Annotated in this window: 92 protein-coding genes, 4 pseudogenes and 1 riboswitch (2 of these 97 cut by a window edge); of the genes and pseudogenes, 47 read left to right on the forward strand and 49 right to left on the reverse strand. The window is 42.5% G+C overall.

What is annotated here, in order from left to right:
- Window positions 1–561: the end of an anaerobic C4-dicarboxylate transporter gene (locus tag AAEZ02_RS00230; RefSeq protein ID WP_124012802.1), read on the forward strand. 756 nt of this gene lie to the left of the window's left edge; 561 of the gene's 1,317 nt are visible here — the last part of the coding sequence; its start codon lies off the left edge, out of view; the stop codon is at window positions 559–561.
- A 265-nt stretch (window positions 562–826) separates the two neighbouring features.
- Here the strand turns inward: AAEZ02_RS00230 and AAEZ02_RS00235 are convergent, their stop codons facing one another.
- From AAEZ02_RS00235 to AAEZ02_RS00250, 4 genes and pseudogenes are all read right to left on the reverse strand, one after another.
- Window positions 827–3,982, reverse strand: coding sequence for a DUF3427 domain-containing protein (locus AAEZ02_RS00235; RefSeq protein ID WP_351121536.1), 3,156 nt, complete (start codon window positions 3,980–3,982; stop codon window positions 827–829).
- A gap of 115 nt (window positions 3,983–4,097) precedes the next feature.
- Window positions 4,098–4,532 (reverse strand): annotated as a pseudogene (locus AAEZ02_RS00240) (Fic family protein); the annotation flags it as partial.
- Window positions 4,533–4,552: 20 nt separating this feature from the next.
- On the reverse strand, window positions 4,553–5,803 hold the full coding sequence (locus AAEZ02_RS00245) for a type II toxin-antitoxin system HipA family toxin (protein WP_351078621.1): 1,251 nt from the start codon (window positions 5,801–5,803) through the stop codon (window positions 4,553–4,555).
- Complete coding sequence (locus AAEZ02_RS00250; RefSeq protein ID WP_124012805.1) at window positions 5,800–6,105, reverse strand: helix-turn-helix domain-containing protein; 306 nt, start codon at window positions 6,103–6,105, stop codon at window positions 5,800–5,802. The genes AAEZ02_RS00245 and AAEZ02_RS00250 overlap by 4 nt, the downstream gene beginning before the upstream one ends.
- Window positions 6,106–6,838: 733 nt before the next feature.
- Here AAEZ02_RS00250 and AAEZ02_RS00255 point away from each other — a divergent pair.
- Window positions 6,839–7,531 carry a sulfotransferase family protein gene (locus AAEZ02_RS00255; RefSeq protein ID WP_351088300.1) on the forward strand — a complete coding sequence of 231 codons (693 nt, stop codon included), beginning with the start codon at window positions 6,839–6,841 and terminating at the stop codon, window positions 7,529–7,531.
- Between the two features lie 86 nt (window positions 7,532–7,617).
- On the opposite strand, the gene AAEZ02_RS00260 is transcribed toward AAEZ02_RS00255, so the two are convergent.
- Window positions 7,618–9,048, reverse strand: coding sequence for an MFS transporter (locus AAEZ02_RS00260; protein WP_351078618.1), 1,431 nt, complete (start codon window positions 9,046–9,048; stop codon window positions 7,618–7,620).
- 431 nt (window positions 9,049–9,479) lie between these two features.
- Between AAEZ02_RS00260 and AAEZ02_RS00265 the strand changes: the two genes are divergently transcribed.
- The gene (locus tag AAEZ02_RS00265) at window positions 9,480–10,367 is read left to right on the forward strand and encodes a hypothetical protein (RefSeq protein WP_124012807.1); all 888 of its coding nucleotides are present in this window, start codon (window positions 9,480–9,482) and stop codon (window positions 10,365–10,367) included.
- Between the two features lie 195 nt (window positions 10,368–10,562).
- Here the strand turns inward: AAEZ02_RS00265 and AAEZ02_RS00270 are convergent, their stop codons facing one another.
- Window positions 10,563–11,552, reverse strand: a complete 990-nt coding sequence (locus AAEZ02_RS00270; RefSeq protein ID WP_350978380.1) for an AraC family transcriptional regulator — start codon at window positions 11,550–11,552, stop codon at window positions 10,563–10,565.
- 432 nt (window positions 11,553–11,984) lie between these two features.
- Here AAEZ02_RS00270 and AAEZ02_RS00275 point away from each other — a divergent pair, with 432 nt between their 5' ends.
- A complete protein-coding gene (locus tag AAEZ02_RS00275; protein WP_124012808.1) occupies window positions 11,985–13,394 on the forward strand; it encodes an FAD-binding oxidoreductase in 1,410 nt (469 codons plus the stop codon).
- A 420-nt stretch (window positions 13,395–13,814) separates the two neighbouring features.
- Here AAEZ02_RS00275 and mdoH read toward each other — a convergent pair whose 3' ends face one another.
- Both mdoH and AAEZ02_RS00285 read right to left on the reverse strand, forming a co-directional pair.
- Entirely contained in the window at window positions 13,815–16,073 is a 2,259-nt protein-coding gene (mdoH, locus tag AAEZ02_RS00280) for a glucans biosynthesis glucosyltransferase MdoH (RefSeq protein ID WP_351121540.1), read from the reverse strand.
- A gap of 8 nt (window positions 16,074–16,081) precedes the next feature.
- Window positions 16,082–17,758, reverse strand: coding sequence for a glucan biosynthesis protein G (locus AAEZ02_RS00285; protein ID WP_351121543.1), 1,677 nt, complete (start codon window positions 17,756–17,758; stop codon window positions 16,082–16,084).
- A 421-nt stretch (window positions 17,759–18,179) separates the two neighbouring features.
- Between AAEZ02_RS00285 and AAEZ02_RS00290 the strand changes: the two genes are divergently transcribed.
- Window positions 18,180–18,941 (forward strand): substrate-binding periplasmic protein, encoded by a 762-nt coding sequence (locus tag AAEZ02_RS00290; protein ID WP_351121546.1) that lies wholly within the window; start codon window positions 18,180–18,182, stop codon window positions 18,939–18,941.
- 366 nt (window positions 18,942–19,307) lie between these two features.
- On the opposite strand, the gene AAEZ02_RS00295 is transcribed toward AAEZ02_RS00290, so the two are convergent.
- A complete protein-coding gene (locus AAEZ02_RS00295) occupies window positions 19,308–20,711 on the reverse strand; it encodes a methyl-accepting chemotaxis protein (protein ID WP_101033292.1) in 1,404 nt (467 codons plus the stop codon).
- 390 nt (window positions 20,712–21,101) lie between these two features.
- Window positions 21,102–21,890, reverse strand: a complete 789-nt coding sequence (locus AAEZ02_RS00300; protein ID WP_101033293.1) for an AraC family transcriptional regulator — start codon at window positions 21,888–21,890, stop codon at window positions 21,102–21,104.
- Between the two features lie 106 nt (window positions 21,891–21,996).
- Here AAEZ02_RS00300 and AAEZ02_RS00305 point away from each other — a divergent pair, with 106 nt between their 5' ends.
- Window positions 21,997–23,205, forward strand: coding sequence for an MFS transporter (locus tag AAEZ02_RS00305; protein ID WP_351075488.1), 1,209 nt, complete (start codon window positions 21,997–21,999; stop codon window positions 23,203–23,205).
- Between the two features lie 56 nt (window positions 23,206–23,261).
- Here the strand turns inward: AAEZ02_RS00305 and AAEZ02_RS00310 are convergent, their stop codons facing one another.
- A complete protein-coding gene (locus AAEZ02_RS00310) occupies window positions 23,262–25,304 on the reverse strand; it encodes an SEL1-like repeat protein (RefSeq protein ID WP_351075485.1) in 2,043 nt (680 codons plus the stop codon).
- A 226-nt stretch (window positions 25,305–25,530) separates the two neighbouring features.
- Complete coding sequence (locus AAEZ02_RS00315) at window positions 25,531–26,319, reverse strand: class I SAM-dependent methyltransferase (RefSeq protein WP_164839531.1); 789 nt, start codon at window positions 26,317–26,319, stop codon at window positions 25,531–25,533.
- A 129-nt stretch (window positions 26,320–26,448) separates the two neighbouring features.
- On the opposite strand from AAEZ02_RS00315, the gene AAEZ02_RS00320 reads away from it, so the two are divergent.
- Window positions 26,449–27,294, forward strand: a complete 846-nt coding sequence (locus tag AAEZ02_RS00320) for a 23S rRNA (adenine(2030)-N(6))-methyltransferase RlmJ (RefSeq protein WP_124012814.1) — start codon at window positions 26,449–26,451, stop codon at window positions 27,292–27,294.
- Between the two features lie 127 nt (window positions 27,295–27,421).
- Here AAEZ02_RS00320 and AAEZ02_RS00325 read toward each other — a convergent pair whose 3' ends face one another.
- The 6 genes and pseudogenes from AAEZ02_RS00325 to AAEZ02_RS00350 form a co-directional block, all read right to left on the reverse strand.
- A complete protein-coding gene (locus AAEZ02_RS00325; RefSeq protein WP_372491461.1) occupies window positions 27,422–28,792 on the reverse strand; it encodes a M28 family peptidase in 1,371 nt (456 codons plus the stop codon).
- Window positions 28,793–28,874: 82 nt separating this feature from the next.
- A pseudogene (locus tag AAEZ02_RS00330) lies at window positions 28,875–29,504 on the reverse strand (lytic transglycosylase domain-containing protein); the annotation flags it as partial.
- 370 nt (window positions 29,505–29,874) lie between these two features.
- Window positions 29,875–30,411, reverse strand: a complete 537-nt coding sequence (locus AAEZ02_RS00335) for a hypothetical protein (RefSeq protein ID WP_351121550.1) — start codon at window positions 30,409–30,411, stop codon at window positions 29,875–29,877.
- A 417-nt stretch (window positions 30,412–30,828) separates the two neighbouring features.
- The gene (locus AAEZ02_RS00340) at window positions 30,829–33,984 is read right to left on the reverse strand and encodes an efflux RND transporter permease subunit (RefSeq protein ID WP_351121553.1); all 3,156 of its coding nucleotides are present in this window, start codon (window positions 33,982–33,984) and stop codon (window positions 30,829–30,831) included.
- A 9-nt stretch (window positions 33,985–33,993) separates the two neighbouring features.
- Complete coding sequence (locus AAEZ02_RS00345; RefSeq protein WP_101033300.1) at window positions 33,994–35,142, reverse strand: efflux RND transporter periplasmic adaptor subunit; 1,149 nt, start codon at window positions 35,140–35,142, stop codon at window positions 33,994–33,996.
- A 326-nt stretch (window positions 35,143–35,468) separates the two neighbouring features.
- Window positions 35,469–36,578: an MBL fold metallo-hydrolase gene (locus tag AAEZ02_RS00350; RefSeq protein ID WP_101033301.1), complete on the reverse strand. Its 1,110-nt coding sequence runs from the start codon at window positions 36,576–36,578 to the stop codon at window positions 35,469–35,471.
- 96 nt (window positions 36,579–36,674) lie between these two features.
- On the opposite strand from AAEZ02_RS00350, the gene AAEZ02_RS00355 reads away from it, so the two are divergent.
- Window positions 36,675–37,292, forward strand: a complete 618-nt coding sequence (locus AAEZ02_RS00355; protein ID WP_101033302.1) for a TetR/AcrR family transcriptional regulator — start codon at window positions 36,675–36,677, stop codon at window positions 37,290–37,292.
- 17 nt (window positions 37,293–37,309) lie between these two features.
- On the opposite strand, the gene AAEZ02_RS00360 is transcribed toward AAEZ02_RS00355, so the two are convergent.
- Window positions 37,310–37,999 carry a DNA-3-methyladenine glycosylase I gene (locus AAEZ02_RS00360; protein ID WP_351121558.1) on the reverse strand — a complete coding sequence of 230 codons (690 nt, stop codon included), beginning with the start codon at window positions 37,997–37,999 and terminating at the stop codon, window positions 37,310–37,312.
- Window positions 38,000–38,133: 134 nt separating this feature from the next.
- Window positions 38,134–38,664, reverse strand: a complete 531-nt coding sequence (locus AAEZ02_RS00365; RefSeq protein ID WP_351121561.1) for a thioesterase family protein — start codon at window positions 38,662–38,664, stop codon at window positions 38,134–38,136.
- Window positions 38,665–38,940: 276 nt separating this feature from the next.
- Window positions 38,941–39,115, forward strand: a riboswitch (FMN riboswitch).
- A gap of 93 nt (window positions 39,116–39,208) precedes the next feature.
- On the opposite strand from AAEZ02_RS00365, the gene ribB reads away from it, so the two are divergent.
- From ribB to AAEZ02_RS00385, 4 genes and pseudogenes are all read left to right on the forward strand, one after another.
- A complete protein-coding gene (gene ribB, locus AAEZ02_RS00370) occupies window positions 39,209–39,865 on the forward strand; it encodes a 3,4-dihydroxy-2-butanone-4-phosphate synthase (protein ID WP_101033305.1) in 657 nt (218 codons plus the stop codon).
- A gap of 359 nt (window positions 39,866–40,224) precedes the next feature.
- Window positions 40,225–40,488: a hypothetical protein gene (locus AAEZ02_RS00375; RefSeq protein ID WP_124012821.1), complete on the forward strand. Its 264-nt coding sequence runs from the start codon at window positions 40,225–40,227 to the stop codon at window positions 40,486–40,488.
- 2 nt (window positions 40,489–40,490) lie between these two features.
- Window positions 40,491–40,862, forward strand: a pseudogene (locus tag AAEZ02_RS00380) (DUF3703 domain-containing protein).
- Between the two features lie 121 nt (window positions 40,863–40,983).
- The gene (locus tag AAEZ02_RS00385; RefSeq protein ID WP_124012823.1) at window positions 40,984–41,370 is read left to right on the forward strand and encodes a VOC family protein; all 387 of its coding nucleotides are present in this window, start codon (window positions 40,984–40,986) and stop codon (window positions 41,368–41,370) included.
- A 46-nt stretch (window positions 41,371–41,416) separates the two neighbouring features.
- On the opposite strand, the gene AAEZ02_RS00390 is transcribed toward AAEZ02_RS00385, so the two are convergent.
- The 3 genes from AAEZ02_RS00390 to AAEZ02_RS00400 are packed head-to-tail and all read right to left on the reverse strand — an operon-like array spanning window position 41,417 to window position 43,080.
- Entirely contained in the window at window positions 41,417–42,280 is an 864-nt protein-coding gene (locus tag AAEZ02_RS00390) for an alpha/beta hydrolase (RefSeq protein WP_351121565.1), read from the reverse strand.
- A 15-nt stretch (window positions 42,281–42,295) separates the two neighbouring features.
- A complete protein-coding gene (locus AAEZ02_RS00395; RefSeq protein ID WP_101033307.1) occupies window positions 42,296–42,505 on the reverse strand; it encodes a helix-turn-helix domain-containing protein in 210 nt (69 codons plus the stop codon).
- Window positions 42,505–43,080 (reverse strand): DUF2975 domain-containing protein, encoded by a 576-nt coding sequence (locus AAEZ02_RS00400; RefSeq protein ID WP_351121567.1) that lies wholly within the window; start codon window positions 43,078–43,080, stop codon window positions 42,505–42,507. The genes AAEZ02_RS00395 and AAEZ02_RS00400 overlap by 1 nt, the downstream gene beginning before the upstream one ends.
- A 330-nt stretch (window positions 43,081–43,410) precedes the next feature.
- On the opposite strand from AAEZ02_RS00400, the gene AAEZ02_RS00405 reads away from it, so the two are divergent.
- Both AAEZ02_RS00405 and AAEZ02_RS00410 read left to right on the forward strand, forming a co-directional pair.
- The gene (locus AAEZ02_RS00405; RefSeq protein WP_351088266.1) at window positions 43,411–43,767 is read left to right on the forward strand and encodes a MerR family transcriptional regulator; all 357 of its coding nucleotides are present in this window, start codon (window positions 43,411–43,413) and stop codon (window positions 43,765–43,767) included.
- A gap of 58 nt (window positions 43,768–43,825) precedes the next feature.
- Window positions 43,826–44,203 (forward strand): carboxymuconolactone decarboxylase family protein, encoded by a 378-nt coding sequence (locus AAEZ02_RS00410; protein WP_101033310.1) that lies wholly within the window; start codon window positions 43,826–43,828, stop codon window positions 44,201–44,203.
- Between the two features lie 135 nt (window positions 44,204–44,338).
- Here AAEZ02_RS00410 and prlC read toward each other — a convergent pair whose 3' ends face one another.
- The gene (gene prlC / locus AAEZ02_RS00415; protein ID WP_351121570.1) at window positions 44,339–46,378 is read right to left on the reverse strand and encodes an oligopeptidase A; all 2,040 of its coding nucleotides are present in this window, start codon (window positions 46,376–46,378) and stop codon (window positions 44,339–44,341) included.
- A gap of 548 nt (window positions 46,379–46,926) precedes the next feature.
- Between prlC and AAEZ02_RS00420 the strand changes: the two genes are divergently transcribed.
- The 3 genes from AAEZ02_RS00420 to gorA all read left to right on the forward strand — a co-directional run bounded on the left by AAEZ02_RS00420 (window position 46,927) and on the right by gorA (window position 49,737).
- Entirely contained in the window at window positions 46,927–47,691 is a 765-nt protein-coding gene (locus AAEZ02_RS00420; protein WP_233768593.1) for a hypothetical protein, read from the forward strand.
- Window positions 47,692–47,773: 82 nt separating this feature from the next.
- Complete coding sequence (locus AAEZ02_RS00425) at window positions 47,774–48,304, forward strand: hypothetical protein (RefSeq protein ID WP_124012825.1); 531 nt, start codon at window positions 47,774–47,776, stop codon at window positions 48,302–48,304.
- 77 nt (window positions 48,305–48,381) lie between these two features.
- A complete protein-coding gene (gene gorA, locus AAEZ02_RS00430) occupies window positions 48,382–49,737 on the forward strand; it encodes a glutathione-disulfide reductase (RefSeq protein WP_101033313.1) in 1,356 nt (451 codons plus the stop codon).
- A gap of 133 nt (window positions 49,738–49,870) precedes the next feature.
- Here gorA and AAEZ02_RS00435 read toward each other — a convergent pair whose 3' ends face one another.
- Entirely contained in the window at window positions 49,871–50,503 is a 633-nt protein-coding gene (locus tag AAEZ02_RS00435; RefSeq protein ID WP_124012826.1) for a TetR/AcrR family transcriptional regulator, read from the reverse strand.
- A 122-nt stretch (window positions 50,504–50,625) separates the two neighbouring features.
- On the opposite strand from AAEZ02_RS00435, the gene AAEZ02_RS00440 reads away from it, so the two are divergent.
- Window positions 50,626–51,492, forward strand: a complete 867-nt coding sequence (locus AAEZ02_RS00440) for a LysR family transcriptional regulator (protein WP_124012827.1) — start codon at window positions 50,626–50,628, stop codon at window positions 51,490–51,492.
- A 70-nt stretch (window positions 51,493–51,562) separates the two neighbouring features.
- On the opposite strand, the gene AAEZ02_RS00445 is transcribed toward AAEZ02_RS00440, so the two are convergent.
- Window positions 51,563–52,690, reverse strand: a complete 1,128-nt coding sequence (locus tag AAEZ02_RS00445; protein WP_124012828.1) for a hypothetical protein — start codon at window positions 52,688–52,690, stop codon at window positions 51,563–51,565.
- A 41-nt stretch (window positions 52,691–52,731) separates the two neighbouring features.
- Entirely contained in the window at window positions 52,732–53,976 is a 1,245-nt protein-coding gene (gene dddY / locus AAEZ02_RS00450) for a dimethylsulfoniopropionate lyase DddY (RefSeq protein WP_124012829.1), read from the reverse strand.
- A 374-nt stretch (window positions 53,977–54,350) separates the two neighbouring features.
- On the opposite strand from dddY, the pseudogene AAEZ02_RS00455 reads away from it, so the two are divergent.
- Window positions 54,351–55,272 (forward strand): annotated as a pseudogene (locus AAEZ02_RS00455) (IS30 family transposase).
- Window positions 55,273–55,419: 147 nt separating this feature from the next.
- Here AAEZ02_RS00455 and ardB read toward each other — a convergent pair.
- The 3 genes from ardB to AAEZ02_RS00470 form a co-directional block, all read right to left on the reverse strand.
- The gene (gene ardB, locus AAEZ02_RS00460) at window positions 55,420–55,773 is read right to left on the reverse strand and encodes an acrylate reductase cytochrome subunit ArdB (protein WP_124012830.1); all 354 of its coding nucleotides are present in this window, start codon (window positions 55,771–55,773) and stop codon (window positions 55,420–55,422) included.
- Between the two features lie 28 nt (window positions 55,774–55,801).
- Window positions 55,802–57,322, reverse strand: coding sequence for an acrylate reductase flavoprotein subunit ArdA (ardA, locus tag AAEZ02_RS00465; RefSeq protein WP_124012831.1), 1,521 nt, complete (start codon window positions 57,320–57,322; stop codon window positions 55,802–55,804).
- A gap of 661 nt (window positions 57,323–57,983) precedes the next feature.
- Entirely contained in the window at window positions 57,984–59,519 is a 1,536-nt protein-coding gene (locus AAEZ02_RS00470) for a DUF3612 domain-containing protein (RefSeq protein ID WP_101033320.1), read from the reverse strand.
- Window positions 59,520–59,672: 153 nt separating this feature from the next.
- On the opposite strand from AAEZ02_RS00470, the gene AAEZ02_RS00475 reads away from it, so the two are divergent.
- On the forward strand, window positions 59,673–60,185 hold the full coding sequence (locus AAEZ02_RS00475) for an aldolase/citrate lyase/malate synthase family protein (protein ID WP_157822232.1): 513 nt from the start codon (window positions 59,673–59,675) through the stop codon (window positions 60,183–60,185).
- Window positions 60,186–60,325: 140 nt separating this feature from the next.
- Here AAEZ02_RS00475 and ccoG read toward each other — a convergent pair whose 3' ends face one another.
- The 3 genes from ccoG to AAEZ02_RS00490 form a co-directional block, all read right to left on the reverse strand.
- On the reverse strand, window positions 60,326–61,789 hold the full coding sequence (ccoG, locus tag AAEZ02_RS00480; RefSeq protein ID WP_351075442.1) for a cytochrome c oxidase accessory protein CcoG: 1,464 nt from the start codon (window positions 61,787–61,789) through the stop codon (window positions 60,326–60,328).
- Window positions 61,790–61,960: 171 nt separating this feature from the next.
- A complete protein-coding gene (locus tag AAEZ02_RS00485) occupies window positions 61,961–63,403 on the reverse strand; it encodes a sigma-54 interaction domain-containing protein (RefSeq protein ID WP_124012833.1) in 1,443 nt (480 codons plus the stop codon).
- A gap of 288 nt (window positions 63,404–63,691) precedes the next feature.
- Window positions 63,692–64,330, reverse strand: a complete 639-nt coding sequence (locus tag AAEZ02_RS00490; protein ID WP_164839417.1) for a paraquat-inducible protein A — start codon at window positions 64,328–64,330, stop codon at window positions 63,692–63,694.
- 164 nt (window positions 64,331–64,494) lie between these two features.
- On the opposite strand from AAEZ02_RS00490, the gene AAEZ02_RS00495 reads away from it, so the two are divergent.
- Together AAEZ02_RS00495 and AAEZ02_RS00500 are read left to right on the forward strand one after the other, a co-directional pair.
- A complete protein-coding gene (locus AAEZ02_RS00495; RefSeq protein ID WP_124012834.1) occupies window positions 64,495–65,178 on the forward strand; it encodes a cupredoxin domain-containing protein in 684 nt (227 codons plus the stop codon).
- Window positions 65,168–67,498: a putative bifunctional diguanylate cyclase/phosphodiesterase gene (locus AAEZ02_RS00500; protein WP_124012835.1), complete on the forward strand. Its 2,331-nt coding sequence runs from the start codon at window positions 65,168–65,170 to the stop codon at window positions 67,496–67,498. Before AAEZ02_RS00495 ends, AAEZ02_RS00500 begins: the two co-directional genes overlap by 11 nt.
- A gap of 364 nt (window positions 67,499–67,862) precedes the next feature.
- On the opposite strand, the gene AAEZ02_RS00505 is transcribed toward AAEZ02_RS00500, so the two are convergent.
- Entirely contained in the window at window positions 67,863–69,056 is a 1,194-nt protein-coding gene (locus tag AAEZ02_RS00505) for a cyclic di-GMP phosphodiesterase (RefSeq protein WP_124012836.1), read from the reverse strand.
- 416 nt (window positions 69,057–69,472) lie between these two features.
- Here AAEZ02_RS00505 and AAEZ02_RS00510 point away from each other — a divergent pair, with 416 nt between their 5' ends.
- Entirely contained in the window at window positions 69,473–70,828 is a 1,356-nt protein-coding gene (locus AAEZ02_RS00510) for an isochorismate synthase (RefSeq protein WP_164839418.1), read from the forward strand.
- Between the two features lie 551 nt (window positions 70,829–71,379).
- The gene (locus AAEZ02_RS00515) at window positions 71,380–72,060 is read left to right on the forward strand and encodes a 7-cyano-7-deazaguanine/7-aminomethyl-7-deazaguanine transporter (protein WP_101033329.1); all 681 of its coding nucleotides are present in this window, start codon (window positions 71,380–71,382) and stop codon (window positions 72,058–72,060) included.
- A 610-nt stretch (window positions 72,061–72,670) separates the two neighbouring features.
- Here AAEZ02_RS00515 and AAEZ02_RS00520 read toward each other — a convergent pair.
- Window positions 72,671–74,764, reverse strand: a complete 2,094-nt coding sequence (locus AAEZ02_RS00520; protein ID WP_124013010.1) for a sensor histidine kinase — start codon at window positions 74,762–74,764, stop codon at window positions 72,671–72,673.
- Window positions 74,765–74,820: 56 nt separating this feature from the next.
- Window positions 74,821–76,209: a sigma-54-dependent transcriptional regulator gene (locus AAEZ02_RS00525; protein ID WP_124012838.1), complete on the reverse strand. Its 1,389-nt coding sequence runs from the start codon at window positions 76,207–76,209 to the stop codon at window positions 74,821–74,823.
- 354 nt (window positions 76,210–76,563) lie between these two features.
- Between AAEZ02_RS00525 and AAEZ02_RS00530 the strand changes: the two genes are divergently transcribed.
- From AAEZ02_RS00530 to mutM, 7 genes are all read left to right on the forward strand, one after another.
- A complete protein-coding gene (locus AAEZ02_RS00530; RefSeq protein WP_233768645.1) occupies window positions 76,564–77,328 on the forward strand; it encodes an ABC transporter substrate-binding protein in 765 nt (254 codons plus the stop codon).
- Entirely contained in the window at window positions 77,325–78,032 is a 708-nt protein-coding gene (locus tag AAEZ02_RS00535) for an ABC transporter permease (protein ID WP_101033332.1), read from the forward strand. Before AAEZ02_RS00530 ends, AAEZ02_RS00535 begins: the two co-directional genes overlap by 4 nt.
- A gap of 1 nt (window position 78,033) precedes the next feature.
- Entirely contained in the window at window positions 78,034–78,783 is a 750-nt protein-coding gene (locus AAEZ02_RS00540) for an energy-coupling factor ABC transporter ATP-binding protein (RefSeq protein WP_101033333.1), read from the forward strand.
- Entirely contained in the window at window positions 78,767–79,357 is a 591-nt protein-coding gene (gene mobA / locus AAEZ02_RS00545) for a molybdenum cofactor guanylyltransferase MobA (RefSeq protein ID WP_101033334.1), read from the forward strand. Before AAEZ02_RS00540 ends, mobA begins: the two co-directional genes overlap by 17 nt.
- 17 nt (window positions 79,358–79,374) lie before the next feature.
- On the forward strand, window positions 79,375–81,192 hold the full coding sequence (locus AAEZ02_RS00550; RefSeq protein WP_124012840.1) for a bifunctional molybdopterin-guanine dinucleotide biosynthesis adaptor protein MobB/molybdopterin molybdotransferase MoeA: 1,818 nt from the start codon (window positions 79,375–79,377) through the stop codon (window positions 81,190–81,192).
- 474 nt (window positions 81,193–81,666) lie between these two features.
- On the forward strand, window positions 81,667–82,125 hold the full coding sequence (locus AAEZ02_RS00555; protein ID WP_124012841.1) for a hypothetical protein: 459 nt from the start codon (window positions 81,667–81,669) through the stop codon (window positions 82,123–82,125).
- 9 nt (window positions 82,126–82,134) lie between these two features.
- Window positions 82,135–82,950, forward strand: a complete 816-nt coding sequence (gene mutM / locus AAEZ02_RS00560) for a bifunctional DNA-formamidopyrimidine glycosylase/DNA-(apurinic or apyrimidinic site) lyase (RefSeq protein ID WP_101033338.1) — start codon at window positions 82,135–82,137, stop codon at window positions 82,948–82,950.
- 95 nt (window positions 82,951–83,045) lie between these two features.
- Here the strand turns inward: mutM and AAEZ02_RS00565 are convergent, their stop codons facing one another.
- From AAEZ02_RS00565 to AAEZ02_RS00575, 3 genes are all read right to left on the reverse strand, one after another.
- Window positions 83,046–84,548: a capsule assembly Wzi family protein gene (locus tag AAEZ02_RS00565; protein ID WP_101033339.1), complete on the reverse strand. Its 1,503-nt coding sequence runs from the start codon at window positions 84,546–84,548 to the stop codon at window positions 83,046–83,048.
- The gene (gene coaD / locus AAEZ02_RS00570) at window positions 84,545–85,060 is read right to left on the reverse strand and encodes a pantetheine-phosphate adenylyltransferase (RefSeq protein WP_101033340.1); all 516 of its coding nucleotides are present in this window, start codon (window positions 85,058–85,060) and stop codon (window positions 84,545–84,547) included. Before coaD ends, AAEZ02_RS00565 begins: the two co-directional genes overlap by 4 nt.
- A gap of 103 nt (window positions 85,061–85,163) precedes the next feature.
- Entirely contained in the window at window positions 85,164–85,919 is a 756-nt protein-coding gene (locus AAEZ02_RS00575; protein ID WP_101033341.1) for a glycosyltransferase family 25 protein, read from the reverse strand.
- A gap of 511 nt (window positions 85,920–86,430) precedes the next feature.
- Here AAEZ02_RS00575 and AAEZ02_RS00580 point away from each other — a divergent pair.
- On the forward strand, window positions 86,431–87,432 hold the full coding sequence (locus AAEZ02_RS00580) for a glycosyltransferase family 9 protein (RefSeq protein WP_124012842.1): 1,002 nt from the start codon (window positions 86,431–86,433) through the stop codon (window positions 87,430–87,432).
- Window positions 87,433–87,489: 57 nt separating this feature from the next.
- Window positions 87,490–88,443, forward strand: a complete 954-nt coding sequence (gene rfaD / locus AAEZ02_RS00585; RefSeq protein ID WP_124012843.1) for an ADP-glyceromanno-heptose 6-epimerase — start codon at window positions 87,490–87,492, stop codon at window positions 88,441–88,443.
- A 94-nt stretch (window positions 88,444–88,537) separates the two neighbouring features.
- Here the strand turns inward: rfaD and AAEZ02_RS00590 are convergent, their stop codons facing one another.
- Both AAEZ02_RS00590 and AAEZ02_RS00595 read right to left on the reverse strand, forming a co-directional pair.
- Window positions 88,538–88,930 (reverse strand): FAD synthase family protein, encoded by a 393-nt coding sequence (locus AAEZ02_RS00590; protein WP_124012844.1) that lies wholly within the window; start codon window positions 88,928–88,930, stop codon window positions 88,538–88,540.
- Between the two features lie 8 nt (window positions 88,931–88,938).
- A complete protein-coding gene (locus AAEZ02_RS00595) occupies window positions 88,939–89,997 on the reverse strand; it encodes a CDP-glycerol glycerophosphotransferase family protein (RefSeq protein ID WP_124012845.1) in 1,059 nt (352 codons plus the stop codon).
- A gap of 218 nt (window positions 89,998–90,215) precedes the next feature.
- On the opposite strand from AAEZ02_RS00595, the gene AAEZ02_RS00600 reads away from it, so the two are divergent.
- Both AAEZ02_RS00600 and AAEZ02_RS00605 read left to right on the forward strand, forming a co-directional pair.
- Window positions 90,216–91,331, forward strand: coding sequence for a glycosyltransferase family 9 protein (locus tag AAEZ02_RS00600; RefSeq protein WP_124012846.1), 1,116 nt, complete (start codon window positions 90,216–90,218; stop codon window positions 91,329–91,331).
- Window positions 91,332–91,373: 42 nt separating this feature from the next.
- A complete protein-coding gene (locus AAEZ02_RS00605) occupies window positions 91,374–92,222 on the forward strand; it encodes a glycosyltransferase (RefSeq protein WP_101033347.1) in 849 nt (282 codons plus the stop codon).
- A gap of 42 nt (window positions 92,223–92,264) precedes the next feature.
- Here AAEZ02_RS00605 and AAEZ02_RS00610 read toward each other — a convergent pair whose 3' ends face one another.
- A complete protein-coding gene (locus AAEZ02_RS00610; protein WP_164839419.1) occupies window positions 92,265–93,296 on the reverse strand; it encodes a glycosyltransferase family 9 protein in 1,032 nt (343 codons plus the stop codon).
- Between the two features lie 109 nt (window positions 93,297–93,405).
- Between AAEZ02_RS00610 and AAEZ02_RS00615 the strand changes: the two genes are divergently transcribed.
- Complete coding sequence (locus AAEZ02_RS00615; RefSeq protein WP_124012847.1) at window positions 93,406–94,134, forward strand: 3-deoxy-D-manno-octulosonic acid kinase; 729 nt, start codon at window positions 93,406–93,408, stop codon at window positions 94,132–94,134.
- A gap of 78 nt (window positions 94,135–94,212) precedes the next feature.
- On the opposite strand, the gene waaA is transcribed toward AAEZ02_RS00615, so the two are convergent.
- A complete protein-coding gene (gene waaA, locus AAEZ02_RS00620) occupies window positions 94,213–95,475 on the reverse strand; it encodes a lipid IV(A) 3-deoxy-D-manno-octulosonic acid transferase (protein ID WP_124012848.1) in 1,263 nt (420 codons plus the stop codon).
- 117 nt (window positions 95,476–95,592) lie between these two features.
- On the opposite strand from waaA, the gene AAEZ02_RS00625 reads away from it, so the two are divergent.
- The 5 genes from AAEZ02_RS00625 (at window position 95,593) to glpG (ending at window position 100,161) form a co-directional block, all read left to right on the forward strand.
- Window positions 95,593–96,252, forward strand: a complete 660-nt coding sequence (locus AAEZ02_RS00625; RefSeq protein ID WP_101033350.1) for a TetR/AcrR family transcriptional regulator — start codon at window positions 95,593–95,595, stop codon at window positions 96,250–96,252.
- A gap of 330 nt (window positions 96,253–96,582) precedes the next feature.
- Complete coding sequence (locus tag AAEZ02_RS00630) at window positions 96,583–97,776, forward strand: glycine C-acetyltransferase (RefSeq protein WP_124012849.1); 1,194 nt, start codon at window positions 96,583–96,585, stop codon at window positions 97,774–97,776.
- A gap of 94 nt (window positions 97,777–97,870) precedes the next feature.
- Complete coding sequence (gene tdh, locus AAEZ02_RS00635) at window positions 97,871–98,896, forward strand: L-threonine 3-dehydrogenase (RefSeq protein WP_124012850.1); 1,026 nt, start codon at window positions 97,871–97,873, stop codon at window positions 98,894–98,896.
- Between the two features lie 108 nt (window positions 98,897–99,004).
- On the forward strand, window positions 99,005–99,313 hold the full coding sequence (glpE, locus tag AAEZ02_RS00640; protein WP_101033353.1) for a thiosulfate sulfurtransferase GlpE: 309 nt from the start codon (window positions 99,005–99,007) through the stop codon (window positions 99,311–99,313).
- Window positions 99,310–100,161 carry a rhomboid family intramembrane serine protease GlpG gene (glpG, locus tag AAEZ02_RS00645; protein ID WP_124012851.1) on the forward strand — a complete coding sequence of 284 codons (852 nt, stop codon included), beginning with the start codon at window positions 99,310–99,312 and terminating at the stop codon, window positions 100,159–100,161. Before glpE ends, glpG begins: the two co-directional genes overlap by 4 nt.
- Before the next feature lie 82 nt (window positions 100,162–100,243).
- Here the strand turns inward: glpG and elbB are convergent, their stop codons facing one another.
- On the reverse strand, window positions 100,244–100,897 hold the full coding sequence (gene elbB / locus AAEZ02_RS00650; RefSeq protein WP_124012852.1) for an isoprenoid biosynthesis glyoxalase ElbB: 654 nt from the start codon (window positions 100,895–100,897) through the stop codon (window positions 100,244–100,246).
- Window positions 100,898–101,427: 530 nt separating this feature from the next.
- Here elbB and polA point away from each other — a divergent pair.
- The gene (polA, locus tag AAEZ02_RS00655; protein ID WP_124012853.1) at window positions 101,428–104,184 is read left to right on the forward strand and encodes a DNA polymerase I; all 2,757 of its coding nucleotides are present in this window, start codon (window positions 101,428–101,430) and stop codon (window positions 104,182–104,184) included.
- Between the two features lie 850 nt (window positions 104,185–105,034).
- On the opposite strand, the gene yihA is transcribed toward polA, so the two are convergent.
- Entirely contained in the window at window positions 105,035–105,691 is a 657-nt protein-coding gene (yihA, locus tag AAEZ02_RS00660; RefSeq protein WP_101033357.1) for a ribosome biogenesis GTP-binding protein YihA/YsxC, read from the reverse strand.
- Between the two features lie 263 nt (window positions 105,692–105,954).
- On the opposite strand from yihA, the gene AAEZ02_RS00665 reads away from it, so the two are divergent.
- The 5 genes from AAEZ02_RS00665 to AAEZ02_RS00685 all read left to right on the forward strand — a co-directional run bounded on the left by AAEZ02_RS00665 (window position 105,955) and on the right by AAEZ02_RS00685 (window position 110,205).
- The gene (locus AAEZ02_RS00665) at window positions 105,955–106,578 is read left to right on the forward strand and encodes a c-type cytochrome (RefSeq protein WP_124012854.1); all 624 of its coding nucleotides are present in this window, start codon (window positions 105,955–105,957) and stop codon (window positions 106,576–106,578) included.
- 839 nt (window positions 106,579–107,417) lie between these two features.
- Window positions 107,418–108,080, forward strand: coding sequence for a methyltransferase domain-containing protein (locus AAEZ02_RS00670; protein ID WP_124012855.1), 663 nt, complete (start codon window positions 107,418–107,420; stop codon window positions 108,078–108,080).
- Between the two features lie 55 nt (window positions 108,081–108,135).
- Window positions 108,136–108,684: a Der GTPase-activating protein YihI gene (yihI, locus tag AAEZ02_RS00675; protein ID WP_124012856.1), complete on the forward strand. Its 549-nt coding sequence runs from the start codon at window positions 108,136–108,138 to the stop codon at window positions 108,682–108,684.
- Between the two features lie 95 nt (window positions 108,685–108,779).
- Window positions 108,780–109,247, forward strand: a complete 468-nt coding sequence (locus AAEZ02_RS00680; RefSeq protein WP_124012857.1) for a DUF2489 domain-containing protein — start codon at window positions 108,780–108,782, stop codon at window positions 109,245–109,247.
- A 388-nt stretch (window positions 109,248–109,635) separates the two neighbouring features.
- Window positions 109,636–110,205 carry a lysophospholipid acyltransferase family protein gene (locus AAEZ02_RS00685; protein ID WP_101033362.1) on the forward strand — a complete coding sequence of 190 codons (570 nt, stop codon included), beginning with the start codon at window positions 109,636–109,638 and terminating at the stop codon, window positions 110,203–110,205.
- 63 nt (window positions 110,206–110,268) lie between these two features.
- Here the strand turns inward: AAEZ02_RS00685 and AAEZ02_RS00690 are convergent, their stop codons facing one another.
- The 4 genes from AAEZ02_RS00690 to hutU all read right to left on the reverse strand — a co-directional run.
- Window positions 110,269–111,729 carry an alpha/beta fold hydrolase gene (locus AAEZ02_RS00690; protein ID WP_351121576.1) on the reverse strand — a complete coding sequence of 487 codons (1,461 nt, stop codon included), beginning with the start codon at window positions 111,727–111,729 and terminating at the stop codon, window positions 110,269–110,271.
- 27 nt (window positions 111,730–111,756) lie between these two features.
- Complete coding sequence (locus AAEZ02_RS00695; RefSeq protein WP_124012860.1) at window positions 111,757–113,025, reverse strand: mechanosensitive ion channel family protein; 1,269 nt, start codon at window positions 113,023–113,025, stop codon at window positions 111,757–111,759.
- A gap of 347 nt (window positions 113,026–113,372) precedes the next feature.
- Window positions 113,373–114,911, reverse strand: coding sequence for a histidine ammonia-lyase (gene hutH / locus AAEZ02_RS00700; RefSeq protein ID WP_351121579.1), 1,539 nt, complete (start codon window positions 114,909–114,911; stop codon window positions 113,373–113,375).
- 3 nt (window positions 114,912–114,914) lie between these two features.
- On the reverse strand, window positions 114,915–115,343 hold the 3' portion of the coding sequence (gene hutU / locus AAEZ02_RS00705) for a urocanate hydratase (RefSeq protein ID WP_124012862.1). Its footprint extends 1,242 nt past the window's final position; only the last 429 of its 1,671 coding nucleotides appear in the window; the start codon falls outside the window, past its right edge — the gene reads right to left on this strand; it ends in the stop codon at window positions 114,915–114,917.

Raw genomic sequence — 115,343 nt, forward strand, 5'->3', positions numbered from 1 at the left:
AGCAAGCAAGTGCTGCCAGATGGCGTAAAAATGTCGGTAGCCATTCAGTTTATGATGCTGTCCGTCGGTGGCTTGATATTACTGGCCACTAATATATCACCGAAAAAAATTGTCACCAGTAACGTGTTTACCGCCGGTATGACTGCAGTGATTATTATCTTCGGTATAGCCTGGATGAGTGACACCATCATCGAACACCATAAAACCTTTTTGGTGAGCGCGGTAAGCGACATTGTCAGTGTTTATCCATGGACATTTGCTATCGCGATGTTTGTGTCATCGATATTCTTAAAAAGTCAGGCCGCAGTATTAACCATTATGTTGCCATTAGGGTTTTCACTCGGCATCCCAGCACCGGTATTAATCGGGGTACTGCCAGCTTGTTATGCCTACTTCTTCTTTCCATTCTACCCAAGCGATTTAGCGGCCATTAGTTTTGATAGAACCGGCACCACTCACATTGGTAAATACGTACTCAACCATAGCTTTATTATTCCTGGGTTTATCGGAGTAGGTAGTGCAACGGTTGTTGGTTACTTCCTATCGATGGCAATTAACTAGCCTCTGCTTTGGTTTTGGTTTTGGCGAAAGTGATTCACTAGCATCAATAAAAATGGCAGCCAACATGGCTGCCATTTTTATTTTTAACCATTGCGAACCTAAACCCTCTAAGATCTAAAAAGCTAATATTATATAATGAGTTATCGACAGGTTTATTCGGTAATCCGCCCACCACATAGTCCTCTGCAACACGCCGTAAACCCATCCATGGGGGTTTGACGAAAACATCCTGTTTTCAACAGCTGAAGAGGACGATATGGTTAGCTTATCCTACGGCTAATTTCGCAGTTTCATGCCACATAGCATCTGGCATAGGAGTCATTAATTTCCAGGTTATATTCATTGGCTGTGCCCCAGCGCGTTCCCTGTAAATCACTTCTCCAAAATTGACAAAGCCCATGGTTCGGCCGTTTTCATCTTTCGCTTGCTCTCGCACAAACAGAATCAATTTACGGCCCATCTTTTGATGCTCAATATAGCCCAAACCTCTTCCATATTCTGGTCTTGCACTATTTTGAGATTGCCAATGAAATAGCGACTCGTTAATCGCATAATCATGATACATAGTCGTGGGAGAAAACTGCTTTACTGACTTTTTCAAGGTCACAAACAGCAATTCAACATTAAGCTCCTTAAGAACTAAAACGCCTTCACGGGCGGTGGATTTTCTATCAAAGGAGCTGGCTCCACTGGCTGCGAGTATTTGTTCTCTGGTATATCTTGAATGCACTTTTAAGACATCTAATGTGGGGATATGCATTTCAAGTTCATGATGATGGATACGATCGATAAGTAACGCTATGACATCTAGAAGTTCTGCTTGTAATTGAGTATGCCTCAACGCAGCTAAACTTTGCTTAAGGTTTGTAAAACCTAGCTCGGCTCCTGACTTATCCCAAAAATTATAATGGCACATTAATGCAAACTTGCACTGTGTGGCATCGTTATCATCAAAACTGAAATTATCGATAATTAACTGCTTTAAAAACTGTAAGTATGAGATAGAACTGCACGTGAGCAGATGATAATTTATTGCGCGATAGCAGGCTTTGGCAAGATGAAGAGCTAAATTAGGTTCGTTAATTTGATTTTTATTCGTACTCTCAACGAGTTCTAACCAACTCATTTTTAGCTTATAAATATCTTCTAAATTAACGTGCGGATTAAAATTTAAAAAATTCGTCAATGTTAACGTCAATGTACTCTGGTGCTCGAAATTATTAATGAGCTGTCGCAACCTGCTAGCATTCATAGTTGCACGACTAATATTTCGCAAAATCATTGCCTGAGTCTGCTCTTCTAGCTCAATACGACAGCCTAATGGCAAATGAGGAAAATCATTAGTTATCTCATCTTTAATCGATTGATTCGTTTTGCCAACCAGCGCTCTAAACTTTTGTGAAAAATCATATTCATCACGAGAGTTGCCCACAAAGTCCAATACCGTACAGCACTGTTTATCATCAGTTAACCGCAACCCACGCCCTAGCTGCTGTAAAAAGATGGTTAAGCTTTCGGTTGGACGTAAAAACAATAATGTATCAACTTCTGGAATATCGACACCTTCATTAAAAATATCGACTACACACAAAATTTGTATATTACTGCTGATTAAACTCTGGCGTTTTTGCTGTCGTTCATGACTATTATCACTGGTGAGTACATCTGCACTAATACCGGCTAGGTTAAACTTACTCGCCATGTATTCGGCATGCTGCTTACTGACACAAAATGCTAAGGCTCTTATCTGACGAACATCAGTGACAGTGTCATTAAGGCTTCTAATAATGCGCGTGACTCGTTGTTCATTATGAGTATATAAATGACTTAACTCTGCTATGTCATATCGCCCTTGATGCCATTTTATTTGGCGAAGGTCAGTATCATCATCAATAGCAAAATACTGAAAAGGACATAAATAGCGCTGATTGATTGCTTCGGGCAAACGAATTTCTGCAGCGATTACCCCACAAAAATCATTAAGGATATTTTGTCCATCATGCCGCTCCGGCGTGGCGGTTAACCCTAGCAAGATATGCGGAGAGAAATGTTCTAGCAATCCTCGATAACTACTGGCTGCAATATGGTGCACTTCATCTATCACAATATAATCATAAAAATCAGCTGTGAGCGGTAAGCTTGATAATTGCAAATTTAAGCTTTGTATCGAAGCAAACAAATGCCGGTAGCTATTAGGCTTATGCTCAGCAACCCACAACTCACCAAACTGATTATTCTTCAATACACCACGATACGCAGACAAAGCTTGCTTAATAATTTCTTGTCGATGAGCCACGAATAAGAAATTAGCTTCTGGATGCTGTTTATAAAAACGTGCAAAATCAAAGGCAGAAATAAGCGTTTTACCAGTGCCCGTTGCCGCAACTACTAGATTTTTATACCGCTGATGAATACTACGCTCAACATTTAACTGCTCAAGAATTTCTCGCTGATGTGCAAAGGGTTTTATATCAAAATGAAAGGTGCTGCTTTCGCTATAACTACCTTTAGCCTCACGTAATGCTTCATGAAGTTTGTTTTTAGCTTCAATATTGCCATCAAATAATTCAAATTCACTGGATTGCCAATATGACTCAAAGGTGTTGAGGGATTTATCGATTATGTGAGGGATTTCTTGGGTGGTTATTTTTAAATTCCATTCAAGACCACTCGTCAACGCAGAATGCGATAAATTCGATGACCCTATATAACCGGTGTGAAATCCTGTATTGCGCAAAAACAAATAAGATTTCGCATGCAGGCGCTCGCGCTTGGTGTTGTAACTCAATTTAACTTCAGTGTTAGGTAAGCTCGCTAAAAATTCGACCGCTTTAGCATCTGTAGCCCCCATATAAGATGTCGTGATGATCCGCAGCTTTTTGCCACTTCGAGTGAATTCTTCAAGCTCATTTTTAAAAATCCGAATGCCAGCCCACTTAATAAAAGACACTAACCAATAAATTTTATCTGCTGAGCGGATCTCGCGCTTTAATTCGGTGTCTAAAGAAATTCCGGCATTGCTACCACAAAAAAGTTCACTTTGGCTTAATCCTGTTAGCGGATAAATGGCTTTAGTAAACGCAGGAAAGTCTGTAGAGATGGGATTTTTTTTATCAAATAGCGCCGTTAATATACGGCCTTTACTATCGAGTAAGTTCTCAGTGATCAATTGATCATCTTGAACATGATCTTTTAACCAAAGCACTAACTTATTTGCCAAGCTGATTTGCTCTGTGAGTTGATTATCTCCGCTAGGGATTGCACCAATGGCATTCTCCATTATCTTGGTCAAAAACCTCGACAGCCAAACACTGGCCTCAGCGCTTTCTAATGGCCGCTCACCTAAATAGAACACATCACGATTAATGCTTTTATCTATCAGCTGAGTAATAAGCTTTTCATAAATACCAACTTGTTCCATGTCAGATAGGCCTTTTGAAAGTGAAGACGCTAAGAATATACCATAGCAATAAGAGCATGTTACTACTAAGAATCATATTATTTATCAATGAAATACTTACAGAAAACCGATTACATCACAGCACCAACACATATCTTGTACTTCTACCACCGGCGCCGGTTTTGACCAAACACTGTTGTTCGACTAGTTGAGCTAAATGGCGGGTTGCGGTTGCGGTTGCGCGGCTGACTTTAGCGACTTTTTGATATTGGCTACTGCTGATCCCATCACTAAAGTCACCCTCTAGTAGCCGGTTTAGCACCTTAACTTGTTCTGTTGTTAACGCTGGGGTGAGTAAGCGTCGATTGACACGAAGCCAGAATTGGGTTTTCGCAATGGTTTGTTCAATGTTATCGAGTGTGTGTTGAACAGCATCATTTAAGGTGTCTAAAAACCATAATAGCCAAGGTGTAATATCGAGGGGGCCCTGTTGGGTAGACTCTAGTATCGCGTAATAAGCTTTACGTCGCTCAAGTATGCTGACTGACATAGCGTAAAAATGAATAGAACGATGTTTTCCTCAAAAGCTTATCAAACATTAAAGGCTTCTTGCTTCATGGTTTGCTCTGCCCGACTGATCCCTAAACGCTGGGCAACTTGCTGCCACTGCCTAACTCCATTTAAAACCTCATCGTAAATTTGTGTTGCTTCGATTTGAGTTAGCCTAAAAAAATCGATTACATCAAATGCAAGCTGATAGTCCAACGCATTGTCTGATTCTGTAATGTTCAGGTGAAGTCCTTGTTTACCCACTATAGGGTTTAAATCGTAAGCGGGTGATAGCTTCCACCCCTTGCCTGTTAATAGAAAACCATGATTGCGAAGGTGATCGTCTGTATTAGACACTGCAATATTAAACACTATCCGTCGCCATAATTGGGCAAGATCGGTTTTCGTTTGTGATCCCTGGTTAGAAAGAAACTCAGCTATTTCAAGATAACTGGCACCGTGCGAATGCTCACCATCATAATACTGAAGTTGAGTCATTGCTGATGAAAAATGCAGACGTTTACCACCAATCCGATCAAAACGTTTGGTCAAAAAGGTATGGTGTTGCGTCGAAAATTTTCGGATCTCACTAGGGCACATTTCAACGCTGGCCGCTAACGCAAGTTCGTAGCACACCATCTCCCATGCGCCTACATCACAGGTATCATTTAAATTTGGAAATTTGGCAATCCACAGGTGATTTCTCTCGTCAGTGACGCAGGCCTTTGGCCTTGCTCCACCCAAAGAAGAGCCCGGAGAAATAAGCATTTTCAGCCAGTGATAATATTCGTCACTTTCTATATTGTCGTCTTTTTCGATTTGAATGGCGGCATGCTCTAACTCACGTAACGATGCCATTGGTGGCGCGGCAAAATCGGTGTTGTTATCCAAAAAATTATGGGAGCCTGATTTTTTAAAGCGAATACCACCCATTCGGTAGGAGTCATGCACACCGAGTAAATAATCCAGTTCAGTTAAACGATTGCTCGGTCTAATACCTTTACGACATTCAATAGCCGCTCTACGCTGCATAAGAATACGACCCCAGCGATCTGGGGATGAATCTACAAAGGCGCGAAAGTTTTTATCGACGTCATCATTGTATAACTCACCTGAATGCAGGGTAAGCAAGGGGTCAATTTGCAAACAGTATGGTGATGTTAAAAAGGCTTTATCGTAGGCAAAGCTAAAGATACCGCCTCGGCTTGAATCACTATATGCCAGCTGACCAATTAATATCGGCTTCTCGATTGGATACCAATCAGCATATACTTCTACCAATTCTCGGCTCATGCTGAACCTTCCAGTAGTTTAATGTTTTGCAGCTTAATGCCTAATTCGTCATGCGCAGCCAGTTCAGAAAAATTGTTTTCCATGCCCAGCACAGCCATAATTTTCAAATAGGTTCCTATAGCCACGCCCGGATCACCATCAAACACTTTGTTCACGGTTTTATGGTCAAACCCGGTTCGCTCGCAGAGCGTTTTTTTTGTCAATCCACGTCGCTTCATCGCTAGCAGCAAATCCTCACCAAAAAGAGTGAGAATTTTGCGCTGCTTTGGAAACAGCACACTATGTAAGTCTCGCCTTGCCATACAACCACCTAGAATAGGACTATATTCCCATTTTTAAACATATAGTGGGAATATAGTCCTACATTTAATAATTAGCAAATCGAAGATCGAAAAATAGGACTCTATTCCTATTTTTAATAGAATAATGGGAACATAGTCCAACTCGCTATGTTGAGGTATACGCTAACGGATCATTGTTTGGCTTCAGGTTCTATCGTCACATAAGACTCGATACTATAGAGTCTATTTTCAGCAAAAATAAGAATTTCGGATACTATAATATCAATTAGCTTAAGATTTCCCTTTCACTCAGAGTTAAGCTGTGAACCAGATAACTTGAGCCGATGATTCAAACTCTGCTCAATAATCCCTTTAAAATCGACTATTCCCCCCCCCTAACAGCAGCACACTTTTCAGACTTTTTCAGGAAGAACAACACTATTCCCCAATGCCAACAACTAAAATGTAGTCAATGCCAAAGACTAGTGGTGGGCAAACAGATTTTTATAGTTACTTCTTCGTTAACTGAGTAGGTATGGCGATTTAAGCAAATAGCAAGTTATTCGCCTCACCAAATGAGGCGAATAGGATGGTTAATTGCCTCATGACTCCCATGAGCAAGCTCAATAACACCTTGGCTGGCATTTCGGTATAATCATTTACTGTCTCTATAACCTTCAATTTCTATAACCCAATGCGACTGTAATTAATGACATCCAAGCCGACTGAAATATCAACATCACCACAAGCCGCTATGCCTAAACCGACTTTGGCAAATAAGCTGCCCCATAAAGTGTTTATTATCGGCTTGCCGCGAACGGGTACTACCAGCGTGAGTGTAGCCTTGCTTGAGAAAGGGTTAACGGTGGCCCACCAAGCCTTTACTAAGCAGGCGTTTATGTTGGCCGATGCGGTGTCGGATGCGCCGTGCTTTAGTGATTATCAGCAGCTTGATGTGTTATTCCCCAAGGCAAAGTTTGTTTATTTAGATAGGCCGGTAGATAAGTGGCTGCCGTCGATGCAAATGTTACTCAGCAGAATGTTAGTGCATTTAGATAAACACCATGGCCGCTTTCATCCGCTGATGAAGCGCAGTTTTAAGCATTGTTTTGATATAGGGCAGGTTGACGATGCACTTGATGAAGCCCATTTAACAGCCTGTTATCAACGCCACCAGCAACAAGTGTTCAGTTATTTTGCTGGTCGCGATGACTTTTTATCCATTGATATTAGTGTTGCAGGCAGCTTTGCCGCGCTATTGCAGTTTATCGGCTTGCCTCAGCCAAATGAGGTTGAATTTCCGCTACTTCAATTTCCACAACTGAATTTTCCGCAGCTAAATATGGGCCGTAATGTGGCCAGCTGGGATGAATATAAACACCCCAACAAGATTAGCGCCAATGCCTCAGGGCCCGATAAACGCAAGTTTTTTGATTACCAACTGTAACGATCTCAATTTGGAATGAGCGAGTGAATGCAGCACTCGTCGCGCGACAACCGCGGCTTGATAACCGTTGATATGTCACATTGAAGTTACTTATCTTTATCGCGCTTTTTCTTAGCGACGGTTAACCAATCTAAACTGACACCCGATATGGCATTAAAACCACGGATCCGGAAAATAAGTGTCAGTAATTGCGGCCTTGGGCGCGCTTTGGGTTCAACTAAGCGCGGAATAAACCACAATGCCACCAGCGATCGCATGGTGGTCGATACCATAAACACCAAAAATATTGGGTTGGATAACCAAGCGTTTAAACCTGTCCAGATTAAAAACGCTGCTGCATACGAGGCAATTATTCCTCCCACCATCGCGCCAACAAACACAAAACTCGCACTCAATGCAGCCTGTAATGCGGCATAAATAGCAAAGTCACTGCGAAAGGGTCGAATATCGTAAAGGTAATTGGCGGTACTTAAGGTAAAGCCGCTCCAACCAAAACCGGCAAAAGCTTGAATGGCGAGAATGTATAAATAATTATCTGAGAATAACCATAATAATGGCAAACTTGGAATTAAACAGCTGGTGATGATCATCACTAACCTATTACCGTATAGATCGCTAAATCGGCCCCAAAATCGCAAAGTAATAAACTGAGTAACAATAGAAGCCACGCTAGAAAGGACAAATTCAAAATAGCTAAAATGCAGATTTTCAAGCATGTATACCGCAAAAAATGGTGCCGAAATGGCGACCATGCACTGCATACTAGCAACAAATAAGCTGTAATGGCGGAAGGTTTTATCTTTCCAAGCTTCGCGGAAATTACCAAATGTTTGTTTAAACACCCCAGGTGCTTTCGCCACTCTCGGTTCAGGGTCGTGCATTTGCAACAATAACCAAGCCGATACAAACCGGCCCATTGCCGCAATCGAAAACAGTAAACTAAAACCCAACCACGCCATTTGCACTGAGTCGGTTAGCGTTAATATGCCACCGCCGACAAAGAACACACTCAGCGAGGCCATCATGGTTAAACGGGTGCGTGAAGCAAAAAAGGCGCCACGACGACGCTGCGGTACTATCATGCCCATCCATGCACGCCAATGTGGCTGAATGAGATTGATAAACCCTTGATATAGCGCCGCCAAACCAATAAATATCCACACAGCATTATCTGGCCTAAACGCCGCTAGCGCGCCCATTGCCAATACAACAACAGCCTGCAATACCGCACATGCAACAATGAACTGCCGACGGCTAAAATGACTCGCCAACCAAACAGATAACAGTTGTGCCATAGCACCAAACAGCTGAGGTAAGCCTGTTACCCAGCCCATCTGACCAAGGCTTGCTCCTAAAAAGATCGCATAGGCATTAAAAAAATTATCACTGGTGGCGGTCATGGTAGACGACGCCACCGCCTCTTGTTGGCTACGTCGCAGGGTACATCTAAGCCACGACAGTCTATCGCGACTGCGTGAACAAAGGTTATTGATGTCTGATGAATGCGCTGCAGCCATAAAATATTTTAATGCATGTTTTTGATAAATTATTGATTAAAATTATGACTGATAAATGTTTAGCTCACAATCTATAACGATTACATAATCACCTATTGTTATTGTAAGATTAAGTAACCACCTTAATGTGGTAATTATTACGATTAACAAGCTATAACCTAATGGCTTAGCCAACAATAAGTGATATCGAAATGAATAATCACCTTGACTAAAATGAAACAAAAAAACTACATTAGTAAAACAAGATGAGTGCTATGGAAAGTGCTTCACCAACTAACATAATATTGTTAAGGCCTATTCACATAGGCAATGTTGGCCCTTCTGCTTTCTGCAACCCATTGGTAAAACTCAATCTAGGTAAATACGTCGCACGCTTTGTCTTTTAGAGTGTGTTTATTCATGTTGTCACCTTAATATAAAAGTAAAAAAATATGAAATTACCCTTAATTATCAGTTGTTTTGTTTTAGTAGGATGCCAGTCGACGCCTTACGCCATGATTGATGGTAGTCAAAGTAAGATATCAGATGCTGACAATTATAATGTTGAGATTATCGCCATTGATGGTGCTTTTCAAAGCGGTAAGCTGACAAAAAATATTAAACCGGGATATCACACTGTACACCTAAGCACCACAGGACCACTACGCAGCAAAAAAGCCTCTTCGACATTAGTTTATCCGCTATTAGCCAAAGAGTGCATGCGTTACGTCGTATCCGCACAGCATGGACCTAGCAATAAAGATGACTGGGAAATAAAAGTATTAGATGAAAGGCTTATTCCGGCGTGCACGCCGTCTCCAGCAGAACCTGAAGTCGCGGTGGTGATCCCTGATTACGCTAAACCACCTAGTGAAGTAAACTGCTTAATGCCTAGCCAATTGAATAATCACACAACACCTGTTGTGCTGTTTCATTCTGTTGCTGCTTGTATACAATCACAAGACTATAACGCGGCAATTAACGGCTATTTTTTAGCCGGCGCATATGTGTATTTTGATACTCTACGGGTCACCCACAAGCCATCACACGCAGTGGTAGAGTTAATTAAAAAAAACTCTATTTGGAAGCTATCAGCTCTTGAACAACAACATTTTGAGCAAAAGCTTGCGGAGTTTCTTGCGTCAGAACAAAAAAAAACAGCTTGTGAATGGGTCGCCACGGTGGCTGAACCAGATTACTCACCTGATTATATGCTACAACATTTACCCAAAGCAGGTGCCACTTCAAATAGCGCAACAGATCTATCGGTAGACATAAAAGCCACCTTATTTAACGCAACACTAAAAGACTATCTTGGGTGCCCGTCACCAAAAGCATAATGCTGTTGTAACGTGGTCAATGGTAAAAAGCTCTGGCGACATTAACCGACAGGGCTTTTTTACTGCAGTGATTTTGGTTAAATCAAAACGACACAATAAAAATAAACTAGGCCGTACGGCCTTCATCCGCATCAAAGCGCCTACCCATAACGATATGATCTACATGATGCAATAACTTAACTGGCGTTTTGTCATTTAACTATTTGTCAGCATTTTTTGTTGTTTGGCTCGCCATTCGCCAGCAGTCAGGCCAACATAACGTTTAAAGGCTTTTTGAAAGGCCGATTCTGAACTATAACCCACGTGCTCAGCAACGCACACAATACTCATGCCATCAGATAATAGCTTTGAAGCCAGTTGCATTCTCCAGCGATTGATATATTGCATCGGTGGTTGTCCAACATAATGATTAAATCGCTCCGCCAGTGATGAGCGGGACATGCCACACTCAATAGCGAGTATTGCTAGGTTCCATTTTTTAAACGGCTCTTGATGGATCAATATCAGCGCCCGGCTTATGTGCTCATCTTTCATGGCCGCGAGCCAACTTTGGCCCTGCGTGTCCGCAAGATTTTCCATGTGTTGCCTTAAGGCCTGAGTAAAAATTAATTCACTTAACTTAGTGACAATATTGCGCGCCCCCTCACTGGACTTGCGCATTTCACTTAAGGTAGAAACGAGTAATTGCTTCATCACCCCCTCACTACCCACATGCTCTTTGACCACCAGCATGTCTGGTAAGGTCTTTAACAGCGGATTTAAGGGCTGGGCATTAAAACCGATATAGCCGCAAATAAGTTTTGAGCGCTCACCTTCTTCACCAATTTTTACTAATGTAAACGGTTGTTTTTTTGCAGCAGTTTGTTGATAAAAACGGGCATCCGCTGCTATTCCCTGCCAATTATTGATGTTGGATGTCAAGGAATGGCTTGAACCCTTAGGAAACATAACGACGTCGCCAGATTCAAGTCTTGATGGTGCCATCAGCTTATTGTCAGATTTTACCCAGCCGTTGCCGTCCAACATAATATGAAAAGGAATAACATGTTCTACTTCGGTCAACATAAAAGAACCAATTAAATTCATCGTTGGATTAACTAATACCCATGGCTCTGCCGCTTCCACTTCAAAATAGAGCGCACCTTTTATATGTATGGTATCGAGTACTTTTGACAATATATCCATATCAATCATCCTTTAATTTATGCAAAAGCTAGCTTTGCACAATTCTTGTTTGTTCAATTTGGTTTTATTGAGAGCTTCATTACTCAATTTTTTTACTCGCGTTCAAAGTTTAGGTTAATAAATGGACGATTGGACATTAATTAAAGCGCAATGGCTATTCACTATTCGCGGTATACCACCCAAGATAAACTATGCTTTTTACATGGCGGGCAGATAACCGTGCTCACTGCTGATTATCAAAGCCTTGCCCCGTAAAAATCAGTATTCAAGGTCAATTCAATAAAATTCAATGACCTACTGGATTGGGTGGTTTTGATCTCGGCATCATTATGCAATGACTGGGTAAACACTGATGTTTATAGCTTATTCAAAACCTCGAATATAGAACGATAATCTTGAAGTAGAGCAGTAATGGATAGGAGTAATAAGCATATGAATACAATACGTTTTAAAAAAATGGATGGCACGGCTGTAGCCTTAAAGAAAAGCGACATTAACAGCTCTCTATCGGGAGAGATCATCATGCCTGACTCAGAAAAATATGATGACGCCCGCGCCCTATGGAATGGCATGATAGATAAAAAACCGAGTTTATTTGTTCGCGTTAGCGATGAACAAGCGGTAGTCAAAGCTGTCAATTTCGCCCGTACCCATGGCATTTTGTTAGCGATAAAATCGGGCGGCCATAATATCGCCGGTAAGGCATTAGCGGACGGTGGACTGGTGATTGATTTTCAAGCGATGACAGATGTTATCGTTAACCAACAACAGCAAACCGTCAAAGTCAGTCCCGGCGCAACCTTAGCGGATGTAGACAAGGCGACGCAACAATATGGTCTGCTGGTGCCAACTGGGATCAATTCAACCACGGGGATTGCGGGGTTGACCCTAGGTGGTGGTTTTGGCTGGACAACCCGAAAATTTGGTTTAACCATCGATAGTCTGCGCTCGGCTAAGCTGGTTATCGCAACAGGCGAACTACTCGAGGTTAATGCTAATCAACATGCCGATCTCTTTTGGGCAATACGGGGTGGTAGCAGTAATTTTGGTGTGGTCACTGAATTTGAATTTAATTTGCATCTAGCTGGCCCAGAGGTATTAGCCGGCATGGTAGTGCACCCCTTTAATGATGTGAAAAACGTGCTGCAACAGTATCAAGCCGCCATCGATAAGGCTCCTGAAGAACTCAGTTGTTGGGTGGTGATGCGCAAAGCACCACCTTTACCGTTTTTACCGGAAGAGTGGCATGGTAAAGAAGTGGTAGTATTGGCTATGTGTTATGTGGGCGATATTGCCCAAGGTCAGGCTGCCACAGCAGAAATTAGAAAAATTGGCCAACCCATTGCCGACGTGGTGGGGCCGATGCCGTTTGTTGATTGGCAAGCCGCATTTGATCCCTTGTTAGCCGAAGGCGCCAGAAATTATTGGAAAAGTCTTGATATGGCGCAGCTCAACACTGAAACCGTGACCGAAATAGCACACGCCATCCAAACCTTACCCAGCGATGAGTGTGAAATTTTTATTGCTCACCTTGGCGGGGCGATGACAAAGGTGGCGCCGCACGCAACGCCCTGGCTCAATCGTAATGCACACTTCACCATGAATATTCACACCCGCTGGCAACATGCACAAGACGACGATCTTTGTCGACAATGGGCGCGGCAGTTACATGCAAAGTTAACTCAATATTCAATGGGCAGTATTTACGTGAATTTTATCCCAGAAGGCGATGACAACAGTATTGGCGAAGCCTATGGCTCGAACTTTGCTCGGCTCAAAAGCATAAAACAGCAATTCGACCCCGCCAATCTATTTAGGATTAATCAAAATATTGTCCCCTAAATATAGCCCCCTAAATATTATCCCCAAATATAGTCCCCTAAATTAGCAAGCAATAGCGTCAGCCGAACAAGATTTTCGGCTTACGCTAATTAAGCTTTCAAAGGGGGGCGTTGATGAATAAAAGCAAGGTCAACGGCATTAGCACGACAAAGTGTGTTAACTAACCTGTTGGTAAAATAGATTTTTTATCAGCTTAATCGACAAAGCGTCGCTGGGTCGTTCACATCTAGGCCGAGGCGGATTAAACAATCGTTTCTACGTGCCAGAACGCCTTGTCCAACCTTGTTTAACAAAAAGGTCAGTTTAAGGGGGTGCGACGACACGTTACCACCAATGTAGCGCCTAAATGGTGAATTGAATCCACCATCTTATTTTGTAGGTCATTGATTATCCGAGCAGGATAATCCGCCCAAAAATCAGCTAACAAAAAGACACTAAGCCCTCGATAACAAACTCCTCAGGCAGCTTTTGTAATTGTTTTAACAATAAAGGGTTACCCAGTAAATAGGCCAATTCTTGACGCGTAAAAAGGTTGGCAATGTTGTGTTGGCATTGTGCCTCTTGCACTTTAACGCGAGTAATCGCTTCGAGCGACTCAACCGCAGAACCTGGTAAGCGATGAGGTTTTTTATCAATAATGGCTAAATGAAGCTCCATTAACTCTGGGTCTTGCAGCAGTGTTGATAAGGTCCACGGCTGAGCAATGGCGTTAATATAATCTTCACGGCGAGATAACGAGTCTAGGCTGAGCTTTGGCGCACACATTTCTTCCGGTGTGGCCAAAATTTGCAGACGCTTGACCCACAACCCCAAACGCTCTGATCCTGTCATGCCAGAAAGCGGCACCGCCAGCCACAAACCAATTAATGCCGGGCTCATCCACGCCAGTAAGGTAAGTGAATCCAGCACCGCAGCGTAACCTAATAGCGCACCAACCAACATGTGCCAACGATGGCGGTAAATCAGGGTTAACCAGGGTAAGCTGCCGTCGTCACGTCGTTGTGGCGACCAACCGCTATCGCGTCCTGCTAAAATCGATAGTACTGCACCGCAATGGATTAGCATCATGATTGGCGCAATGAGTGCCGACAAAATCACCTCAACTACCACGCTAATCATGGCTTTGCCTCTGCCACCTAATTGCTTACTCATGGTGCTATTTTTCAGTAATAACACCACCCCAAGAATTTTGGGGCCGAACAATATCCCCATGGTGATATAGAACAACCGCAAGGCACGATCTGAGTCCATCACTGGCCAGGTCGGAAACAATGAGAATTGATCGGTGAAATATTCTGGGCGAATAAAATGTGCCTGTAACGCCAGCATTAATCCAGACAAGATCAGCATTAACCAAAACGGTGATGACAAATAGGCCATAATTCCGGTGAGTAAATGTAAGCGACTAACCCAATGCAACCCTTTAGTAAACAACACTCGAGTGTGCTGTAAATTACCTTGGCACCAACGTCGATCGCGCACGGCTAAATCGACAATGGACGGCGGGCATTCTTCATAAGAGCCTGGCAGGTCTGCGGCAATTACCACACTCCAACCCGCACGGCGGATCAAGGCCGCTTCAACAAAGTCGTGGCTCATAATATGGCCACCAAAAGGCGGTTTACCTGCAAGATTGGGCAAGCCTGCGGCGCTCATAAATGCCTGAGTACGAATGATGGCATTATGACCCCAAAAGTTACCCTCTTTGTGCGCCCACCAAGATAGCCCCGTACCAATAACAGGACCATAAATTCGCGCAGCAAATTGCTGTAACCGCGCCATTAAGGTATTGCCATTGATTAAATACGGAATGGTTTGGATAAGTCCGGCGTCTGGATCGGCCTGCATGCGCTGAGCAAGGCTAACGATAGTATGGGTTTCCATTAAACTATCTGCGTCTAGCACCAAAAGGTGATCGTATCTGGCGCCCCAACGTTTACAAAAGTCGGCCACGTTACCGGCTTTACGGGCATCATTTTTACGACGACGTCGGTAATAAACCCGCGCATCTTTGCTCACTTGATGACGCAAAATCAAAAAAGCCTGCTCTTCAGCCAACGCAATATCGGGATCGGTAGTGTCACTTAATATAAACCAGTCAAAAGCATGTGCTTCGCCCGACGCCGCCAGCGCCATGGCCATCACTTCAACTGCGGCAAAAACACGATCGGGTGATTCGTTATAAGTCGGCATTAATATCGCGGTTCGGGTATGCAGCGCTACGGTTGCCGTAGGTACAGATGAGGTGCTTTTCAATAGAATAACAAAGCCTGCTATGCCACCACTAAATGCCAACGCTATCCAACAAAAGTTAACCGCAAACAAGACTAAAACGATGTATTCAAGCGGCGTAATACCGCCGACATTAAATACCGACACCATTTCATAAATCGCCATCACCGAGATAATAAAAGCACTCCCAACCACCCAAAATCGACGTAAGCCGTCAGACTTTACCCCATTGGCAATGGTGCTTTTACGCGGCATGCCTTCAGACAGCACGCGTAAACTCTGCGGCGCCATTGGGCTTGGTCGCTCTAGTGGCATCACTGCGCCGCCGACCAAGTTGATTTCGGTGTCGCTTATCCTAGTGTCGCTTATCCTAGTGTCGCTTATCCTAGTATCGCGGGTAATAGTGTCGCGGGTAATAGTGTCGCGAGTAATAGATTCAGTCTGCATCATGTTTGCTATGACCGAGTCCAACGGTAAAGCCAGGTTTCGACTTCGCGTGGGCCAGTAAACTTAAGCTCAGCACGCAGCTCAATCAATTCCGCATCTTGTGGGTCCATTTCAAATGCCAAACGATAACCATTGTTTTTTGGCTGACGAGACACGACTACATTGGTGATAACGCCCGCTGAACTTTGGACTTTCACAACGGGCATTTCATCGTTATTGCCGGCTTTAACTTGATAGTCGACAACAAACAAGCGCCTTGGCGTGGCTTTAGCAATATCAGCTCGGCCGCTAGCAGTGCGCGCAACAATAACAGTGCCATCATCTACTTCGGGCTCATCACCCCAAATTAAACGATAGGTAAAATGAAACTCGCTGCCTGCGGCGATAGGTTGTTTGGGTTTCCAATAACTGACGATATTGTCATGAATTTCAGAATCAGTCGGTATTTCGGTCAACACCACCTCACCTGCACCCCAATTTCCGACCGGTTCAACCCATAAACTTGGGCGACGTTCATAGTGAGCTTCGAGGTCTTGATAAGCTTCAAAACTGCGTTCGCGTTGAATTAAGCCAAAACCTTGAGGCGAGTTATCCATAAAGGCACTCACCTGTAATTGCTTTGGGTTAGCCAATGGCCGCCATAAGCGTTCGCCACGACCGTTTAATATTAATAGCGCATCGGAGTCGTGCACTTCAGGCCGAAAATCATCGGTGTTTTGACGACCATTCATCGAGTGTAAAAACATACTCGTGCTAGGAGCCAAGCCCACTTTGACTAACTCTTTGCGCGGAAATAAGGTCGCTTCCACATCGATATGAGTATTATCGCCAGGCCTAACAGAGAATCGATACGCCCCAGCAACGCTAGGACTGTCTAGCAATGCATGCACCACGATTAAATTGCTGTCACTGTTTGGGCGTTCAACCCAAAAGGCGCGAAATATCGGAAATTCTTCGCCTTCAGGCTCTGCGGTATTTAACGCTAAGCCCCTTGAAGACAAGCCGTAATCGCTACCTTTACCCAAGGCACGGAAATAACTCGCCCCTTGGAATACCATTAATTCATCAAAATACGCTGGGTTATTCAGCGGGTAATGAATGCGTAAACCTGAATAGCCAATATCTTGTGTCGGTAACTTTTGGCTAAGCACATCGCCAGCAGTAAAAAATCCCGAATTATAGGCCAAATGGGTGGCTTGATTGCCTTCGACCAAGGCAATTTCAATTAAATCTTGGAAATAGAAACCACGATGAAATAGCTGCATTTGATAAGGCAAGCCTTCGGCTTTCCAAATGGAGGCTTCTGGCTTAAAGCGAATATCGCGATATTCATCATAAGAGATTTTGGCCAAACCAGGCGGTAATGGATCATTAAGAACCCCATACGGTTTTTGGGCTAGTCGGCGGGCTATTTTAACCACAGAATCAGGATCAAAATTGGCCGTTTTCGCAAAACGCACTTTAGTTTGCACTTCTTCGGTATTTTGCGCTTTAAGCGGTAATGTTTCATCTGCGTAAGTCTGCAGCGGTATGGTCACACTCGGTGGGACAGTGATAGGCGTGTTTGATTCTTGCGCCGTAAGGTTAAAACAAAGTCCTGCGGCAATGGCTAACGACAAGCTCGTCAGCCCTTTTTTTAGCGTTTTAGATGAAACAAATATGCGAAAATTCAGTAAGCTAACCATAGATAGGCAACCCAAAATAAACAGCGTTAACGTGCATTTTTTAACGCGGTAATTGCTGCAAAATATCTTTGGATACAACCCCACATTAGATTGCGCGAAAGATATCAGAATGGCAAAAAATTGCACAGGCATTTATAGATAAAGCCGACTAACGGTAATAACATTTTAATCTATTGATATAGCCAAATATCACACTTGCTTGCATGAAAAATTAACATAATAATTTTTATATGGTTAAAGCAATCCTAATGTCATCAATCCCAACTACAATTAAATCTATACGACAGATTAATTATTGTTTCTATTACTCATTTTTATGCTGTTCTAGTGTCTGAGTGACAGTGTCGCTCTATTGATTATTGATATTAATCATTAGAATTTATAGTTTTATAACAACAAGGTAATAGGTTAGGGAGCCAAAATGATTTCAGCGTTATCAGCTAGGTTCAACATCTTATGCTTAAGTGCATTATTGACTTTGATAATATCTTGTAACGCTATGACTGAAACACTGGAACTCTCCACTCTTGAATGGCCACCATTCACAGGATCACAATTAATTGATGCTGGAATTACCAGTCAAATAGTTGAACAAGCATTAAGCTATGAAGGGCATAAGCTTAACGTCACGGTTTTACCCTGGAATCGTGCCATACGAATGGTGAAGATAGGCAACATTGTTGGTTATTTCCCTGAATATATGATGACTTCAAATGATTTTCTATTTTCTAATTCTTTAGGAATGAGTCCGATAGGCTTACTTGAACGTAAAGCAAAGCCTATCGTTTGGAGTAAAGAAAGTGACTTAAACCAATATGTATTAGGGGTTGTTAATGGCTTTGTGAATACGGTAAAAATCGATAAAATGATACTTGATGGAAGTCAGAAATATGAAACAGCCAACAATGAGAGACAAAACATATTGAAATTGGCAGCTGGACGTATTGATACCATAGTGATTGACGTCAATGTCTACCAGTATTTGAAGTCAGATCCACAAGTAGCAAAAATTACCTCCCTTGTGCAAATGAACAAAAAAGTTCTAAAACAGAAGAGTTTACACATTGCATTTGGTAATAATCCGCAGGGGGAAAAGTGGCTAGCGATTATTAATAGAGGCCTATCAAAATTTGATGTCCAAGCCACTCTGGATGCTTCACTACAGAAGACAATTCAGCCGTAATGGGGATAGGGTATTAGGTAAAGGCTCCCTAATATGTTGTCAACGCAAGCTAGTTGATGTGGAACCACTGTGCTATATGGAGTGTCTATGCATGGCCATGTTGCTTCATCTCGGGCCACTGGGCCGAAAACCAAACTGGGCAAACCTATCGGCTAATGTTGAAATCCGCTTAAGCTAGGCGCTATTGAGGTAATTCTTGCCCTTATTATATTACCGCCAAAAAAATAACCTTAATCATTAATCTTGAGTTAGGTGACCGCAAAGCATCACCATGAGAAATAACACCATTAAGAGGGCGACGCCAATAACTGAAATCGCCCCAATAAATACTTAAATTAATGCTTAAATTAATGCTTAAATAAATGCTTAAACAATCAAATCCTTCATTAAACCTTCCAACACATCCGCCTGACGGCTCAAACGCTCGATTTCTGAAGCCGTGGTAGTCACTAAGTCCATCACTTGAATCGAGCTACTTCTGACCGAGTCGACATCACTGGCAATATTATCGGCCACAGCACCTTGCTCTTCAGCCGCGGCGGCAATTTCTAAACTTCTATCGGAGATATGCTGATTTTGCTCGGCAATCTCACTAATACTTTGGCTGGCATAAGTCATCAACTGTTCGCTTGATCCCGCTTCGGTGACTGTTTTCGCCATCACGCTCATCACACTTTGACTATTGGTCTGCAGGGTTTCAATGATTTTTTGGATCTCAACTGTCGCCGTTTGAGTTCTACCCGCTAAGGTTTTCACTTCACTGGCAACCACTGAGAATCCGCGGCCATGTTCGCCTGCTCGAGCAGCTTCAATTGCAGCATTAAGGGCCAGCAAGTTAGTTTGGTCGGAGATGGCATTAATCGTTGCAATCACATCACCAATTTTAGTCGCACTGGTATCGAGTTCAGCAACGGCAACAGAGGCACCACGAACTTCGCCAGCCAAATGATTAATCTCTACTAATGTTTTTTGGATCTGAGCTTGTCCTTGCGTGGTTTTTTCTGTTGCACGCGATATTTGCGTCGACGATTCTTGGGCGTGACTGGCAACCTCTCTGATCGAGACCGCCATTTCTTCAGTGGCACTGGCTAGCGAATCAATGCGGTCTTGCTGCACGCTGGCCAACTGGGTATTTTCATCACTACGAACACGTAACTGGGCACTAATTTGTTGAATAAGCGCAACCGCTTCTTGAGTGGTTTTCACCAACAGATGCTCTCGCTCTGAAACCCGATCAACGGTTCTGGCGATCAAATTGAATTCATTTCGTGATGGCGCATAACCAATACGAGCAGCAAGATCGCCCTCGGCTAACTTTCTCAATGCTTCATAAATATGAAATAGGCCGCCGCCAATAAACGTCTTAATATAGTGGGAGCAAACAAGCATCAACAATAAACTAAGGCATATAGCAATGATGTGCCACAGGCCTAATCCAGTCAAAAAGCTGTTGCTACCAACATAACTGAGTGAATAATCCTGACCTGACACCTGAGCTGAAATATCAGTATTACGGTCAATTTTGATCGCGGAATGTTGCAGTACTGGCGCCAATTCGGCTGCGGATAATTGAGTAGCAGATGCCAATTTGGCAATCACATCGACTTGTTTTTGCGCCTCCACAGTACGCTGCGAAGATGCGGCGTCAGTCAAACTCACGCCAATAACCACAATAGCAAACAATGCAGTGAAGAAAAGAACAAGAAAATTTTCCTGTAGTTTTACGTTGATCAGATACTTATCTACCCAACGGAATGCAACCTCTTTCACGATGATATCTCCAACAAAAAAATGAAACAGTGACTACCGAGTGTGGCTTACAAGGTTCCTTCAGCCAGTATTATTGATATACAAAACACCCAACTCGATGAATGTTATAAACAATATATGACTATCGCTATCAGATAATTCTAAATGACTAAAGTGATGCCTAGATCACAAAGAATGTTACTCATGACACTTATGGCAACTGAATAATCACAAACTGATAACCTTAGCCAAAGGGGCGTTGTGGTATAAAGAATCGTAAGTATGTCCCGAAATATTGCCTCAGCAAGCTACGCCCGCAATAAACGAGCCCAACAAAAAATGACTTAGCGGATCCCGTCCTTGCAAGATTAGAAATAACGTTATCATTATCCCGAGCTTAGGTGAGTATCATTAGTAAGCATTTAACCCGTTCATATATTTCATCGGTGATGTTTTCATGACTTTTTTAAACATGGTAATAAACGCACTTACTGACTCATAGCCTAATAATTCAGAAACCTGTTGCACACTTTGCCTATCTGACAGCGCTTGCAGCGAAGTAATAATATGCAGCTGAGTGCGCCATTTCCCAAATGTCATCCCGGTTTCTTTTGTAATCAGTCGCGCCAATGTGCGCTCTGTTAATGCAAATTGTTCGGCCCATTGCGGCAGAGTTTTTCTCTCGCCAGGCTGACTTATCAATTGTTGGCTCATCGCCTGAATGACCCTATTTTTAGAGAGTACAAAATCTAAATGCTGGATCGGCATCTCAGTAAGTTGCTCAAATAATACCTGCGCAAGCCGGGCGGTTTTGCTGTGTGAACCGTAATGCTGATTGCTCCCAGCAAGCGCAAACATCAGCTCTTTAACTAAGGGCGTAATCGCCAAGGTGCAGGTATTTTGTGGCATACCGGGCATATTGCCATCAATAAATAAGTGGCATAACTCAGCGTTATCTGACGCGCGGTTACTATGAACTTTATTTGCCGGGATCCAAATAGCACTATGGGTTGGCACCATCCACATTTTTGCAGATACCTCACAGGTGACATAACCATGCAAAGCTAAAATTAGCTGCCCTTTGGGATGAGTGTGTAAAGGAATTTCATGGCTAGCACAAGCCTGCTCTATTTTGGCTATAATGGGTTGGTCCATATATTCAAAATTTTTGATTTCATCCCAGCCAATGGTTTCAAACATAGTTTTGTCAGTTTTTAGTTATTTAATGTCACTATTTCTAAATTATATCGCCCGCAAAATCTTTATACTAGCGGCCATTATTTTGCTATAAAAACAAAAGCACCTTATGACGGCACTTACGTTAACTCAAAAACCGCAATCTCGCTTCTCAGGCATATTGCTGGTGATAGGTATTTTGCTTATTGCGGCTAATTTACGCGCGCCTTTTACCGGTATTGCGCCAGTGCTGGAGCAAATTATTAGTCACTTTGGCCTAACCGATCCTCAAGCAGGTTACTTAACCACACTGCCGTTAATTGCCTTTGCAATTGTGTCACCTATGGCGGCTTTTTTTGCTCGAAAACAAGGCTTAGAGCATGCCTTGTTTGCCGCGTTAATCCTGATATTGTTAGGCATTGCGACTCGTTTTATCAATTCATCAACCATGCTATTTATCGGTACCGCCATTATTGGCGTAGGCATTGCGATTGCTAACGTATTATTACCAAGCCTCATTAAACGTGATTTTGCCACTAAAGTGGCACTCATGACCTCGGCCTACGTGCTGACGATGGGGGTAACATCAGGTGGTTTTTCAGCGTTGGTATTCCCGCTTAGCCAACTAAACGGTTTGGGCTGGCAACTGGCACTTGGCTCGGCAGGCATCATCACTGTTGCCAGCTTAATTGTGTGGACAGCACAACTGGGCAAACACACTAAACCGACCTATTGCGCACACCAATCGGCACCGTCAAAAAGTGTATGGCGTTATTTATTAGCCTGGCAAATTAGTTTGTTATTAGGCCTAAACTCATTTCTGAATTACATCATCATTACTTGGTTGCCAAGCATATTGACCGATACCGGCCACTCGGCCGTTGAAGCGGGGGCGTATCATGGCGCTTTTCAAATAGCGACAGCATTACCTGGCTTAGTATTAATACCACTGCTGGCGAAGTTAAAAGATCAAAGCGCGCTGAGCTTTATTCTGGCACTACTGAGCGCCGGCAGCGCACTTGGGCTGCTGTATATGCCTCACTTTGCCTTTGTATGGACGCTAATGCTGGGCTTTTGCTCTGGGGCGTGTTTTATTTTGGGGCTGTCGTTTATTAGTTTACGCACCGATGACCCGCATCAAGCTGCGTCACTTTCTGGTATGTCGCAAAGTGTCGGTTATTTACTGGCGGCAGTTGGTCCCATGGTGGCAGGCGCGCTGCACACTGCAACAGGCAATTGGGATGCGCCATTATGGTTATGTGCTATTGCAGCTGTGTTGTGTGCGTTATGCGGTTTCGCTGGCGGCAGAAATACCACCTTACATAAGTCGGCTAGCTAAAAAACCACAAATCGGCTACTTCGAAATCGTGATAGCCGATTTGCTATTGGAAAACATTAAAGACTTCGGTTGAGATATTTAAGCGCTTTTTCATTACCTAATTCAGCACTTTGCTTTATCCATTTATCACCTTCAACTTGATCTTGGTTGCCAATCAATCGCTTTCCCAAAGCATATTGAGCATCGTTCTGTCCAAGCTCAGCGGCTTTAGTTAACCAACTCAAACCGAGCTTTTCGTTAACCGCTACCCCTTCGCCATTCAAATAAATTTCACTAAGATTCACCATGGCAATTATTCCACCCCAGTCTATAGAGGCTTCATAGAGTGAAATTGCTTTGTGTATATCTTGTGGCACACCCGTTCCTAAGCGATACATTTCGCCCAGGTTATTAGCAGCAGTGAGCTGCTTATTGGCGATTGCCCTTTCAAAGTGCAACTTAGCTTTTTGATAATCTTGTTCAACTACATCGCCGAAAAAGTATAGATTACCAATAAGCGCATCTGCATCGGCCTTTTCTATTCGTGCATATTCACGGTAAAGCTCAAACCCCTTATCGAGGTCTTTGGCTACACCCTCACCTTTTAGATATAACTTGGCTAGCCTAATACATGAATAAGAACTTGAAAGACTTTGTTGATACCAGTTAATGGCCTTTTGAATATTATGATGTTCTGGACTTGCAGTTTCATATATCCAACCAAGATTCGAACCAGTCTGTTGACGCCCTAGCTCATATGCTTTTTCAAAGTAAGTAATGGCTTTGTCAAAATCATGAGTAACCTCGGAACTTTGCGAATAAATAACCCCACTATAATAAGCTGAGTTAGCACTATGGTTAACTGAATCCAATAGATATGATAGCGCTAACTTATCATTCTTCTCAGTCCCTTTGCCTAAATGATAACTAATACCCAGATGCTTATAAGCAGCTTTAAAGCCTAAATCTGCAGCTTGCTTAAGGTAAGAAAATGATTGTTTATCATCTTGTTGCACACCATTGCCGAAACGATACATTACACCTAAGTTTGTGAGTGCATTTGGATTACCTAATGAAGCTGCTTTATAAAAAAACGGTACCGCAGTTGATAAATCTTTCTCTACTTTTTCACCGTTTAAATAGAGTACTGCAATATTATTTAACGCGAGCGCATTACCTTGATCGGCAGCCATCTTATAGAGTTGTAAAGCTGTTTGAATGTTTTGGGAAACATACTCACCATTTTCATAAAACATACCCAAATTGACTTGCGAGTCTGCGTCACCAAGCTCTGCGGCTTTATGATAAAGCTCTACAGCAGCTAATTTATCCTCACCAACATTCCAGCCAAAATCATATGTTTTAGCAAGATAACCAACAGCAAAAGGATAATTATGCTCTACAGCAATAGCTAAATATTCATGCCCAAGTTGGATGTTTTTGTCAGCTCCAGCCCCATTAATATACATGAGAGCAAGGTTATACTGCGCAATTGCTGAATCACTATCAGCCGCCAATTTGTACCATCGAAAAGCTTGCTGTTGATCATTTTGTTCAAAGTCATAAAGATAAGCTAGCCCCAAATAACAAGGTACTTGTTCTGACTCCGCCCCCATAAGGAAGTTAGCCTCGGCTTTGTGTAAATCTTGATAACTTGGTTCATCTAGATACAGGTACCCTAACTCGCAATTTGCCATGGCAAACTTTTGATTAAGTGCTTTTTGATAATAGAAAATCGCTTTATCAAGTTCTTTTTCTACAAATTCACCTTCACGATAAAAAGAAGCCAAATTAACAAAGGATTGAGGGTCATTTTGTTTCGCGGCTTTATTATACCAATGGAATGCAAGAGCATTATCTTCTTTAACCCCTAAAGCACCTAGGTCATAAATCAACCCCAATTCACCCTGAGCTCTAGCATTACCGTCATTTGCTGCTTGCTGATAGAGTGTTAATGCTTTCTCTGGCTGATTGTTCTTATAATACGACTCTGCTAAACGTAATTTATCATCACTGCTATGAAGATTCGTATCCGTTTTGGTTTTGTCATTATTGCTAGATGTCGATGAACAAGCAGCTAAAAGTCCAGCGATCAGAGTGATAAGAAGAAGGTGATACATGTTATTCCTTTAACGATAATTTAGCATTTCAACATCATGACTAGTGAGCCCACAATAATAAATATCACTTAGGTTACTGTTTAGTTTTTATTATAAAAACATTTAATATCATGAAGTTATTAAACTTCCATTTATTCCGCACAACAAAGTTCTACATAAGCGTCATGCTCTATATATGGGTTCAGCGACACAAGTGGCACACTAACTTCTGCCTTCAAAATAGAAGCTATTTCATCGCAGCGCGAACATACACGTCAAAACGATTTTTCTTACTTGCGATGATCATGCTGGGTTTTACCCCATCAAGATCGCCGGCGTAATCTGGACGCTTTACTACGACTCTTTTTGTGGCTAAGGCGATTGCGGGGGCTAATAGTCCATCAGCATCGAGGTCTGCGCCGACTAAGGTTTGGAACACGCGCATCTCTTTTTTAACCAGAGCTGATTTTTCGCGGTGTGGGTACATCGGGTCGAGGTAAACCACATCAATTTCGCTGACGTTAGTGCTAGTGCTAGTTTTCACTACATCGGCTAATGCATTAATACTTGAACCGTGAAATAAGCTCATCCGCTCGCGCATCCACTGACCGATTTCGGCATCTTCATAGGCTCGGCGTAAACCGTCTTCTAACAAGGCTGCGACCACGGGATTACGTTCAACCATAATGACCTTACAACCTAGGCTGGCCAGTACAAATGCATCACGGCCTAAGCCAGCAGTGCCATCGACAACGGTCGGCGTGACGCCTTGCTTTAGTCCGACCGCTTTGGCAATTGATTGGCCTCGACCGCCACCAAACTTGCGGCGATGCGCCACTGCACCAGAGACAAAATCGACACTAATGCCGTCAAGCTTAGGCTCATCACGCTTATGCAAACTTAAGCAATTTTGCTCAAAACGCAATTCAAAAGCAGCGTTGTTGTCCCACACCAAGTGCCAGCGCTGGGCGATATCGACTAATGAAGGATACTGCTGATTAAAGAAGATAGGTGTCTGCAACAAGATGATTACCATGCCAATGTAAGAAACTACGCCATTATGCCAAAAGCCATCACCAGTGAACACCTATACCTCGCGCGCTAGACCACTTATAATGTCACTATTACACAGTTTTACTGTCTCATTTAGTTAATGGAAACGCCCATGCTCAGTTATCGTCACGGTTATCATGCAGGCAATTATGCCGATGTACTTAAGCACGCAATGCTTATTCAAGTATTAAAAGCGATGCAGAAAAAAGATAAACCTTATGTGTATATCGATACTCATGCAGGCGCAGGCGCGTACTCGCTAACCGATGAGTTTGCCCAAAAGACCGGTGAATACTTAGAGGGTGTTGCCAAATTATGGGACCACGCTAATTTACCCAGCGCATTAGCCGATTATGTTGAATCGGTACGACACTTTAACGCTGAATTTGATGGCGAGTTAACGGTTTACCCTGGCTCACCGGCCATTGTCGATGTTGAACTTCGCCCGCAAGACCGTATGGTGTTACACGAACTGCACATTACTGATCATGAATTACTTGAAAATTATTTTATTAAAGACAAGCAAGTCAAAGTCATTAAAGGCGATGGTTTGCAGGGATTAATTGCCGCGGTACCGCCATTAGAGCGCCGCGGAGTAATATTAATTGACCCTAGCTATGAAATGAAAACTGACTATCAAGATGTTGCAGAAACCCTCATTAAAGCCCATAAGCGTTTTGCGACTGGGACATTTATTTTATGGTATCCGGTAGTGAAACGTGAGCAAACTGAGGCGATGTTAACCCTGCTCAAAAATAGCGGCATTAAGAAACAACTGCGTATTGAGCAAGCGATTAATGCCGACAGTGATGAGTTTGGCATGACGGCTGCTGGTTTATGGGTGATTAATCCTCCTTGGCAAATGGATGTATTGGCTAAAGAAGCACTGGATTATTTAGCGCCTTTATTAGGCCATGCCGACGGAAAAACGACGGTAAAGTGGGAAGTGGGCGAATAATTATTATACCCATTCTATTCATTCTGCTGTACGGTTTTATTAATGAGTACTGATATATAAAAATGCCCAAACAGCAGCAACTGTTTGGGCATTTTTGATGATTATCTTTGATATACATTACGGGTTTTTATTTAAAAAATGCCCCTGCAGCGCCTGGAAATACCACGGGGCTGACATTACCATTGGCAGCGACACTCGCGACGCCAAATAGATAGTTGTCGATAACCATATTATCTAAGGTGAACTGATCCACTTTGCCGACATAGCGACTATGAGTCCATTGTGGCACTGTCGTTAATCGCCAATAAATGCGATAGCCGACAATGGTTTTATCGTCACTCTTTGCCCAGCTTAACGTAGTGCTCGGTGACACTTGCCCTGCAATGGTAACCTTGGTTGGCGGCGCGGGCGCCCACGCCATTGAGGCTAAACTAAGGGCATTTAATGTGGTGAGCTTAGCAGTAAAATCAAAATCTACCCCGTCAATCACATCACCATACGCAATGCCGTTTTCAACACGAATATCTTGATGTTGGCGATTATAGTTCTCGTTGGTTTCCATGATACGAACGGCAGGTAAACCGGCCTGATTAAACGGTAAATGATGACCACCACGGCCAAAGCGGTCGAGGCGATACACTAGCATCACCTCCAAATTAGTCATGTATTGGTCAGCTAATGACTTAATTTTACGGGCTAGATTACGTGACGCGGAATCATTCTCGCCGCCGCTAAAATAACGCTGTTTGGCTTCTTCTGCGGTTTCGGTAAAACGTACCCCTTCAGAAAACACCCGTACACTACTATTATTAATCACCCCATTAATGCCAGAGATATTGCCAATCATGTCGTTGTTTAATACTGCTTGCACTTGCCAATTTTGCGCTTTGGCATAGTCAGCTAAAATATTACCGCCATACAAGCCTTGCTCTTCGCCCGACAACGCCGCATACACAATCGTGCCGTTAAATTGATATTTTGACAATACTCTGGCAGCTTCTAGCGCTCCAGCAACACCCGATGCATTATCGTTTGCTCCAGGAGAAACCGACGTCGCATCCAATACATCACTGACACGCGAATCAATGTCACCGCTCATCATCACTACGCGCTTAGGGTCGGTTTTACCGCGTTGAATGGCGATAACGTTAACCACTTCCGTTGGGTTCGCGATTCGCTTGCCTTGAACTGTGTCACCCACAGTAATAACCTCTAAACAACCGCCGCACTCTGTTGATATCCGCTTAAATTCTGCTTCAATCCAACGCCTTGCCGCGCCAATACCTTGTTTGTCCGATGCAGTATCTGACAAGGTATGGCGGGTACCAAAACTGACTAAAGTGCGAAGATCTTGTTCAATTCGTTTGGCTTGTGGTGCGCTAGCAATGTCGTATAAACGCATATCTTCTTGTGATGGGGCGACTAGCGATGATTTGTCTGCAGCAAATGCGGGTAACGCCGCAGCCCCTAATACCAATAGCCCAGTAATACTGGCCATACAATAACCGTTAGTACGACTCATTTTAACGCGCTTAGGTTGAACGTTTTCAATTAGTTGATTCATCAATAAATACCTTAAATTAACTGGATAATGCTTTTTGGTAACGTTTTAATAAGATTTTTACCCGCATCACATAAGCTTGTGTTTCAGGATAGGGCGGTATACCGCTGTATTGCATCACAGTAGTCGGACCGGCATTGTATGCCGCACAAGCTAAGTCGATGTCGCCGTCAAACTGACTTAATAACTGGGCAAGATAACGGCTACCACCGCGAATATTTTGTTGCGCATTAAAAGGATCATCCACCCCCATGTCCTTGGCAGTCCCTGGCATTAATTGCATCAGGCCTTTGGCGCCAGCTTTTGATAGCGCTCGCATTTTAAATGCCGACTCTGCATGGATAACGGCGCGGATTAATGCCGGGTCTAACTGATATTGGCGCGCAGCCAACGCAACGTCGGTAGTAAAAGGTGAGGTAAATAGTGGGATCTTATACCAGTCGATAACCGAATCGACTCGACACGCAAAGCATTCATACAGTAAAACTTGGAAGTCTTGATGTGATGGTTGCTGATCACTAAATACCATCACGCCGTTGGTTTGCTTGTATTGATATACTTTACGTTTTTCAACGCCAAAATCACTGACAATACCATTTTCGGAGTAAAGGGCCTTCACCCTAGGCTTACTTGGAACCCCGCTCGGTTGCGTTAACGGATAATCATTGGTCAGGGTGCGTTGTTGCGGTGTTTCGCCGACAAAGCCGGCGTCCAATAACCATTGATCATTCGCAGGCTGATCATTCACCGATGTAGTTTTACCTTGATTCATCACATTATTCACTTCGAGAGTCGGCGCGATGAGATTTTCAGTAGTAGTACGTTGAGATGGTTGTAACGATAACTGTTTTTTTACTGTGGTTTGCTCAGGAATAAACGTAGCGTTGATTTGCGGTTTTACAACCTCTTCTACGGCAGGATGAACCACTTGTTTGGCTTGTACATGCACTTGTACACAAGCACAAGACAACAGCATACCGATACCCAATAGCGTCTGCTGATTACGCCATATCATTGGGCTAATCATGCACTTGATCAAATATCGGCATCGGCGCGATACGAGCCAATTTAGCCACAGCAGCACCTGGGAAAATTTTAACACCACTGTTCAACTCATCGACAGCTTTACGATAAAAATCTTCTGCGTGAACAAAATCGAGTACTAATTGTAAATATTCGGCAAGCTTGTCTTCACTCAACTTGTCTTTATTCACCGTAGCTAATAACGCCTCTAAACCTTGATCAATTTGTTGCCAAGCAGCAATCGATACTGACAAAGAGCCGCCCGTCACGTTTGACGCTTCAATGGGTTGTCCCCAATCATGCTGAGGTTGCAGTTGTTTTAGTTGCTGTAATTGGGCTTGCTGATCATCCGTTAAGGGATGGTAAGACGGTCTGGCCTGACACAGCTCAGTAAACAGCGTCAATCGCATATCAATTCTTGAGTCGATCACTTTCAGTGCTTCAATGGCTGAAGTGCGTTTTTTAAGTAAACTGGCATACCAAAGATAGGCCAAAATAGTGGCTAAAGTAAGGCTAAGTAACAGCGCCTGCATGATGACATCCTTTATTCTTGTTATTAGCTATCATAATCATAATTTAATCAAAAGTTCATCTTTATCGGCGCAACCTTAGCGAAAAAACAACCACTAAAGTCTAAACCCTGTGCCTGTAGATGTTAATAAACTGTTTTGATTAAGATCTTAACTATAACACAAGTATCCGCACTGGCACGGTCAAATATTCTACAGTTGATTTTTTAATGTTTAGCCTTATCAACCACCTAAATCAATGTTGATAAGGGCGTTTTTTAAACACTCTTACAGTTTTCTATCGAATAATAATAAGAATATCGTTAAATAATGCTGACTTAACACCCTTTAAGCAATTTATTAATGACGATACCGACATCTACACAATAGACACAAAAAAGCCCAGCAGAACTGGGCTTTTAAACTTAACGATTTAAAAAATTAAATATCTTTTCTATCGTTATCGACTTTCTCATCTTCTTCTGCAGTGGGCTTTTCACGCTTACTGAAAAGGCGCTCAACCACCACAAAGAATAGCGGCACAAAGAAAATACCTAAGAATGTCGATGATATCATACCGCCTAATACCGCAGTACCAATGGCATTTTGACTACCAGAACCCACTCCAGAACTAATGGCTAATGGCAGTACACCTAGACCAAATGCTAATGAAGTCATCAGAATTGGACGTAAACGCACTCGCACCGCATGCAAGGTGGCCTCGATTAATCCCGACCCTTTTTCGTAGTATTCCTTAGCAAACTCGACAATTAAGATGGCGTTTTTAGTCGCTAGGCCCACCGTAGTTAACAAGCCGACTTGGAAAAACACGTCATTAGGTAAACCGCGAGCACTCATTGCCAATAGCGCACCGATAACCCCAACGGGAACCACTAAAATAACTGACAATGGTACCGACCAGCTTTCATACAGCGCCGCGAGTACCAAGAACACGATTAACACCGACAAAGCATATAAGCTCGGTGCTTGGTTACCCGATAGACGTTCTTCGTACGATAAGCCATTCCACTCTAAGCCATAACCAGGCGGTAGTTTCTTGGCCATCTCTTCTAACGCATCCATTGCAGCACCGGTACTATAGCCTGGTACTGTTGAGCCCTGAATATTAATTGCAGGTACACCGTTAAAGCGTTGTAATTGCGGCGAACCGAACTCCCAAGTACCTGATGCAAATGCCGAAAACGGTACCATTTCGCCAAGGTTGTTACGCACATACCAAGAGTCTAAGTCGCCAGGCTGCATACGGTATTTAGCCTCACCTTGAACATAAACTTTTTTCACTCGGCCACGGTCAATAAAGTCATTTACATATGACCCACCCCATGCCGTTCCTAAGACACTGTTGACGCTGTTGATATCAATGTCTAACGCACGCAATTTAGCGTGATCGACATTAATTTTGTATATCGGCGCATCTTCTTGACCATTTGGACGCACCCCAACAAGGTTAGCGTTTTGTGAGGCCATGCCTAATAATTGATTACGCGCCTCAATTAACTTGCTATGCCCTTGACCGTTTAAGTCTTTCAGATAGACGTCAAAACCATTTGCAGTACCCAGTTCAATCACTGATGGTGGCACAAAGGCAAATACTAACGCCTCTTTGATTTGCGAAAAACGGCCCATGGCTCGACCCGCCAACGATTTCACATCTTCACCCGGCGCCTCACGTGTAGACCAATCTTTTAAGCCCACAAACGCAAGACCCATATTTTGCCCAGAACCGGCAAAACTAAAGCCTGCAACGGTAAACACTGAATTTACAATGTCTTTTTCTTCAGTAAGGTAATAATCAGAGACCTCTTTTAAGACCTTAACCGTGCTTTCTTGAGTTGAATTGGTTGGCAAAATTGCTTGAGTGAACAAGATGCCTTGGTCTTCATCAGGTAAGAATGCGGTTGGCATGCGTAAGAAAATCCAACCCACAGCGATAACCAAACCAACGTAAATCAACATGACTCGAAAAGAGCGTTTAAGAATACTGCCCACACTCGATTCATAACGCGATGTCATTGCATCAAACTTGCTATTAAACCAACCGAAGAAACCTGTATCGGCATAGGTATGGCCTTTTTTAATCGGCTTTAGCATGGTGGCGCATAATGCCGGTGTCAGCACAATCGCCACAAATACCGATAAGGCCATCGCCGATACAATAGTGATCGAGAACTGACGATAAATAACTCCAGTGGAACCAGACATAAAGGCCATTGGGACAAACACCGCCGACAAGGTCAAACCGATCCCGACTAAGGCACTGGTGATTTGGTCCATTGACTTGCGGGTGGCTTCAAGCGGGCTTAAGCCCTCTTCAGACATGATCCGCTCAACGTTCTCAACCACCACAATCGCGTCATCCACCAGCAAACCAATGGCCAAGACCATGGCAAACATGGTTAAGGTATTGATGGTAAAACCTGATGCAGATAACACAGCAAACGTTCCTAACAGCACCACCGGAACAGCAATAGTTGGAATAAGTGTGGCTCTAAAATTTTGCAAGAACAGATACATAATCAAGAACACCAACACAATGGCTTCTATCAGTGTCTCTACAACCCCTTCAATGGATTGCTCTATGAATGGCGTGGTGTCATAGGGATAAACAACTTCAAGCCCTTGAGGGAAAAACTCTTTCATCTCATTGACTTTAGCCTTAATACCTTCCGCCGTATCTAACGCATTCGCACCCGTGGCTAACTTAAACGCTAAACCTGAGGCAGGCTTACCATTATAGTATGAGTCAACCGCGTAGCTTTCTGCGCCTAATTCGACTCTGGCGACATCGCCTAAATAAACATTGGCACCTGATGAGTCAGATTTAACAATAATTTGCTTAAATTGCTCTGGGGTTTGTAATCGACTCTGCGCTGATACGGTCGCGTTAAGTTCTTGGCCTGCAACCGAGGGAGCACCACCTAATTGACCTGCTGATATTTGTGCGTTTTGCTCACGTACCGCTGCAATAACATCAATACTTGTTAATTTGTATTGGGTTAACTTAAGCGGGTCTAACCAAATACGCATAGCATATTGCGCACCAAAAAGGGTGATCTCACCAACCCCAGGTACACGACTCATTGGATCTTGAACATTGGCAGCAACATAATCAGAAATATCGCTTTTGCCCATTGAACCATCAGCAGACACAAAACCGAGTACCATTAAAAAGCCCGAACTGGACTTGTTAACTTGTACACCTTGTTGCTGAACTTCAGTAGGTAACAAGGGGGTAGCCGCTTGCAGCTTATTCTGAACTTGCACTTGAGCAATATCAGGATCGGCCTCAGCGTTGAATGTTAACGTAATCTTGGTATTACCAAAACTGTCACTGGTTGAAGAGATATAGCGTAAGTGATCAAGTCCCGTCATGCGCTGCTCAATCACCTGAGTAACCGTGTCTTCCATGGTTTTAGCCGAAGCTCCAGGATAGAAAGCACTGATCACCACAGTTGGTGGTGCAATGCTCGGATACTGTGCAATGGGCAAGCCTCTAATGGCTAGTACACCCGCGAGCATAATCAATAATGCAATCACCCATGCAAAGATAGGGCGATCAATAAAAAAGCGAGCCATAATTATTCCCTATTTCTGTGGTTGGTCAGCCGTTAAAACCTGTGGTGAAACCGGTACACCAGGGCGGATTTTTTGTAATCCTTCAACAATTAATTTATCACCAGCAGATAAGCCATCAACAATACGCCATTGATGGTCAATCACTTCGGCTGTTTTTACTACACGCATTTCGACATTGTTGTCTTGATTGACAATCATTGCGACGGCTTCACCTTTGGAATTACGCGTAATCGCACGTTGCGGCACTAAAATCGCTTGTGGATCTTGGCCAGCATTTAATAGCGCACGAACAAACATTCCAGGTAACAATATGCCGTCAGGGTTAGGGAACTCTGCACGTAAGGTTACCGAACCGGTAGTTTCATTAACATTGACTTCAGAAAATTGAAGTATGCCCTCTTGTTCGTAGGTCCTGCCGTCTTCAAGCACCAAGGTCACTTCGGCATTGTTACTTTTCAGTAACTCACCAGAACGTAAGTTCGCTTTTAAACGCAGTAGTTGTGCACTCGACTGAACGATATCGACATTAATCGGGTCAAGCTGTTGAATAGTCGCTAGCGTGGCACTTTGATTGGCGGTAACTAACGCGCCAGCGGTCACAGCTGATTTACCAATACGACCTGAAATAGGGGCTTTCACTTCAGTATATTCAAGGTTAATTGTCGCTGTATTAATGGCGGCTTTAGCAACCGTTACGGAAGCTTGCGCTTCTTTATATGCCGCTTCTGCTTCATCAAAGTCTTGCTTACTAATGGCATTGGTTTTCACTAACTCGGCATAACGCGCCGCTTTCGCTTTTGCTGAGACTAACCCTGCATTTGCACTCGCAAGAGCGGCTTCTGCACTGACAAGAGCTGCACTATAAGTGGCTGAATCAATTTGATACAGTGATTGACCTTGCTCAACTTCGGTCCCTTCTGTAAAAGCTCGTTTGGTTATAATACCAGAGACTTGTGGACGCACTTCGGCTTCTAAAAATGCTCGACTGCGCCCGGGTAGTTCAACTTGAATCGATTGCGAAATCGCTTCAACGGTCATCACGCCAACAGGTGTAGGGGGCCGCGGTTGTTGTGATTGGGCATTTTCATCCCCTTGACCACAAGCGGTAATCCATAATGCTGCAGAAATAACTGCGGCGACTTTCAATGCTTTGTGCATGAGTGCTCCTACTCCAATATATTTTCAATATGTCACCCTCAATGTTGAGCAGCCCATTTGAAAGTAGCTAATATTAAACTGTTAAATTTTCTGTGTACTTTATCGCATAGGTGTAAAAACCAAACAACTCAGCTCATGCGAATAAATTGTAAATAAATAATAAGCTTACGTTCTCTATCACTAAATGTTGATTTATTGTAAACGCAGGGCGAGTAATCAAACAAACTCGACCTATTGATTCATGAAATACACCATTAGATAACATCTTGGTAAAATTAATTTGTCGTTTAACAATGCTTATCGATATGCACTGTTAATAGATTAACTTAGTTGTTATTCATGACAAGCTTATTTACTTCATCCGCCTTTTGTGGCTCAAGCATAATAGTACGCCACCACAACTCGTCAGCGTGTGGATTTGCCAACATCACCGCCTGCCCAAACTTAGGGGTCAGCAAAGTAACGTCATTGTGTTTAGCCAATTGACTAATGCGTTCAAAAGGTTCAAACCAATCATGCAGGGCTAAATCAAAGGTGCCATTGTGTACTGGCATCATCGCCTTTGCGCGAACATCAAGATGTGCTTGTAAGCTTTGTTCTGGCAACATATGGATTTCACTCCACAATTCATTATAGGCGCCGGTTTCAATCATGCTGAGGTCAAACGGTCCATAACGCTCACCAATTTGTTTGAATCCATTAAAATAGCCACTGTCACCGCTGAAAAATACTTTGTACTGTAGCCCTTGGATCACCCAACTCGCCCATAGGGTTTGATTGCGATCAAGTAGGCCACGGCCAGAAAAATGCTGTGCCGGGGTGGCGGTAATGGTCAACCCATTTAATTCAACCGACTGCCACCATTCCAGTTCGGTCACTTGAATAGGATCGATTCCCCAAGCCGTTAAGTACTCACCCACGTTAAGTGGGGTAACAAAATGCTGCACTTTAGTCGCCAATTGTTCAATCGCGGCCTTATCAAGATGATCATAATGATCGTGGCTAATAATAACGGTTTTAATCGCCGGTAAATCGGCAATACTAATGGGTGATTGATGGAAACGTTTCGGTCCTGCCCACTGCACTGGAGATGCTCGCTCGCTAAACACCGGGTCAATCAGCAAGTATTCGCCATCGATACGCATTAATAACGTTGAATGGCCTAAACGATATACGGCATCTTCTGTCGATTGCGCCAATATCTCTGGGGTTAATTCGGCTAATGGAATCGCATCTTGGGGAATGGGCGCTTGGCGCTTTGTCGACCAATACGCTTTGGCGATAGGCCATAAACTGCTAAAACCGGCTTGGTAGACTTTTTCGGTATTGCTGAAAATTTGCGTTTTATGTCCACGAGATGTAGACCAACATTTACTGAGCCAAATAATAGCAATCAATACACCAAGCACTAATAAAAGACTGATTAATATTTTCATCTATCGCTTCCAAAAGTAAACTACACGGTGTAGTTTAATAATGAATTGCTAAAAAGTAAACTGCTCAGTGTAAAATATTACAATAAGATGGCTTAGATGAAACCAATGAAACCAGAAAAGCAAACATGCAGCCAAATAAAACGCGCCGCGATTATTGAAGCCGCCAGAACAACCTTTAAAGAATTAGGGGTTGCAGCAACCAGCATGGATAAATTAGCCGAAGTGGCTAGTGTGTCGAAGCGAACAGTGTATAACCACTTTGCCACCAAAGAAGCCTTAGTGATGACCTTGATGACTGACTTATGGCAACAAGCGTTATCGCAGCCATCTGTTGTGTATAACTCACATCAACCTTTGGCTGAACAACTGCAGCAGCTGGTGCGTTTTGATATGGACTACATTCAATCAGAAGAGCACATTGAAGTGTCGCGAATGGTGATTGGCCATCTCTTTTATACCACTGAGATGCAGCAAGAATTGCAAAAAATCATCAAAGAAGAAACGGCTATTTTACGTTGGATAAAAGCGGCAACGCTGGATGGACGCTTAACGGTGACCAATGTTGAACAAGCCCAAACAGAAGTACAAAGCTTGATTAAAGGCCAATGTTTTTGGCCATTAATATTTAGAGTTGAATCGCCATTAAACGATCAGCAAAAAGATGACATTGCGACTGAAATAGCTAAAATGTTTTTATGTCGCTATCAAGTATGACGACATAAAATACCCCATTAAACTCGATTATCGCCCACGCCTAACGAAATAACCCGACTGATATGCGCTAAGCTCAATCCTGACTCTTGTTGCCATTGATTAAACGCCGCTTGAGTTTGGCGCAACGCGGTTTGCGATGTAAAACCTGCATCAACCACGTTATGGCCAGTTAAATACGCCTGTACATCTTGGGTGAGTAAAAAAGTATCTTTGCCCATGGTACGCAGAAAATAAGGCCCAGTATTGCCGCCTAAACGGGTGCCGCGCTTTTTGAGTGTTCGCCATAAACCGGTAATATCATCAGTTGGCCACTGGGCGATAAACGCTGCAAAACTTCCGTATTCAGCACTGATGGCTTGTACCATATAAGCGTTATCAACAATGGCTTGAGTTTTCTTTTGGTGCCTAATCAATGCAGGATCGCTAGCGCGTTGTTGAATTTGATCAGGTGATAGCATTAGCACCTTCATCGGTTCAAAGTCAAAAAAGGCTTTTTCGTAAGCGGGCCATTTATTGACCACCACTCGCCACACAAAGCCACTTTGAAACACTTGTTTGCTGAGAGCAGACAATAGAGTGGCATCTGAATAATCGCCAATATCATCGGCCGTTAAAGTGTGTGGTAATAATGACTTTACCGCTTCTGGGCCGCCTTTTCGTTCGCAAGCGCGCGCCCACATATCGTTGAACTTTTCTAATGTCGCCACACCTCAGCCTCACTACCGTATTCATTACACGCCAAAATGCATTACACGCCATATTCATTCACGTCAGCATTTATCACTGATACGTGGTTACCTATAATCCAGTTTACTTTGAAGTGTATTTCAATTCTCGGCGATTAAATATTACGTTGTTTTTTAAGCTGTAAAAACTGTTTCCATTTAATCACTTCTGCTGGCATTTCAGGCGCACCATTGGTGTAGCCTGCTGCGGTAATTAAGGTTTCAATGGGGACTTGCTTGCCTCGACACATAAATACTCCACGTACATGGGCAATGCAATGCAGGCCACGCTCGGTGAGTATGCGATGCTCAATATAAAAGTACTTTTCGTCCCAGCCGACAATTTTAGTTTCGATGGTAAACTTTTCAAACGGTTTGATATCGCGGATATAAGTAAACTCTGCGGCATTGACGATGGGAAACCATTTATTTTTTAAAAACGGCTTCATCAAACCTATTTCGGCAATCAAATAGGTTCGTGCTAAATCAAAAAAAGCAGGATAGCGAGAGTTAGTTAAATGCAAATTGATGTCGCAATCTAACGGCAAAACACGATAATTAATCCGGCTAGAATCTATAAAACCTATTTTTTTACAATGACCTATTCGCCATAAAAACAACCAAATAAAACGAAAATACAGGTTCATGAACAGTTTACTCCTAATGTAAGCGCAACAGGCTAACAAAGGTCATACCAGTGAGCAAGCTTGTCCACCTGATTAGACTAATAATACTCCCATGCAGCACTTAACATGATTGAGCAATAGTATTGTTCTATTCTCATAAAACAGTTATTAGCAACGCTTTATTACATTAATGCGACCGATCCCCCTTTTCATCTTAATCTGAACTGATTACCATAGCGACGCGTACTTTGGTGAGCAACACTTTGAGCTCCCATCCCTTAACGCACACTTATTGTTTTTAATTCTCAGGGCGGGGTGCGATTCCCCACCGGCGGTATACTTGAAAAAGTGAGCCCGCGAGCGCTCGATTCGTCGAGGTCAGCAGATCTGGTTACTTAGGCCATTACTCTTAAATTAGTCATGCCTAACAGTCCAGAGCCGACGGTTATAGTCCGGATGAGAGAGAATAAAGATACATCATAAGCCTCGGCTTTTAGGTGCAATTTGTTTTGGATTTATATCCCTCTTTATAAGCCCTGATTCTGGTCATTTTAGGAGTACAACCATGAATCAGTTATCACTACTTGCCGAATTTGGCGAACCAATCATGCGTGTCGAAAACGCATTAGCTGCACTAAGAGAAGGTCGAGGCGTATTGCTTCTAGACGATGAAGACCGCGAAAATGAAGGCGACGTTATTTATTCAGTCGAACATTTAACCACACCTCAAATGGCGTTAATGATCCGCGAATGCAGCGGCATTGTGTGTTTATGCTTAACTGACGCTCACGCTAACAAGCTTGAATTGCCACCGATGGTTATTAATAACAACAGCGCCAATCAAACCGCATTTACCATCTCCATTGAAGCAAAGCTTGGTGTCACCACGGGTGTATCGGCTCAAGACCGCGTCACCACCATTAAAACCGCGGCAAACCGCAATGCCAAAGCATCTGACTTAGCCCATCCTGGACATGTGTTCCCATTACGCGCTCGCGCTGGCGGAGTAATGTCACGCCGCGGCCATACCGAAGGTACAGTCGACTTAATGCAAATGGCCGGATTAATGCCTGCCGGGGTGTTATGTGAACTGACCAACGAAGATGGCACCATGGCTAAAGCACCTGAAATTGTCGCTTTTGGCCGTAAGCACAATATGCCAGTACTGACCATTGAAGACATGGTGATGTACCGCAACCAGTACGATTTAAAGCTGGCGTAATATGTTACCAAGACGTCATTCATAACCAGACATTTATCTGCTGTGAATGAATATGGAATAACACGATTAAGAGGTGCAAAGCACCTCTTTTTTTATGTTTGAAATCATGGCATTTATAGAAAATAAAGCAATATGGGTTAATTCTTGTGTGATTCGCTATTTGCCATCCATGACCGCGCTGCCGTTTCCCCTTCACTTTCCATAAGTCACCGCCGCACCACCTCAAATTTTAACTCAACGAGTATGCTTAGGGCATGCAACGCTTTACATTGCAGATTTAAAAAAGCAGGATAAATAATCTCAATCGTTTTCCTCACCGATCCCTTTGAGAATTAGCCAATATGAAATAAAGGACGCTAATGAGTAAATGGAATACGACCAGCACACTATCTCTTTACTTAACGCTAATTTGCTCCAGTGCAGTAGCCAGTTTTCTGAAATATTCTTTGGAAGATAGCTTCACTGGTTTATCGGACTTACCGGGTATTGTTGATATCGGTATTTATGCCGCCCTAATGACAGCGCTTTATTATTTTTTTGCTCAACTTTTTAACTGGTTGTACTCTGAAGTACAGAAAAATGACGACGGAAATTCAACTGAGGATAATAAATTGGGCAGGTAACAATGAATAATTTTACCAAAAATATCACCCCTTACGTGCAAGAGCAGTTATCTAAAGCAGATCAATCCGACCGTTTAGGCGATGTTGCAGATTCATTTGTTTACCTTGAGAATGCCCACGTGCTTGGGCAAGAATCAACCTATTGGCATATAAAAGTGCATTATTTAATGCTGCGTTGGGCGATAAAACAGCGTGATATTAACTAAGCCATCGGCCAAATTATTCGGATCATTGGGGCGGCTTTATTAACTGCAATAAAAGGCGTACCAATGGGGAATACTGGCGGTAGTAATGTTAGCCCTGTAAAAGTTATGCCCATTAAGCCAGAGCATGCCGAAATCATAGCGAAAGTAAAAAAAACGATATCTCACTAGCTAGAAAGATTAACAGATGCCCTAGTTTAATCATCCTGTATAACGACCTAAAGAATGATAAATCCATCACTAGGTATACAAAGACAGTTTTCAACTTTAAACATGATATATGGGGGTTCACATGAAACGAGTCACAGGTATCGGCGGCATATTTTTTAAAGCAAAAGATGCACCTGCATTGCAGGCTTGGTACAAGCGTCATCTCGGCATTGACGTTCAAGAATGGGGCGGCACTGCTTTTTCTTGGACCGACTCAAATGACAAGCCCGTAGGTGGAACCACTATCTGGGCCGTGAGTTCAGAGAAAAGCTACCAATTTGCCCCAAGCCAAGCCCCATTTATGATCAACTACCGCGTTGAAGACCTTCACGCTGTCGTCGCAGCCCTCAAAGCAGAAGGCTGTAATGTCCTCGATAAAATAGATGAATCTGAATACGGCAAATTCGCGTGGGTAATCGATCCAGAAGGGAACAAAGTCGAGTTGTGGCAACCACCTTGGGGTCAGTAGCTGCACTTTTAACATCCATGTGAAATTAACTTGGATACAAACTAAATCACAATGCAGTAATAAACGTCTGATACTGACTCATGGTATTGGCATCGTCTAACATGCCTTGATGGCCAACGTTGGGCACCATAATTAACTGCTTATTGGCTGACTGACTAGCTACAAACAGTTTTTCAGACAGTTCAGGCGGGACTTCTTCATCATCTTCTGCCGCAATCACCAATAATGGCCCTTGATAATATTGCGCTACCACTTGCTTATTATCTGCTTTACGAAAATCATCTGACATTTCCAAAGTCATAAACGGTGCCATATACCAAGGTGTTTTTTCATCAACCCAGTCGTCGGCATTAGTTGCTGAACCGTGTAAAACCAGCGCATCTATTTTATTATTTTTTGCTAAATCAGCGGCAATAAAACTGCCTAGTGAGTAACCGTGCAATATCACTTTTTCAGGCTGATATTGCTGATGTAAATAATCCAGTTGTTGCTGTGCATCTGCAATAATATTGTTAATGCTTGGTTGGCCTTCACTTGCCCCTAATCCACGGCGATCCATCACTAAAATGTCGGTATTGAGCGTTGATAATGTGCTAAGTACCGACAGGCCATGTGGTTCGATTTTCATGCCGTTGCCTTGATAAAAGACCAAGGTTGTAAGGCTATTGGGGTTATCGATATAAAAACCATTTAACTTAACGTGATCACTTGCCTCTAAGCTGAGTTGGGTAATCAAATGATTAGGCATCGCCTGCTGTAATTGTTGAGTAAACTCAGCGGTAAAGGCTGCGGGGACTTCATCGCTGGCAATAAAGGTGCTTTCACTTAGGCGCATAGTACAGGCAGAAGTCATTAGTATTGTGGTGCCTATCATTGCACCTGTAGTGATTTTTTTTAGCAAACCTTGCATGTCATCTTCCTTAATTTATTCATCGTCCTTGTGGACTAAAATGTCACCTGGCGAGCATTGTAAATGCCGACAAATAGCGTCTAGAGTCGAAAATCGAATGGCTTTTGCGCGGCCACTTCTAAGCACTGACAAATTTTGAGGGGTTATACCTATCAATTCGGCCAATTCAGTGGACTTCATTTTTCGCCTTGCCAACATCACATCCAGCTCAATAATTATGGCCATTAAATTGTCAACTCCACCTCTTCTTGAAGCTCAGTTGCATGCTTCATTACCCATGCCACACAGTAAAAAATCATTCCGAAAAGTGCATACTTTAACTCTTGGCTGCCAAGGCTAAAATAAACAGGTACCGCACTTGATGTACCGCTAAAGTGCAATGTAAATGCGATGATCATCGGGTAAAAAAGGCTGAGTAAAATCCAGACTAAAAATACCAAGGCAATACGGCTCAAGCAGCGGAAGTTACTTGGGGTAAACACATGACCTTGCTGATACAGCCCAAAAAGTTGGTAGAGAAAATAGTAAATAAACAGGTAAGGTAGAATTTCAACACTGCCCAGAATGATCCCCGGATGAAATCCCGCATCATAAAGGCTTTGAGCGAGTGCTTGCCAAGGTTTACCAAAGTCGACCGCTAGATAACTACTAAACCAACCCCACCAGTCAATCGTTAACACATACTCGCCCGCTTGGAATTTTCCGAACACCATAGTGCCGCTATAACTAGTGACTTGTAATAAAGCTAAAAATACAATCAGCCATTTAATCCATTTACTTAACGAGACAATTCTATCCATGATTATTCTAAGCTGGTTAATGTTAAAGCAAAGTTAACACACAAACCCTTTACCAGCAATAAATTATCGATAAACGATACTTTTTGACTATTAATATCTATTGGGCACAGCCAAATCATTTGTTTGAATCACCATTAAAGGCTATCGTATTAAATGACGAAAGTGCCTATATGGTTGATTAAAAATGAGTGACATAATTTCGTTGATAATATTCAAAAGTCTCTATCAGATAGCCTTGTTTCACATCAGCAGCACATAAGAGTAAAGTCAGCAAATCGCTATAATAAAAGCTTTTTAACAGATAGATAATTAGTGACGCAAGGGGCAATTATGAACATGAAAGCGTTCTCGACGTTAGTCGGATTATCAGCTTATACACTGCGTTATTATGAGAAAGTCGGTTTACTCAACAATATTCAGCGCAATAGCAGTGGCCATCGAGCCTATACAAGCAAAGACTTGGAATGGGTTAATTTTGTCAAACGCCTCAAAGATACCGGTATGCCTTTAGCCGAAATCCAACAATACGCCCGATTACGAGAGTTAGGTTCAAGTACAGTGTTAGACCGCCAACAACTACTTGAGCGTCACAAAGACCAGTTGCAAGCTCACATTGAACGACAGAAAAATCATTTACTGGCGCTAGAAAACAAAATTAGTTTGTATAAAGCCAATAAAGTCAGTTGACTTAGAGTTAACTCTAACTTGTAAAGTGTGACTTCTACTTATCGATAGGAGTACATCAATGCCAAACTCAAGATTCACTTTAGGCTTGGAGCAGTTGTCAAAAATTGACGGCGAAGCGGGTCACAATGTAATCGAAAGCCTGCAAGATATTTGTCCTGACTTAGCCCGCTTTACTATTGAATATCCATTTGGCGATATCTATAGCCGACAAGCATTAGATGTAAAATCACGAGAAATAGCCACCGTTGCCGCGCTAACCGCCTTGGGTAATTGTAGACCTCAACTCAAGGTTCATTTGAATGCGGCTTTGAATGTTGGATGCAGCGAAGATGAAGTAAAAGAAGTACTGTTACAAATGTCAGTTTATGCAGGCTTCCCGGCGGCGTTAAATGGTATGTTTGCATTTAAAGAAGTCCTTCAAGAGCGACAGGCATAACAAATGACAAATAAGGCTTAACAGGTAACGAATATCGCTCTACATTATTTGAGTATATAAGTCTTAAAAATAAATAAAAAAAAGCATAAACCGAGGTTTATGCTTTTAACGTTTTAACGATGTTTATTCGCAGGTTTACACCGCAATACCGCTGTGGCGCAATAACGCATCGGTATTGGGTTCACGGCCCATAAAGCGTTTAAACAACTCCATAGGCTCTTCGCTGCCGCCCATTTCAAGAATATTGTTTAAGAAGCTCTTACCCGTTTCTGAGTTGAAAATACCTTCGACTTCAAAACGCGAGAACGCATCGGCCGATAACACTTCTGCCCATTTATAGCTGTAATAACCTGCGGCATAACCACCGGCAAAAATATGCGCGAAACCGTGTTGAAAACGGTTAAAGCTTGGCGGTGTTAACACCGCTATTTGGCTACGCACTTCATCTAAAATACCTTGAATGTCGACGCCTTTAGCTGGGTCAAATTCATGGTGCATTCTAAAATCGAACAATGAAAGCTCAAGCTGACGCACCATCATCATGCCTGAATGGAAGTTTTTGGCGGCTAACATTTTATCAAGTAGCACTTTAGGTAATGGCTCGCCTGTTTCATAGTGGCCAGATATTTCCGCTAACGCTTCTTCTTGCCAGCACCAGTTTTCCATAAATTGACTTGGTAGCTCTACTGCATCCCAAGGCACACCATTAATACCCGACACGCCGCCCACATCGACTTTGGTTAGCATGTGGTGAATGCCATGGCCAAACTCATGGAACAAGGTGGTGACTTCGTCATGGGTAAAGAGTGCTGGTTTGCCATCAACAGGGCCGTTAAAGTTACAGGTTAAATACGCCACTGGCTTTTGCAGACCAGTGCTGGTCACACGGCGACCACGACAATCGTCCATCCATGCACCGCCACGCTTACCGCTGCGAGCATATAAATCTAAATAAAAGCTACCACGATGTGTTTTTTGATCGTCAAAAATATCAAAGAAACGCACATCTTTATGCCAAGTATCTACGCCTTTTTGTTCACTGATGGTTAAGCCAAATAAGCGGTTTACCGTGTAAAATAAGCCTGACAAGACTTTGTCTTCAGGAAAGTACGGACGCAATATTTCTTGCGACACTTCATATTTGTACTGCTGCAGTTTTTCAGCGTAAAAGCTTAAGTCCCATGACGCCATTTCGGTCACCTGGTAATGCTCTTTAGCAAAGGCTCGCAGTTCGGCTAATTCAGTTGCCGCTTGGTCTTTAGAACGCTCACCTAACTCGTTTAAAAAGCCTAATACTTGCGCTGGGTTTTCTGCCATTTTGGTGGCTAACGATTTATCTGCGTAGCTGGCAAAACCGAGTAAATTAGCTAACTCGTGACGCAGTGCCACAATTTCATTCATGTTATTGGTGTTATCAAACTCACCGGCATTTGGGCCTTGATCAGACGCGCGAGTGACAAATGCACGATAACACTCTTCGCGTAACTCACGGTTTTCGCTGTAGGTCATTACAGGCAAGTAAGACGGAAAATCGAGGGTAAATAACCAGCCCTTCAGCTCTTTGGCGTCGGCCATTGCTTTGGCGGCGGCGATGGCTGACTCAGGTAAACCCGCTAAGTCTGCTTCGTCGGTGATAAGCTTAGTCCACGCTTCTGTTGCGTCTAGCAGCTGGTTAGAAAAGTTGCTTGTGAGTTCCGATAAGCGTTTAACAATTTCGCCATAGCGTGCTTTTTGGCTGTCATCTAAGCCAATACCAGATAATTCAAAGTCAAGTAAGCTTTGTTCGATCAGCATTTTTTGCGCTTGAGTTAACTGGGCAAAATCTGCCGACTCATGGATCGATTTATACGCCTCGTACAAGCCCTGATGCTGACCCACATAAGTGCCATAATCAGACAAAAGCGGTAAACAAGCATCGTGAGCATCGCGTAATTCATCACTACTGATCACCGAGTTCATGTGTGACACCGGCGACCAAACTTTACTTAATTCATCATCGACTTCTTCAAGAGGCTCAATCAGATTATCCCAAGTGTATTGGCTATTTTTTGCTAATAGTACTTCAATGGTCTCACGACATTTGGCAATGCCTTGCTCAACCGCAGGCTGAATGTGTTCAGGTTTGATTTTTGAAAATTCTGGTAATTCTGCGCTACTTAGCAATGGATTGCTCATAAAGATTCCTCGAGATATTTCGCGTGAGTATTTAGCTCGTAAGTATCCCAATTATATTGGGCTAATTTATTCATTTTTCAAGTTTGATGCTGATTAAATCAAGCCTAATCATATTTTTCACCACAAACTTCTCCCAATCAGTGACCACAAACCATCCAAAACCTGCTTGAATTTGCTTATCCCTAGGCCACCTCGACATGCAGGATCCAACATGTCGAGAAGTAACAGAGTTCAAGGTCGTTATACTATTTTCTGTTTTATAACCCACAAACATGTTGCTTCTCGCCTTGTCCTTCGGGATCGCTGCAACGCGCATGTTGAAGTGGCTTGGGTATATAGGCATCGAAACACACAGCGCCACTCTCCTAGCTAATTTGCGTTAGCCGTAAAGTGATTCGGCTCCCAAATTAACGAGACACTGCGCTTACAAAACAAATATTGACAGTTAGATCCCAAACGAGACTGATTATCATTTCATTTTTACTTGAATGGGCTACCATTCGCTTTATCGACAAACCTTGCCATTAATTAACATGAACGCAATAAACATGACCTTTACTTTTTGCCTGTTAAACCGCAACCATATTGGGCGCGTCGTTTTACTGCCAATGGCTGCCATGATGTGCTTACTGACATCCACGTCAGCATTCGCAATAGTTCAATATCAACCGACTGTCGGGCTTGATGTTGCTTGGGACAATCACTACATCACTGAAGGTCGTAACAATTTGGACCAAGGCGGTATTGCATGGGCAGTTGTCAATGTTGAACAAAATGACCTTGCCGTTTATGCTATAGTAGGCCGAGCAGACCAAGTCGATTATGTGGAATGGAACCTAGGGCTAGAATATACCTTGCATCTAGCCAATGATATTGATGCAACAGTCGGCTACCAGCACTTAGCATTTTATGGCGATGAGCCTTGTTCTGATAATGAGTTTTTCGGTGCGTTAACCATTAATGGCCTAACCTGGTTGGTGCCAGCCATCAACTATACCTATGCAACCGAAGCCGGCGGTTATTTTGTTGAACTGAGCATACATAGCCCATGGGAAATTAATCAATACCTCACTTTGACACCGTACATAGTGCAAGGATTTGATTTTCAATACAGCAGCGAGCAACACAAGGGGGCTAACCATTTCCAATTTGGCCTAGAAGCCGAACATCAACTCAATGATTCAATGGCACTGTCGGCACACATTAGCCACAGCATTGCCCAAGAAGACATTAAGCAACAAGCCCAGGTCGACGAGATTCAAGGCAGCTTAAATCAAACCTATGCAGGGGTACATTTCAACCTACGTTTTTAGAATATATGAACTGGCATTTTAGCATTCCAAGACTAGACTAAGGAGGCAACTGGAAATCTCTTTTACTCAAGCAAGGAAGCTTATGTTAACTCGACTTACTTATATCCTATGTAGCTTATTCGCTGTTCTGATGATGCTATTATCTAGGCCATTACTTGCCAGCGAGCTCACCAAACTGATTATCAAAGAGCCCGATAAACGCCCCCCATTAACCAATGACAATGCCAACTCGCTCCCGTCGCAATACGCGACCGATCATCAAGGTAATGTGATTATTATCCCCACAGAACAACGCTCAGCATTAGAATATCGAGCCGACGATATTTACCTTAAACCGAGTCAGAAAAAACCAACTAATACACAAACCAACACGCGCTCATCAATAACGGCCAGTTCTGGGGTAAACAGTACAACAATCGCTAATGATCCAAGTTGTCGCTGGCTCAATAACCGCATAAAACACCTACAGAAAAAACAACGTCAAACCCAAAACAGTCAATTTAGTCATTATCAAGATGAAATTGATATTAGGGAAAGCGAATGGACCTGCCTTAAGTGTGCAACCAGCGGCCCTAATAACGTTGACCGTGGTGAATGCCAATATAAACGCTAACAATGCATTGGTTTAACGACTAGATTGCAAACACAATCCCCCCTACAATGGATGCATTAACCGTAGTGGAGATCATCATGGCTCAACATTTTGACTATATCGCGCTTGGCGCAGGCAGTGGCGGCATCGCCTCAGCAAACCGTGCCGGAATGCGTGGCGCAAAAGTACTCATTATTGAAGCAAAACAAGTTGGCGGCACCTGCGTGAATGTGGGTTGTGTTCCCAAAAAAGTCATGTGGTATGGCGCTCATGTCGCAGAAGCGCTGAACCTATACGCCAAAGACTATGGCTTTGATGTCACTATCAATAAATTCGACTGGAGCACTTTAGTTGATAATCGTGAAGCGTACATTAGCCGTATTCATGACGCTTATGGCCGTGGATTTGCGAGCAATAAAGTGACCTTCTTAAATGGCTATGGCCGCTTTATCAATAACAACACCATTGAAGTCGATGGCGAGCACTACACCGCCGACCATATTGTGGTTGCCACTGGCGGAGCACCCACCATTCCTGATATTCCGGGCGCCGAATACGGTATAGACTCCGACGGTTTCTTCGCCTTACGCGAGCAACCTAAACGCGTTGCCGTTATTGGCGCAGGTTATATTGCCGTTGAAGTTGCTGGTGTATTGCATGCGCTAGGCAGCGAAACGCATTTATTAGTGCGTAAGCATGCCCCATTGCGTAATTTCGATCCGATATTAACTGACGCATTAGTTGAAGCAATGGCAACTGATGGCCCAACGCTGCACACTCACAGCGTACCCAAATCGGTCACCAAAAATACCGATGATAGCCTGACCTTAGCGTTAGAAAATGGTCAAAGCTTAACGGTTGATTGCCTCATTTGGGCTATTGGCCGTTCACCGTCAACAGGCCATATCGGCTTAGAAAATACCGATGTACAGTTAGATGCAAAAGGCTACGTGATTACTGATGAGCAACAAAATACCACCGCCAAAGGTATTTATTGTGTTGGCGACATTATGGCGGGCGGCGTTGAATTAACTCCCGTTGCGATTAAAGCGGGTCGTTTATTGTCAGAGCGTTTATTTGGTAACATGCCAGACGCTAAAATGGATTACAGTTTAATTCCAACCGTGGTATTTAGTCATCCTCCAATCGGTACTATGGGCTTAACGGAACCAGAAGCTGCCGAAAAATATGGCCAAGACAAGATTAAGGTGTACGCCTCAACGTTCACCTCTATGTACTCTGCAGTAACCGCGCATCGCCAAGCCTGTAAAATGAAGCTAGTCTGTGCCGGTGATAATGAAGTGGTTGTGGGTATTCACGGTATCGGCTTTGGTATGGATGAAATACTCCAAGGTTTTGGCGTAGCAATGAAAATGGGCGCCACCAAAGCAGATTTTGATGCCGTGGTTGCGATACATCCAACGGGTGCTGAAGAGTTTGTTACACTGAAATGATGGACTAGAAAAGTCACTACCACATGTTTAAAAATCTAGAAATTCGAGGTTCTGGCGTTTAAAACTTAATGAGGTAAGCACTGAATACTGAATATAAAAACTGTGAGTAGCTTGATAAGCCTTCACGGTTTTTTTATGCCTGCTTATCCGCGAGCCATTGCAAGAACACCTTAATTGACGGCATGCGCTTATGTGAATGGCCCATAAGTTGAGTCATGGCATAGCTATATTGATAATACATTTCAGCATCATTGGGATGTTTTTGTGCATCGTCACTGTTGATCATCGCGCCGCGTAAATAGTCACAAAGCAACTCGCCACGATTGAATCCGCCCACTTCACCAATTTCTGTCAGGGTTTGTGTATTCCATTGTGCATACTGATTAAGCACTCTATCGAAACGCTCGCGGTAATAGTCGCTGGCTTGTATTAATATTGACTCATTAGGGATAACTCTGGCAATTACGAATGATTGCTCTGATAAAATGCGGTACAAACGTTGGCAATGATGAAAAATAAACCGTAAATAGGGGTCACTATATTGCAGCGTGTCTTGTTCGGCTTGGTTTACCCAATGACGATAATCTGCACTGGCTACGGCCACAATCAAATCGGCCTCAGAGGTAAAATGATTATAAATGGTGCCTTTGGAGATCTGGCTAGCTTGGACTAAATGCGAGCGACACAAATCAAAGGTTTTACGGCCTTTTAAACAGCGTTGTGACACTTCGATCAGATAGTTGCCGCGTTCTTCCCAGCTACTCATTTTAGACTCCACCATACTTGGGTTAAATAAACCGTCATCATCTCACACTTACAGTATAGCAAGCTTTATCGATACCCCAGATTGAGTAATACTGATACCACTATGAACTTATCCAATAGCCCATGTTAAAAATAGAATTGCTTGAAAGTTTTATCGCTATTGCTGAATGTGGCAACTTGTCAAAAGCAGCAGATAAAATTTGCCGAACCCAATCAACACTGAGCTTACAAGTTAAGAAACTTGAAGAGAGTGTCGGCCAATCTTTGCTGATAAGGGACAACAAAGGTGTCACCTTGACTGAGTCAGGTGAAACCCTACTTAACTACGCCTATAAAATGATGCTACTTAACTCACAAGCACTTGATGAGTTAAAAGATTGTCAAAATCGCGAAGTGATCCGTCTTGGTGTACCCACAGATTTTATAAAGTGTTATTTAAGCAGTTGCTTATTAGAGTTTATTCGCGAGTTTACCAATATAGAATTAGTTATCGATACCGATGTGAGTGGCAATTTATATAAACGACTTCATCAAGGTGAGTTTGACGTGATCGTTGCCACTCACTGGCAACTGCCCATAAACGGCGAACTGCTATTTACACGTCGCTTTCATTGGGCTGCTGCAGCTAACGGTAACGCCCATAAAAGCAAAACAATTCCAGTTGGCTTATACCCAGAAAACTGCCCAATTCGAGCACAGGTATTTGCTAATCATCAATTGTCTATGCGTCCTATTAAGGTGTTATTGTCGACGCCATCACCACAAGCATTATGCATGGCAGTTGAGAATGACATAGTGATTGCGCCAGTAGCCGAATTTAGAATTAACGATCAAATGCAGATTTTAGATCCTGTTGTGCATGGCTTACCACCATTGCCGGTGTTTAACGAGTCGCTTTACCTCAATCCAGAGACCCAAACAGATGCGACGCTGCAACTCATTAATTTAATAAAAGCCAATGTTGAACACAAAGGCTATCAACTCGACTAGCCCCCATCATCTCGCCACAAATCGTTGTCGTTAACCCCATCTCTTAAGTCGAGTTGGGGTTATCTAGCGATTAAAAATAGTAACCAAAGTTGATATTGATGCGGTGATCCCAGCTGTCACCGATTTCAGGTAAGCCAATATGACCATTATCTTGGGTTGAGGCATACATGTTTTTACCCATAATAAAATCGACCATGGTATAAATTGGGCCTGAAGCCAGCGCAACACCAGTGACATTTTGGTAACTGTTATCATAGTCATCATTGTCAACATCTGGAGTCACTACACCAAAGTCATTATAAAGCTTAACACTGCCCCAGCTGGTGGCGATCGTTTTAGCTATGTTTATGCTATACGCTTGCGCTTTAGAAGCAATTTCGTACTGCCAATCATAAGCTGATACGGCAATCTTGTTACTGTCTAACGCATCTGCAGCATCATACTCATACTGCATCGCCTGCAACTGCAGCGCCCAACCATTGTAACTACTGTCAAGATGCAAGGCGACGGCATATCTGTCACCATTATTGCCAGTATTACTATTATAAATTTGTCCAACCTCGACCGAAGCACCGACCACGGTTTTACCGCCTTCATACTCCATCGCGTAGGTTTGACGTAAGTTTAATTGATTGGTTTCTTCGTTATAATATTCAGTGCCACTTACCTGCCCTGAATATAAATCGGTTGAATAACGTTCGTTGCGACTGGCACCGTATTCAGCATTTTTATAAAACGCAAACTCAGTCCCCCAACCGTCATTTGAATAAACTGTTTTAATACCTGTATCATAATCATCTTCAAAGCCTAAATAATACGGTACGCCGAACCAGAAACTATTTGAAATAAACCCAGGGTTACCAAATGGCACTTGATTTATACCAACTTGAACTTGCACTTCTGGTGAGTAATCATAAAAAACATAACCATACCGTAATGCTTCCCAACCATCATAAAATCGATATTCAGATGATAAACCCCAATCATCTAATTTACCGTTAAATTTAACTGATGCCATTTCAAAGGTCAAATCACCGGCTTTATCTTTAGACGTTTCGCTATATTCTTTATATGAATAATTAGCTCTTAATGTACCTGTTACATTAATTCCATCGTCAACATCTTGTGCAGTAGAATAAAAAGACACCATGCACAGTGACACTAATGAAGATAATAAAGACAACTTAAATAATTTCATTTTATGTTATTTCCCAATTTTTATATTTTTTAAGATGGTGATTACCATTTTAATTTGGTTAAGTCACACTGAATAACTTCATCACTATGAGCTGGTGTGCCTGGATTTTTAGCTGACTCACAAAGCAGTGTTGTGCCATAGTCATTACGTTTGTCATTAGCATTACTTCTTGCCCAAACAGACACAATGGCACGCTCTTCTGGTTTAGCTTCACAGCTGCCATCAACTTCAAAGGCATGGATAGTATTTTGATGAAAGTACATAAGAGGATCGTGTTCTGCACTACTGGATAACCACTGACTTTGGGCATTAAATTGACCCGCATCAAATTGTACGGTTCTAACGTTACTGTCTTCACGCACTGTGGTGACAAGCTTAGAGTCTTCACGCACTGCAAAGGTCGTAAATTCATTCGCACAAGCAGGAACTCGCATGTTGTAATAAATTTCAGATATTGCATGGTTATGGTATGGATATAGGGTATCGACCGACTGAACTGTCATACCAACTTCGGCACCCACTTTTTGTTTATTGATCTCATCTATGCGTAACAATCCCCAATGACCAAAGATTTCGGCATAGGCATAGCCACCACGGATATTATTGAAATTTTTATCATTGCGTTTGCTTTCTTGTGCATACATAGGGAACCAACCGGCGGCAGCCCATAAGTTAGGCAATGCATTGGCACTGATATCGGTAGGAAAAGCTGAAGGCATTTTGACTTCGTCGCCCATCACCATTTTGGCAAAGTTTTTGGTAAACTCTTTACCCATTTTACGGACATCTTTGTTGGTCACTTTGTTATCAAAAAAGCTGTTAAATGATTCGCGTTTAAGCCATTTCGCAACCGGAGAGTTTTGCTCTAATTCGCCACCAGGACTGTATATCCAATTGACATCTTCGCGGGCGCCAAAACACTTTTTCGCTTTATTTGGATTATTGATAACTTGATAAATATTTTTAACCATTAACTTCATGTCTCTTCGATCCATGATGCACATGTTCTTACCGCCTTCGGTAGAATCATACATCGCTTCATCGGAGTTTAAGCATGGACCATTTTCACTATTGGTTAATGCTACCGCATAAGACTCTAAATATTGCAGTGTTTCATTCCATAATATATCGACATACTTTTGATCATCTTCATTATACTGTGACTCTTCACCTAAACAGGTAAACTCAGCATTATTGATATCGTTTTGGTCTAAAAAACTAGGTAACTCACTTGCCATAGCAGAACTAGACAACAGCATCATCACTAACAACGTATTATATTTCATAACATCCCTCTTTCATTATTATTAAGCGCGGGAAGATATTACACTTGGAATTAATTCCAAACACTTGCACTCAAGAGGTTTGTAATAAAAAACATTATTACAAACAGATAATAGATAATAGATAACAATATAGAAGCAGTACATTAATTTATAAAAACTAATAACTAAAAATCTAATAACTAAGAAACTAATATCTAAAAATCTAATATCTAATAAGCTAATAACTAGAAATCTAATAAGCCAATTAGTTAATAAGTTAATAAATAAGAAGAGTCCGAATTCAGATAATAACTGCGACACTCATAGACTAGGTTCGAAGAAGCCAACTGCTGAAAGTGGTAGGCTTTATCTCGCCAAAGAAAAAAAGTATCACTATGAGTTATCAGCAGTTGACTGAGGGTAGAAGATATCAGTCCTTTTAGACCGAGGCATTTCAATTGCCTTGATTGCAAAAACCATCAATTGTCATCGCGCTACTGCCTATCGAGAACTAAAGCGTTGTAATGGCCAGTTGGGTTATTGTCCTGACCATGCTCAAGCCAATGCCTGTGATATGCGACATCATTCAGCCAAATATACGATACCCGAGACAAGGGTAAGCACTGTCCGTTTCCTATTAAAACATGACTGGGGTCCAGAGCAGATTTCACAAGTGTGGTCTGGAATGGACCAAGCCGTCAGTCATGAATGGATTTATCGGTTTGTGGCAAGGAATTAGCATCAAGGTGGCAAGCTATACCGTCATCTACGTCAAGGGTATAAACGCTATCGCAGAGGCAAAAAAGAGAAGGCTCCAGCGATTAAAAATGGCATGTCTATCGAATCTGTCGATACCCGCGACCGTTTCGGTGATTGGGAAATCGATACCGTATTAGGCAAGCATGGCACAGGTTCAATAGTGACGATACTGGAGCGGAAAATCCGTTTTTACTTGATAAAGAAAGTGGCCTCAAAATCTGCTGAGGATGTGACTAAAGCCACGATTGAATTATTCGTGCCGTACAAGCAGCATGTGCGCACAATAACAGCCGATAATGGTCGCGAGTTTGCTCATCACCAAGCCATTGCCAAAGCGTTAGCCGCAGAGTTTTATTTCGCTCACCCATACAGCTCTTGGGAGCGTGGCGCCAATGAGAACGCCAATGGCCGGTTAAGAAATATGTAAAAAAAGGGATCGACTTGAGGACAGTAAGCGATGACATCATCTTGTTTGCGCAGAACAGGATTAACCATCGGCCCAAGAAATGTTTGAAGTTTAAGCCGTCAGCGGTTGTTTTTAAACAATTAGCGGCTTAATTTGCCGAGTGTCGCACTTCGGAGTTGAATTCGGGACTAATAAACTAATAAATAAGAAGGGTAATTCTATTAATCATTAAAAATATAAAAGCCACATATTAATTACTTAATATGTGGCTTATTAAACTAATATGAATTTAAATTAGTTTATCCTTTATGCTTGTCAAACTTGAAAGTATGACAGTTGCTGCATAATGGTTCTTTAGGTGTATGTTCACCATGGCACTCTTGGCAAGGTACTTCTTTACCATAGTGAAGATTGTTATGTGGGTTTTGCCACTTGTCTTCTTCACTTCTAGCCGTCTGCTTTGCTAAGTCATCAACATCATGACACTGCAAACAGGATTCATCAGATGGGAACTGCTTTATGCCATTGTCATGACAAGTTTTACAGTCATTACCGATTACGTCTTTGTGGTAGTCACGGATCTCTGCTGACTGTACTGATAAACTGGTTAGCCCAAGTAGTACCAGCCCAAGTATAATATTAAAGTTTTTCATTAATGATTCCTCTTGTTCACGGGTCTAGTTAAACTTTCATAAGACTTCTAGCGGCCGTCATGCCCATCACCATACATTCTGGGATAGAACAACTACCTAAACGGCTAACGCCATGAATACCACCGCAAACTTCACCCGCGGCATAAAGACCCGGAATAGACTTACCAGTAAAGCTATCTGCCACTTCGGCTTTAGTATTTACTTTTACACCACCTTGACAGTAATGTACTTTTGGCCATAAACGCACGACAGTAAAGGGTGCTTCAATATATTTGCCAGCCGCCTTAGTCATGTTTTTACCAAACTGCTTATCTTCGCCAGTTTTAACATAGCCGTTGTATTCAGCAATTTGTGCTTTTAAGCCAGCTAAAGGCACACCAAAGTGTGTTGCTAACTCTTCAACTGAATCAAACTTCCAACCGACATTGTATTTAATAACTTTTTCGGTATTTGGATGTGCTTTAGAATCTTTAAAACTGGTGATCAAAAGCGGTGGTACAGGATTGCCTTTTTCATCACGATTTTCTAATTCAGCATCGGCACGTGTTTTACGATCCGCAATTTCATTCATGAAACGCTTACCGGTTGTACGGCTAACCGCCATTGAATGAGGCAAGTTGAAGATAGAATAGTTAGACACATAACCAAAGCCACCTTCATCAGGTGAAGCCCAAGGGCCTGATTGGATATAAGCCAAATGCGTAGGGATAGCACCCAAACGGAACATTTCATACATGCCCTCGCCTGTTGCACCTGGTGCATTAGTACAACCAACGTCTGCCGTTAAGGTTGGATCTTGCGCCATACGTAAATCTACGTTTTGCGCAAAGCCACCAGTGGCCATAATCACACCACGTTTGGCGCGAATATTGAGAACTTTACCTGGTTGGTCTTCACCAAAGTGGTAATTGGTACGCATCTTAACACCAACAACTTCGCCTTTAGCACCGACGAGGAACCCTTCAAATTTTGAACGGTTGTGGGTATTAACCCCAATGCGTTTACATTCTTTAAACAATGGCTGGGTGATACCTGCTCCACAACTCACCGTAGTTTGGTAAGTACGTGCAACCGAATGACCGCCTAATTGTTGTAAGTACGGGTGGAATTCAGAACCTGCGTCTAACGTCATTTGCAACGCTTCAACCGCATGAGATGCAACATGACGTAATAAACCCTCATCAGCAACACCACGACCCGAGGCTAGTTGGTCATTGACCATTCTATCCACCGAATCTTTAACACCTTCTGTCTTTTGCATCGGTGTTCCAGGCGCGGCAAAAAGCCCACCATTAATAGCTGAGTTTCCGCCAAAATATGACATCTTCTCAAACATATGAATGTCTTTTGCACCTTTTCTAGTGGCTTCGATTGCGGCAGCTAAGCCCGCAAATCCAGAACCAATAATGACAATCTCAACTTCTTTGTCCCATTTTACACCATCAGCTTTCTCAGACACTGCCATTGCTGGTGCTACCATCGCTGCACCAGCAGCAATACCTAGACCTGCAATAAACTTACGGCGCCCTAATAGATCTATATTGCTCATAGGTTATCACCCCTTTTTGTAATTGACGGTTTATCATATCCTTGGAATTGATTCCAAAACGGGAACTATTGTTAATGTTTGGTGAAAAAAACTGCGGATGTGAACTAATCAATTGTAGGTAGGGCTTTTAGTAACATTTGTAACGGCACATAGATTTTGGACTGCAATCCAAACTGTGAAATCATCTTACTATCAGATTTTTAACACATTAACCTATAACATTATCGACTGAGGATAACCTTAACCTAAGTAACACTTTAGGACTATGTCGAGTGCTTATTCTATTGGCTTCAGAGAGGCGCTATCAACATATTGAGTCAAAACATGACGGTTTATCAAACGGTTTCCGCTTTATTAAAAGCCATCACCACAGCCTATCACGTAAGTCAAAATGGCCTTACACGGTATGCTACTGTTTAAGATTAGCCATCGTCGCCAGCGGATCCAATCAATCACCGCGGACTTTGCGTTACGGTGCTGTTTGCTCATTTAGGCCATTAAGATATAAATAACCTCATTCCAACATAATAAACGTTTATCAAATAGGACAAGTATTCTGCTTTGGGTCAATTTATCCCATCCCCAAAACCGAGTTGAGATTAAATAAATAACGCCTTTTTCGCCGCATCAACTTGTGCTGATGCGGCTTTAAAAAGACTATTTACCCCTGATTTCCCTCGCATAAATTACGCCCAGCGGCATAACAACTTGGCTGACGAGGACATACTGCGCCACGCGAGCAAATTAACTGCGCATCTTTTTTTATCCCGCGCTCAATCCAGTTAATATTGAGGATTTTAGCCACACTGTTGAGATCTTTTTGGATGTGTTTGGGGATAATGATTGAACCACCGCCCGCGGCACAAGCTTGTTTAAGATCGTAAGCAATCGACTGCGCATCTTTTCCTTGCGCCTCAATGGCTGGGTTTAAATCTATTCCAGCACATAGAACATGCGGATTACCCGCAGAGTCGTCGACCTTAATCGATTCACAGCAATAAATCCGCGGTTCATTGCCGACATTTAAAATCGATATTTGCGCAGAGGTGCCTTCTACCGGTTCGTTGATCATTCTAAACACAGCCCAATGCTGGCAAGGGTCTTCAACCAAGCGCATGTTACCCCAAGGCAGAGGGATACCATTACCGCGGTAAACCGCTTTTAACTTACCCGGCGCATAGGCATCAAAATAATGCCAATGTGGATAAGGTGACACCACCGTCATACGACGCATGGCGACAGAAGCGGATACCTGCAATTGTTTATGTACGCTAATCTCATAGCCATGACGGTCGAGTAACTGCCGATATGGCACTTTAGGACACAATAAGGCGCCGGCAAAAAAGCTTGATTCAAAATCGCGCCACGCATGCAAAATATCTTGTGCATTCAGAGTATTAGATTGTGGTATAAGCGCATCATCAAAGTCATCACGGCGACCCGACATCATCACACTCTTTAAGCCATCTTTATTGTGTAACACACAATGACCTATGTGCACCGCCAAATCATACTTCAACCTACTGGGTCTATTTTTCAGAATATTACTGATATAAATGGTACCGGGCGGTTCAAAAAATGACGTCACCAACTGCTTAGAACTTATGCCCATTTCGTTGATGACTTCTTTAGGAACACGGTCAATCCATTTAATTTTTAAGCCCATGCCTTTAGCAATATCAATAATATCTTCGGTGGCCAGCGGCATACGCTTTAAGCCGACTTCTTCGGCGGCGCGCTCTAAATCAGGGAAATGATTTTGATGATGTTCTTGGTGGGCGCGAATAAGCAAATGGGCAAATTGACGGCCACTGGTGCCGGTTTGCGACAACATTTCAGGGATAGCAATTTGTAAGATGTCATTAGAAAACAAAAAGCTTGGCTCAAGTGGCATACCACTGACTCCGCCTTTACTACCCTTTTCGGGGGTAATCGCTTCATCTTCTGGTACGTCATCAAGAAACCAGCCCACATCTTTCTGGAAAACAACCGCTATTACCGCCAGCATATCCGCGCTTGGTACCCGCTTCCCGCGCTCGATCATTGACAAATATGACACTGATGGCGAATTACTTGAGTCAACACGCACACAACGAGCAGACAAGTCTTCCATGGTTAAGTTGTTGCGCTTACGCAAGTTTCTTATCTTGGTGCCCAAAAAATGGGTCTTTCGCATTAAGCTTTTATCATTTCTCATTTTGTATAATTCACACTGTAAAATTTTTATTGTGAAATTGTTTGTAAAAATAGCATAGACTAAAAATCAAGCTGCTAACAGAGCTTAATGATAAACAATAATTAGAAAGGTTTTCTGACCTACAACAATACGAAGAGGAATAAGGCGATGAATATGTCTACTCAAGCAAGCAATACAGCCACCCAAAACCTTAACCGCTTCATTGGTGAGCAATTTGTGGCAACGACCAATCAACAGGATCGCAGCACAAACGCAAAAGACTTTTTGGATACACATTGTCCATTAGCCAATGGCTCACACCAAGACGTCAGCAGCTATGTTGTTTATTACAATCACTTATTGGCGTTTTTAAAAGATGGTTCACAGTGTGGTTTACAAAATCCATGTCAATTTGTTGCCTTGACGGGCCACAAAAGTGACCCCACCTCTGTGGTATTAAAAAATAACGATACCCATGTTGAGATTTGTTTCGACCGCCAAGGAAAAATGGGCACCACAGACCAAGCCAATATCGAAGATATTCAGGTTGCCATTCCAATTAAGAATTTGCCAACGCCATACAAGCAATGGATTAGCTTAATCCACACAGGCTGTCAGCCTACTGAAGGTAGCTGTAAGGTATTTACTGCTAAAGATGGTAGCGACTACGCACTACATCAGCGTTAATGGCTTATTGCGATAACACTGCGACCATTTAGCAAAAAAGGCTTGTCCCATTAATAATGCGACAAGCCTTTTTGTTGGGTAACCATTTTGCTGCGTAGCATCCCATAATGTCGGCACGCCTTTATGCCGTCATACTGAGATTATGGCCAAAAGAATCGTGATGCTTGCGAGATCTGGTTAGCAGGTTCCGTTGGCGTTGGATTTTCCAAGCTTTGAATTTGGGTCACCTTAAATTGCAGCGTTTGTTGGGTGCTATCACTCGCTCGGTTACTTAAGCGGCCACTGACGGTCAACGGATAATTTAGTTGTTCTGCCGGTTTTATCACAATCAAGCTGTCGGTGATTATTTGCAATGCTTGCCCTTGTGGATCCTTGCTGCTGATACTAATTTGATAGAAAGCCATTTGTTGAGTTTTATTGCGAATTTTAAGTTGATAGCTATTTTCAACCTTATCGACACCCACTTGACGATACAAGGTTTGACGGTCACGGATCACATTGAGCTCAATATCCTTTAAATTGCTTAAATCGCCAATAATCAGTGCAACCATGATCAATAATGCACTGGCGTAACCCAGAGATTTTAGCGATAACAGGCTGGCTTTGGGTTGTCCTTTTAAGGCATTTTCGCTGGTAAAGCTTATTAAATTGGGTGCATAGCCAAACTTTTCCATGGTCTGATTACAGGCATCAACACAGGCACCGCAGTTAATACATTCGTATTGTAAGCCGTTACGAATATCAATCCCAGTTGGGCAGACATCAACACACAAATTACAGTCTACACAGTCACCTAGCTCAGTTTTTTGTGAACGTTTACGGGGTCCACGAGACTCGCCTCGCTGCGCATCATAGCTCACCGTTTTAGTATTGGCGTCAAACATCACCGCTTGAAAACGCGAGTAAGGACAACAATGTAAACACATCATTTCACGCATCCAGCCGGCATTTACATAAGTGCATATGGCAAAAAACCACACCCAGGTGCCAGTCCAAAAACCACTACTCATGCTAAAAATATCAACATACAACTCGCGTGCAGGCATAAAGTATCCGATAAACCCGCAGCCAGTTAGCAAGGCGAACACTATCCACACCCCATGCTTCGTCACTCGTTTACGCACTTTACTTAATGACCATGGGGCTTTATCTAACGCCTCACGATGATGGTGATTGCCCTCTATTTTGGCTTCAACCCACATGTAAATAAAGGTCCACGCGGTTTGCGGGCACAAAAAGCCACACCACACTCGGCCCCAGTAAACCGTGACAAAAAATAATGCAAAAGCAGCGGCCATAAAAAACCACGCTAATACGGTAAAATCTTGTGGCCATAGGGTGATATTGAAGAAAAAGAATTGCTGTTCGGTGACATCAAACAGAATGGCTTGTCGGCCTTGGTAGTTGATAAATGGGATCAGGAAAAAAATCGCAATCAGTAAAGTATTGCTGTGCTGACGCAGCCGTTGAAATACGCCCTTCTGTTCTCGAACCTGAATTTTTGTCGACGGCGTAGCAATTTGCACCACTGGGATCCGCTGTGAAACGGCAGCGTTATCAACTGGCACTGTCGCTGCCGGAGTTTGAGATGATGATTTGGGCATAAATGTATTCCTATAACACAATATTGCCCTGTTATAGCAAAGATTAAGCCAACTTAAACATTGATATAATCACTTGATTTTAAACAATTAAAATAAAAAATTATAAAATAATGTCACGACATATCACTTTTTACGTGATATATCGTGACCCAGTAAAACCAATGATAAAAATTAGCGCGTAATGGCTAACTTTTTCATCCGAGATCGTAAGGTACTCGCCGGCATATCTAGCATTGCAGCAGCGCCATACGGACCAGAAATACGCCAATGGCTAGCATTTAAAACCGCAATAATATGCGCAGCTTCGGCTTGTGCCATGGTTAACGTGCTGGTAGCTAATGGAGTGGCAACCACTAAAGGTAAAGTATTAAACAGTAAATGGCCGCTTTGCGACAAAATCATTTCTCGCTCAATCAGGTTTTGCAACTCTCGCACGTTACCAGGCCAAGCATATTGTTGTAAATTCTTCAGCCCTTTGGCGCTCACTTTAGTGATTTTTTTACCGAGTTTTTTACTCATTGATTCGACTAAATCACTGACCAATGGTGGAATATCTTCGCGGCGTTCTCGTAAAGGAGGCACGGTAATTGGAAATACGTTCAAGCGGTAATATAAGTCCATGCGAAACAAGCCTTGCTCTACTCGCGCGGCTAAATCGTGATGAGTAGCAGCAACTAAGCGAATATTGACCTTAATGGTTTCACTACTGCCAACGCGCTCGAAGCTTTGCTCTTGGATCACCCGCAACAATTTAGATTGTGCCGATAAACTCAGCTCGGCAATTTCATCTAAAAACAAGGTGCCATTATGGGCTAATTCAAATCGGCCTTTGCGACGCGCTGTGGCGCCAGTAAATGCGCCTTTTTCATGACCAAACAACTCACTTTCTAGCAATGCCGTCGAAAATGCGGCGCAGTTTACACTTACCATAGGTTGGTCTTTGCGATGGCTTAATCGGTGTAAGTTACGCGCAACTAGCTCTTTGCCAGTGCCGTTTTCACCACAGATTAAGACCGTACTGTCGGTATTAGCGACCAAGTGGATCTGTTGCATGAGCTGATTGATAGGTTGGCTGTTACCCGATATTCCTGACGCGCCTTGCTGGCCTTGTAGCTCAGTGAGTAAGTATTGATTTTCTGATGCTAACCGTTCTGACAAGGCCTGCACTTGTGCCAAGGCTTGTCTTAACGATTGCTCGGTATGTTTTTGCATACTCACATCACGAAATATCGCAATAACACCGACGAGTTGTTGCTGATCATATACTGGGGTTGAGCTGTAATACACCGGAAAGCTGCTGCCATCTTTACGCCAAAATACATCTTCGTTCACTTGCCGAGGGATGGCATCATGTAAGGTACGATAAATGGGGCAGTCATGTTGAGGATAATGACTACCATCGGCATGACTATGATGATGGCAGTCGTGAATATTTCTGCCAATTAATTCGGCACTTTTCCAGCCCGTCATTTGCTCTGCTGCGGGATTAATAAATACTGCATTACCCGCTAAATCAAAACCATATACGCCCTCTGTCATGGCATTAAGCAACAGAGTATTTTCAGGAAGAAAATGCTCGGAGCCACTATACTCAGTGGTTGTAGAGTCAGTCATAGTCAATCTTAAGGTTACTAATGCATGGACTCATTATAACCATCGTAAAATATAAGTCGCGAAATATCGCGGCTTATATTCCCATAACAATAATCACTTGTTATCGTGATATCCATGACTCATCCAGATAATAACAATCTCATTTTTTAACAAAAATCCTTCACCACCAGTAAAGTAATGAGCTGATTTAAGCACTTTTTACGTTAACGTCGTACTTAATAACATTGTAACTTGACGTCGTATCTCAACGTCGTCAGCTCACAAGCCTAGCAGCCTCTGTCGTTAATACTAATTAGTGATGATCTGTGACTTTTGCGTTTGTGTCATATCGATCATCATCTGGCTGGCGATTGAAAAAATACAGTAACCTAAAAAATAATAGAAACCGATTTCAAACTGGGACTGAGTCTTGAGCGTGTCACCCATGCCGGCTGACGCATTACCTGCCATGTAAGCCACAATAATGGCTACGACAAATACATCGGCCATAGACCACTTGCCGATAACACTTATCATTGTTCGAAGCCGTTGTTTTATTGAAGGTGCCACTGGCAGCAGTAAAATTAGCATGGTGATTAACTTAATGGTAGGGATCACAATACTGAATAACCCGACTAATATGGCAACGACAAAGTTATGTGATTGATATAGTGCCGTAATGATATCGATGATACTGCGGCTATTACGAAAGACCTCTACCTCACCTTGAAGCGTATCCAACCCAAACAGACTCGCAGCGACATCTAAGATCCCGCGGGTATTAGCACGAGAATCTTCTGTTAGATCTTGGGTTAACATATCTTTGCCCGTATCGACTAACTGTGATTTTTCAATAGTGCCCGTCATCGTTAGCATGGGCTCTGTCACTCCTGGGATCAGCAGGATTAACGATATGAGTACTAAACTGATGGATAGATACACTTTCATGGATACCTCGAGTGATAATTTTTGATAGCGATGAGCCAGCATAGTGAAACAAATTGTCGTATTTTGCCGTGAAGATGATAACGTGTTTGCGATCTTTGTAGGTTATGATGCCGTATTGGTCATGTTATTAACCATTACGACACTCTTAATAATGAGACAAATACATGCAAATGATCCAATTTACGACATGTTTGCTCTGGTTAAGTTATGTTTTTTCAGCCCCCCTCACTGCGGCGACCTTAACGGTCAATGTTAACGATACTCAAGGCAATAGGCTCAGCGATAGCGTGATAGAGCTGATCCCCACCACGCCTCCTGAAGCAAGAGTATCGACCTTAGCACATTATGAAATGCGTCAACAAAATAGAATATTCTCCCCTTTTGTCTTGGCTGTGCCACAAGGAGCAAAAGTTGATTTTGCTAATTTAGATCGCACTCGGCACCATGTTTACTCATTTTCTGACGCTAAACAATTTGAACTAAAATTGTCTGCTGGCGCTACCGAGGATCCTATCGTCTTTAATAACGCGGGATTAGTTGCCATCGGCTGTAATATCCATGACGATATGCAGGCATTTATTTACGTCTCAAAAAGTGCTTATTTCTCGGTAAGTAATGAAGCGGGTCAAATGCAGTTAACTGATTTACCTACCGGTGAATATCAAGTCAATATCTGGCATCCTTGGCAAGTTAACATTCAGCAACCGACTTCACTCACCCTTAATGATGGTGACCATAAATTAACAATTCGCATCAATATTGACCACCAAGATAAACCATCGTCGCCACCTAGCGGCTTTGTTACTGACCATTATCCAAGCGATACCACGGGACAACATGCCAACTAGTTTTCGCAACCGACTAATTATTGCCTTCCTGTTTATTTTAACCCTAACGCAGTTAACCACTGCAGTGTTTGTGTTAAGTGCAACTCAACGTGATTATCGTCAGCAACAAACTCAAAATCTTAAGATTGGATCAAATGTTTTTGTTGATATGCTGTCTAACCGGAGCGAGCAGCTTAACCAAAGTTTGTCACTGCTCAGTGCTGATTTTGATTTTAAACGCGCGGTAGCCACTGGTGAGCAAGACACAATATCTTCCGTTTTATCTAACCATGGCAGACGCATTAATGCCGACGCAGCTATTTTGCTATCGCCGCAGGGAAAATTACTGTCATCAAGCTTGCAAGGTCTGACTAAATTTAATGTCGATGAGCTATTTGCATTAACCAAAAACCGCTCAACGACTTTCGACATTGTTAATTATGACCACAGCAGCTACCAATTTGTATTGCAGCCAGTCAAAGCGCCGACATTAATCGCTTGGGTTGGCATGGGTTTTTCGATGGATAAAAACCTCGCTGACCAAGCCAAAGCCATTACTGGAATTGATAGCAGTTTTATCAACCAGTCAGCCGGCAGAATTAACATCGTCTCGACCCTACCTGAAGCTCAGCAACAAGATGTTTTAACGCGTATTAGCCAGCTTGCAAAAACGGTTGATGAGGTCAGTGATGACATATTATCAGGCTACCTATCCACCACCATTGCGTTAGATAACAATAGCGGTCATCAATTAGCGCTGTTACATCTGTCAAATGCTAAGTGGCAGCAAAATTACGATGCCCTGCGTAATAACATGCTAATCGTGTTTGCGATAACCTGTTTATTGGCGTTTATGATTGCAGCTTGGTTTGCTGGAGGGTTAACTAAACCTATTTATGCGTTAGTTAATTTTGCCAGAAAAGTCGGTCAAGGCGAGGATCCCCGGCCCATTGAAGTTGCCCCGGCTGAATTACAAGTGTTAGCCAACACCTTATCGATAATGCGTAAAAATATTGAGTCGCGCGAAAACGATTTAGTTTATCAATCACAGCACGATAATCTCACCGGTTTATATAATCGCGTGGCCGCTAAACAACAACTCAGCCTACTGCTCAGTAAAATGCATGGCAGTTTAGTCATGATAGACATTAAAAACTTTCGTCACTTAAACAACATCATTGGGTTCGCTAATGCCGACGATCTGCTGGTGTTGTTTGCCAGTCGCTTAGAAAGCTTATCCCCTAACGCTCAGTTAATATCGCGCTTAGATGGCGACTCTTTTTTGTTGCTATTCCAACCGAGTATTCCTCTTGAAAAGCTTGATAACTATTTACGTCAATTAACCAACCCGTTTGCGATTCAGGGGTCAAAAATAAGTGTCAATGTGCGGGTAGGGATTGTTGATTTATCCAGTGACTATGACAGTAATGATATTGATACTTTAATTCGCCATGCCGAAATTGCATTAAACCAAGCTCGAGTTGAATCACTAGGCATTGCAACATATCAACAAGGTGAGGATGAACGCTATCTGCGTGAGTTAATGATCATCCGTGATTTACCGATTGCATTAACCCAAGGACAACTGCATTTGGTTTTTCAACCTAAAGTGGATATTCAGACCAATCATTGCCATAGTGCGGAAACCCTGATCCGCTGGCATCACCCTGAATTGGGATTTATCCCGCCTGATGAGTTCATTCGCTTAGCCGAAAATTCAGGTAATATCTCGATGATCAGCGACTGGGTGCTAACGACCACCATTAAACAGCTAGCCCTATGGCAGCAACAAGGTATTTCACTCACGGTGGCGATTAATTTATCAGCCCACGATCTCACTAATCCTCAGCTACCACTAGACATTGAACAGTTACTTATAAGCAATAACTTACCCATTACCGCCCTGTCGATAGAGATAACTGAAGGCGCTGTGATGAAAGATGCACAAACGGTGATTGCCGTTCTACAGCAATTTAGAAATATCGGTTTGGCGATTGCCATCGACGACTTTGGCACTGGACACTCTTCATTAGCCTACTTAAAGTTACTCCCCGTTAATGAAGTAAAAATCGATCGCAGTTTTATCAAAGATATTCATACTGATGCAACGGACTTAATGATTGTCGACACCAGCATTAGACTGATTAAGGGACTTAATTTATCCGTCGTAGCTGAAGGCGTTGAATCTGTAGAAGGGATCAATATTCTGCGCGAACTTAATTGCGATATAATTCAAGGTTATGTGTATTCTAAGCCGCTAAAAGCAGATGATTTTATTGTGTGGTTCCAACAGTTTAATCAATCCAATATTCACCATCCCAGTAAGGATACGCTGCGCTAATGTACCAATTAATATGCATTGTGTTATCGGTGCTATTAAGCCTCATAGCCACTTCTGCTTAAGCTGACACGAGCAAAATAATCGCTACTGGCGGCGCGACAACCATTGAAGGTAGTGCTGGGGTGAATAGTTCCTTGGGCAGTCATTAATGGCTATGCAAGCTCGGAAGAATTTTAATTGAAGCACTCAAACAACAGCATATCCCTTTAGCCACACGTCATGGGTTACTTGCTAAGTTAGCACCAATGTATCAACAGATTATCGATCATTAATCGTGTCTAACACCGTTTGATATAACATAGTTGGAGTATGCTGACTTTTACCTATTTACCCCATCCCTTAAACTGAGTGAGGCTTATATTGATTAGTAAAATGGGCTAGGATCAACATCGAGCATACTTGGCGATACACCTCGCTCAATATGTAATTCCGATTTAAATAGGTCAACCATGGTCACGTCGGTATAGCGCTTATACTTAATTGAATAAAAACACTTCACGATAGGATGCAACGCATCACGTCCCTTTGAGTCCCATACAATTCCAATACGGTGATCCGATAACTGAACTAATGAACCAACAGGATAAATACCCACGCAACGAATAAACTCATATACGAGCTTTTGATCAAGATGAAATGGCGTCAGGCTGATCATAATTTTAAATGCCGCCGCTGGGCTCATGGCCTCTTTGTAACAGCGAGTCGCAGTTAACGCATCAAAAATATCAACAATACAACTCATGCGTCCATGTTGAGGAAGTTGCTCGTCCTTAAGACCATTAGGATAGCCACGACCATCGAGTTTTTCATGGTGCATTAAGCACACATCTTTGCTGACCTGTGATAGTCCTTTTGTTTCATTCATGATTTCAATTGCATAGAATTGATGCAATTTAATGTGCTCAAATTCTTCCGGGGTTAACTTACCAGGCTTGTGCAATATTTCGTTATCGACTTTAATTTTGCCAATATCATGTAAAATACCGCCCACCGCCATTTGCTTGAGCAGTTCACGATCAAGGTTAAGGTGTTTGCCGAAGGTCACCAGTAAAAAGGCCACATTAATAGAATGTTCAAATAAATAAGCATCTTTGGTGCGCAAAGCAGAAATACATTTAAAGGCATCTGCATCCCCCATAACCGACTCAATCATTTTATCGGCGACAGCTTCAAATTCACCCACTTCGATGGCTTTACCACCGAAGGTTTCAGACATCACCTTTTTAATTAATCCTTTTGCTTCAGCAAGTAGCTTTTTAGCCTGCGCTTGCTGACCATCTCGAGTTGCCGTCGCTTTACGCATCAATGGACGAATAGCTGAACTCGATCGATTGGATTTTTTTAACCCGCAGGTATCAGATGATCGCTCAATATCCACCCACACAAACGCAATACTATTTTTTTTCAGTTTTAAAATTGCATCACGATGTTTGATTTGTCCGGGGTTACTAATAGCTACTTTGCTATACTGATGATCTATCGCCGAAACAAACATGCCTAAAGCAAGTTTATCGATAGGGATTTTGATGACATTGCTTGATTCAACAGAATCATTCATTGTGCAAATTACTCCGGGAGGGAAAACTAAAAAGACGGCATCTTGATCACCTGACTACTGTTAGTATTTTGAACTATTTTACTGCATTCGCCTATTCATTTTGTGCCACTATTATCATTTCGTCACATAATTTATTATCAAACCTTTACACATCACTCAATGAATAGATGATTGTTTTATAGACATAATAATAAAAAGGGCACTTATGTCAGCGAGGATATATCTAAAGAGATAAGCGCTACATAAAGTAAAGCCAGAGTATCTTATCAACGGAATAAGCCACTAATATGTCATTATCGGCGGTTATTGATATTATATTAGCAATTAAGATCACACGATTTAACCTTGCTAATTGACACTATTTCATCACTTTATTACCGTATAGTCTGTTGCTGTTATACGTGAGGTATTTCTTTTTGGGCCACTTCTTTTCATCACAATTCAGTGAACTGATCACTAAGCTGAAACAGCTTAGTAAAGTGCCTGCTCGCGAATCCATAATTCAACTTTCGGTAGAAGCCCCTGCATTGCCTTTATTGTCTTGGTTAGCAGCACAAAACCAATACCCCAAAATATATTGGCATGGCAGAGATAGAGACGAAGATATCGCCGCTATTGGATCATGTAAAAGTTTCTTTTTTAAAGACCAAGTTGACGATAATGACCTGGCAAAAATTTATCAACAACAGCGTAATAAAACCAGCCAACAAGACATTCGTTATTATGGCGGCCTGGCTTTTGACCGCACAGTAGAATGCTGGCCAGAATTTGGTCGCGCACACTTTATTTTACCGCGTATTGAGTTGCGCCGAAATAGTCGTACTCTCAAGATCCTCGTTAACCTAAACTTTGATGGCGTTGATCCCGACCAAGAAATTCAAGCGGCTATCGATGCCATTGAACGAGTACAAAAACCACAGCCTTTATCTCCACCCAATAAAATGAGCTTAATGGGTCGCAGTGATTTACCCAATTTTGAACGCTGGAAAGAGTTAGTAGAGCAAGTCACTCAGGCTAATTTTAATCGCTCAACGCCTAAAGTGGTACTCTCTCGTCATACCCAAATTGATGTGAACGACGATATCGATCCTTGGACAGTACTGGCTTGCTGGCAAGGTCGCAATCCCAACAGTTTTCAATTTGGATTCCAATTTAGCCCTGAGCGCGCGTTTATTTCCTGTTCACCAGAACGCTTGTATTTACGTCGCCAACAAGAATTGTTTACCGAAGCGCTTGCGGGTACCACGGTACGGGGACTCAATCCTGAAGAAGATAATTCTCTGGCACAAGCATTATTAGATGACTCTAAAAACAGTCATGAAAATCAGCTTGTTAGAAAGCACATCGTTGATGCGCTCACCCCATTAAGTCAGTATATAGGTGCCGACGAGAAGCCTAAAATTTTTAAACTGGATCATATTCAACATTTACATCGCTCGATCAGGGCACAGCTAAGGCCTGGGGTAAACGATTTTGAATTACTGCGCGCGTTACATCCCACTCCTGCTGTCGGCGGCTTACCACGCAATGCCGCATTGAACTTTATTCGTCAAAGAGAAGGTTATGCTAGAGGCTGGTATGCTGGGGCTTGTGGCTATTTAAATCACCATGAATCAGAATTTTCAGTTGCGATTAGAAGTGCACTCATCGAGCCTAGAAGGATCAATTTATTTGCCGGAGCAGGCATAGTCGCCGGCTCAGATCCTGAGGCGGAATGGCAAGAACTGGAAAATAAATTAGCCACTGTACTGTCTATTTTGATCGACTTTTAATATCCCTCAGCTTACTGATGCTTATCTCATTAACCGCAACTTGGGTTTATAGATGAGATAAGTAAGCTAACATTAAAATATGTCACCTCTTTAAGTCACATTTGACATGTGTTTTGCTAATAAGGCGCCTTCACCAGTTAATAGCGGTGTTAATAGCAGTGTTAATAGCGGTATTAATAGCTGCGTCATTAGCCGGTCTGTTGCAAGTCAATTCCACATCGTTAGCAGAACAAAGAGCTTGTTGGTAAGCGCTTATGATCTCGAGTTGAGGTGACTTAACCTCGACGATATCTTTCGCTTGTGCAAAGCCCATGCTATTATCCTGCCCCCGTGGCTGCTAACACTTATGTATTGCCTTGAAAAGGGTGGACTAACAGGTGAATTTAACGCCAGCACTGCCAATAAACTAAAATAATAATATTCTCTATAACAGACATTAGCTTATCTGTTTAACGGTGGCTAAATAGCCTCGTTAGCACAGGCCAAGACTGTTAACCAAATTAATAGCGGGTTCCCTCACCCCGCGCTAACCCAATTAAAAAGGCCACAATATGTTGACGTTAACCCAGGCGAAATATCGCCGAGCACTGATGTTATTAGTCAGTTTTCACATCTTAATTATTTGCGCAAGTAACTACCTCGTTCAACTGCCATTTCAGCTATTTAGCTACCACACCACTTGGGGTGCGTTTAGCTTTCCATTTGTATACTTAGCAACCGACTTAACCGTTAGAATTTTTGGTCAGCGAGCCGCAAGAGGCATTATCGTCAAAGCCATGATACCGGCACTCGTGGTGTCGTATTTAGTGGGAGTATTGTTTCATCAAGGCCAATTACAATCATTTTCGGCTTTAGCAGAATGGAATAATTTCGTGTTTCGTATCGCTTTTGCCAGCTTTGTGGCTTACTTAATTGGCCAGTTAATGGACATCACAGTATTTGCTAAATTACGTCAAGCCAAAGCGTGGTGGGTCGCACCAGCGGCATCGACGCTAATCGGTAATTTAGTGGATACCTTAGTGTTCTTTAGCATAGCGTTTTATGCCTCGAATGATCCCTTTATGGCAACTCATTGGCCAGAAATTGCCACTGTCGACTACGTCTTTAAGCTTATAGTGAGCCTAGGTTTGTTTTTACCGGCATATGGCGTGTTATTAAAAGTACTGCAAGACAAGATTTTACTTAATGCAGCCACCAATAATGACAATGTTGTTATCCAAGTATCCAAATAATCATCATGACTCTTTAATGATGGCGAGATGAGTACAAGCAACTGTCGGCTTCAATAGCTGGGCCGGCGGTGTGCTTTACTCATTCAACGTTTACCACACTTGCGACAGATGCAATGACGCCGATTGTTATCTGGACTCCCCGTCAAAGAATACCTTAGGTTATCTGAAGCCGATTGACACTCATATTCGCCCTACACCTCAGGAATGAGCTAGTGCTAGTTAGGTTAATGATAAGAGTAAACCACAAAAGTCCACATTCTCTTTGAAGCGAGAACAACCTTTAAGGCCATAATAACCGCGTGAAAGACTCTCATTCTATAGCGCACATCTAAATATCTACCAATATGAAAGTGATATATAAAATAATTACCCTAATAATCATAGGCTAAAGAGAACTTTTTCGTTTATTGAATATAAAGAGTAGATTAATCATGATAAGCACTTGCAAATACAAATGAGAATGATTACTATTAATGCGCGTTCCAAAACTCGGTTAATCATTAAAGACTTCATCACCTTTAATTGGTTTTCAGAGTTCGCAAGCACGACATTGCTCACACACTCTTTGTGGCCGGGTTAATCACCCGGCTTTTTTTTGGCTGATTTTAGGTTAGCTATTGAATCCATCACCAAAATGCAAGCCTTCATATGGCCCAAGCTGTTGATAATCTTTAGCATTATGATAAAGCCCAATGGTAAATATAGTCCCTTTTCCTACCGTCGAATTGACTTCGATCGTACCACCAAGCCGTTTAATAATGCCATAACTCAGAGAAAGACCTAAACCGGTACCATCTTTACGCGTGGTATAAAATGGATCAAAGATACGACTCAAATCTTCTTTAGTAATACCTATCCCTTCATCTTCCACTTCAATTTTTACGCCTATAGGTTTGCCCTCTTCCAACCAGTCGTATGTTCGTAGCCAAATCCGGCCTTTATTTTCAATAGCATGAGCAGCATTAACCATTAAGTTAATGAGAACTTGTAATAGTTGAGGTCGATTGACTTCAACCGATCCCGTCGCGGTGAATTCCTTGATAAGCGTCACTTCTTGTTGCTCAATAGAATGGCGTGCTAATAACAGCATTTCTTCAACTATTTGCGTCACCGGTTGTAACGTAATAGGTGCATTGAACTCACCAGGACGACTGTATTGCAACAGGCTTCGGATAATCGTAGTGATCCGACCCACTTGTTGGATCACCAACTCGATTTCTTCTTCTACCACAGTCGCATTGTCACCAAGCTCAGCTTTTAATAACTCCATGTTGCCCAAGATAACCGCAGTAGGATTGTTGATTTCGTGGGCAATACCGGCAATCAGTTCTCCTAATGCGGTGAGTTTTTCGTTAGTGACGAGTTGTTGTCTGGTCGCATGCAATAATGCGACATTACGTTCAAGTTCCTCGGTTTTATCTTGCAAACTGCGGGTACGCTGTTCCACTTTAATCTCAAGTTGCTCTGCAGCAGCTTGAATTTGGGCATTACGCCGCTGCAACTGATCAAGCATGCTGTCAAATTGCTCCGCTAAATGAGCCAGCTCATTCTCGCCATTTATGTCTAATTTACCAATTCTGACATTTCGCCCTGACTGAACGGCAGTAACAACTTGATGAATATGTTCAATCGGTTGCAATAAGCTATTCGCGCCTCGGTACACTAAAAAACCTGAGATCAATAACACCAGAACTAAAATGGTACCTAATTCAATAATATTGAGTAAATAATTATGTAAAAATGGCGATTCAGAAAATCCAGCATAAACCATCCCAATCCTTTGGCCGCGAACATCTCGTAAAGGTAGGTAACCCGAGATATACCAATCATTAAATACAAAGGCTCGATTTATCCACGTTTGCCCTTCAATCAATACTTGTTGATATACCTCATCAGAAACGAGTGTTCCTAGCGCTCTATTGGGTTTTTGATTTTCTTTCGGAAACAGCTCCATTGGCACATTGGTGCTAATGCGAATATTATCTAAAAAAAGGGTTACGGTACCAATTGAGCGTTCGGGTAAGGTCCCTTTGGCGTAGACTAAATCACGGATATGATCGACGATAATAGTATTATGATTAAACAGCATACCGCCGTCCAAATACCAAAATACATTTCCAGACTGGTCAGCTATGGGTAATAAGGTTCGGCTTAATAAGCCGCGTGTTTCAATACTTTTTTTAGGTTGCTTGGCATGCGAGGTCGGGATCAGCGTAATTTGAGCCTGCGTTGCTAAACTTGAATTAATTCTTTGGAGACGTTTGGCAGGCAAGACCATCAAACCCGACAACACCTTCTGTTCGGTTTGGTGTAACATCAAACGTAAGTCTGGGTCGGCGGCGGCATCTGCAACACTAATTAAGCGTAAGAAATCTAATCCTAATGTTTGCTGTTGCTGTGCTAATAGCATATTTAATGCACTAATTGCATTGGGATTAGGTTGTTGCTCACTGTGTTTTAGTAACCTAAATGCATGTTGAAAATCCCATGATTCACTTATCGAATCTAATTGTTCTTGTTGCCTTTCCTGCATTTGCATTAAGGTACTATTGGCCACAACCAAGTCAGCGTTCACTTTCATGAACAATTGCTTGCCTGTATATATTACATTCCAATAAATCGTAATAAACACCAAACTAACCAAGGTTAATAAAATAGGCAGTGATGTCAAAAACAAGATCCGATAACGTACTTTAGCTTGCATTTGCTGCCAACTAAGACCGAAAACTCGTGTAAAAATACCAGTAGAATGCACCACGTTTATTCTTCCTCAAGACCTTCGTTTTCGTGACTAAACCAATCTTTAAATTTTCGATCTAAGGTTTTTCGAGACACACCTAAATCCCGCGCCGCGGCAGACTTATTACCATTATGGCTATCAACCACTTTGGTGACATGTTGTTTTTCAACTTCTTTTAACGGCCAATTTAGCGGGTAACCCATAGCATCATTAACCACAACGGACACAGGTTTTTTCCAATATTCAGCAGGTGGTTTTCCTAATAAAATACAACGCTCAATCATATTACGCAGTTCACGAATGTTACCAGGCCAATCATGTTGCTGGAGTACTTGTAGATCTTCATGGCTCCATATGACATCTTTAATCCCTAATTCTTGTGATAATTGTAGGGTAAAAAAGTGAGTAAGCTCAACGACATCTTCTGGCCTTGATCGCAAAGAAGGAATAACCATATTTAATACATTCAAGCGATAAAATAGATCACGTCTGAAACGGCCAGCTTCAACTTCATCGATCAATAAGCGGTTAGTGGCGGCAATGACGCGTACATTAATATCGATTTCTTTTTCACTTCCCACAGGACGGATGGCTCGCTGTTCAAGCACCCTCAGTAAGGCAGTTTGCATATTCATCGGCATTTCGCCTATTTCATCCAAGAATATCGTGCCACCTGAGGCATAGCTAAATAACCCTTCACGATTGCCTTTGGCCCCGGTAAACGCTCCCGCAGTATGACCGAACAGTTCACTGGCCAATAATTCAGGGGCTATTGCACCACAGTTTACCGGGACAAATGCACCACTTCGGCCACTAAGTTGATGCAATTGTCTGGCCACCAGCTCTTTGCCTGTGCCAGATTCGCCTTCAATTAATACTACGGCGTTAGTCGGAGCAATACGTTCAATAACTTCTTTGACATCGCGAATGGCTTCACTGTTGCCAATAATGGTGGATGATTGTCCGTGCGACAATTCGCGCCTTAACATAAAATTTTCGCGCTTAAGCAAGCGTTTTTCTATACAACGATCGACGGCGGTTATCATTTGCTCTAAGTGAAAAGGCTTCATAATAAAGTCAGATGCACCAGCACGTAATGCTTTGATTGCCACATCCATATCGGCGTAACCGGTCATAAAAATAATATCTGATTGGCGCTCGGGATCATTGAGAGCTTCATGCCATTCAATACCAGAGCGATCGGGCAATCGAATATCAACAATCAGTAAATCGAAATGGCCGTGACTGCGTAGCTCTTCTGCTTGGGCTATTGTGGAGGCGGTTTCAACCAGCGCAAACTTCTTTGACAAGGCTTTCATCAAAAAACTACGCATACCAGGCTCATCATCAACGATAAGTACTGACATTGTGGTCTTGCTTACTGGGGACATATGCTCATCGGGACTCATAAATGGACTCTTATTTGGACATTTTGACGCGCTTTGCCAATACTGTAGCACTGAATGCAAATGACTTGGTCACTATGAACCATAGAAAAGTGATCATGGGACAATTTGTCTATCATAAATAATTAAAGCTTGGGAGCAAGTTCACAGTTTCAGTTTTATGCGTGAACTCTATTTGCATTAACACTGCTTGGCATCTAACTTGCTTATTGCATTGGTAATTAAGCAAAATGGCTTAATATTTTGTACATTGATTCACGATGGACATCACGACTATTAATATATCAAGGAGCGGCAATGTTAAAACTCAAAGCAAGCGCTAGTATTCTGTTAGCGGCATCAGTACTCAGCGGAGCAATGTTCAGTCCTACGGCACTCGCAAATGACGTGATCAAATTAGCGACCACGACCAGTACTGAAAACTCAGGATTACTCGGCGCCTTGTTACCTAAATTTGAAGCTGAATCGGGCTACAGTGTGCAGGTGATTGCAACGGGTACGGGTAAAGCGTTGAAGCTGGCAACTCAGGGAGATGTTGATGTAGTGATGACTCATGCCCCTGCGGCCGAAGCAAAATTTGTCGCTGACGGTTACGGTATTGAGCCTCGCGGGATCATGGAAAATGATTTCGTTGTATTAGGACCGCTAGATGATCCTGCTGCAATAAAGTCGAGCAAAAACGTGACTGAAGCATTCAGCAAAATCGCTCATAAGCCAAGTACATTTGTATCCCGTGGTGATAACTCTGGCACTAACATGAAAGAATTAATCATTTGGAAAAATGCGGGCGTTAAACCTGAATTTAACGGCTATACTTCTGTTGGCCAAGGTATGGGTAAAACCTTATTAATGGCCAATGAATTACAAGCTTATACGTTAGCAGATCGCGGTACGTATATTGCTTATAAAGCTAAACTCGATCTTAATATTAGCTTTGAAGGCGGCGCAGAATTGGCTAACCCTTACCAAATCATGTTGATCAATCCAGCAAAATACCCAGATTTAAATCATAAAGGTGCAAGAGCATTAAGCGATTGGTTTATCAGTCCTGCTACGCAAACATTGATTAATAATTATAAAGTCCAAGGAGAGCAATTGTTTAAGGCAACTTATAAAAAATGAGTGACGGCTGGTTAGTCCTATTGCAGCAAGCATTTAGCTTGCTGCTCTCTTTTGACCCTCATGTGTGGGCAATTATTAACATCTCATTTTCGGTGTCTTTTGCCGCATTGTTGATCACCATTATTCCGTCGATGATGCTAGGCTTTATCCTTGCATTTAGCCATTTTAGAGGCCGTTGGATCGTGACAAACCTGGTGCAAACATTGCAGTCGATTCCTACTGTGGTCATCGGTTTGCTCGTGTATTTATTGTTGACTCGTAATGGTGTTTTGGGTGATTTAAAGTGGCTATTTACTCAAAAAGGGATGATTTTAGGCCAAATGCTCATTTGTGCTCCGGTATTAATCGCATTGTCCCAGGCCGCTTTTGCAAGTGTGGATCGTAGAGCTTGGGAAACCTCTCGCACATTAGGTGCTTCATGGTTACGTGCGATTTGGACCTTGTGTCGAGAACTGCGAGGACCGCTATTGTTAGCCATTATTGCTGCGTTTAGCCGCATTTTGACCGAAGTGGGTTGCTCGATGATGGTGGGTGGCAATATTATGAATGTTACTCGTAATATTCCCACCGCAATTGCGCTTGAAACAAGCAAAGGTGATTTTGCCCAAGCTATCGCGCTAGGATTGGTGTTATTAATATTAGCCTTAGTGCTAAACTTCATTTTAGGTTCATTGCGAGGCAAGGCCCTCCCAAGGAGTCACTAAGATGACATTATCTCATCATTCAGACACACCATTGGTCAGTATTCATGCGACAAATCTACTGATAACATTTAATCAGCAGTTATTGTTTAGCGCAGACAATTTGCATTTTAGTCAGGGGGATGTCATCTATCTGCAAGGTGATAATGGTTCCGGTAAATCAACCTTAATGAAGCTCCTCGCGGGGTTAATTAAACCAAGTCAAGGCCAGATAACTAGCCAAGGATTTGCTCCTCAAGCATGGTGGAGATCGGCATCAATGCTGGGTAAAGCGGTCTATTTGCATCAACATCCTTATCTCTTTGAAGGCTCAGTAAGATACAACTTAACCTACGCCTTAGATCAGCGGGCTTTAGCACCGGAACAACGAAAAAAGCGCATCCAACAAGCCATTCATATGGCTCAATTAACCGATTTACTCGATCATGATGCGAGTGATCTATCGGGTGGAGAGCGTCAACGTCTTGCTATTGCAAGAGCTTGGATAGCACAACCTAAACTATTAATGCTTGATGAACCTATTTCAAATATGGACAAGCACTCACAGCGTTTGGTCCTCGCAATGATTAATCAATTAAAACAAGACGGTACGGGACTGATAATCAGCAGTCATCAAACCTGTGGCCTGACCGCGTTGTGCCAACAACATTGGCATATAAAACAACGCACTATTCATACCAGTATTCATGTACCCCAATCAGACGATTTACATGATACCCACACTACGGAATTACATTATGGCACCTCAAATTGATGCGGTGATTTTAGCCGGCGGCATGGCTAGACGTATGGGAGGCAATGACAAAGGCTTAGTGGATCTCAATGGCCAAGCCATGATTTGTCATACTATTGATAAGCTAACGACTCAAGTTAACCAAATTCTGATTAACGCAAATAGAAACCAAGCTCAATATGAGCAATGGGGCTACACCGTCTTTAGCGACCAAGACAGTGGTTATTTAGGGCCTCTAGCCGGAATGGTCACCGCCTTAAAAAAGACTCAAGCCGATTATCTTCTTGTTGTCCCTTGTGACTGTCCTATGTTGCCGACTGACTTAGCCGCAAGGTTGTTGACGGCTTTAGAGCAACAGCAGGCTGACCTTGCTGTGGCCAGTGATGGAGAGTATGAACAACCCGTAGTATTACTATTAAAACCTCATCTAGTGACATCAATGCAGGCTTTCTTGGATGCGGGAGAGCGCAAAATTGATTTATGGTACAACCAACATAAAGTGGCAGTAGAAAGTTTTGCCGACCAACCCAATGCATTCGTTAACATCAATACACCAGAACAAAAACACCAGTTAGCAAAGCAAATTGCCAAGTAATTCAGTAGAGGTACTTCATGACAGCACTATTTACCAATCCATTGCCGATCCCCGTTTTAGGCTTCTGTGCATACAGTGGCACCGGCAAAACCACCTTACTGAAACAACTTATTCCGTTATTGAATCAACGCGGTATACGTTTAGCGGTTATCAAGCATGCACACCATAATTTTGATGTCGATATTCCCGGTAAAGACAGTTTCGAGATGCGTAAAGCTGGGGCAAGGCAAGTATTAGTGGCTTCTCATGTGCGCTGGGCGTTAATGACTGAAGATCTTGTCGATGACGATCCACAATTGCAACATTTACTCAGCCAAATTGATGCGGATAAAGTCGATATTGTCTTGGTAGAAGGGTTTAAAAAACTGGCGTTGCCTAAAATAGAATTGCACCGCGCGGCACACCATAAACCTTTGATTCATATTCATGATGACAATATCGTTGCTATCGCGTGCTGTGATGATACGACAGTGGATGATTCTTTAACTCGCTTAGACTTAAACAATGTTGCGCAAATTGCTGACTTTGTACAACATTACCAACAGGCATGGCAACCTACCGCGGTAAAATTACCAATCGATTTCACTGAAACACTGCAAACTGCAGCATCTGATGCGCAAAGTGGCCTTACGGTATCCCAAGGTATTGCTGAAGTATTAGCACAAATCACGCCGCTTGAACGCATCGAGTCGCTTAACCTGATTGATATCGACAATAGAGTATTGGCGCATGACATTATCTCTAGCGTGAATGTGCCGCAACAAACAAATTCAGCAATGGATGGTTATGCGTTCGCATTGAACGATCTAGCAACATCAGCAACGCTTAAGGTTGTCGGTGAAGTGCTCGCGGGTCATCATTACCCTGATATATTGCGCCCCGGTGAAGCGGTGCGCATTATGACTGGCGCGACCGTTCCTCAAGGAGCGGATACGATTCAGGCACGTGAATTGGTCTCGGAACACGATAGTATTATCACCATCCTTGAATCTGAACAGGTGGTAAAAGGTCAACATGTTCGTTTAGCCGGAGAAGATATCGCTAAAGGTGACGTTGCGTTAGCGGCAGGCTCACGTTTAAGTGCGGCAGAACTAGGTTTACTGGCCTCGCTTGGCTTTAACCAATTACCACTGTTTCAACGTCCGGTTGTCGCGGTATTCTCAACCGGTGATGAAGTCAGCCAACCAGGACAAGCACTCAAACCAAACTGTATCTATGACTCAAATCGCTACACGATAATATCGATGGCTAAAAAGCTCGGTTGTCAGGTTATCGATTTAGGTATTATTGAAGATAATGAACAAATACTCACCGCCACGTTGCGCAGTGCAGCGGAACAAGCCGATGTGGTGATTAGCTCTGGAGGCGTGTCAGTGGGCAATGCCGATTACATTAAAACGGCACTCGCCAATGTTGGCAACACCCAATTTTGGCGAATTAATATGCGTCCAGGCCGCCCACTCGCAGTAGGGAACATTGATCGAAGCTTGTTTTTCGGCTTACCGGGTAATCCCGTTGCCGTTATGGTGGCCTTTTTACAGTTTGTGCAACCTGCTATCCGTAAATTGGCAGGTGAGTCTCACTGGCAGCCACAATTTATTCCAGCGATAGCGCAGCATCCATTACGAAGTAAAACTGGCCGCACTGAGTTTTTACGCGGTATTTATACTATTGGGTCAGATGGCAAAATCCATGTCAGTACCACTGGCGCACAAGGCTCAGGAATGCTCAGTTCAATGGTCAGTGCCAATTGCCTTATTGTCATTGACGATGACACCGCCACCATACCTGCGGGTGAATCGGTGTTTATTCAGCCATTTGCTGATTTACTGTAAATGATAACGCTCACCGCGATAGTCGTTGTATTCATCACTACGGCTACCGCGAGGCTGGTAAGGGCAAGCTAAACCAAAAAATATCATCATTTTAAGCTAAAACCTTAACCTCTTTCGTACTATGTCCGAGAGGTTAATGCCTACGCGTAAATCGCCGCTTCAATTCACACCAAGTGACTGATGAGCCGATTGTTTTTTACTTAGCGAGTGATACACTCAAATTATAACTAACCTCAACTCAGGTTAAGAGATGGGATAAGTAAGCCAAAATCATAATATTTGGTCTATTTCATATCAAACTGGTGACTTTTTTTGTTAATAAGGCCCATTGATCCGTCAACAGCTAGCCTGTTGCAAGTCAATGCAACAATGTTAGCGGGACAAATAACTGTTTATATCCCGACCTGAGGTTAACCATCAAACATGCACCATGTCGCTTTGAGACAAACAAAATGAATCGAGTAAGGGTAATGTATGGCGCTATCTCGTAAAAGTTGGAACTACATCATCATGGGGGCCAGCATATTTATGATTGCGGTGTTGTCTTTTATCAATGACAAAACCGCCAATGTTCCCAATGATACAGTGCCTTTATTTGATCCCCAGCTCCACCTAAAACAATTACAACTTGATGGTATTTGGTTAAGCCAACAAGACGGCCTGTGGCAGTGTCATTCGCAGGTGCTCAATTGTCAGCAATGGGCACAGTCGTGGCAAAATATTAGTGTCTCTCCATTAACGGATCCGCCGGAACATAGCCTTAAAGAGCAAAAATTATCTATTGCTATCGATAATATGCAAACGGCACAGCTATGGCGCTACTTTCCAAATGAAGGCTTGTTGCAATCATCCAAACAGAATTGGTATCAAGTGCCACCGAGTTTGCGCGTCGAGTTACAACCTATTCTCGCGATTCCTTCTCAATCAAAATAATGAGTCATTATGCCCGAATTACCAGAAGTTGAAGTGACCCGACAAGGGATCAGTCCATACCTTATCGAACAAACGGTGAGTGAATTGATTGTGCGTAATGCCTCGCTACGTTGGCCTGTACCTGCCGTTGCGCAAAACATTGTTGGCCAACGCATTAATAATGTTCGCCGCCGCGCCAAATACTTATTAATTGATACCGATGCAGGCATGACCATAGTGCATTTAGGCATGTCAGGCAGTTTACGTATTTTGCCACGCAATACCCCAGTCGAAAAACATGACCATATTGATTTAGTACTCGAAAACGGCCGCATGTTGCGCTTTAATGACCCCCGCCGCTTTGGTGCATGGTTATGGTACGAATTGCCCGAAGAAGCTCACCCACTGCTATCAAAACTCGGCCCAGAACCACTGAGTCAGCACTTTACGCCAACACAATTGCAAGCGGCATTAAGCGCTAAGAAAAAAGCGATCAAACTGTGCTTAATGGATAACCACATCGTGGTGGGTGTGGGTAATATTTATGCTAACGAAGCGCTCTTTGCGGCAGGAATACACCCACAGGCAGCCGCTGGCAGTATTGATTTAGAACGGTTAACGATCCTAGTAAATGAAGTAAAGCAAATTTTGGCTCACGCTATTGAGCAAGGTGGGACAACCTTAAAAGATTTTACCAATGCCGATGGCAAGCCAGGTTATTTTGCCCAAAAGCTACATGTTTATGGTCGCGGTAGAGAAACCTGTACCGCCTGTGGCAATTTATTAACTGAGATAAAATTGGGCCAACGTACTACGGTATTTTGCGGTCTGTGCCAGCAACGATAGTCCCATAAGTAATACCATTTTGATTAGCAAATAAAAAAGGGAGCCATTGGCTCCCTTATATCATCAACCTCAACTCGGCTAATCAACAATAACGCTTAAAATTTATATTCGTAAGTCGAAAAAGCTGTGCCTTGAGTATCATCGTCTTGGACGTCAAATTCAGAATTAGCCACACTACCACCTAAGGTCAACATGCCATTAAACATCGGCAAACGATATGATAGCTCCAGCATCATGATATCTTCTTTTAAGGGTTGCGGCGCCCACACACCACCGCGATTAGCACCATCTTTATTCAGTTGAGCATAACGGAGTATCGAGGTAAAACCATGGCTATTATCGAACTGACCAATTAACCCTAATGCATAAACATTGGCATCACTGTCATAGGTACTGCCAAAAGCGCGGCCATAATATCGCGAGCCACTTTGATAAGTGGAGTGTTCATAAAAACAGTTAAACTGGTCTTTATCTTCACCGCAATACACCATGGTATCGGTGTACTCGACAAATAATTTATATTGTTGTTTGGCAATATTAAAGCGCGTGTCCGCACCGACCATTTTGCCGCAGTCAACAATTTGCCATGGATCGCCTTTTGAATCTTCACAGGTGCGTTCTAGATACAAGCCCACAGGCACATTAAACCATGTATCAGCATATCTAACATCGAAGCCCGCCATCTGATTGCCATAGTTTGAACAGCCTACTTCATCAACATTATCTGCTCGACAGTCTCGCTGACCAGTAATTGATTTAATGGCGGTATTAAAGCTACATTCTTGACCTTCACCACAAAACTGTGTGGTCCAAGATAAACCAATTTCTAACTGCTTAAATGGCTTAATGGCACCACGAAGATTCCATAATAGGGTATGCGGAGCATAACGATCTTCTTCGGTCACACTCACGCCACCGGTTAAGCTCCAATCGCCTATCCATGACAGCCAAGGTGTTTCAAATGCTTGTGAATTATTACGACTGACCATTAAAGACGGCATTGGCCGGGCATTGTTTGATTTATGAAGTGAGGAGTCAAATCCAGGTCCCCACCACTGGCCAACACTGCCGGCAGTCACAATCCAATTACCTAGCACCACCGCAATATAAGAATCATCTAAACGGATTTCTTCGTCGTCTGCAGGGTTATAATTAGCAGATGCTGAAATTTTATACGAAAATCGCTCACCAGTGTATTCATGTGAGCCTTGTAACTGGCCCTTTTCACGATAATCAGAGCCAAAATGCTGAAAACGCGCCGCATCTGTTGCCGCGGCCACTTTTATACTGGTGTTACCACGATTGCCAACGGCATTTTGGTAGTAAAAATTAACCCGAGCAAATGCATCCACCAAATCAGGCGTTAATAACGCCGGTTCAGCTTGAGCTAGATCAGCCCCTATACCAGACCACATCAATGGAAACGTATTAATTGGCGCACTAATCACTCCAGCATCCGCTAAAGCTTGAATATCTGCACGTAAATAGATGTCAGAGGTATCGACCCATGGTGCCGCTTGAGCACTGCTATAGGTCATCATAGCGCTTAACCCTATTGCAGCGACCACATTAGTTAACCGACTAAATCCTTGTATCATAATATTACATCGCCCTTATTATCAGCTTGATTTTGCGCTACTTTTTGCTTTAATGCAGCGGCGATCTGTGGATGAACAAATTGACTCACATCGCCGCCGTGTAATGCCACTTCTTTCACTAGCGTAGAAGAAATAAATGAATTTTCTTCCGCGGGTGTCAAAAATACACTTTCAAGATCAGGGCTTAAACGACGATTCATGTTTGCTAACTGAAACTCATATTCAAAATCGGATACTGCACGCAGTCCACGAATTAACACACTCGCTCGCTGTTCTTTGGCAAAATCAACCAACAACCCCGTAAAACCGACAACCTCAACATTGTCTAAATGTGCTGTCACCAAATTAACTTGGGCGACACGCTCTTGAAGAGAGAAACGAGGTTGCTTAGAAGGATTTGATGCTATACCAATAATCACGTGCTTGAATAAGCGTGCTGCACGTTCGATTAAATCGGCATGACCATTGGTTACAGGGTCAAAGGTTCCTGGGTAAACCGCTCTTCTGTGCATAATATCGCCTTTACCTTACCGTTATAATCGCTAGTTTATCTACTTTCATCGCCAGGATAAATCACCATCACGTTCACGTATTGGCAAATGTCACATGACTAAATTACTGTCTTTTTGTTCTGGGAAGTGGTGGCAATTGTTTTTTATGCTTCGATAATTTCAGCTCGTATTTCACTTTTTGCCAAATACGCAGCAAATGGTGACGCTCAGCGTTATTGCGTTTCCCGTGGCGACTGATATCACTTTCGAAATCGGTACCGATCACAGGGAAAGGTCTGACAACAAAGCAACGCAAGTGTTTTTCGTACCAATACTGAATATCGATATCAACTGGGCGAGCAATAGGGTATGTCGTTGCCAATAATTTTTGTGCTCCGGCCAATGACACACACTGACCGCGAGTAGAAGCCGGCAACTTTAAGCACGTAGACAGACTAAAACGATCATCAAGCGCTATCGATTTTACAATGCCTTTCTGTTTACGCCCATGACACAGTTTGATGTAATCCCAGTCAGTAGAAAGATTATCAATATGCTGCATAACCGTCATTAATCCGGGATCTAAGACAGAATCATCCTCAAGAATTAATGCGTAATCTAACTGCTGTTCAACAATCATTTGCCAGCATTGGACATGGCTAAGATAACAGCCAATCTCACCCAAATTAAGCATTTTGTCGTACTTTTGGAGGTTTGTTTGCGGATCGTATACTTTAGCAATATCGACATCGCGTAACTCTTTACCGTATACGGCAGAAATACGCTGGTACTGGATACCTAACTGTTTGAGCTGTTCATCCATGAACGTAAACCGTTCAGTACTGCTATCTAAATTAATTAAAAAAACTTTAAATTTCATAATATTACTAACCCAAAAACAATTTTAATCTTGTTGAACTACTGATATTTAAGCCTAAAATATTCAGTAATAACAACAAACTGCTGAATAAAATGGTAGATGCTACAGTTAGGTTACTTTGCCTAGTGACATTTTATTTAATCCATTGAATAAATTGAAGAAAAACCTTTATCAAGTCAGTAGTTATTTTACGTCCTTTCACTCACGTGCATTTCACCATTATGACAGTGAGAGATTTGAGAGTATATCACTAATAATCGGGCTTTAGCTTGTTGTTAAAAAATTCCTAGCAACAACTTTATTAGCCAAAAATAGCACGCCAAAACGATAATAGTTAACCCTAGGGACAATTACTAATGCAAAACTATCAACAAACCGTCTTGAGTTGATATACTCTGTCAAAACCCTTACTCCAGTCATGATAATGGTTGAGTAAATCGTTAGTATTGACAATATAATGAGCCCCATCATCCGATGGAATTGAGTTAATTTTTACTTTTTAGATATTCTCATGAAAAAAATCTTAGTCATTAAGCACGATAAAATTGGTGATTTTGTACTGACATGGCCAGCACTTTACCTACTCAGGAAAGCGATGCCAGATGCAACAATTGATGTATTTGTCGCGCCGGTTGTTAAGTCTTTTGCACAAGCCTGTCCGTATGTAGATAACACCCTCATCGACTCACAAGATGATGCAAGTATTGCAGAGCACATTGCGCAGCAACATTACGATGCAGTAATAGTCCTTTTATCAGAATTTCGAATTTATAAAATCCTTAACAAAAGCAACATTCCTTATAAATTAGTTCCCAAACATAATTGGTATCAGTATTTATATCAGCATCGGGCAAGCAATGAATACTTAAACAGTGAAGGTTGCTGGCGAGGAGCGTGCATGCTAGTGGAGCACTTCTTAACTCACCACGGTTATGCCATCCCTGCACTGCCCAATAGATTTTGGGATATGAGTGCTCGTAAGCAATATTGGCAAGAATATTACCAAAAATTAGCCAATGAAAAGCTGATTTTTATTCATCCCGGTACTGGCGGGTCTTCTGGTTGCGTCCCGATAGAAAAGCTCGTTAAGTTGATCATAAATATTGATAGAATGACCCCGTCAGCATGCCACTTCGTTTTAACATTCAATGGCAGTGAACGGGAGCTTGCAGAAGAAATTCAAGCTCTACTGGCCAATACTTCAATCAACATATCGTTAGCTAAACCGCTTGATCGGTTGATTGATTTTTCCGAGTCATTGGTCGCAGCAGATATGTTTATTGCTGGCTCAACAGGGCCGCTACATATCGCGGGGTTACATAATGTGCCCACGGTTGGATTTTACGCAGGAAGACGCTCAACACCCCATATTAGATGGGGAACATTATCTGAACCCAGCAAGCGATTTGCTTATACGCCCCCAGTAGGAAAAAGAACCGGTCGTAATATGGCATTAATCAACTTTGATCAGGTATCGAATGACATAGCCGACTTTTTGAACAAACAATCTTAGATTGTCGCAGTGTGTTAAATTAAGCTCATCGCGAGCAACAATAATGGAAATACGAATATGATAGTTGTGACAGGCGCAGCCGGGTTTATTGGTAGTAATTTAGTAAAACAACTTAATGCCATGGGGCGTAATGACATTATTGCGGTAGACGACTTAACTGACGGTACGCAAATGTTTAATTTGGCCGATTGTGAAATCGCCGACTATCTCGATAAAGACGACTTCATCCAGCAAATCAAAGCCGGCGACTTTGATCATAAAATAGAGGTCATTTTCCATCAAGGTGCTTGCTCATCGACCACCGAGTGGGATGGCAAGTTTATGATGGCAAATAACTACGAGTATTCAAAAACGTTGTTGCATTATAGCCAAGCCAATGACTGTCAATTTATCTATGCATCTTCAGCCTCAGTCTATGGCGGCAGCGAGAAATTTATTGAACAGCGTGAATTTGAAAAGCCACTCAATGTTTATGCTTACTCTAAGTTCTTGTTTGATCAGTACGTGAGACAACAAGAACTGACCAGCCAAGTCGCTGGTTTACGTTATTTCAACGTCTATGGTCCCCGTGAACAACATAAAGGCGGTATGGCCAGTGTTGCCTTCCACTTTAACAACCAAATTAACGCCAACGGCATATGTCGCTTGTTTGAGGGTGTTGATGGATATGATAATGGTCAGCAACTGCGCGATTTTGTGTTTGTGGAAGATGTGGTAAAAGTTAATTTGTGGTTATGGCAGAATCCATCTGTGTCAGGGATTTATAATTGCGGTACCGGCCAAGCACAAAGCTTTAATGATGTAGCCAATGCCGTCATTGCGTATCATGGAAAAGGACACATTGAGTACATTCCTTTCCCTGACAAGCTTAAAGGTGCTTACCAAAGTTATACCCAAGCTGACTTAAACCAGTTAAGAGCGGCAGGTTACCAAGGCGAGTTTAAAACGGTTGAACAAGCTGTACCTGAATATTTAAACTGGCTTAAAACCCAGCACTTCATTGGCCAGTAAGTAATGGGTTAACCCTCGTACTGGTCGACAATAAAAAATGCTATGGTATTTTCATATCCATAGCATTTTTTTGTACATAAAAATGATTAACTTATTATCTAACTTCTTTAACCACTTCTATCAGCATGGTTGTTGAAATGGCTGGTGTCCTTGGTAAATAGATCACTTTACACAGATGAGATAGATGGTCAAAACGTCCCGCCCAATCATCACCCATAACTAAGAAATCAGCTTTATGCCGTTGAATATAATCAGCTTTCAACTCTAACGACTCTTCTAAGAAAACATTATCAACACACGCCAACGCAGCAACAATCCTCATTCGGTCTCTTTCATCACAAATTGGATTTCGGTGTTTTTTACTAAAATTGAGCGCATCAGATGACACTCCAACAGTCAATGTGCCACCTAATTCTTTCGCTCTTTCTAAAATATTTAAATGACCAATATGAAACATGTCAAAAGTACCGAATGTAATAACGTTCATCTAGATCCTTAGCTTAATAAATAGTCAGCAATTCGCTGGCTACAAAGGCCATCAACAACCCCCACTAGTTCTGCAGTATATTGCGTCCTTTGGGGGGCAAATAACTCTGGGTCTGCTATCTGCTGGTCAACAACTTGCTTTAATTGTTTATATGTTTTGGCATGGGCAGCAATGTCTGCGTAGCGGTATAAATCTTGATCAACACGATTTTTAAATCTAAATTTAAAAATCCCCCGATAAGACCACCGTAAGTGATAAAAATCACACCAAACAACAGGTTTATTTAATGCTGCAAACTCAAATAAAGCCGAAGAAGCATCACTTATTAATACGTCTGCTGAGACCATAAAAGGCAATAAATTGGCTTCTTCAGCTGGCGCTAAATAGACATTATCAAAACTTGCCCAATGAGTAAGCAGTGCTTTTTGTTTTTTATAATTTAATTTGCTCAACGAAAAATAATGCGGTTTGAGCAAAATATTATATTCAGAAAATTCAGCGGGCCAATTTTTAGCCATTGCCTCAATACTGCTTGGGTAAAATGTCGGCGCGTATAATAAGGTTTTTTTACGGGTATCTAACCCTAAAGAGGCTAAGTCTAAACCCGGTTCATCGCCTTGAATAATGGGATCTAACTTGGCATACCCCGTATCAATGAACACTTTTTCAGGAAACATATTCTGTAACCGCTTCAAACGGTATTGCCCTTCTACAAAGCGAACTTCAATATCGCCTTTTGAAACAGTATAATATACCGACTTTGGCCCGACACCATGCTGCATCAAGGCAGTCTGACTGATCCCTTTTAAGCGTGACGCTGAAGCAAATGCATTACCGAACACAATCCATTTGGGCTTGTTCAATAAATAAAATTCGAGCGCTTCAACTTCATCATTGACCCACACTACGTTTAGTTGGTGCTTGCTCACAAGCGATTCCAATACCGACTGCTGATCAACACTCTTGTAAATTACATAGGTAACTGAAACCGAACGCTTCTTCAGCTCAGCAGCAACAGGGAAATATTGTGGTAAATAATAGGGATGTAACACATCAAAACAAATCATCGCAAGTTAATTCCTATCAATCATTCCGCATCAGAGTTTACAAAGAGCACTAGTATAAATGATAACACACCTCAATCTACCTCTAATCCTCTTAACCAACTAATCAGATATTAAATGAAATCAATACTTCTGGTTCATTTTCTCAAGGTATTGATTCAAAAAGCGCTCTTTTCAAGGTATTATTTCAATTATAACTATCAACTAAGCTGTCTATTCATATGCCAATAGTTTCCACAAAGCAATTACAAACGTGTAAACGCTTACTGTTTATTTCGCCAGTTGCGCTAGGTGACTTTCTTTACTTAAAAACCTTTCTTATTGCTTTAAAAAAGCAATATGGTCATATAGAAATCGACATCTGGTTAGATGATATTCGTTGTAATAGTGATAGTTGGCGCTTATCTCGAAGTAAAATCTTACAACAATGGATGGATACTGAAGGCGTATTTAAGCTAACTTACGGCTGCACTGATTCAAAATCAGCCATGCAAAGCCATATTGAGCAGGCAAAGCTGCGTCAATATGACATCATATTCTGTCATTCAGTCAGTAAAAGTCGACAATATTCACACATCGCTCGCAGCATAAGCGACAGTGCTTTTATTGTGTCTAGTATCCCTAAAAGTGCTTCATTTGGATGGTTAAACAAACTGTTTTTTGGTCACTCAAACCATATTTTTATATTGAACGAAAACAGCCTTCCTAAGTCTCATCATATTACTGATAGATACAATATGATATTTAATCAGGTTTTGGGACTGAGCTTACCACCTGAGCAATTAATGCCTACCTTAAAGGTTCCTGAGGCCATTGAGCCCATTACTCAGTCGTGGTTAAACGGCAAATTTAGTGACCTAAAAAAGCAAGGGAAACTTATCTTTTTAAATCACTTATCGACTAATGATAAAAAAGACTGGAAATTATCGCAGTTATTTTCCCTGATTGAAAAAATATCAGCAATGGATCCGACTCAGCGTTTTATCATCAATGTTACTCAAGAAAACTTTGAATCGGTTAGTGTTGAAACCGAAAAATTTACCACTCTAACAAATACACAAGTGGCTGTTTTCACCGTAAACGAACATTTTTTTGAACTACCATCACTCATTGCACACGCTGATTTTGTGGTAACAGTCGATACGGCAATATTGCACTTTGCTTTTGCTGCTCAACGGCCTTTATTAGCGATGATGCGTGAGAAAAAGCCTTATTGGGCGCCACCGGAAAGTGAGGTGTCGCACGTAATGTATGCAACAGAAGGTAGAGGTTACATCGAAGACATCAGCGTTGATCGAGTATTCCAACAATATAAAGAAATGAACTCTCTCAGTTAAATACTTAACACCAAAATACATAAATCTAAGCAAGGTGAACGGATGAAGAAGGCTATTTTTACACTCGCTATTGGCGATAATCCAATGTATCGCGCTGCCATTTCAAGCTTTAAAGCTTATGGCCAAAGAATTGGGGCTGATGTCATCGTTTCAGATCAACTGCATTATAACATTCATGTAAGTAACCCTAAATTTGACTCTAGTCCGGCATGGTCTGAAAAACTATATATTGCTGAAATACTCAAACAATATGACCGAGTACTGTATCTAGATGCAGATATTATCGTGACGCCATGGGCTCGAGACGTATTTGAACTCTATCCAGATCTTGATACCGTTTATATGTTTAACGAAGGTTGTTATCGGGATCGTGGCGAGCAAGCGGTACAAATCAATACTATCTTAGGCGAAGTCGACTGGCCAAAAGAAGACGATAAGATCGTTTATTACAACTCTGGGATGTTTCTCGTCTCAAAAGAAACAGGCTTATTTGATAAAGCCAATATTGAAGAAATGCAGGCCATTTGCAACAAGGTTAAATTTTACGACCAAACCTATATTAACTATCTCATCAGAAGAGATAATATAAAAAGCATCGGTGTGGAAGCTAACTTTAATCGTATGCAGCTATTAGGTTACGATAATTATCAAAAATCTGATTTTATTCATTATTCTGGCAGAGGTTATCGTCAAGATATCCCGATGAGAGAATTAAAATACATCATAGATTACTGCGATATGTTTAACGATACGTTAACTAAAGCACAAATTATTGAGTATAAAAAACAAGCTTGGCATTGGTATATGCTTAAACAGCATCGAAAAACAAAGCTCCCCATACCACTGCTGAGTGCAATATTTGGTTTATTCCGTGGCAAATATAAATATTAAACCCGAATTCAGATAATGACAGCTCGCTTAAAGGCGAGCTTTTTACTGCTTAATGAATTTATCAAACTGAGTCTTAACCTCATCAACCACTATCAGTGCCATTAAATGCTCACCTTTAGCACGCGTGCCCCATTTCACTGGTGCATCAAATTGAATGGCTATCACTTGCGGGTAAACACTGACGGTGTATTGACGATAAAAATAGGGTCCTGTTCGTCCAGGATTAGAATGAGCATACAAACCAATAACAGGTGTGCCTTGAGTGACCGCCATATGCAATGGCCCGGTATCAGGTGCGAGCACTAGCTTGGCTTGTTTTAACACAGCAAGCAGCTGAGTTAGCGATGTCTTGCCTACTTGGTTATCCAATGGATGCTGGCTATGAGATTGGATAACATCGGCTAAGGTTTTTTCTAGTGCGCTTGGTCCGCCGCACAACATCACTCGATAACCTTGCTCAGCCGCATAATCGGCTACTGCAGCATAACGCTCTGGTAGCCAATTTCGATCGGCTTTACTGGCAGCAGCACAAATCACCAACACCTTATCATCGCCCACCAGCTGTTTAGCAAAATCAGTGTCTGCTTGGGGTACTGGAATGTTCCAACTAGGGGTTAAGTCTTTAACACCAATGGCGTTAGCAAAGCCCATAAACCCTTCTAATACATGGGGTGTGGCCAATGGCTCAACAGCGTGGTTGGTTACCAGCCACTGACCTTCTTTGGCTCTTGCCTTATCAAATCCGACACGCACTCGCGCCTTAATCATTAATGAAGCTATGGTTGCGCGCAGGGCAACTTGCATGTGCAGCAACACATCAAAGCGCTGACCGTGTAAATCACTGCGTAACTGCACATAGCTTCGCCAGCCCTTGGACTTATCAAAAATAACAAACTTAATGCCAGGTAAGTGCTTGAGTAATTGATATTCAACCTTACCAATAATCCAAGTAATGCTAAGGTCTGGATACTGTTTTTGAATCGCCTGCACCATTGCTACAGCGTGGCATACATCACCAATGGCAGATAAACGCAGTAAACATAATGAACGTATCGCACTAAAGTCAGCTTTCATTGATTATCCAATATGCTTAAGTGAAAAATAAGGCTGTTAAGGCAAGTGAGTGATCTTAAGGTATAATGTTATTTCGATCCACAATCTCACCAATGCTATTGATAATTAGATGCACATAAAAACCACTCAACTTGGCCATATTGCCTGGTGTGAAACCACTGCCCAGCACTTAGCACCACAAGACTTTGCCGTCGATGGTTGGCAGAAAAAAAATGCCGTTGTCGGTCAGTCTAAGGGCCGCTACACCACCTGGTTTGTCAAAACCGCTGATCTCGACTCACCGCAAACATGGGTGTTACGTCATTATTGGCGTGGTGGGATGATGGAAAAATTCAGCCGTGATGCCTATCTCTATACTGGCTTACAACGAACCCGCGCGGTGGCTGAATTGGCCATACTCGAAACCTTATATCAACAAGGGTTTGCGGTTCCACGCCCAATAGCAGCGAATGTTGAACGATTTGGATTATGGTATCGAGCCGATATTATTATTGAACATGTTGCTGGGGCAAACGATTTAGTGGCGCAGTTAAGTCATCACCCCATGACAGAGTCACTGTGGTATTTACTTGGTGAAACCATTGCCCAATTTCATCAGCGCGGGGTATATCACGCCGATCTCAATGCTAAAAACATCTTATTGGCTCACGGAAAATTTTATTTAATAGATTTTGATCGCGGTGAGTTACGTACACCGCAAGCTACGTGGCAACAAGCTAATCTGGACCGTTTGTTACGTTCTTTTAAAAAAGAGCTCGCCAAACTGACAACGCTGCATTTTAATCAGCAACATTGGCAGCAATTACTTACCGGTTACCAGAGCATCAACCCGATTTAAACCTAATCAGTGTGTAATCTTGTCATTGAAAATAGACCCTTACCAGGGTCCATTTCCAAATTAATCAACGCTTAAATGCTAAACGATGAGCTTATTGATTAGCGTAAATTGCTTCAATAACGCACCACGATTTTGTTCCACCACAGCGAGAGCCGCCGAGGATGCTGCGTGATACATCTGGCTATCGGTAAATTTATGTTGTAACCCTTGCGCTAATTCATCTGCAGAGGTAATGCAGGTTAATGCTCCGGCGTCAGCAAGCAATTGGGTGATTTGAGCAAAGTCCCAATGATTAGGGCCAACATAAACAGGTAATCCCATGGCCGCTGGTTCAAGCGGATTATGGCCACCGCTATTAATTAATGTGCCGCCAATAAACGCTTGATCTGCCGCACCATATAACATCACCAACTCACCCATGGTATCGCCCAGCAATACTTGAGTCTGGCTATTCACCTCATCATTCATACTGCGTCTGGCTAACGTCAATCCAGACTGGGTTACGGTAATAGCGGCTAAATTAAATTGTTCTGGGTGTCGTGGCGCCATAATCAATAATGCCTCAGGGAAAACAATTAATAGCTGCTTATGGGCAGTCAAAACCGCCTCAAACTCACCAGGATGAACACTCCCAGCAACCCAAATCGGTGAATTCAGCCGATCCCACTGGGCACGAAGCGTATTTGCTTGGTGTTTTTTTGTCGGGTCAATAGTGAGATCAAACTTTAAACTGCCACACACATGTATGCGTTGAATGTCCACGCCCAAATGTATAAACCGATCGGCTTCACGTTGAGTTTGTACGGTAATCAAGTTGAGTTTGTTTAACATAGGCACAGCTAAACGACGCTTATTCGCGTATTTATCGGCTGACTTTTGCGACAGTCGAGCATTGGCCAAAATCAATGTCACTTGTTGCCGGTGCGCAAAATGGACCAAGTTAGGCCACAGCTCGGTCTCCATAATAATGCACACTTTGGGTTGTAATTGGCGTAAAAAACCTTTGATGGCATAGGAAAAATCAAACGGTAAGTAACAATGCTGCACCTTATCACCAAAGGCTTTTTTCACTTCAGCCGATCCGGTAGGACTGGTTGTTGTAACGGTAAACGAATACTGAGAATGCGCAGCCATAAGCTGCTTAATTAACGGAATAGCCGCCAAAGTCTCTCCCATAGAGACACAGTGGATCAGCACATCGGTTTGAGTGACATTGGCAAAACCAAAGCGTTCAGACCAACGACTCCGATAGTCGACACTTTTTATCGCCCGAAATGCTAGATAGACAATCACCAGCGGAAAAAACAAATAGAGAAAGAAAGAATAAACAATACGGTTCATGTAAGATGAGTCATCGATTTTTGCTTGTCAGATAATCACAATGCTAACATACTCAGATCAAGACAGCTTAACGAATTATTTGAGCGACAATAAGCCAATAATGAATGTGGAAACCCCATGAAAACTCGCGATAAAATCATTTTTGCCAGCTTAGAACTGTTCAATGAACACGGTGAGCGCAGTATTACCACCAACCATATTGCCACACACTTAGGCATTAGCCCGGGCAATTTGTACTACCACTTCCGTAATAAGGAAGACATCATTAATTCAATTTTTAGCTTATATGAAAGTCATTTAGAGTCAGGCTTTAAGCTTTATGACGATGAGCCTATTACAATCGAATTATTAATGGGTTACTTTGATGCCATGTTCTATACCTTATGGGAATTTAGGTTTATGCATGCCAACTTGGCCGATATTTTAAGCCGTGATGATGCCCTCAAAAAACGCTATTTACACGCGCAACAACAAGTCCTAACTCGTTCAAGTGATGTGGTCCGCAAACTCAAAAAAGATGGTTTCCTTGATATCGAGGATAGTAAAGTTACCGCGCTTGCCGACACGTTGAAAATGATGGTCAGCTTCTGGATTAGCTACCAATTAACCCAATCCAGCACATCAACCATCACTAAAGCCACCTTATACGATGGCTTATTAAGAGTATTGATGATTTTTAAAGCTTACTCGACCCAAACTTCTGTCGCCACATTCTGCCGCTTAGAACAGCATTATTTAGACATCGCCAGCCAAGAGCGCCACAACGCAGCGCAATAGAATGCCGATATATTGGTTAATCAAGTATCAGTAACCGATCTTCTACTTTGCGAATAACCGACTACAATTGAGATCAGAATAGTTGTTATTGAGGTGTTCGCTACCCCCTATTTCCACCCAAGTCACTCACCATGTTAATGATTAGTTTTTTTAATGTGAATAAGTCGCTAGCCCTAAACTAATTCATCTTGGTCTGACGACTAAAAAAACACTGTAGAGCAGCAAAAATAAAGGTTAGAATGCCAATAACTCCAAAACACCCTGTCATTTATCGCAGTGTTTTACTGCGTGATTTGGATAAGCATAATAACCATATTTAGGAGAACACAGGTGGCATCTACCTCTTTTTACGACCGAATTAATCAGCAAATTGTCGATGTAAAAGCCGATGGCTTATACAAAAGTGAACGCATCATTGCTTCCGCGCAACAAACCGCCATTGAGGTTAACAGTGAAGAAGTGATTAACTTCTGCGCCAATAACTATTTAGGTTTAGCCAACCATCCTGAACTTATCAAAGCAGCAAAAGCTGGTTTAGACAGTCACGGATTTGGTATGGCGTCGGTACGATTCATCTGTGGCACTCAAGACATTCATAAGCAATTAGAAGCCAGCCTAAGTGAATTTTTAGGCATGGAAGACACCATTTTGTATTCGTCTTGCTTCGATGCTAACGCGGGTTTATTTGAAACTCTTTTAGATGCTGAGGATGCGATTATATCCGATGCACTTAACCATGCCTCAATCATTGATGGCGTGCGTTTATGTAAAGCTAAGCGTTTTCGTTATGCCAACAACGACATGAGCGACTTAGAAACCCAGCTTATTGCAGCCCAAGCAGCTGGAGCGCGGAATATTTTAATTGCCACTGACGGTGTATTCTCAATGGATGGCGTGATTGCTAACCTTCAAGGCGTATGTGACTTAGCCGATAAATACGGTGCATTGGTGATGGTCGATGACTCTCATGCCGTAGGCTTTATCGGTCAAGATGGCCGTGGAACCCATGAATATTGCAACGTAATGGATCGTGTCGACATTATTACCGGTACATTAGGCAAAGCATTAGGCGGCGCGTCGGGTGGATTTACGGCGGCGAAAAAAGAAGTGGTTGAATGGTTACGTCAACGCTCGCGCCCTTACTTGTTTTCAAACTCCTTAGCCCCTTCGATTGTTAGCGCCTCAATTCGCGTGCTTGAAATGCTAAAAACAGGTCAAGATCTACGTGAAGCCGTTTGGGAAAACAGTCGTTATTTCCGTGAACAAATGTCTGCAGCAGGTTTTACCTTAGGTGGTGCAGATCATGCCATTATTCCGGTAATGATTGGCGATGCTAAATTGGCTAGTGACTTTTCCAACCGTTTATTGCAAGAACATATTTACGTGGTCGGTTTCTCATTCCCTGTGGTACCCAAGGGCCAAGCGCGTATTCGTACTCAAATGTCAGCGGCGCACACTCGCGTTCAACTTGATCATGCTATTGCTGCCTTTACCCGTATTGGTAAAGAAATGGGCATTATCTAATCTAACCTAGATTCATCGAAGCATAGATTGATAACAGCATCTCGTAACAATAGCCCAGGCTAAAGATAGTTCCGATTAAAAATAGGTCATCAACATGAAAGCATTAAGTAAGTTAAAGCCTGAAGAAGGCATTTGGATGGTCGAAGCACCAAAACCAGAAATGGGTCACAATGACCTGTTAATTAAAATTCGTAAAACGGCTATCTGTGGTACTGACGTCCATATCTACAACTGGGATGAATGGTCACAAAAAACTATCCCTGTACCTATGATTGCCGGCCATGAATATGTCGGCGAAGTCGTCGATGTGGGCCAGGAAGTTCGTGGGTTCAGTATTGGTGACCGCGTATCTGGAGAAGGTCACATCACCTGTGGTCATTGCCGCAACTGTCGTGCTGGCCGTACTCACTTATGCCGTAACACTTCAGGTGTTGGGGTTAACCGTGATGGCGCATTTGCCGAATACTTAGTGCTGCCTGCTTTTAACGCCTTCAAGATCCCTGCTGATATTTCAGATGATTTAGCCGCTATATTCGATCCATTTGGTAACGCCGTCCATACCGCGTTATCGTTTGATTTAGTCGGCGAAGACGTATTGATTACCGGTGCAGGCCCTATTGGTATTATGGCTGCGGCAGTGTGTAAACACGTCGGCGCACGTCATGTGGTGATTACTGATGTGAACGAATACCGACTTGATCTTGCTAGAAAAATGGGTGCAACCCGCGCCGTCAACGTCGCCAACGAAAACCTTAACGATGTCATCAAAGAACTTGGCATGACAGAAGGCTTTGACGTGGGTTTAGAAATGTCAGGTGTGCCATCGGCATTCCACGCAATGTTAGACACCATGAACCACGGCGGTAAAATTGCCATGCTCGGTATTCCTGGCGGCGAGATGGCCATTGATTGGAGTAAAGTCATTTTTAAAGGCTTGCTCATCAAAGGCATTTATGGCCGTGAAATGTTTGAAACTTGGTACAAAATGGCCAGTTTAATCCAATCAGGTTTAGACTTGTCCCCTATCATCACTCATCATTTTAGTGTCGATGATTTCCAGCAAGGCTTTGATGCGATGCGCTCAGGTCAGTCTGGAAAGGTTATCTTGAGCTGGGATTAAACGTTAATATCTGAGTTACCCACACCAACAAGGGGTTGTATTTATACAACCCCTTGTTGCAAACTAAACCAAGTCCAATCGCTATTCGTATACTTTATAGGTTATGTCATGTCAGGTTTTAAACATTTGTCTATTAATGAGCTTATCCATATGTCCACGGAATCTAACGACGTACAAGTTGTTGATATTCGTGATGCGGCCAGTTTTGCCGCCGGTCATATTGAAGGTTCAACCCATTTAACTAATGAAAATTTAGCTCAATTCACTAGCAGTGCTGATATGGATAGACCTTTGGTCGTCGTTTGTTATCACGGCATGAGCAGCCAAAGTGCCGCTAACTACTTAAATGAGCAAGGTTTTGATGATGTTTACAGCCTAGATGGCGGTTTCAGTGCTTGGAGCTTAGCGAACTCATGATAGAAATTGGCCAACTCGCGAATGCACGTGCTGCACAAGCATTTATTGATTACCTCAAGGGGTTAAATATTCAATGTCATGCCGTGGCTCATGCTCAGGGTGTTAGCCTAGAGATTAATAACCCAGCTGATGAAAACCGAGCCCGCGCCGAGTTAATTGAGTTTGCTAAAAACCCATACGACAGTAAGTATTTACAGGCATCTTGGGATAACGGCGCTACCAATACTAAATTTGACTATGGCCCGGGAACAAAAGGCTTAATTCAACAGTTTATGAAAGGTGCTGGCCCGCTGACGTTAATCTGCTTTTTTGTTTGTGTTGCCATTTTCGCTGGCATGAACCTTGGTTTTGCCAATGCTATCTTTACTCAGTTATCTTTTTTCGGCGCCGTTGCGGACAGTGGTTTAAACCAAGTTTGGCGAGTGTTTACGCCAAGCCTAATGCACTTTTCTGCTATGCATATCATCTTTAATATACTGTGGTGGTGGTACTTAGGCGGTAAAATTGAAACCAATTTGGGTACTCGACCACTACTGTTTTTATTAGTTGCAGCGGGCACTTTGCCTAATATTGTGCAGTTTTACATGACAGGACCTAATTTTGGTGGGCTGTCTGGCGTCGTTTATGCTGTGGTGGGTTACACTTGGTTAATGGGTATTCGCAAACCCAGCTGTGGTATTAGCTTACCGCAATCTTATATGATTTTTATGCTCATTTGGTTAGTCTTGGGCTTTACTGATGTGCTTGGAATGCCAATTGCAAATGGTGCCCACATTGCGGGGCTCTGTGTCGGGTTAGCTCAGGCATTATTTGATAGCAGAAAATCACAACAAGCTAAAACCAGCTAATCACCACTAATAGCGCCACCTTAGGTGGCACTTTTTTTGACATTAATGGGCTCATATAAACCGTGCTTTTCAACGCCAATCGTTAAGCCATTTCGAGTACTTTATTGACCAGTTTCTCAATACCAATATGTGCCTCTAATATCGATGTCGCTAACATATACCCTGGCGTACTGACTATTTTATTCACTTCATCAACAACAATATCTTCAACTTGCACGTCTTTATGCTTACCGCCCATTTCATTGAATGCATGAGCCGTCTCTGAATCTGTGCCAATGGTGCCAACAGCTCCTTTGCCGTAAATGTTAGGGATCATCACAGGTGAAATACACACAAAACCAACAGGCTTGTGTGCCAAAGAAAACTCACGAATAAAGTTCTCTACAATAGGCTGAATATGACAATTACTGCCAGTAGTTGCAAAGTTGGATAAATTTTTAGCGGCACCAAAACCACCGGGAATAACCAAACCATCAAATTGACTGATCTCTAAGGTGCTGGCATTGAGTACTTCACCACGAGCAATTCGTGCAGACTCTACTAACACATTACGGGTTTCGTCTGTGTTGACCTCACCCGTTAGATGATTCACCACATGCATTTGAGTCATGTCCGGAGCAAAACATTGATATTGTGCTCCCGCTCGCGTTATCGCCAGCAAGGTTAATACGGCTTCATGAATCTCAGTTCCATCAAACACCCCACAGCCACTCAACAACACAGCAATTTTTTTCATGACATCCTCCTTCAACTTTTAAGTGATAATGTAAATATTACAACAAAAAAACAACAAAATGATTGATCTGATTAAAAATCGTGCTAACTTGGACCGTCGAATTTAGTAGATGAGCTTTTTGTAACCATAAAACATCACTAAATTCTATTGTGACTTAACTGACATCAATAAAAAAGTCCACAAATTAGTAATATTTATGAGAATTAATATTTAGCTCACAAAAATAAAAATAAACGCCTTAATTCAACTAGTTACAGATTTCATTTCAAGTCGTAGGAAAATCTATCCAGTAAGGTTGATTAATTCACTCACAGACTTATCCACAGGCTGTGAATCTTTGTCGCGCCTAATAGTTTGCTTTTCTCTATAAAATTACCCACAAAACCTCACTGGATACGCCACTGGTCAGACGTTACGGTCATTGAGCACTATCTTGGGTAAATAACTGACAATCTCACAAGCATCTTGAGGTGCTGTGGGTATAATGTCATCCTATTAGTCTCGCAAAATACTGAACACGAATATTAATTATGCCAACGATTCCCAATAATCCGCTCATCCTCGTTGATGGATCATCTTATCTTTATCGCGCTTATTATTCGCCGCCTCATTTAACCAATTCCAAAGGTGAAGCGACAGGCGCGGTTTATGGTGTCATTAATATGCTTCGCAGTTTATTAAGCCGCTACAGCCCAAGTCATATCGCGGTGGTGTTTGATGCCAAAGGCAAAACCTTCCGCAACGATATGTACGACGAATATAAAGCCCAGCGTCCACCGATGCCTGATGATCTGCGCACTCAAATAGAACCCTTGCACAAAATCATTCACGCGATGGGTTTACCACTGATCAGCATTTCGGGTGTCGAAGCCGACGATGTGATCGGTACCATTGCGCTTCAAGCGAGTAAAGAAGGCCGAGCGACGTTAATCAGTACCGGCGATAAAGATATGGCGCAACTCGTCAATGAGCATGTGACGTTAATCAATACCATGACAGACACCATTATGGGGCCCGAAGAGGTCAAGACGAAATACGGTGTTAACCCAGATAGAATAATCGACTTCTTAGCACTCATGGGCGACAAATCTGACAATATTCCGGGCTTACCTGGTGTCGGCGAAAAAACCGCTTTAGCCATGCTCATCGGAGCAGGCAGTGTTGCCCAGCTATTAGCCGATCCTCACAGTGTTGTCGACATGGGTTTTCGAGGCTCGAAAACCATGCCGGCTAAAATTATCGACAATGCCGATATGCTAAGGCTGTCTTACGAGCTAGCCACCATCAAAACAGATGTCAAACTCGAACAAGACTGGCATGAGCTCAATGTTAAACCACAAGATCGAGATGAACTGATTAAATGCTTTGGTGAAATGGAGTTCAAGCGTTGGTTAGCTGAAGTATTAGATAACAAGCAACCTCGCGGCACTGTTAGCGACGCTAGCGATGAAGAAATTGCCGTATCGCCAACCATTGAAGCTGAGTATGAAACGATTCTGACTATGGAAGCGCTCGATAAATGGATCGAACAGCTCAACAGCGCCGACCTTATTGCGATTGATACTGAAACCACTAGTCTCAATTACATGGAAGCAGAACTTGTCGGTTTATCATTTGCTACCGAAGCAGGTAAAGCGGCCTATTTACCGTTAGCTCATGATTACCTTGACGCGCCGCAGCAAATCGATAAAGCCAGTGCACTTGAAAAGCTGCGCCCAATTCTTGAAAGTGACACTCTCCAAAAAGTCGGTCAAAACCTAAAATATGATATGAGTATTTTAGCCAATGCAGGCATTACTCTCAAAGGTGTACGCTTTGATACCATGCTCGAATCCTATGTGTTTAATTCAGTCGCATCACGTCACGACATGGACGGTTTAGCATTAAAATATCTTGGTCATAAAAATATTAGTTTTGAAGAAGTCGCAGGTAAAGGCGCAAAAAAACTGACCTTTAACCAAGTTAATTTAGATATAGCAGGCCCTTATGCCGCCGAAGATGCTGATATTACCCTGCGTTTACATCAACATCTATGGCCAAGACTTGAAAAAGAACCTGAACTCGCCAGTGTATTTAATGAGTTAGAACTGCCATTAATTCAAGTATTGTCAGACGTCGAGCGCCAAGGTGTATTAATCGACTCAATGTTACTTAGCCAGCAAAGTGGTGAGTTGGCCAAAAAGCTTGATGAACTGGAAATTAAAGCCTACGAAATAGCAGAAGAGAAGTTTAATTTAGCTTCACCCAAGCAGCTGCAAACGCTCTTTTTTGAAAAACTAGGTTACCCAGTCAAAAAGAAAACGCCTAAGGGTGCACCATCAACAGCTGAAGAAGTGTTAGTTGAACTGGCACTAGACTACCCTTTACCTAAAATCATCCTTGAGCATCGCAGCCTAGCAAAACTAAAGAGCACCTATACCGATAAACTGCCGCTAATGGTTAACGCTATCACGGGTCGTGTTCATACCAGTTACCACCAAGCTAATGCTGCGACTGGCCGTTTGTCATCGAGTGAACCCAACTTACAGAATATTCCCATTCGCACCGAAGAAGGTCGCCGTATTCGTCAAGCCTTTATCGCTCCTGCGGGTCGTAAGATTTTAGCAGCCGATTATTCGCAAATTGAACTGCGGATCATGGCGCATTTATCCCAAGATGCAGGCTTATTAGCGGCTTTTGCTGCAAACAAAGATATCCACAAAGCCACTGCAGCTGAAGTGTTTGGAATACATTTTGAAGAAGTGACCACAGAACAACGTCGCCGCGCCAAAGCGGTTAACTTTGGCTTAATTTATGGTATGTCTGCATTTGGTTTAGGCAAACAACTGGATATTCCACGTAACGAAGCACAAACGTATATCGACACTTATTTTGCTCGCTACCCAGGTGTGCTTAAATACATGGAAGAAACGCGAGCCATCGCTGCTGAATTGGGTTATGTGTCAACATTATTCGGACGTCGTTTATACTTACCAGAAATCCGCGATCGAAACGCATTACGTCGTCAAGCTGCTGAACGCGCAGCGATTAATGCGCCCATGCAAGGTACTGCCGCAGATATCATCAAAAAAGCCATGATATCGATTCACCATTGGATCAATACCAGCACACAAGGTGAAATCACCTTAATCATGCAAGTGCACGATGAATTAGTGTTTGAGGTTGATGAGGCGCAAGCTGAAACGCTCAAAACAAAAGTGTGCGATTTAATGGCTCAAGCGGCGTCATTGGACGTGACCTTATTAGCTGAGGCAGGCATTGGCGACAACTGGGGTGAAGCCCACTAGTTATTGAGGGTCACTAGCTGGCTCGTATCAGCAAAGGCTGCTAGACCATTCAAACAGGTTTAACGATTATGCCACCTCACTGACGGTGGCATTTTTATGCTTCATTTTTTTAGAAAGTAATTTGTTAAAAAGTAATCCCTCCTAAAATAGACGATAAAGCCTCGATCATAAAAGACATATCCATCTGTTAGAAAGTGTTACCCCACCTTATTTGCTATCAGTTCAATCAGTGGATGGCGATGAACAAGCAATTGATGGACCTCAAATCAGAGTTCAAATCTGTCTAAAACCGGTGCTAAAATCCGACAAGTATTTGCGGACTACCGAAAAAACTCAATCTGTATAACATTCCAAGCCGTTATGGTTAACAAAACAGCAATGTTTTGGGTCTAAAATCACACTATTATATGTCTTTATGAAAAACAGTTTTTTATTTTCAGGTTAATAGGCTATTATAATTGTCGTAGGGTACAGAGGTTAAGATGTTCAATCTTTCAAACCTTTATTTCACTAGCAATAGTGACTAGCCAAATTCGGCGCCCCAGCAATTTAGGTTGCTGGGGCTTTTTTTGATTTTTTTTCGAGCTAAAAAATATTTAGAGCAAATACTTTAACTGTCGTTAGAGATCGGTTATTATATTGCTATTGAGCGTCATCAAATTGAGTTGATGGCACTTGAGTCTTGTTGAATTTAGCTTCTCCCCAAAAGAGCTAATTTATTTGTACCGATGGCCGTTTGGTTATCGGTTTTTTTTGCCTAAAAATCAAGAACCCTATACCAAAGACGAAAAAAAGCCGACATGTGTGTCGGCTCTTAGTGCTTGCTGGCAATCGATTAACCGCTCAATGGTTACTCGGGTTCTTGCTCAGCCTTCTCCTCAGCTAACCATTCAGGATGACACCAATCATTTAAAATGCTCAGCACCTTAGGTTTACCGGTGCCTTTCAATGACGACAAGGTCTCCACTTGCACCTTATCACCAAAATCCTTTAGGGCTGAACGCACCTCATTGATGGTTTTCATTTTGGTACTCTGGGTTAACTTATCAGACTTAGTTAACAAAGCTAATACCGGAATATTACTCAATACTGCCCATTCAATCATCTGCATATCAAGATCTTTCAATGGATGACGAATATCCATCAATACCACCAAACCACTTAAACAAGCACGTTTTTGTAAATACTCACCAAGCGCCTGTTGCCATTTATTTTTTAATGCTAAAGGGACTTGCGCAAAACCATAGCCCGGTAAATCGACCAAGCGACGATCATCATCCAACTGAAAAACGTTAATCAATTGGGTTCGACCTGGTGTTTTACTGGTTCGAGCTAAACCTTTTTGCTCCGTTAGTGCATTTAACGCACTGGACTTACCGGCATTAGAACGCCCAGCAAACGCAATCTCAACCCCGATATCCCCAGGAAGATACTGATCTAAATGCGCAATATCTGGCGCACTGATTAAAAACTTAGCCCTACGGAAATCGATACGAGATTCAGTCACTCTTCACTCCAATTAAATTACTTCTAGTAACGCGTTACCATAAATTTTTAACAATTGCTTACTTTTGCACATTTTCGTGTAAAATATTAGCTTGATCACATTATATACCCAAGCAATGCTGATGTGTGTGATGTAGTCATAAATGATTTTGCTCTAACCGAACAAAATAAACTGCATAAAAAGCACTTGGAAAATCATTTTACCACGCTTGCGGGTCTTCCTAGTAAGCTCAGGACAATAAATTAACTAGAAGTTGGAACGCCATGAAAAAGTTAGCTCTTGCGCTGTCTGTAGTCGCCGCTATGTCATCACCAGTTATGGCTGAAGGTAATGCTGAAGTAGGCAAAACTAAAGCAATCGTATGTTCTGCCTGTCACGGTGCTGACGGCAATAGCATGATTGATATGTATCCTAAATTAGCAGGCCAACACCCTGCCTATCTTGAAAAACAATTAACAGAGTTTCGATTAGCGGCCAAAACAGGTGGCGCAGAGGGTCGTATGAACCCCATTATGATCGGTTTTGCAATGGGACTCAGCGATGAAGACATTGCTGACATTTCAGCATTCTTTGCTAGCCAAGTACAAGTTGTTGCCGAGGTTGCCGATGTACCTACTGCAGGCGAGAAACTGTATAAAGGTGGTGATGCCGCCCGCGGTATTACCGCCTGTGTTGCTTGTCATGGACCTGAAGGTCAAGGCGCCGCTGCTGCAGGTTTCCCTGTGGTGGGTGGTCAACATGCTAACTATATCAACATTCAGCTAACACAATTCCGTGATGGGATCCGTCATAACGATTTAAATGGCATGATGCAAGATGTCGCGAAAAAGCTGTCTGATGCTGATATCGAAGCATTATCTAAATATATTTCAAGTATTAAGCATTAATACTACTGAATATTAGCTAATAAAAAATGGGCTTTCGAGCTCATTTTTTACCCCCTAAAGTTGACGTTGACGTAAACTTCATCGATTATTACTTGACAGTGTTCACACTTTTAGCGTTAAATACACCCCGTACCGAGATGAACCCATCTGTTTGTAACATAAAACTAATAACATCAAGCAGGTTTCGGACTGATACATTTAAGATATAAGAATAAAGTTAATTTATAATAATAATAATTTAAGACCGCTCACTAATAATAACAACATGAGTCGATATTTCATTTTGAAATACAGGTCGTAAAATTTGTAAGGAATAGACCGATTGGTCGACATGCTATTTAGCACTGCCTTACACAACAGAGTGACTGATAACCCAGAGCATTATTTGAAGGATTCAAATAATGGCATACAAAGCTTATTGCTGAGGATGCATCCACTGGAGGCTTTATCGCTCGAAGGTACAAAGTAACAAGGATGGTTAACTCTTGTCATTGAAGACAATTAGGATAATGATGCGTCATTGAAGACCATCTACGGAAACTGTAGTCAGGACGGCAACAGAATATAAAAAGTGTTATGGATGACCAATAACAACTAGAAACGGCATGGAAAGCAGAAGAAATAAAGATCTGACCGGGATAGTCACATAGCAAGTAAGGATACTTGGAATCAGAATAAAGTGCGTTAGGCACTCTTTTTCGAGGTGGCAGTTATACTGCCACCTTTTTTTATGCCCAAAATAACCTCAATATTGACTTGATTTAAAATACTTACTTTTAATTAGCCGCATTCGCTATATAATCGTTTATTAAGTCAATACTTAGGCACTGCTGTATTTGATGAACGTATGTCCGCTTTGTAATCATGGTGCTCATTTTTTTGTTCAAGACAAAAAAAGAGCTTTCTACAGCTGCGAACGGTGTGGTTTAGTTTTTGCTAACCCAAAATCACATCTAATGCCTGATCTTGAACGTCAGCGTTACGGTCGTGCACAAACGTCATCGAAACAGAAACCATTATCGCAATTTATACTGCCACTGCTTGAGCAAATATCTCAGCAACAGACAGGTGTATTAACGGGCCTGAATTTTGGCCGCTTACTTGATGAACAAAGTAAGCAATCCATCGCAGACGCCGGTCATCTTGTTAATCAATACGACCCGTTTTTTGCTGCTGATCAGTCGGTACTGAAACAGCGCTATGATTTTGTATGCTGTTATCGAGTATTTGAGCACTTTCGTCACCCTCACCGAGAATGGATGTTGCTTAGTCAATTAATTAAACCCGGTGGCTGGTTAGCAATAAGTACCCCTTTATTGACCGATAAAGACCACTTTGCTAAATGGCATTACAAAAACAATCCAACTCATGTAAGCTTTTATCAGCACTCGACATTCGAATATTTAGCATTAAATAGTGATTTTGAGCTATTATTTGCATCGAAAGCTCTAGTTTTGATGCAAAAATCATCAAAATCTGATATAAAGCGCATCCTTATTTAGTGTCTTGCAGAAATTGCTCTGCAAGAACGTGTTTAGAAAACCTAACGAGAACATTATGGCTCGCAGCAAAAAAACTCGCAAAGGCGGCGAAAACGGCGCTAAGTTTGCCCCAAGAGAGAAAAAAGTCGATCGCAATGCGGTGGATGGTAAAAAATCTGAAACAGGCCGTAAATCAGGCAGCCGTCATAATGAAACTTTACTTAAACAAGCATCAGATAGCGCAACAGTTAAGAGTAAAGATGCACGCCATGGCAGTAAAAAGCCGGTAGCATTAACATTACCGACATCAATTACCAAGCCGTTAGTGGTTAAGCCTAAACAGCCTAAACTGAACGATGAGCAACAGTTATTGAAACTTGAAGAAGACCCAAGACTAAATCAATTGCTTGACCAACTTGAAGAAGGTCGCGATTTATCTGACACGGATCAAAAGTGGTTGAACAATCAATTAGACAAGATTGAGCAACTGATGTTAAGTTTAGGCCTTACTGAAGGTGATGATACGCCAACGGCCAGCCCTAAAAAGCAACTGAGCGACGATGAATTATTAAATCGTTTTGAATCAGGTGCTGATCTGCTCAAAGATTATCAACACAAAGATTAATCTGCTCGATGACAGTAATACCAAGCTATTTCTTGGTTTGATATAAAAAAACTGGCGCATCTTGCGCCAGTTTTGTATTCAGAAAAGGATAAATTGTGTCAACAACCGCCATCGTTATTGCTTTGCTCATTATTGTTGCCCTTGCAGCCTACGCAACACACTTACTGTTAACGCTTAAACGTCAAACACAAGCTAATCAGCAGGCATCATCAGAGCGTAAGGCTAAAGCTGACGAGCGTAGACAACAAATACTTACTGATATCCGCTACATAGCAGCGGCGATGTTAGAAGATCGCTGTGAACTGTCTGAAGGCGTTGTGCGCATAGGCAAATTATTTGATGTCTTATCACTGTCAGAACAAGTTGCGCCTGACTTCCCTAACCTATTTATCCATTATGACCTCATTAGAAACCATCCCATCATGGAAGCGCGTCAAGCCTTACCTAAACAACAACGAATGAAGTTTGATTTTGAGCGGATGAAATCAGAAGCAGAATTAGAACAAGTCATCCTAGAAGAAGCCAAATCCATTGCTAAGTTTGATAAACCGACCACTCACTAGCACTTTTCAACCGATTAGATCACCTCAACCCGGGATGATAAACCGTTATTGCAGCGCTATTGATCCTCTAACGGCGTCGCACTCACCATCGCCCAAGCTATTGACGTGTACATTTGCCTTGTTAGCAAACCAAACAGCAAGTTTGAAATAAAATACAGAACATATTCATACGCTTATCGATTAATCCTATCTACTATCCTCGGTTGAGCTTAAGCGTCAAATTAGCACGATGATAGGTTATGCTGAGATCACATAAGCTAACGGGGCACATCATGAAGGTATAACAAACCTATATTAGATGTGTTTATTGTCCGATTAATATCAACCCCTTAGATAATGCACAGTAACAACAAGAAGCTTAATAAAGCTCAATAATTGGGATCACATTATGTTTAGTTCACTTTGCTCTGGGTTACTCAAAATACTTGGTTGGAAATTAGATGGTCAACTTGATAAAACCAAACCCTGCGTCATCATTGTTGGCCCGCATACCAGTAATTGGGATTTCATTATTGGCATTATCGCCCGCAGCGCCTTAGGAACTAAAATACACTTTTTGGGTAAGCATCAGCTCTTTATTCCGCCTTGGGGATGGTTATTTCGCGCCATGGGTGGTAGCCCCGTTGATAGACGTAAATATAATAGCTTAGTCGATGGCGTGGTACTGTTATTCCAACAAGATCCACTTTATAAACTGGCCTTAGCACCAGAAGGTACACGCAGCCCAGTAACCCGTTGGAAAAGTGGCTTTTACCATATTGCAGCCAAAGCGGATGTTGATATTGTGCCAATCGGATTAGATTTCGGCCGCAAAGCGATTGTGATCGCCAAGCCCTTAAGACCGACAGGAGATATTGAACGAGAAATAAATCAGTTAATGGATTTCTATCGTTCAATCAAAGGATGTCATCCCAAAAAGATCCCCAATTATCAACAAAGCAGTGACGTTAAAAAATAACTACAATTCAATATAATCATCTGTGAGTGCTAAGAATAAAGAAAAATAACACGCTGCGGTGCGCTACAAGACACTTTCTAAACTCTCAGAAGCTAACACGTAGCTGCCACCTAAACGGGTAATATGGGTTGGTGTATGGATCCGCACTAAAGATAGCACCAACCGCGTCGACGCTTGTGATATAAACACAGGAGAACTACCCCAAAATGTTACCCCGGCTAAATCAAACCGACTTTGAGTACTATTAATTCCACCCAAAAAGTGAGTATCTGTGGCGCTAATAGTACTGCGCGTTATCATCATTTTGTTTAACGGTACACCTATGCGGCTAGACTTGATTGTCACAATCGAGTCGCTGATAGTGAGCTCGTTTACATCAGCATCATCTACAAACACCAATTTACAGTCATCAATAATTAGCTGGTCATAGTGCCCCGAAAAATATTGTTGGCTATCTTGATAGCATTTGCCAATACGCTTACTTTGATTTTCAGAGCCTTGTTCGCGAGCTAAAGGCGTAGACGCAAGGCTGGTTAGCAGCATCTGATTAAAAATGCGCTGATGAGACTTCATCGGGACATGTCCGGCACCGTCAATAACCCGTAGTTGTGCCCTAGGTAATATATGCAGTAGTGCTTGAGCGGTTCGCAATGGTGCAACCTGATCATCCGCTCCCCAAATGAGCTGCGTAGCGGGCATCTGTTGGTAATTAAGCACAGAGAAGTTTTGTTCCATTAATGCTAATGCCGCATTGGTATTCGTTTGCTCGCCAATGGTCATATTACGAATAGACTCGTTGCGACTCAGCAACTGAGTGGGATCAAACCCTGTCCCTGTTTTCTCTAGTATTTTGTCAGCAAAATTATCAACCCGCGCCAATAGTCGGCGAAAACCTTGTGGTAATTCGCTATTGGCCATGTTCCTCTTAGAAATTTGCTTTAGATAGGCTGTACGGTCCAAAATTCCGGCAGCATCGACCAACACAAGTTGTTCAACGTTGCCAGGATATTGGCTAGCATAGTATAAACTGATCGCCGCCCCCATCGAGTGGCCCACTAAATGCACCTGAGTATCTGGATGGCGGTAACGACTTACAACCCAATCGATAACCTTGGCATATTCTTTTGGCGAGTAAGTAAATACAGCACCTTGTGATAAGCCAAAACCGGGTAAATCAATAGCAACAACATGGTACTGCTTTGCCAATGCAGGAATAACCGTTAACCAGTCTTTAGAGGCTAAATCGCCTAAACCATGAATAAGTACAACCGTGTCACTATGCTCAAACCCGGTTTGCAGCACAAACAGCGGCGCTTGGTGGCTGGGTACCATCACTCGTTCAAATTGATAGCCCGCAGGGTAATCGGCTAATTCTGCCGCGGTTAACGGTTCAACCATCAATGGTTTTTGGTTACCGATTGCACCAACTTGCTTACTGATGTCATTAAACCAACTGGCTGGCACGGGTATCGCCCACAAGAGCGACACCATTAATAGCAAGAGTAATAAAGGTGATTTAACCACCGCAGAAGTCCGCTCTCTGGCAGCTTATCACTCTTGTTCGGTGCATTGCTTTATGCTGCGAATATCGGTTCCTGTGGGAATTTGAAACGCGCGCAAACCAAACTCTGGTAACACGGCAAAAATGTGGTCAAAAATATCCGCTTGAATGGCTTCATAATAGGTCCAACGAATATCATTGGTAAAAATATACAACTCTATCGGCAAGCCTTCAGTCGTTGGGGCTAGCTGCCTAACCATCAATGTCATGTCTTTATGTACTTTTTCATGACGATGTAAATACTCTTGTAAGTACGCTCTGAATGTTCCGATATTGGTTAAATGACGGCCGTTCACCTTCATCTCGATATCACTCACATTGGCATTAGCGACACTAATTTCACTAAAGATTTGTGGCAAGTATTCTTTTAAGTAATTCACCTTGCCCAAGCGTAAACGCTCTTCATCCGTTAAAAATTGAATACTATTGACATCAATATTGATTGAACGCTTAATCCGTCGACCGCCAGACTCAGACATGCCGCGCCAGTTCTTAAATGCATCAGAGACCAATGCATAGGCTGGGATCATGGTGATCGTATTGTCCCAATTGCGTACTTTGACTGTCGTCAATGTCACGTCTTCAACTGCGCCATCTGCAGCGTATTTATCCATTTGGATCCAATCGCCTTTACTCACCATGCGATTAGCGGCAAGTTGAATCCCAGCAACAAAGCCTAAAATGGTGTCACGAAATACCAGCATAACAAGACCGGTTGCAACCCCTAAACCACTAAAGAAATAAACAGGCGACCGGTCGGCTAGTACCGCAAACACAACAATTAACCCAATGAAAAACAAGAATAACTTAGTCAGTTGAACAAAACTTTTTACCGGTAAACGGCGATTAACATGATTAACATCGGCAATTTCATCGATGGCATTTAATCCGCCATACACAGCTCGAATAATAAAAAACACTAACAAAGCGCTAAGTAAACGGTCAATAAACGCACTGACCAACTCGAGTTCAGTTAACACTATGGGGATCAATAAATCGAGGATTAAAATGGGCACTAAAATAGCGAGACGCTCAAACACCTTAAAACGCATGAAAATATCGTCCCAAGTCACCGAGGAACGACGGATCACAGCATTCACACCGTGAACCACAAATCGGTGAGTAATGAAATAACTTAAACCTGCCACAATCAAACAGGCAAAAATCAATATCAAGGTGGCGACGCCATCCGATGGTTGGCTATTAATACCTAACTGGGTTAACCAAGCCGCGATTTCAACTCGAACATCTATATTCACAAACAAATCCTTAGCAATCTTTTATCTTTACTCAATCAACAGACTTACATTAGCCCGCATAAAAACAATGAAGCTCTCGTAGGCTTATCACTATACTCATTATGCCCTGTGTTGATGTAGAACGTTAATGAAACATCAACACTATCAGCCAAGATACCGAATATAAATGCAAGCCACTCTTTTCACTATTATTTTAAATTTTTGACTTATCTGAGTATCCCCATGCATGATTAAACAAAAATGATCTTTTTTCCATGGGAAAAAAAAGACAATAAAAAAGGACCTTGCAGTCCTTTTATCCAATTTATCATCAATATAGCATGCTGATAATATGTTACTTAGCCCAACTAAAAGCTCGGTAACATACCTTGTGGTAACAGCCTGTTGAAGCTCGCGCGACACAACAAGTTAACCGAGTTGTCGATATCGGGTGAAAAATAACGGTCTTTATCATAAAACGTCACGATTTCACGCAGTTCAGCTTTGGCCATTGCGACGGCCGCGCTCGGTTGCAACGGCGCTCTGAAGTCTAAGCCTTGTGCGGCAGCTAACAGCTCAATCGCCAACACGCCACGGGTATTTTCGCTCATGTAACGTAAGCGCCGTGCAGCAAACGTGGCCATCGACACATGATCTTCTTGGTTAGCCGATGTGGGCAAACTGTCTACCGATGCTGGGTGAGCGTAGGTTTTGTTTTCAGAAGCTAACGCCGCTGCGGTTACTTGAGCAATCATAAAACCTGAGTTGACGCCACCGTTATCCACTAAAAATGGCGGTAACTTAGAAAGGCTAGAATCAATCAATAACGCCATTCGGCGCTCCGAAATTGACCCCATTTCAGCAATCGCAATCGCAAGATTATCAGCCGCCATCGCCACGGGTTCAGCATGGAAATTACCACCCGAAAGAATATCGCCCGTATCTTGGAATACTAAGGGGTTGTCGGTAACCCCGTTGGCTTCAGCACCCAACACTTCTGCCGCTTGGCGGATTTGGGTTAAACACGCGCCTAACACCTGCGGCTGACAGCGCAGTGAATAAGGGTCTTGCACTTTTTCGCAATTGCTGTGACTTAGGCTAATTTCCGATTCGTTAGTGAGCAAATGACGGAAAATCGCCGCCGAATTAATTTGACCTTTTTGCCCCCGCGCAGCATGAATGCGCACATCAAACGGGCTGCGACTGCCCATCGCCGCTTCAACGCTCATAGCGCCAATCACCGAGCTGGCGGCAAATAAATCTTCGGCATTAAACAAGCCTTCAAGTGCAAGTGCGGTCGATGCTTGGGTACCGTTGAGTAAGGCTAAACCTTCTTTCGCCGCCAACTCCAATGGCTCAAGCCCAGCGATTTTAAGGCCTTGTGCTGCTGAAATAATCTGCCCTTGATAACTCATTTCGCCTTCACCTAGTAACGGCAAACACATGTGAGCGAGTGGCGCTAAGTCACCCGATGCACCGACTGAACCCTTTTCTGGTACACACGGATACACACCGGCATTCACTAGCTGAATGAGAAACTCAATCACCTCTAAACGAATGCCCGAAAAGCCGCGGCTTAATGAGTTAATTTTTAGCACCATCATTAAGCGCACAGTGGCATCTTGCATGTATTTACCAATACCCGCGGCATGGGATAATACAATAGAGCGTTGCAGTAATTGCAGATCTTCTGGGGCAATTTTAGTATTCGCCAATAAACCAAAACCAGTGTTAATACCGTAAACAGTGCGGCCTTCGCGCAATACTTGTTGGACGATTTCGGCACTTTGATTAATGTCTTTAATGGCTTCCTTAGCAAGGGTCAGCTTGACACTCTTACGGCTGATATCGCGGGTTTGTGCCAAGGTTAACGTCCCTGGTGTAAGTTCAAATGAATAAGTCGACATGGGTTACGCTCCTAACATCGGCAGGTCTAAGCCTTGCTCTTTGGCACAATTTTTTGCAATCTCATAGCCAGCGTCTGCATGACGCATTACCCCAGTAGCGGGGTCGTTCCACAATACTCGGCCTAATCTCACGGCAGCCTCATCAGTGCCATCGGCCACGATCACCACCCCAGAATGTTGACTAAAGCCCATGCCAACGCCGCCACCATGATGCAGCGATACCCAAGTAGCACCACTGGCCGTATTGAGTAAAGCGTTCATTAATGGCCAATCTGACACCGCATCTGAACCATCTAACATGGCTTCAGTTTCACGATTTGGACTGGCAACTGAGCCAGAATCTAAATGATCACGACCAATCACAATCGGTGCCGCTAACTCACCGTTTTTAACCATTTCATTAAAGGCTAACGCCAAACGAGCGCGATCTTT

This window comes from Shewanella sp. T24-MNA-CIBAN-0130, assembly GCF_040310185.1.
In the GTDB taxonomy this organism is placed as follows: domain Bacteria; phylum Pseudomonadota; class Gammaproteobacteria; order Enterobacterales; family Shewanellaceae; genus Shewanella; species Shewanella psychromarinicola.

What these genes read in the sequence shown, in the direction of transcription:
- AAEZ02_RS00235 (WP_351121536.1), bottom strand. Translation starts at nt 3,982, where the DNA reads ATGGAACAAGTTGGTATTTATGAAAAGCTTATTACTCAGCTGATAGAT.
- AAEZ02_RS00245 (WP_351078621.1), bottom strand. Translation starts at nt 5,803, where the DNA reads ATGAGCCGAGAATTGGTAGAAGTATATGCTGATTGGTATCCAATCGAG.
- AAEZ02_RS00250 (WP_124012805.1), bottom strand. Translation starts at nt 6,105, where the DNA reads ATGGCAAGGCGAGACTTACATAGTGTGCTGTTTCCAAAGCAGCGCAAA.
- AAEZ02_RS00255 (WP_351088300.1), top strand. Translation starts at nt 6,839, where the DNA reads ATGCCTAAACCGACTTTGGCAAATAAGCTGCCCCATAAAGTGTTTATT.
- AAEZ02_RS00260 (WP_351078618.1), bottom strand. Translation starts at nt 9,048, where the DNA reads ATGGCTGCAGCGCATTCATCAGACATCAATAACCTTTGTTCACGCAGT.
- AAEZ02_RS00265 (WP_124012807.1), top strand. Translation starts at nt 9,480, where the DNA reads ATGAAATTACCCTTAATTATCAGTTGTTTTGTTTTAGTAGGATGCCAG.
- AAEZ02_RS00270 (WP_350978380.1), bottom strand. Translation starts at nt 11,552, where the DNA reads ATGGATATATTGTCAAAAGTACTCGATACCATACATATAAAAGGTGCG.
- AAEZ02_RS00275 (WP_124012808.1), top strand. Translation starts at nt 11,985, where the DNA reads ATGAATACAATACGTTTTAAAAAAATGGATGGCACGGCTGTAGCCTTA.
- mdoH (WP_351121540.1), bottom strand. Translation starts at nt 16,073, where the DNA reads ATGCAGACTGAATCTATTACTCGCGACACTATTACCCGCGACACTATT.
- AAEZ02_RS00285 (WP_351121543.1), bottom strand. Translation starts at nt 17,758, where the DNA reads ATGGTTAGCTTACTGAATTTTCGCATATTTGTTTCATCTAAAACGCTA.
- AAEZ02_RS00290 (WP_351121546.1), top strand. Translation starts at nt 18,180, where the DNA reads ATGATTTCAGCGTTATCAGCTAGGTTCAACATCTTATGCTTAAGTGCA.
- AAEZ02_RS00300 (WP_101033293.1), bottom strand. Translation starts at nt 21,890, where the DNA reads ATGTTTGAAACCATTGGCTGGGATGAAATCAAAAATTTTGAATATATG.
- AAEZ02_RS00305 (WP_351075488.1), top strand. Translation starts at nt 21,997, where the DNA reads ATGACGGCACTTACGTTAACTCAAAAACCGCAATCTCGCTTCTCAGGC.
- AAEZ02_RS00310 (WP_351075485.1), bottom strand. Translation starts at nt 25,304, where the DNA reads ATGTATCACCTTCTTCTTATCACTCTGATCGCTGGACTTTTAGCTGCT.
- AAEZ02_RS00315 (WP_164839531.1), bottom strand. Translation starts at nt 26,319, where the DNA reads ATGGTAATCATCTTGTTGCAGACACCTATCTTCTTTAATCAGCAGTAT.
- AAEZ02_RS00320 (WP_124012814.1), top strand. Translation starts at nt 26,449, where the DNA reads ATGCTCAGTTATCGTCACGGTTATCATGCAGGCAATTATGCCGATGTA.
- AAEZ02_RS00325 (WP_372491461.1), bottom strand. Translation starts at nt 28,792, where the DNA reads ATGGCCAGTATTACTGGGCTATTGGTATTAGGGGCTGCGGCGTTACCC.
- AAEZ02_RS00335 (WP_351121550.1), bottom strand. Translation starts at nt 30,411, where the DNA reads ATGCAGGCGCTGTTACTTAGCCTTACTTTAGCCACTATTTTGGCCTAT.
- AAEZ02_RS00340 (WP_351121553.1), bottom strand. Translation starts at nt 33,984, where the DNA reads ATGGCTCGCTTTTTTATTGATCGCCCTATCTTTGCATGGGTGATTGCA.
- AAEZ02_RS00345 (WP_101033300.1), bottom strand. Translation starts at nt 35,142, where the DNA reads ATGCACAAAGCATTGAAAGTCGCCGCAGTTATTTCTGCAGCATTATGG.
- AAEZ02_RS00350 (WP_101033301.1), bottom strand. Translation starts at nt 36,578, where the DNA reads ATGAAAATATTAATCAGTCTTTTATTAGTGCTTGGTGTATTGATTGCT.
- AAEZ02_RS00355 (WP_101033302.1), top strand. Translation starts at nt 36,675, where the DNA reads ATGAAACCAATGAAACCAGAAAAGCAAACATGCAGCCAAATAAAACGC.
- AAEZ02_RS00365 (WP_351121561.1), bottom strand. Translation starts at nt 38,664, where the DNA reads ATGAACCTGTATTTTCGTTTTATTTGGTTGTTTTTATGGCGAATAGGT.
- ribB (WP_101033305.1), top strand. Translation starts at nt 39,209, where the DNA reads ATGAATCAGTTATCACTACTTGCCGAATTTGGCGAACCAATCATGCGT.
- AAEZ02_RS00375 (WP_124012821.1), top strand. Translation starts at nt 40,225, where the DNA reads ATGAGTAAATGGAATACGACCAGCACACTATCTCTTTACTTAACGCTA.
- AAEZ02_RS00385 (WP_124012823.1), top strand. Translation starts at nt 40,984, where the DNA reads ATGAAACGAGTCACAGGTATCGGCGGCATATTTTTTAAAGCAAAAGAT.
- AAEZ02_RS00390 (WP_351121565.1), bottom strand. Translation starts at nt 42,280, where the DNA reads ATGCAAGGTTTGCTAAAAAAAATCACTACAGGTGCAATGATAGGCACC.
- AAEZ02_RS00395 (WP_101033307.1), bottom strand. Translation starts at nt 42,505, where the DNA reads ATGGCCATAATTATTGAGCTGGATGTGATGTTGGCAAGGCGAAAAATG.
- AAEZ02_RS00400 (WP_351121567.1), bottom strand. Translation starts at nt 43,080, where the DNA reads ATGGATAGAATTGTCTCGTTAAGTAAATGGATTAAATGGCTGATTGTA.
- AAEZ02_RS00405 (WP_351088266.1), top strand. Translation starts at nt 43,411, where the DNA reads ATGAACATGAAAGCGTTCTCGACGTTAGTCGGATTATCAGCTTATACA.
- AAEZ02_RS00410 (WP_101033310.1), top strand. Translation starts at nt 43,826, where the DNA reads ATGCCAAACTCAAGATTCACTTTAGGCTTGGAGCAGTTGTCAAAAATT.
- prlC (WP_351121570.1), bottom strand. Translation starts at nt 46,378, where the DNA reads ATGAGCAATCCATTGCTAAGTAGCGCAGAATTACCAGAATTTTCAAAA.
- AAEZ02_RS00420 (WP_233768593.1), top strand. Translation starts at nt 46,927, where the DNA reads ATGACCTTTACTTTTTGCCTGTTAAACCGCAACCATATTGGGCGCGTC.
- AAEZ02_RS00425 (WP_124012825.1), top strand. Translation starts at nt 47,774, where the DNA reads ATGTTAACTCGACTTACTTATATCCTATGTAGCTTATTCGCTGTTCTG.
- gorA (WP_101033313.1), top strand. Translation starts at nt 48,382, where the DNA reads ATGGCTCAACATTTTGACTATATCGCGCTTGGCGCAGGCAGTGGCGGC.
- AAEZ02_RS00435 (WP_124012826.1), bottom strand. Translation starts at nt 50,503, where the DNA reads ATGAGTAGCTGGGAAGAACGCGGCAACTATCTGATCGAAGTGTCACAA.
- AAEZ02_RS00440 (WP_124012827.1), top strand. Translation starts at nt 50,626, where the DNA reads ATGTTAAAAATAGAATTGCTTGAAAGTTTTATCGCTATTGCTGAATGT.
- AAEZ02_RS00445 (WP_124012828.1), bottom strand. Translation starts at nt 52,690, where the DNA reads ATGAAATTATTTAAGTTGTCTTTATTATCTTCATTAGTGTCACTGTGC.
- dddY (WP_124012829.1), bottom strand. Translation starts at nt 53,976, where the DNA reads ATGAAATATAATACGTTGTTAGTGATGATGCTGTTGTCTAGTTCTGCT.
- ardB (WP_124012830.1), bottom strand. Translation starts at nt 55,773, where the DNA reads ATGAAAAACTTTAATATTATACTTGGGCTGGTACTACTTGGGCTAACC.
- ardA (WP_124012831.1), bottom strand. Translation starts at nt 57,322, where the DNA reads ATGAGCAATATAGATCTATTAGGGCGCCGTAAGTTTATTGCAGGTCTA.
- AAEZ02_RS00470 (WP_101033320.1), bottom strand. Translation starts at nt 59,519, where the DNA reads ATGAGAAATGATAAAAGCTTAATGCGAAAGACCCATTTTTTGGGCACC.
- AAEZ02_RS00475 (WP_157822232.1), top strand. Translation starts at nt 59,673, where the DNA reads ATGTCTACTCAAGCAAGCAATACAGCCACCCAAAACCTTAACCGCTTC.
- ccoG (WP_351075442.1), bottom strand. Translation starts at nt 61,789, where the DNA reads ATGCCCAAATCATCATCTCAAACTCCGGCAGCGACAGTGCCAGTTGAT.
- AAEZ02_RS00485 (WP_124012833.1), bottom strand. Translation starts at nt 63,403, where the DNA reads ATGACTGACTCTACAACCACTGAGTATAGTGGCTCCGAGCATTTTCTT.
- AAEZ02_RS00490 (WP_164839417.1), bottom strand. Translation starts at nt 64,330, where the DNA reads ATGAAAGTGTATCTATCCATCAGTTTAGTACTCATATCGTTAATCCTG.
- AAEZ02_RS00495 (WP_124012834.1), top strand. Translation starts at nt 64,495, where the DNA reads ATGCAAATGATCCAATTTACGACATGTTTGCTCTGGTTAAGTTATGTT.
- AAEZ02_RS00500 (WP_124012835.1), top strand. Translation starts at nt 65,168, where the DNA reads ATGCCAACTAGTTTTCGCAACCGACTAATTATTGCCTTCCTGTTTATT.
- AAEZ02_RS00505 (WP_124012836.1), bottom strand. Translation starts at nt 69,056, where the DNA reads ATGAATGATTCTGTTGAATCAAGCAATGTCATCAAAATCCCTATCGAT.
- AAEZ02_RS00515 (WP_101033329.1), top strand. Translation starts at nt 71,380, where the DNA reads ATGTTGACGTTAACCCAGGCGAAATATCGCCGAGCACTGATGTTATTA.
- AAEZ02_RS00520 (WP_124013010.1), bottom strand. Translation starts at nt 74,764, where the DNA reads ATGCAAGCTAAAGTACGTTATCGGATCTTGTTTTTGACATCACTGCCT.
- AAEZ02_RS00525 (WP_124012838.1), bottom strand. Translation starts at nt 76,209, where the DNA reads ATGAGTCCCGATGAGCATATGTCCCCAGTAAGCAAGACCACAATGTCA.
- AAEZ02_RS00530 (WP_233768645.1), top strand. Translation starts at nt 76,564, where the DNA reads ATGTTCAGTCCTACGGCACTCGCAAATGACGTGATCAAATTAGCGACC.
- AAEZ02_RS00535 (WP_101033332.1), top strand. Translation starts at nt 77,325, where the DNA reads ATGAGTGACGGCTGGTTAGTCCTATTGCAGCAAGCATTTAGCTTGCTG.
- AAEZ02_RS00540 (WP_101033333.1), top strand. Translation starts at nt 78,034, where the DNA reads ATGACATTATCTCATCATTCAGACACACCATTGGTCAGTATTCATGCG.
- mobA (WP_101033334.1), top strand. Translation starts at nt 78,767, where the DNA reads ATGGCACCTCAAATTGATGCGGTGATTTTAGCCGGCGGCATGGCTAGA.
- AAEZ02_RS00550 (WP_124012840.1), top strand. Translation starts at nt 79,375, where the DNA reads ATGACAGCACTATTTACCAATCCATTGCCGATCCCCGTTTTAGGCTTC.
- AAEZ02_RS00555 (WP_124012841.1), top strand. Translation starts at nt 81,667, where the DNA reads ATGGCGCTATCTCGTAAAAGTTGGAACTACATCATCATGGGGGCCAGC.
- mutM (WP_101033338.1), top strand. Translation starts at nt 82,135, where the DNA reads ATGCCCGAATTACCAGAAGTTGAAGTGACCCGACAAGGGATCAGTCCA.
- AAEZ02_RS00565 (WP_101033339.1), bottom strand. Translation starts at nt 84,548, where the DNA reads ATGATACAAGGATTTAGTCGGTTAACTAATGTGGTCGCTGCAATAGGG.
- coaD (WP_101033340.1), bottom strand. Translation starts at nt 85,060, where the DNA reads ATGCACAGAAGAGCGGTTTACCCAGGAACCTTTGACCCTGTAACCAAT.
- AAEZ02_RS00575 (WP_101033341.1), bottom strand. Translation starts at nt 85,919, where the DNA reads ATGAAATTTAAAGTTTTTTTAATTAATTTAGATAGCAGTACTGAACGG.
- AAEZ02_RS00580 (WP_124012842.1), top strand. Translation starts at nt 86,431, where the DNA reads ATGAAAAAAATCTTAGTCATTAAGCACGATAAAATTGGTGATTTTGTA.
- rfaD (WP_124012843.1), top strand. Translation starts at nt 87,490, where the DNA reads ATGATAGTTGTGACAGGCGCAGCCGGGTTTATTGGTAGTAATTTAGTA.
- AAEZ02_RS00590 (WP_124012844.1), bottom strand. Translation starts at nt 88,930, where the DNA reads ATGAACGTTATTACATTCGGTACTTTTGACATGTTTCATATTGGTCAT.
- AAEZ02_RS00595 (WP_124012845.1), bottom strand. Translation starts at nt 89,997, where the DNA reads ATGATTTGTTTTGATGTGTTACATCCCTATTATTTACCACAATATTTC.
- AAEZ02_RS00600 (WP_124012846.1), top strand. Translation starts at nt 90,216, where the DNA reads ATGCCAATAGTTTCCACAAAGCAATTACAAACGTGTAAACGCTTACTG.
- AAEZ02_RS00605 (WP_101033347.1), top strand. Translation starts at nt 91,374, where the DNA reads ATGAAGAAGGCTATTTTTACACTCGCTATTGGCGATAATCCAATGTAT.
- AAEZ02_RS00610 (WP_164839419.1), bottom strand. Translation starts at nt 93,296, where the DNA reads ATGAAAGCTGACTTTAGTGCGATACGTTCATTATGTTTACTGCGTTTA.
- AAEZ02_RS00615 (WP_124012847.1), top strand. Translation starts at nt 93,406, where the DNA reads ATGCACATAAAAACCACTCAACTTGGCCATATTGCCTGGTGTGAAACC.
- waaA (WP_124012848.1), bottom strand. Translation starts at nt 95,475, where the DNA reads ATGAACCGTATTGTTTATTCTTTCTTTCTCTATTTGTTTTTTCCGCTG.
- AAEZ02_RS00625 (WP_101033350.1), top strand. Translation starts at nt 95,593, where the DNA reads ATGAAAACTCGCGATAAAATCATTTTTGCCAGCTTAGAACTGTTCAAT.
- tdh (WP_124012850.1), top strand. Translation starts at nt 97,871, where the DNA reads ATGAAAGCATTAAGTAAGTTAAAGCCTGAAGAAGGCATTTGGATGGTC.
- glpE (WP_101033353.1), top strand. Translation starts at nt 99,005, where the DNA reads ATGTCAGGTTTTAAACATTTGTCTATTAATGAGCTTATCCATATGTCC.
- glpG (WP_124012851.1), top strand. Translation starts at nt 99,310, where the DNA reads ATGATAGAAATTGGCCAACTCGCGAATGCACGTGCTGCACAAGCATTT.
- elbB (WP_124012852.1), bottom strand. Translation starts at nt 100,897, where the DNA reads ATGAAAAAAATTGCTGTGTTGTTGAGTGGCTGTGGGGTGTTTGATGGA.
- polA (WP_124012853.1), top strand. Translation starts at nt 101,428, where the DNA reads ATGCCAACGATTCCCAATAATCCGCTCATCCTCGTTGATGGATCATCT.
- AAEZ02_RS00665 (WP_124012854.1), top strand. Translation starts at nt 105,955, where the DNA reads ATGAAAAAGTTAGCTCTTGCGCTGTCTGTAGTCGCCGCTATGTCATCA.
- AAEZ02_RS00670 (WP_124012855.1), top strand. Translation starts at nt 107,418, where the DNA reads ATGAACGTATGTCCGCTTTGTAATCATGGTGCTCATTTTTTTGTTCAA.
- yihI (WP_124012856.1), top strand. Translation starts at nt 108,136, where the DNA reads ATGGCTCGCAGCAAAAAAACTCGCAAAGGCGGCGAAAACGGCGCTAAG.
- AAEZ02_RS00685 (WP_101033362.1), top strand. Translation starts at nt 109,636, where the DNA reads ATGTTTAGTTCACTTTGCTCTGGGTTACTCAAAATACTTGGTTGGAAA.
- hutH (WP_351121579.1), bottom strand. Translation starts at nt 114,911, where the DNA reads ATGTCGACTTATTCATTTGAACTTACACCAGGGACGTTAACCTTGGCA.